Origin of the sequence: Ramlibacter agri (assembly GCF_012927085.1) — a bacterium.
GTDB lineage: Bacteria > Pseudomonadota > Gammaproteobacteria > Burkholderiales > Burkholderiaceae_C > Ramlibacter > Ramlibacter agri.
In genome coordinates this window covers 396,311-507,920 of record NZ_JABBFX010000002.1, presented here as the reverse complement: position 1 = coordinate 507,920, position 111,610 = coordinate 396,311, and the positions used below count along the sequence as shown (strand labels likewise).

General features: G+C 70.0%; 104 protein-coding genes and 1 pseudogene (2 of these 105 cut by a window edge). 53 read left to right on the top strand and 52 right to left on the bottom strand.

Features of this window, described 5'->3' with window-relative positions; all coding sequences use genetic code 11:
* The 3 genes in view from HHL11_RS20915 to HHL11_RS20905 are tightly spaced (at most 2 nt apart) and all read left to right on the top strand, a layout consistent with a single transcriptional unit that may run on beyond the window.
* Positions 1–696: the 3' portion of an efflux RND transporter periplasmic adaptor subunit gene (locus HHL11_RS20915; RefSeq protein ID WP_169420500.1), read on the top strand. 498 nt of this gene lie to the left of the window's left edge; only the last 696 of its 1,194 coding nucleotides appear in the window; the start codon falls outside the window, past its left edge; it ends in the stop codon at positions 694–696.
* A complete protein-coding gene (locus tag HHL11_RS20910) occupies positions 693–3,929 on the top strand; it encodes an efflux RND transporter permease subunit (protein WP_169420499.1) in 3,237 nt (1,078 codons plus the stop codon). Before HHL11_RS20915 ends, HHL11_RS20910 begins: the two co-directional genes overlap by 4 nt.
* Positions 3,930–3,931: 2 nt before the next feature.
* Positions 3,932–5,377: an efflux transporter outer membrane subunit gene (locus tag HHL11_RS20905; RefSeq protein WP_169420498.1), complete on the top strand. Its 1,446-nt coding sequence runs from the start codon at positions 3,932–3,934 to the stop codon at positions 5,375–5,377.
* A gap of 63 nt (positions 5,378–5,440) precedes the next feature.
* On the opposite strand, the gene HHL11_RS20900 is transcribed toward HHL11_RS20905, so the two are convergent.
* From HHL11_RS20900 to HHL11_RS20890, 3 genes are read right to left on the bottom strand one after another with little or no spacing between them, the layout of a single operon-like run.
* Positions 5,441–6,271 (bottom strand): aldolase/citrate lyase family protein, encoded by an 831-nt coding sequence (locus HHL11_RS20900; RefSeq protein ID WP_169420497.1) that lies wholly within the window; start codon positions 6,269–6,271, stop codon positions 5,441–5,443.
* Complete coding sequence (locus HHL11_RS20895; protein ID WP_169420496.1) at positions 6,268–7,455, bottom strand: CaiB/BaiF CoA transferase family protein; 1,188 nt, start codon at positions 7,453–7,455, stop codon at positions 6,268–6,270. The genes HHL11_RS20900 and HHL11_RS20895 overlap by 4 nt, the downstream gene beginning before the upstream one ends.
* Positions 7,452–8,429: a tripartite tricarboxylate transporter substrate binding protein gene (locus HHL11_RS20890; RefSeq protein WP_169420495.1), complete on the bottom strand. Its 978-nt coding sequence runs from the start codon at positions 8,427–8,429 to the stop codon at positions 7,452–7,454. The genes HHL11_RS20895 and HHL11_RS20890 overlap by 4 nt, the downstream gene beginning before the upstream one ends.
* A 46-nt stretch (positions 8,430–8,475) precedes the next feature.
* Between HHL11_RS20890 and HHL11_RS20885 the strand changes: the two genes are divergently transcribed.
* The 4 genes from HHL11_RS20885 (at position 8,476) to HHL11_RS20870 (ending at position 11,879) form a co-directional block, all read left to right on the top strand.
* A complete protein-coding gene (locus HHL11_RS20885) occupies positions 8,476–8,982 on the top strand; it encodes a MarR family winged helix-turn-helix transcriptional regulator (protein ID WP_169420494.1) in 507 nt (168 codons plus the stop codon).
* A gap of 10 nt (positions 8,983–8,992) precedes the next feature.
* Entirely contained in the window at positions 8,993–10,102 is a 1,110-nt protein-coding gene (locus tag HHL11_RS20880; RefSeq protein ID WP_169420493.1) for an AGE family epimerase/isomerase, read from the top strand.
* Positions 10,103–10,403: 301 nt separating this feature from the next.
* A complete protein-coding gene (locus HHL11_RS20875; RefSeq protein WP_169420492.1) occupies positions 10,404–10,652 on the top strand; it encodes a hypothetical protein in 249 nt (82 codons plus the stop codon).
* Positions 10,653–10,829: 177 nt separating this feature from the next.
* A complete protein-coding gene (locus HHL11_RS20870; protein WP_169420491.1) occupies positions 10,830–11,879 on the top strand; it encodes a linear amide C-N hydrolase in 1,050 nt (349 codons plus the stop codon).
* 51 nt (positions 11,880–11,930) lie between these two features.
* Here HHL11_RS20870 and HHL11_RS20865 read toward each other — a convergent pair whose 3' ends face one another.
* Together HHL11_RS20865 and HHL11_RS20860 are read right to left on the bottom strand one after the other, a co-directional pair.
* The gene (locus HHL11_RS20865) at positions 11,931–13,067 is read right to left on the bottom strand and encodes a slipin family protein (protein WP_169420490.1); all 1,137 of its coding nucleotides are present in this window, start codon (positions 13,065–13,067) and stop codon (positions 11,931–11,933) included.
* A 427-nt stretch (positions 13,068–13,494) separates the two neighbouring features.
* Entirely contained in the window at positions 13,495–14,055 is a 561-nt protein-coding gene (locus HHL11_RS20860) for an HNH endonuclease (RefSeq protein WP_169420489.1), read from the bottom strand.
* 279 nt (positions 14,056–14,334) lie between these two features.
* Between HHL11_RS20860 and HHL11_RS20855 the strand changes: the two genes are divergently transcribed.
* The gene (locus tag HHL11_RS20855) at positions 14,335–14,931 is read left to right on the top strand and encodes a chalcone isomerase family protein (protein WP_169420488.1); all 597 of its coding nucleotides are present in this window, start codon (positions 14,335–14,337) and stop codon (positions 14,929–14,931) included.
* Positions 14,932–14,940: 9 nt separating this feature from the next.
* Here HHL11_RS20855 and HHL11_RS20850 read toward each other — a convergent pair whose 3' ends face one another.
* Positions 14,941–15,096: a hypothetical protein gene (locus HHL11_RS20850; RefSeq protein ID WP_169420487.1), complete on the bottom strand. Its 156-nt coding sequence runs from the start codon at positions 15,094–15,096 to the stop codon at positions 14,941–14,943.
* A 604-nt stretch (positions 15,097–15,700) separates the two neighbouring features.
* Here HHL11_RS20850 and HHL11_RS20845 point away from each other — a divergent pair.
* A complete protein-coding gene (locus HHL11_RS20845; RefSeq protein WP_342593253.1) occupies positions 15,701–16,066 on the top strand; it encodes a hypothetical protein in 366 nt (121 codons plus the stop codon).
* A gap of 2 nt (positions 16,067–16,068) precedes the next feature.
* Here the strand turns inward: HHL11_RS20845 and HHL11_RS20840 are convergent, their stop codons facing one another.
* Positions 16,069–17,616 carry a methyl-accepting chemotaxis protein gene (locus HHL11_RS20840; RefSeq protein WP_169420486.1) on the bottom strand — a complete coding sequence of 516 codons (1,548 nt, stop codon included), beginning with the start codon at positions 17,614–17,616 and terminating at the stop codon, positions 16,069–16,071.
* A gap of 74 nt (positions 17,617–17,690) precedes the next feature.
* On the bottom strand, positions 17,691–17,948 hold the full coding sequence (locus HHL11_RS20835; protein ID WP_169420485.1) for a hypothetical protein: 258 nt from the start codon (positions 17,946–17,948) through the stop codon (positions 17,691–17,693).
* Positions 17,949–18,123: 175 nt separating this feature from the next.
* Here HHL11_RS20835 and ggt point away from each other — a divergent pair, with 175 nt between their 5' ends.
* Positions 18,124–19,860 (top strand): gamma-glutamyltransferase, encoded by a 1,737-nt coding sequence (gene ggt / locus HHL11_RS20830; RefSeq protein WP_169420484.1) that lies wholly within the window; start codon positions 18,124–18,126, stop codon positions 19,858–19,860.
* Here the strand turns inward: ggt and HHL11_RS20825 are convergent.
* The gene (locus HHL11_RS20825; protein WP_169420483.1) at positions 19,854–20,414 is read right to left on the bottom strand and encodes a DUF1439 domain-containing protein; all 561 of its coding nucleotides are present in this window, start codon (positions 20,412–20,414) and stop codon (positions 19,854–19,856) included. The genes ggt and HHL11_RS20825 overlap by 7 nt on opposite strands.
* A gap of 63 nt (positions 20,415–20,477) precedes the next feature.
* Here HHL11_RS20825 and HHL11_RS20820 point away from each other — a divergent pair, with 63 nt between their 5' ends.
* Positions 20,478–21,125 carry an RraA family protein gene (locus HHL11_RS20820; RefSeq protein ID WP_169420482.1) on the top strand — a complete coding sequence of 216 codons (648 nt, stop codon included), beginning with the start codon at positions 20,478–20,480 and terminating at the stop codon, positions 21,123–21,125.
* Between the two features lie 6 nt (positions 21,126–21,131).
* On the opposite strand, the gene HHL11_RS20815 is transcribed toward HHL11_RS20820, so the two are convergent.
* Both HHL11_RS20815 and HHL11_RS20810 read right to left on the bottom strand, forming a co-directional pair.
* Complete coding sequence (locus tag HHL11_RS20815) at positions 21,132–23,705, bottom strand: ATP-binding protein (protein WP_169420481.1); 2,574 nt, start codon at positions 23,703–23,705, stop codon at positions 21,132–21,134.
* Positions 23,692–24,081, bottom strand: coding sequence for a response regulator (locus HHL11_RS20810; RefSeq protein WP_169420480.1), 390 nt, complete (start codon positions 24,079–24,081; stop codon positions 23,692–23,694). Before HHL11_RS20810 ends, HHL11_RS20815 begins: the two co-directional genes overlap by 14 nt.
* Before the next feature lie 167 nt (positions 24,082–24,248).
* On the opposite strand from HHL11_RS20810, the gene HHL11_RS20805 reads away from it, so the two are divergent.
* On the top strand, positions 24,249–24,974 hold the full coding sequence (locus HHL11_RS20805; RefSeq protein ID WP_169420479.1) for a response regulator: 726 nt from the start codon (positions 24,249–24,251) through the stop codon (positions 24,972–24,974).
* 10 nt (positions 24,975–24,984) lie between these two features.
* On the opposite strand, the gene HHL11_RS20800 is transcribed toward HHL11_RS20805, so the two are convergent.
* Positions 24,985–25,509: a hypothetical protein gene (locus HHL11_RS20800; RefSeq protein WP_169420478.1), complete on the bottom strand. Its 525-nt coding sequence runs from the start codon at positions 25,507–25,509 to the stop codon at positions 24,985–24,987.
* A 162-nt stretch (positions 25,510–25,671) separates the two neighbouring features.
* Between HHL11_RS20800 and HHL11_RS20795 the strand changes: the two genes are divergently transcribed.
* The 4 genes from HHL11_RS20795 (at position 25,672) to HHL11_RS20780 (ending at position 27,470) form a co-directional block, all read left to right on the top strand.
* Positions 25,672–26,001, top strand: a complete 330-nt coding sequence (locus tag HHL11_RS20795; RefSeq protein WP_169420477.1) for a hypothetical protein — start codon at positions 25,672–25,674, stop codon at positions 25,999–26,001.
* Complete coding sequence (locus HHL11_RS20790) at positions 25,998–26,441, top strand: hypothetical protein (protein ID WP_169420476.1); 444 nt, start codon at positions 25,998–26,000, stop codon at positions 26,439–26,441. The genes HHL11_RS20795 and HHL11_RS20790 overlap by 4 nt, the downstream gene beginning before the upstream one ends.
* Before the next feature lie 136 nt (positions 26,442–26,577).
* Positions 26,578–27,027: a hypothetical protein gene (locus tag HHL11_RS20785; protein WP_169420475.1), complete on the top strand. Its 450-nt coding sequence runs from the start codon at positions 26,578–26,580 to the stop codon at positions 27,025–27,027.
* Positions 27,024–27,470: a hypothetical protein gene (locus HHL11_RS20780; protein ID WP_169420474.1), complete on the top strand. Its 447-nt coding sequence runs from the start codon at positions 27,024–27,026 to the stop codon at positions 27,468–27,470. Before HHL11_RS20785 ends, HHL11_RS20780 begins: the two co-directional genes overlap by 4 nt.
* Before the next feature lie 15 nt (positions 27,471–27,485).
* Here HHL11_RS20780 and HHL11_RS20775 read toward each other — a convergent pair whose 3' ends face one another.
* On the bottom strand, positions 27,486–27,839 hold the full coding sequence (locus HHL11_RS20775) for a hypothetical protein (protein ID WP_169420473.1): 354 nt from the start codon (positions 27,837–27,839) through the stop codon (positions 27,486–27,488).
* 115 nt (positions 27,840–27,954) lie between these two features.
* Between HHL11_RS20775 and HHL11_RS20770 the strand changes: the two genes are divergently transcribed.
* Complete coding sequence (locus tag HHL11_RS20770; protein WP_240980355.1) at positions 27,955–29,448, top strand: MDR family MFS transporter; 1,494 nt, start codon at positions 27,955–27,957, stop codon at positions 29,446–29,448.
* Positions 29,449–29,450: 2 nt separating this feature from the next.
* Positions 29,451–30,227, top strand: coding sequence for a GntR family transcriptional regulator (locus HHL11_RS20765; protein ID WP_169420472.1), 777 nt, complete (start codon positions 29,451–29,453; stop codon positions 30,225–30,227).
* A 6-nt stretch (positions 30,228–30,233) separates the two neighbouring features.
* Here HHL11_RS20765 and HHL11_RS20760 read toward each other — a convergent pair whose 3' ends face one another.
* Positions 30,234–30,581, bottom strand: a complete 348-nt coding sequence (locus HHL11_RS20760) for a winged helix-turn-helix domain-containing protein (protein WP_169420471.1) — start codon at positions 30,579–30,581, stop codon at positions 30,234–30,236.
* Between the two features lie 190 nt (positions 30,582–30,771).
* On the opposite strand from HHL11_RS20760, the gene HHL11_RS20755 reads away from it, so the two are divergent.
* On the top strand, positions 30,772–32,040 hold the full coding sequence (locus tag HHL11_RS20755; RefSeq protein WP_169420470.1) for a DUF2325 domain-containing protein: 1,269 nt from the start codon (positions 30,772–30,774) through the stop codon (positions 32,038–32,040).
* Between the two features lie 6 nt (positions 32,041–32,046).
* Here HHL11_RS20755 and HHL11_RS20750 read toward each other — a convergent pair whose 3' ends face one another.
* The gene (locus HHL11_RS20750) at positions 32,047–33,270 is read right to left on the bottom strand and encodes an MFS transporter (protein ID WP_240980354.1); all 1,224 of its coding nucleotides are present in this window, start codon (positions 33,268–33,270) and stop codon (positions 32,047–32,049) included.
* A 109-nt stretch (positions 33,271–33,379) separates the two neighbouring features.
* Here HHL11_RS20750 and HHL11_RS20745 point away from each other — a divergent pair, with 109 nt between their 5' ends.
* Positions 33,380–33,688, top strand: a complete 309-nt coding sequence (locus HHL11_RS20745) for a high-potential iron-sulfur protein (RefSeq protein WP_169420469.1) — start codon at positions 33,380–33,382, stop codon at positions 33,686–33,688.
* 49 nt (positions 33,689–33,737) lie between these two features.
* Positions 33,738–34,892 (top strand): PAS domain-containing sensor histidine kinase, encoded by a 1,155-nt coding sequence (locus HHL11_RS20740; protein WP_169420468.1) that lies wholly within the window; start codon positions 33,738–33,740, stop codon positions 34,890–34,892.
* Here the strand turns inward: HHL11_RS20740 and HHL11_RS20735 are convergent.
* Together HHL11_RS20735 and HHL11_RS20730 are read right to left on the bottom strand one after the other, a co-directional pair.
* A complete protein-coding gene (locus tag HHL11_RS20735; protein ID WP_169420467.1) occupies positions 34,819–36,444 on the bottom strand; it encodes a UGSC family (seleno)protein in 1,626 nt (541 codons plus the stop codon). The genes HHL11_RS20740 and HHL11_RS20735 overlap by 74 nt on opposite strands.
* Positions 36,437–37,522, bottom strand: a complete 1,086-nt coding sequence (locus HHL11_RS20730; protein ID WP_169420466.1) for a mandelate racemase/muconate lactonizing enzyme family protein — start codon at positions 37,520–37,522, stop codon at positions 36,437–36,439. The genes HHL11_RS20735 and HHL11_RS20730 overlap by 8 nt, the downstream gene beginning before the upstream one ends.
* Before the next feature lie 60 nt (positions 37,523–37,582).
* On the opposite strand from HHL11_RS20730, the gene HHL11_RS20725 reads away from it, so the two are divergent.
* From HHL11_RS20725 to HHL11_RS20615, 23 genes are all read left to right on the top strand, one after another.
* Positions 37,583–38,032 (top strand): MarR family winged helix-turn-helix transcriptional regulator, encoded by a 450-nt coding sequence (locus HHL11_RS20725; protein ID WP_169420465.1) that lies wholly within the window; start codon positions 37,583–37,585, stop codon positions 38,030–38,032.
* A 38-nt stretch (positions 38,033–38,070) separates the two neighbouring features.
* Positions 38,071–39,048, top strand: a complete 978-nt coding sequence (locus HHL11_RS20720) for a Bug family tripartite tricarboxylate transporter substrate binding protein (protein ID WP_169420464.1) — start codon at positions 38,071–38,073, stop codon at positions 39,046–39,048.
* Positions 39,049–39,056: 8 nt separating this feature from the next.
* A complete protein-coding gene (locus HHL11_RS20715) occupies positions 39,057–40,037 on the top strand; it encodes a D-2-hydroxyacid dehydrogenase (RefSeq protein WP_169420463.1) in 981 nt (326 codons plus the stop codon).
* Positions 40,034–41,212, top strand: a complete 1,179-nt coding sequence (locus tag HHL11_RS20710) for an enolase C-terminal domain-like protein (protein ID WP_169420462.1) — start codon at positions 40,034–40,036, stop codon at positions 41,210–41,212. Before HHL11_RS20715 ends, HHL11_RS20710 begins: the two co-directional genes overlap by 4 nt.
* A 3-nt stretch (positions 41,213–41,215) precedes the next feature.
* Positions 41,216–43,012: a DUF885 domain-containing protein gene (locus HHL11_RS20705; protein WP_169420461.1), complete on the top strand. Its 1,797-nt coding sequence runs from the start codon at positions 41,216–41,218 to the stop codon at positions 43,010–43,012.
* A gap of 72 nt (positions 43,013–43,084) precedes the next feature.
* Positions 43,085–44,059: a hypothetical protein gene (locus tag HHL11_RS20700; protein WP_169420460.1), complete on the top strand. Its 975-nt coding sequence runs from the start codon at positions 43,085–43,087 to the stop codon at positions 44,057–44,059.
* Positions 44,060–44,108: 49 nt separating this feature from the next.
* Positions 44,109–44,642, top strand: a complete 534-nt coding sequence (locus HHL11_RS20695; protein WP_169420459.1) for a 2'-5' RNA ligase family protein — start codon at positions 44,109–44,111, stop codon at positions 44,640–44,642.
* A 59-nt stretch (positions 44,643–44,701) separates the two neighbouring features.
* Positions 44,702–45,196, top strand: coding sequence for a VOC family protein (locus HHL11_RS20690; RefSeq protein WP_169420458.1), 495 nt, complete (start codon positions 44,702–44,704; stop codon positions 45,194–45,196).
* A 63-nt stretch (positions 45,197–45,259) separates the two neighbouring features.
* The gene (locus tag HHL11_RS20685) at positions 45,260–45,697 is read left to right on the top strand and encodes a GlcG/HbpS family heme-binding protein (RefSeq protein ID WP_169420457.1); all 438 of its coding nucleotides are present in this window, start codon (positions 45,260–45,262) and stop codon (positions 45,695–45,697) included.
* Between the two features lie 5 nt (positions 45,698–45,702).
* Positions 45,703–46,713, top strand: a complete 1,011-nt coding sequence (locus HHL11_RS20680; protein WP_169420456.1) for a Gfo/Idh/MocA family protein — start codon at positions 45,703–45,705, stop codon at positions 46,711–46,713.
* Between the two features lie 2 nt (positions 46,714–46,715).
* Positions 46,716–47,669, top strand: a complete 954-nt coding sequence (locus HHL11_RS20675) for a Bug family tripartite tricarboxylate transporter substrate binding protein (RefSeq protein WP_169420455.1) — start codon at positions 46,716–46,718, stop codon at positions 47,667–47,669.
* Positions 47,670–47,688: 19 nt separating this feature from the next.
* Positions 47,689–49,176, top strand: a complete 1,488-nt coding sequence (locus HHL11_RS20670) for a lyase family protein (protein WP_169420454.1) — start codon at positions 47,689–47,691, stop codon at positions 49,174–49,176.
* Between the two features lie 23 nt (positions 49,177–49,199).
* A complete protein-coding gene (locus HHL11_RS20665; RefSeq protein ID WP_169420453.1) occupies positions 49,200–50,246 on the top strand; it encodes a substrate-binding domain-containing protein in 1,047 nt (348 codons plus the stop codon).
* Positions 50,247–50,312: 66 nt separating this feature from the next.
* Positions 50,313–51,251: a dihydrodipicolinate synthase family protein gene (locus HHL11_RS20660; RefSeq protein ID WP_169420452.1), complete on the top strand. Its 939-nt coding sequence runs from the start codon at positions 50,313–50,315 to the stop codon at positions 51,249–51,251.
* A 28-nt stretch (positions 51,252–51,279) separates the two neighbouring features.
* Positions 51,280–52,248, top strand: a complete 969-nt coding sequence (locus HHL11_RS20655; protein ID WP_169420451.1) for a Bug family tripartite tricarboxylate transporter substrate binding protein — start codon at positions 51,280–51,282, stop codon at positions 52,246–52,248.
* A gap of 7 nt (positions 52,249–52,255) precedes the next feature.
* On the top strand, positions 52,256–53,437 hold the full coding sequence (locus HHL11_RS20650; protein WP_169420450.1) for an enolase C-terminal domain-like protein: 1,182 nt from the start codon (positions 52,256–52,258) through the stop codon (positions 53,435–53,437).
* A complete protein-coding gene (locus HHL11_RS20645) occupies positions 53,434–54,402 on the top strand; it encodes a Bug family tripartite tricarboxylate transporter substrate binding protein (protein WP_169420449.1) in 969 nt (322 codons plus the stop codon). Before HHL11_RS20650 ends, HHL11_RS20645 begins: the two co-directional genes overlap by 4 nt.
* A gap of 13 nt (positions 54,403–54,415) precedes the next feature.
* Complete coding sequence (locus tag HHL11_RS20640) at positions 54,416–55,471, top strand: Ldh family oxidoreductase (RefSeq protein WP_169420448.1); 1,056 nt, start codon at positions 54,416–54,418, stop codon at positions 55,469–55,471.
* 29 nt (positions 55,472–55,500) lie between these two features.
* Complete coding sequence (locus HHL11_RS20635) at positions 55,501–56,481, top strand: Bug family tripartite tricarboxylate transporter substrate binding protein (RefSeq protein ID WP_169420447.1); 981 nt, start codon at positions 55,501–55,503, stop codon at positions 56,479–56,481.
* Positions 56,482–56,562: 81 nt separating this feature from the next.
* Complete coding sequence (locus tag HHL11_RS20630; protein ID WP_169420446.1) at positions 56,563–57,858, top strand: hypothetical protein; 1,296 nt, start codon at positions 56,563–56,565, stop codon at positions 57,856–57,858.
* Positions 57,855–58,523 carry a DUF4194 domain-containing protein gene (locus HHL11_RS20625; protein ID WP_169420445.1) on the top strand — a complete coding sequence of 223 codons (669 nt, stop codon included), beginning with the start codon at positions 57,855–57,857 and terminating at the stop codon, positions 58,521–58,523. The genes HHL11_RS20630 and HHL11_RS20625 overlap by 4 nt, the downstream gene beginning before the upstream one ends.
* Positions 58,523–61,330: an ATP-binding protein gene (locus tag HHL11_RS20620; protein ID WP_169420444.1), complete on the top strand. Its 2,808-nt coding sequence runs from the start codon at positions 58,523–58,525 to the stop codon at positions 61,328–61,330. Before HHL11_RS20625 ends, HHL11_RS20620 begins: the two co-directional genes overlap by 1 nt.
* A gap of 4 nt (positions 61,331–61,334) precedes the next feature.
* On the top strand, positions 61,335–62,555 hold the full coding sequence (locus HHL11_RS20615; RefSeq protein WP_169420443.1) for a DUF2399 domain-containing protein: 1,221 nt from the start codon (positions 61,335–61,337) through the stop codon (positions 62,553–62,555).
* Between the two features lie 48 nt (positions 62,556–62,603).
* Here HHL11_RS20615 and HHL11_RS20610 read toward each other — a convergent pair whose 3' ends face one another.
* The 11 genes from HHL11_RS20610 to HHL11_RS20560 form a co-directional block, all read right to left on the bottom strand.
* A complete protein-coding gene (locus tag HHL11_RS20610; RefSeq protein WP_169420442.1) occupies positions 62,604–62,846 on the bottom strand; it encodes a hypothetical protein in 243 nt (80 codons plus the stop codon).
* Positions 62,847–63,102: 256 nt separating this feature from the next.
* Positions 63,103–63,321 carry a transcription antiterminator/RNA stability regulator CspE gene (cspE, locus tag HHL11_RS20605; protein ID WP_169420441.1) on the bottom strand — a complete coding sequence of 73 codons (219 nt, stop codon included), beginning with the start codon at positions 63,319–63,321 and terminating at the stop codon, positions 63,103–63,105.
* Positions 63,322–63,512: 191 nt separating this feature from the next.
* A complete protein-coding gene (locus HHL11_RS20600) occupies positions 63,513–63,752 on the bottom strand; it encodes a hypothetical protein (RefSeq protein ID WP_169420440.1) in 240 nt (79 codons plus the stop codon).
* 83 nt (positions 63,753–63,835) lie between these two features.
* Positions 63,836–65,296, bottom strand: a complete 1,461-nt coding sequence (locus HHL11_RS20595) for an N-acyl-D-amino-acid deacylase family protein (protein WP_169420439.1) — start codon at positions 65,294–65,296, stop codon at positions 63,836–63,838.
* Entirely contained in the window at positions 65,283–66,194 is a 912-nt protein-coding gene (locus tag HHL11_RS20590; protein WP_169420438.1) for a MurR/RpiR family transcriptional regulator, read from the bottom strand. Before HHL11_RS20590 ends, HHL11_RS20595 begins: the two co-directional genes overlap by 14 nt.
* A 13-nt stretch (positions 66,195–66,207) precedes the next feature.
* A complete protein-coding gene (locus tag HHL11_RS20585; RefSeq protein ID WP_169420437.1) occupies positions 66,208–67,476 on the bottom strand; it encodes an amino acid deaminase in 1,269 nt (422 codons plus the stop codon).
* Positions 67,477–67,483: 7 nt separating this feature from the next.
* The gene (locus HHL11_RS20580; protein WP_169420436.1) at positions 67,484–68,443 is read right to left on the bottom strand and encodes an ABC transporter ATP-binding protein; all 960 of its coding nucleotides are present in this window, start codon (positions 68,441–68,443) and stop codon (positions 67,484–67,486) included.
* Complete coding sequence (locus HHL11_RS20575; protein WP_169420435.1) at positions 68,440–69,459, bottom strand: ABC transporter ATP-binding protein; 1,020 nt, start codon at positions 69,457–69,459, stop codon at positions 68,440–68,442. The genes HHL11_RS20580 and HHL11_RS20575 overlap by 4 nt, the downstream gene beginning before the upstream one ends.
* On the bottom strand, positions 69,456–70,298 hold the full coding sequence (locus tag HHL11_RS20570) for an ABC transporter permease subunit (protein WP_169420434.1): 843 nt from the start codon (positions 70,296–70,298) through the stop codon (positions 69,456–69,458). Before HHL11_RS20570 ends, HHL11_RS20575 begins: the two co-directional genes overlap by 4 nt.
* Positions 70,295–71,245 (bottom strand): ABC transporter permease, encoded by a 951-nt coding sequence (locus HHL11_RS20565; protein WP_169420433.1) that lies wholly within the window; start codon positions 71,243–71,245, stop codon positions 70,295–70,297. The genes HHL11_RS20570 and HHL11_RS20565 overlap by 4 nt, the downstream gene beginning before the upstream one ends.
* 16 nt (positions 71,246–71,261) lie before the next feature.
* Positions 71,262–72,824, bottom strand: a complete 1,563-nt coding sequence (locus HHL11_RS20560; RefSeq protein ID WP_169420432.1) for an ABC transporter substrate-binding protein — start codon at positions 72,822–72,824, stop codon at positions 71,262–71,264.
* A gap of 114 nt (positions 72,825–72,938) precedes the next feature.
* On the opposite strand from HHL11_RS20560, the gene HHL11_RS20555 reads away from it, so the two are divergent.
* Positions 72,939–73,328, top strand: coding sequence for a RidA family protein (locus tag HHL11_RS20555; protein ID WP_169420431.1), 390 nt, complete (start codon positions 72,939–72,941; stop codon positions 73,326–73,328).
* Between the two features lie 7 nt (positions 73,329–73,335).
* Here the strand turns inward: HHL11_RS20555 and HHL11_RS20550 are convergent, their stop codons facing one another.
* The 12 genes from HHL11_RS20550 to HHL11_RS20495 all read right to left on the bottom strand — a co-directional run bounded on the left by HHL11_RS20550 (position 73,336) and on the right by HHL11_RS20495 (position 89,998).
* Positions 73,336–73,725, bottom strand: coding sequence for an MAPEG family protein (locus HHL11_RS20550; RefSeq protein WP_169420430.1), 390 nt, complete (start codon positions 73,723–73,725; stop codon positions 73,336–73,338).
* Entirely contained in the window at positions 73,686–77,324 is a 3,639-nt protein-coding gene (locus tag HHL11_RS20545) for an ATP-binding protein (RefSeq protein ID WP_205964501.1), read from the bottom strand. The genes HHL11_RS20550 and HHL11_RS20545 overlap by 40 nt, the downstream gene beginning before the upstream one ends.
* Before the next feature lie 135 nt (positions 77,325–77,459).
* Positions 77,460–78,899, bottom strand: coding sequence for an N-acyl-D-amino-acid deacylase family protein (locus tag HHL11_RS20540; RefSeq protein WP_169420429.1), 1,440 nt, complete (start codon positions 78,897–78,899; stop codon positions 77,460–77,462).
* Positions 78,900–78,910: 11 nt separating this feature from the next.
* A complete protein-coding gene (locus tag HHL11_RS20535) occupies positions 78,911–79,879 on the bottom strand; it encodes an ABC transporter ATP-binding protein (RefSeq protein ID WP_169420428.1) in 969 nt (322 codons plus the stop codon).
* Entirely contained in the window at positions 79,876–80,886 is a 1,011-nt protein-coding gene (locus HHL11_RS20530) for an ABC transporter ATP-binding protein (protein WP_169420427.1), read from the bottom strand. Before HHL11_RS20530 ends, HHL11_RS20535 begins: the two co-directional genes overlap by 4 nt.
* A gap of 5 nt (positions 80,887–80,891) precedes the next feature.
* On the bottom strand, positions 80,892–81,779 hold the full coding sequence (locus tag HHL11_RS20525; RefSeq protein WP_169420426.1) for an ABC transporter permease: 888 nt from the start codon (positions 81,777–81,779) through the stop codon (positions 80,892–80,894).
* A 2-nt stretch (positions 81,780–81,781) separates the two neighbouring features.
* Positions 81,782–82,717, bottom strand: a complete 936-nt coding sequence (locus tag HHL11_RS20520) for an ABC transporter permease (RefSeq protein WP_169420425.1) — start codon at positions 82,715–82,717, stop codon at positions 81,782–81,784.
* Between the two features lie 10 nt (positions 82,718–82,727).
* Positions 82,728–84,302 carry an ABC transporter substrate-binding protein gene (locus tag HHL11_RS20515; protein ID WP_169420424.1) on the bottom strand — a complete coding sequence of 525 codons (1,575 nt, stop codon included), beginning with the start codon at positions 84,300–84,302 and terminating at the stop codon, positions 82,728–82,730.
* 13 nt (positions 84,303–84,315) lie between these two features.
* Entirely contained in the window at positions 84,316–85,788 is a 1,473-nt protein-coding gene (locus HHL11_RS20510) for a M81 family metallopeptidase (RefSeq protein ID WP_169420423.1), read from the bottom strand.
* A gap of 4 nt (positions 85,789–85,792) precedes the next feature.
* Positions 85,793–87,373 carry an ABC transporter substrate-binding protein gene (locus HHL11_RS20505; protein WP_169420422.1) on the bottom strand — a complete coding sequence of 527 codons (1,581 nt, stop codon included), beginning with the start codon at positions 87,371–87,373 and terminating at the stop codon, positions 85,793–85,795.
* Positions 87,370–88,839: a M81 family metallopeptidase gene (locus HHL11_RS20500; protein ID WP_169420421.1), complete on the bottom strand. Its 1,470-nt coding sequence runs from the start codon at positions 88,837–88,839 to the stop codon at positions 87,370–87,372. The genes HHL11_RS20505 and HHL11_RS20500 overlap by 4 nt, the downstream gene beginning before the upstream one ends.
* A 13-nt stretch (positions 88,840–88,852) precedes the next feature.
* A complete protein-coding gene (locus HHL11_RS20495) occupies positions 88,853–89,998 on the bottom strand; it encodes an NAD(P)/FAD-dependent oxidoreductase (protein WP_169420420.1) in 1,146 nt (381 codons plus the stop codon).
* A 108-nt stretch (positions 89,999–90,106) separates the two neighbouring features.
* On the opposite strand from HHL11_RS20495, the gene HHL11_RS20490 reads away from it, so the two are divergent.
* Positions 90,107–90,784 carry a helix-turn-helix domain-containing protein gene (locus HHL11_RS20490; protein WP_169420419.1) on the top strand — a complete coding sequence of 226 codons (678 nt, stop codon included), beginning with the start codon at positions 90,107–90,109 and terminating at the stop codon, positions 90,782–90,784.
* Here HHL11_RS20490 and HHL11_RS20485 read toward each other — a convergent pair.
* Together HHL11_RS20485 and HHL11_RS20480 are read right to left on the bottom strand one after the other, a co-directional pair.
* Positions 90,781–91,749, bottom strand: coding sequence for a Bug family tripartite tricarboxylate transporter substrate binding protein (locus tag HHL11_RS20485; protein WP_240980353.1), 969 nt, complete (start codon positions 91,747–91,749; stop codon positions 90,781–90,783). The genes HHL11_RS20490 and HHL11_RS20485 overlap by 4 nt on opposite strands.
* Positions 91,746–92,801: a TauD/TfdA family dioxygenase gene (locus HHL11_RS20480; protein WP_169420418.1), complete on the bottom strand. Its 1,056-nt coding sequence runs from the start codon at positions 92,799–92,801 to the stop codon at positions 91,746–91,748. The genes HHL11_RS20485 and HHL11_RS20480 overlap by 4 nt, the downstream gene beginning before the upstream one ends.
* A 114-nt stretch (positions 92,802–92,915) precedes the next feature.
* On the opposite strand from HHL11_RS20480, the gene HHL11_RS20475 reads away from it, so the two are divergent.
* Positions 92,916–93,803 carry a LysR family transcriptional regulator gene (locus HHL11_RS20475; protein ID WP_169420417.1) on the top strand — a complete coding sequence of 296 codons (888 nt, stop codon included), beginning with the start codon at positions 92,916–92,918 and terminating at the stop codon, positions 93,801–93,803.
* A 5-nt stretch (positions 93,804–93,808) separates the two neighbouring features.
* Here the strand turns inward: HHL11_RS20475 and HHL11_RS20470 are convergent, their stop codons facing one another.
* Positions 93,809–95,656 (bottom strand): sensor histidine kinase, encoded by a 1,848-nt coding sequence (locus HHL11_RS20470; RefSeq protein WP_169420416.1) that lies wholly within the window; start codon positions 95,654–95,656, stop codon positions 93,809–93,811.
* On the bottom strand, positions 95,653–96,360 hold the full coding sequence (locus HHL11_RS20465; protein ID WP_169420415.1) for a response regulator: 708 nt from the start codon (positions 96,358–96,360) through the stop codon (positions 95,653–95,655). The genes HHL11_RS20470 and HHL11_RS20465 overlap by 4 nt, the downstream gene beginning before the upstream one ends.
* 150 nt (positions 96,361–96,510) lie before the next feature.
* Here HHL11_RS20465 and HHL11_RS20460 point away from each other — a divergent pair, with 150 nt between their 5' ends.
* Positions 96,511–97,458: a hypothetical protein gene (locus tag HHL11_RS20460; protein WP_169420414.1), complete on the top strand. Its 948-nt coding sequence runs from the start codon at positions 96,511–96,513 to the stop codon at positions 97,456–97,458.
* Positions 97,459–97,460: 2 nt separating this feature from the next.
* On the opposite strand, the gene HHL11_RS20455 is transcribed toward HHL11_RS20460, so the two are convergent.
* From HHL11_RS20455 to HHL11_RS20445, 4 genes and pseudogenes are all read right to left on the bottom strand, one after another.
* On the bottom strand, positions 97,461–98,732 hold the full coding sequence (locus tag HHL11_RS20455) for a TRAP transporter large permease (protein WP_281068726.1): 1,272 nt from the start codon (positions 98,730–98,732) through the stop codon (positions 97,461–97,463).
* 225 nt (positions 98,733–98,957) lie between these two features.
* Positions 98,958–99,554 (bottom strand): annotated as a pseudogene (locus HHL11_RS34475) (TRAP transporter small permease); the annotation flags it as partial.
* A complete protein-coding gene (locus HHL11_RS20450; protein WP_169420412.1) occupies positions 99,520–100,524 on the bottom strand; it encodes a DctP family TRAP transporter solute-binding subunit in 1,005 nt (334 codons plus the stop codon). The pseudogene HHL11_RS34475 and the gene HHL11_RS20450, both read right to left, overlap by 35 nt.
* A gap of 197 nt (positions 100,525–100,721) precedes the next feature.
* A complete protein-coding gene (locus HHL11_RS20445; RefSeq protein WP_169420411.1) occupies positions 100,722–101,318 on the bottom strand; it encodes a MarC family protein in 597 nt (198 codons plus the stop codon).
* 48 nt (positions 101,319–101,366) lie between these two features.
* Here HHL11_RS20445 and HHL11_RS20440 point away from each other — a divergent pair, with 48 nt between their 5' ends.
* On the top strand, positions 101,367–102,368 hold the full coding sequence (locus HHL11_RS20440) for an aldo/keto reductase (protein WP_169420410.1): 1,002 nt from the start codon (positions 101,367–101,369) through the stop codon (positions 102,366–102,368).
* A 40-nt stretch (positions 102,369–102,408) separates the two neighbouring features.
* Here the strand turns inward: HHL11_RS20440 and HHL11_RS20435 are convergent, their stop codons facing one another.
* Genes HHL11_RS20435 through HHL11_RS20420 form a run of 4 tightly spaced genes read right to left on the bottom strand, consistent with a single transcriptional unit; the run spans position 102,409 to position 108,356 of the window.
* The gene (locus HHL11_RS20435; protein WP_169420409.1) at positions 102,409–103,374 is read right to left on the bottom strand and encodes a Bug family tripartite tricarboxylate transporter substrate binding protein; all 966 of its coding nucleotides are present in this window, start codon (positions 103,372–103,374) and stop codon (positions 102,409–102,411) included.
* 25 nt (positions 103,375–103,399) lie between these two features.
* The gene (locus HHL11_RS20430) at positions 103,400–105,043 is read right to left on the bottom strand and encodes a hydantoinase B/oxoprolinase family protein (protein WP_342593252.1); all 1,644 of its coding nucleotides are present in this window, start codon (positions 105,041–105,043) and stop codon (positions 103,400–103,402) included.
* Positions 105,040–107,121: a hydantoinase/oxoprolinase family protein gene (locus tag HHL11_RS20425; protein ID WP_169420408.1), complete on the bottom strand. Its 2,082-nt coding sequence runs from the start codon at positions 107,119–107,121 to the stop codon at positions 105,040–105,042. The genes HHL11_RS20430 and HHL11_RS20425 overlap by 4 nt, the downstream gene beginning before the upstream one ends.
* Complete coding sequence (locus HHL11_RS20420; protein WP_169420407.1) at positions 107,118–108,356, bottom strand: aminotransferase class V-fold PLP-dependent enzyme; 1,239 nt, start codon at positions 108,354–108,356, stop codon at positions 107,118–107,120. Before HHL11_RS20420 ends, HHL11_RS20425 begins: the two co-directional genes overlap by 4 nt.
* Positions 108,357–108,424: 68 nt before the next feature.
* Between HHL11_RS20420 and HHL11_RS20415 the strand changes: the two genes are divergently transcribed.
* The 4 genes in view from HHL11_RS20415 to HHL11_RS20400 are tightly spaced (at most 58 nt apart) and all read left to right on the top strand, a layout consistent with a single transcriptional unit that may run on beyond the window.
* Positions 108,425–109,366 (top strand): LysR family transcriptional regulator, encoded by a 942-nt coding sequence (locus tag HHL11_RS20415; RefSeq protein WP_169420406.1) that lies wholly within the window; start codon positions 108,425–108,427, stop codon positions 109,364–109,366.
* Positions 109,367–109,424: 58 nt separating this feature from the next.
* Positions 109,425–110,360 (top strand): sulfurtransferase, encoded by a 936-nt coding sequence (locus HHL11_RS20410; protein WP_169420405.1) that lies wholly within the window; start codon positions 109,425–109,427, stop codon positions 110,358–110,360.
* Positions 110,361–110,364: 4 nt separating this feature from the next.
* Positions 110,365–111,438 carry a YeeE/YedE family protein gene (locus HHL11_RS20405; protein WP_169420404.1) on the top strand — a complete coding sequence of 358 codons (1,074 nt, stop codon included), beginning with the start codon at positions 110,365–110,367 and terminating at the stop codon, positions 111,436–111,438.
* Positions 111,439–111,446: 8 nt separating this feature from the next.
* Positions 111,447–111,610, top strand: the 5' portion of a protein-coding gene (locus tag HHL11_RS20400) for a hypothetical protein (RefSeq protein WP_169420403.1). The gene runs 10 nt beyond the window's last position; 164 of the gene's 174 nt are visible here — the first part of the coding sequence; its start codon is at positions 111,447–111,449; its stop codon lies off the right edge, out of view.

Genomic DNA, 111,610 nt, shown 5'->3' with positions numbered 1-111,610 from the left:
GCCAACCTGCGCGCCGCGCAGGCGCAACTGCAGGGCGCGCGCCTGAACCTGGGTTACACGCAGGTGCGCGCGCCGGTGTCGGGCCGCATCGGCAAGCTGGAAGTGACGCCTGGCAACCTGGTGGCCGCGGGCCCCGGCGCGCCGGTGCTCACCAACCTGGTTTCGGTGAGCCCGATCTATGCCAGCTTCGACGCCGACGAACAGGTGATCGCCCGCGCGCTGAAGGACCTGCCCGGTGGCGCCAGCGCCCGCCAGCTGATCGAACGCATCCCCGTGCAAATGGGCACCGGCACCAGCAGCGACACGCCTTATGCGGGCCACCTGCAGCTGGTCGACAACCAGGTGGACGCGAAGAGCGGAACCATCCGCCTGCGCGCCGCCTTCGACAACAAGGATGGCGCGCTCATTCCCGGCCAGTTCGCCCGCGTGCGCATGGGCCAGGCCCGCAGCACGCGCGCAGTGCTCGTCACCGAGCGCGCGGTCGGCACCGACCAGGAAAAGAAGTTCGTGCTGGTGGTGGGCGCGGACAACAAGGCGGAATACCGCGAAGTGACGCTGGGCGCCAGCAGCCACGGGCTGCGCGTGGTGCAGAGCGGCCTGAAGCCGGGCGAGCGCATCGTCGTCAACGGCCTGCAGCGGGTGCGCCCCGGCGCGGTGGTACAGCCGCAGCAAGTGACCATGGAAGCGAAGGCATGAACATCTCGCGCTTTTTCATCGACCGGCCGATCTTTGCCGGCGTGCTGTCGCTGTTGATCTTCCTTGCGGGGCTCATCGCGCTGCGCTCGCTGCCGATCTCGGAATACCCCGAGGTCGTGCCGCCCACCATCGTCGTGCGCGCCAACTACCCCGGCGCCAACCCGAAGGTGATCGCCGAGACGGTGGCCACGCCGCTGGAAGAGGCCATCAACGGCGTCGAAGGCATGCTCTACATGGGCAGCCAGGCGACCACCGACGGCCTGCTGACGCTCAGCGTGACCTTCCGCCTGGGCACCGACCCGGACAAGGCGCAGCAGCTGGTGCAGAACCGCGTGGCGCAGGCCGAGGCGCGGCTGCCTGAGGACGTGCGGCGCCTGGGGCTGTCCACGGTCAAGAGCTCGCCCGACATCACGATGGTGGTCCACCTCGTGTCGCCCAACGGCCGCTACGGCATGGACTACCTGCGCAACTACGCCGTGCTGAACGTGCGCGACCGGCTGGCGCGCATCGGCGGTGTCGGCGACGTCGGCATCTGGGGCGGTGGCGAGTACGCCATGCGCGTCTGGCTCGACCCGCAGAAGGTGGCGCAGCGCGGCCTGTCGGCCAGCGACGTCGTCAAGGCCATCCGCGAGCAGAACGTGCAGGCGGCCGCCGGCGTGGTGGGCGCCTCGCCCGGCCTGCCCGGTGTGGACATCCAGTTGTCCATCAACGCGCAGGGACGGCTGCAGAACGAGGAGGAGTTCGGCGACATCATCGTCAAGACCGGCAGCGACGGCGCCGTCACGCGGCTGCGCGACGTGGCGCGGCTGGAGCTGGGCGCGGCCGACTACTCGCTGCGCTCGCTCCTGAACAACGACTCCGCGGTGGGCATCGGCGTGTTCCAGGCGCCGGGCTCCAACGCGCTGCAGATCTCGGAGCAGGTGCGCGCGACGATGGAGGAACTGCGCAAGGGCATGCCCGAAGGCGTGGACTACCGCATCGCCTACGACCCCACCCAGTTCGTGCGCGCCTCCATCGAATCGGTGGTGCACACGCTGCTGGAAGCCATCGCGCTGGTGGTGCTGGTGGTGATCCTGTTCCTGCAGACCTGGCGGGCCTCGGTCATCCCGCTGCTGGCCGTGCCGGTGTCGGTGGTTGGCACCTTCGCGGTGCTGCACATGCTGGGTTTCTCGATCAATGCGCTGAGCCTGTTCGGGCTGGTGCTGGCCATCGGCATCGTGGTGGACGACGCCATCGTGGTGGTGGAGAACGTGGAGCGCAACATCGAGGCGGGGCTGAGTCCGCGCGAGGCCACGTACCGCGCCATGCGCGAAGTGTCCGGGCCGATCATCGCCATCGCGCTGGTGCTGGTCGCGGTGTTCGTGCCGCTGGCCTTCATCAGCGGGCTCACGGGCCAGTTCTACCGCCAGTTCGCGGTGACCATCGCGATCTCCACGGTGATCTCGGCCTTCAACTCGCTGACCCTGTCGCCGGCGCTGGCGGCGCTGCTGCTGCGCGGCCACGATGCGCCCAAGGACGCGCTGACGCGCTTCATGGACCGCGCCTTCGGCTGGCTGTTCCGCCGCTTCAACAAGGTGTTCCTGCGCGGCTCGAACGCTTACGGCGGTGGCGTGCGCACGGTGCTGGCGCACAAGGGCGCGATGATCGCCGTGTACGCGGTGCTGGCCGTGGCCACGGCCGGCCTGTTCCACGCGGTGCCCAAGGGCTTCGTGCCGGCGCAGGACAAGCAGTACCTGATCGGCTTCGCGCAGCTGCCGGACGGCGCCACGCTGGACCGCACCGACGCGGTAATCCGCAAGATGGGCGAGATCGCGCAGAAGAACCCCAACGTGGAGGGCACGCTGGCTTTCCCGGGACTCTCGATCAACGGCTTCACCAACAGCTCCAACGCGGGCATCGTGTTCGCGATGCTGAAGCCCTTCGACGAGCGCAAGGGCAAGGACCAGAGCGGCGAGGCGGTGGCCGGCCAGTTGAACCAGGCCTTCGCCGGCATCCAGGACGCCTTCATCGTCATGTTCCCGCCGCCGCCCGTGCAGGGCCTGGGCACCACCGGCGGCTTCAAGCTGCAACTGGAGGACCGCGGTTCGTTGGGCTACGAAGCGATGGACAACGCGGTGAAGGCCTTCATGGCGAAGGCCTGGCAGACGCCGGAGCTGGCGGGCATGTTTACCAGCTGGCAGGTCAACGTGCCGCAGCTCTATGCCGACATCGACCGCACCCGCGCGCGCCAGCTGGGCGTGGCCGTCACCGACGTGTTCGACACCATGTCCACCTACCTGGGCAGCGTGTACGTCAACGACTTCAACAAGTTCGGCCGCACCTACAGCGTGCGGGTGCAGGCGGACGCGGCCTACCGCGCGCGGCCGGAGGACATCGGCGCGCTGAAGGTGCGCTCTTCGTCCGGCGAGATGGTGCCGCTGTCGGCGCTGATGAACGTGCGTTCCAGCTACGGGCCGGAGCGGGCCATGCGCTACAACGGCTACCTCACAGCCGACATCAACGGCGGGCCGGCCCCGGGCTTCTCGTCCGGCCAGGCGCAGGAGGCGATCAAGCGCATCGCTGCGGAGACGCTGCCCTCGGGCATCTCCTACGAATGGACCGAGCTGACCTACCAGGAGATCCTGGCCGGCAATTCCGCGGTGGTGGTGTTCCCGCTGGCCATCCTGCTGGTGTTCCTGGTGCTGGCCGCGCAGTACGAAAGCCTGACCCTGCCGCTGGCGATCCTGCTGATCGTGCCCATGGGCGTGTTCGCGGCGCTGGCTGGCGTGTGGCTCGGTGGCGGCGAGAACAACGTGTTCACGCAGATCGGGCTGATGGTGCTGGTGGGCCTGTCGGCGAAGAACGCGATCCTGATCGTGGAGTTCGCCCGCGAGCTGGAGTTCGCGGGGAAGACCCCGGTGCAGGCGGCGATCGAGGCTGCACGCCTGCGCCTGCGGCCGATCCTGATGACCTCGCTGGCCTTCGTGATGGGCGTGGTGCCGCTGGTGCTGTCTTCCGGCGCGGGCTCCGAGATGCGGCGCGCCATGGGCGTGGCCGTGTTCAGCGGAATGATCGGCGTGACGGCCTTCGGCCTCTTCCTCACGCCCGTGTTCTACGTCGTGCTGCGGCGGCTGGCGGGCAACCGGCCGCTGCGCCAGCACGGGCAGGTGCCCCACTTCGAGGGCTTCGCCGGCGGTGGTGGCGGCGCGGTGCGCCCCGTTCCCGCGGCGCCCCTGCATTCCCTGGAGTCCTGATCATGAAGACCTTCGCGCTTCTTCCCCTCGTCGGCGCGCTGCTGCTCGCCGGTTGCGCCACCGCCTTGCCGGAGCTGCCCGCGCAGCCGGCGCCGCCCGTGCAATTCAAGGAGGCCGCACGCTGGACCACCGCGGCGCCGGCCGAAGCGCAGGACCGGGGTGAATGGTGGAAAGCCTTCGCCGACCCGCAGCTGGATGCCTTGGTGCGGCGCGCCGGCGAAGCCAACACCAGCGTCGCCGAGGCCGCCGCGCGGCTGGCACAAGCGCGTTCGTTGGTGCGCGCCGCCAATGCCGACCGCCTGCCGCAGGTCGGCTTGGGCGCTTCGGTGGACCGCGCGGCCGGCGCCAACAGCGTGGCCGGCCCCGCGCCTTTCGCGCTCTACCAGGCCGGCGTGCAGCTCGCCTACGAGCCCGACCTGTTCGGCCGCGCCACCGGCCGGCGCGACGTCGCCTCGCTGGATGCGCAGGCGCGCGAAGCGCTGCTGCAAAGCACGCGCCTGGCCGTGCAGGCCGAGACGGCGCAAACCTACCTGGTGCTGCGCGCGCTGGACGTGGAGCAGGCGCTGGTGCGCGAGACGGTGGACGCCTATGCCGGCACCTTGCGCCTGACGCAGCGCCGCTACCAGGCCGGTGACGTCGCCGAGCTCGACGTCGTCCGCGCGCAGACTGAAGTTGCCGCCACCGAGGCCGATGGCCTGGCCATCGCCCGGCAGCGCGCCACCGTCGAACATGCGCTGGCGGTGCTGGTCGGCGAACCGGCGTCGGAGTTCACGGTGCCGGTTGCAGACTGGACGACGGCCTTGCCCGTCATCCCCGCGGGCGTGCCGGCGACGGTGCTGGCGCGGCGGCCGGACGTGGCCGCGGCCCAGTCCTCGCTGCTGGCGGCGCAGGCGCGCGTCGGCGTGGCGCAGGCGGCCTGGTTCCCCAGCCTGTCGCTGACCGCGGAAGGCGGCTTCGCATCACCGGCGCTGGGCGACCTGCTGCGCTGGTCGGCCCGCGCGTGGAGCGTGGAGGCGCTGCTGTCCTTGCCGATCTTCGACGGCGGTCGCAGGCAGGCCGGTGTCGAGAGCGCGCAGGCGCAGCTCGATGCCGCGCTGGCCAGCTACCGCGGCCAGGTGCTGGTGGCTTTCCGTGAAGTGGAAGACCAGCTGTCGGCGCTGCGCCTGCTGCACGAGCAGTCGCTGGCGCAGGGCCGCGCCGTCGATGCGGCTCGTCGAGCCACCACGCTGTCGGACACGCGCTACCGCAACGGCCTGGTGAGCCAGCTGGAACTGCTGGACGCGCGCCGCAGCGAGCTGCGCAATCGCCGCGAGGCGCTACAGGTGCGGTCCGCGGAGTTCCAGGCGACGGTGGTGCTGGTGAAGGCGCTGGGTGGCAGCTGGGACGCTGCGCCGCGCCAGGGCGAGGGCAGGGCGCGCACCGAGCTGGCCGTGAAGGGACGCGGTTGAGGCATGGGCCTCAGGCGGCGAAGCGGGAGGCTGGTTCGGCGAAGGCGTCGTTGATGGCGCCCCTCACCGGCTTCCCGAGCCGGCCCAGCGGCGCGCGCGTTCGAGGATGGGCCGGTCGACCATGCGACCGCGGAACTCGAAGGCGCCTTGGCCCTGCGGGCCCGCGGCCTCGGCGGCGGCGAGCACGTCGCGCGCCCACGCCTGTTCTTCCGCCGTCGCCCCGAAGCCCGTGTTGGCCGCGGCCACCTGACGCGGATGGATGCAGACCGTGCCGGTGAAGCCGATGGCCCGTGCCTCCGCGCAAGAGGCCGCGAAGTCCTGCATGTCCTCGATCTCCGCGATGCTGTCCGCGAGCCCCCAGCAGGCGAGGCCATGGGCACGCGCCGCCAGTGTCACCTGTTGCGCCGGCATCAGCAGGGAGGCTGCCTGGGGCGTGACGCCCATTTCCGCCGCGAAATCCTCGGCGCCGAAACCCAGGGCGCACAGAGCCGGTGACGCCAGCGCGATGCGTTCCGCGCGCAGCACGCCCAGCGCGGATTCGATCAGCGCTGCGATCGGTGGCGGCGTGGCGCAGCGCGCCGCCAGGGCGGCCGCGAGCTCCTGCACCTCTTCGGCCGATTCGACCTTGGGCAACAGCACGGCCGCCAGCGCCGCCAGCGGCAACGCGGCGATGTCTTCCTGCCAGGCGCCGGCGTTCACCCGCGCGAGGACCGGCACTTCCCTGGCCAGCGCCTCGATCGCGGGCCCGGCGGCGACGCGCGCATCCGCCTTGTGGGCCGGCGGCACGCTGTCTTCCAGGTCCACGATCACGGCATCGGCGCCGCGTTGCGCGGCACCGGCCAGCATGCGCGGCGCGATGGCCGGCACGAACAGCAGCGAACGGGCAGCCTTCACGCGCACCGCACGGTTCCTCTTTCCGCCAGCGCCTGGATGTCTCCCGCCGCTACGCCCAACTCCTGCAGCACCTGCGCGGTATGTTCACCGAGCAGCGGCGCCTCGTTGCGCAGCGCGCCGGGCGTGCCGTCCAGGCGCGGCGTCACCGCGTGCATCACCATGTGCCGCGGCCCGAAGGGCACGAAGCAGCCGCGCTGCTGCACGTGCCTGTCCGCCAGCAGCGAAGCGGTGTCGTGCACCGGTCCCACCGTCACGCCGCGTTCGCGGAAGAGGGCCAGGCATTCGGCGAGGCCGAGGCCGGCGATGAAGTCCGCGATGCAGCCATCGAGCTCCGCGTCGTTGGCCAGCCGCGCCGCATTGCTGGCAAAGCGCGGGTCGGCGCAGAGCTCGGGGCGGCCGATGGCTTCCATCACGCGGCGCGCCATCGTTTCGGTCGAGCCCGAGAGCGCGACCCAGGCGCCGTCGCGGCAACGGTACACGCCGCGCGGCGACGCGACCTTGATGGTGGGATCGGGCGCGCGGCCCGTGGCCGCGAGGATGGCGGCATCGGGCCCGAGGATGGAGAGCATGGGCTCGAGCAGCGACAGGTCCACCACCTGGCCGCGGCCGCCGTTCACTTCCACTTCGCGCACGGCGGCCAGCGTCGCGAACGCGCCGGACAGGCCAGCCACCATGTCGGCCAGCGCCATGTTGGGCAGGCGCGGGGCGCCGCTCTCGGAATGCTTGTGGGCGAAGCCGCTGAAGCCTTCCACCAGGCTGCCGAAGCCGGGCAGCTCGCTGTAAGGACCGCTCTGGCCCCAGCCGGAGATGCGCACGATCACCAGCCGCGGCGCCACCGCATGCAGGTCCGCGGGGCCCAGGCCCAGCGATTCCAGCCGTCCGGGCCGGAAGCTTTCGACCAGCACGTCGGCGCCGGCCACCAGCTTCTTCAGCAGCTCGCGCGCCTGCGCGTCGCGCAGGTCCAGCGCGGCGCTGCGCTTGTTGCGGCCATAGACCTGCCACCAGGCGTCGAGGCTGCGGCCGCCGTCCAGCGGCTCCTTCCAGTGGCGCAGCGTGTCGCCGCCTTCCGGGTCTTCGATCTTCAGGACGTCGGCGCCGAAGTCGGCCAGCTGCATCGTCAGCATGTTGCCGGCGACCAGCCGCGACAGGTCGATGACGCGCACGCCGCGCAGGGGCGTGCTCATTCTGCCTTGATCCCCATCTTGCGCACCAGCGCCTGCCAGCCCGGCGCCTCGCGCCGCAGCTGCGCCACGAAAGCGTCGTTGGACACGTGCAGGATGCCGGTTTCCATCGCCGCGAACCTGGCCACGACTTCGGGCTTGCGCAGGGCGACGTCCGCCGCGTGGCCGATGCGCGCCGCGACGTCCTTGGGAATGCCCTTGGGCGCGAACAGGCCGCCGATCACGGCGACCGGGTCGCCGGGCAGGCCGGCTTCGGCCAACGTCGGCACCTCCGGCAGCGAGCCTTCGCGCTGGTCGCCGGTGACGGCCAGCGCGCGCAGCTTGCCCGAGCGCACGAAGGGCAGGGAGGCGGTCAGCGAGTCGGCGGCGAACAGCACCTGCCCGCCCATGAGGTCGGCCAGCGCCGCGCCGCTGCCCTTGTAGGGAACGTGCGTCGCCTTGACGCCGGCGCGATTGAGGAAGATTTCCGAGGCCAGGTGCGTCATGGTGCCGACGCCCGCCGAAGCGAAGGCGGCGGGCGTGGCGCGCAGGCGCTCCACCAGCTCGTTCAGCGTGCGGGGGCTGCCTGGCGTGGCGGCGACCAGGATGGCGAAGGGCGCGCGCAGCACCGGCGCCACCGGCGTGAAGTCGTCCAGCGTGTAGCGGGCAGAAGGGTTGATCTCGGGCACCACCAGCAGCTGCGCGGTGGACGTGAACAGCAACGTGTAGCCGTCCGCCGGCGCGCGCATCACGGCTTGGTGGGCGACGATGCCGCCGGCGCCGGCGCGGTTGTCCACCACGACAGGCTGGCCCAGCTCGGTGGCCATGAACTGGGCGATCAGGCGCGCGGAGATGTCGCTGCCGGAGCCGGGGCCTTGCGGCACGACCAGCGTGATGGGGCGCGCGGGCCAGGCCTCGGCGGCGCCGGCCGGCAGCGCGGCGCCGGCTGCGAGGGCCAGGGACGCGGCGAGCAGGCCGCGGCGGGTTGCACAATGCATGGGTTCGTCTCCTCGAAGGGCGGCTTCATGCTATCAGATATGTGCTATGGCAACAATTGCTAAGACAAGTAAACCGCGCAAGCGCGCCTCGCAGGCGGAGCTGGCGGGCCACCGCCCGGAGGCCCTGATCACCTTCCGCGTGCAGGTGCTCGCGCAGCTGCTGTCCAGGCTGGTGGACACTTCCGTGCGCGACGCGCTGGGCCTCACCAGCCGGCAATGGCGCGTGCTGGTGATCCTGGCGCGCATCGGGCCGTCCACCTCGGGCGAGGTGGCGCGCATGGCCCACTTCGACCACAGCCAGGTCAGCCGCGTGGCCTTCGAGCTGGCGAACCTGGGCCTGGTGGAGCAGGGCGCCGACGCGGCCGACCGCCGCAAGCAGGTGCTGTCGCTGACGGTGGCCGGCTCCGATGCCTTGCGCAACGGCCTGCCGGCGTCGCTGGACCGCGAGGACCGCCTGCGCGCAACGCTGAGCGCAGACGACTACAAGACCTTCTGTAAAGTGCTGGATGTGCTGGGCGCGGAAGCGCTGCGGATGGTGGGAGAGTCTTCCTAGGAGGCGGGTGATGAAGGCAGCGGAGGGATTCGCCAGGGATTTGCGGCAGTGGATGCACGATCCGCTGCTGCGCATGTGGTCGCAGCCAACGGCGCGCACCGCGAACGGCCTGTTCAACGAGGCGTTGGACGCGGCGTGGGCGCCGCTGGCTGGCAAGCCGCAGCGCGCGCTCGTCGCCGCGCGGCAGGCCTTCTTCTTCGCGCGCATGGCGGCGCACGGCGATGCCGGCCTATGGACCGTGGCGCGCGAACAGCTGGAGCTGCTGCAGCGCCTTTTCCACGACCCGCGCCACGGCGGCGTTTACTCGCGGCTGCCCACCGAGCGCGCGGGCGCTCCGGCCAAGGAGCTGTACACGAACGCCTTTGCAGTGCTTGCTTATGCGGAAGGCCATGCACGTTCCGGCGATACGCGCTGGCTCGATTTGGCGGACCAGGTGCTGGACGAGATCCTGCGCGGCTTCGCGCTGCCGGACGGCAACCTGGCGACGGCGACTTCGGAGGACTTCGGCGAATGCCTCGCCGGTCCCGCGCAGAACCCGCAGATGCACTTGTTCGAAGCGGTGCTGCACCTGTGGACCGTGGGGCAACGGGAGAAGCACGCGCGGATCCTGCGCGATCTGGCACTCGCCATCCACAGCCGCTTCTTCGACGCGCAGTGCGGCGCGCTGATGGAACTGCCCTTGGGCAGCGAGGGCAACTGGCAGGAGCCCGGCCACCAGTGCGAATGGTTCACCCTGGTCACGCTGGCCGGCGCGGCGATCGCCGGCACGCCGCTCGTGTCCGCGATCGAAAGCGCGTTCGCGCAGGCGTTGCAGGTTGCCGCGCGCCATGGTGGCGTGCTGCCACTGAAGCTGTCGCCGGCAGGGGAAGTGCTGGACGGCTCGCACCGCATCTGGACGCAGCTGGAACTGGTGCGCGCAATGGCCTTGCAAGAGGACATGGATGAAGTCCTCTTCGCCACGGCGGCGCAAGCGCTGCAAGCGCGCTTCCTGCACGCGAAGGGCTGGTACGAGGTGATCGCGGACGACGGCACGGTGCTGCGCACCGACATGCCGGCCAGCACGCCGTACCACCTGGTCACCTGCTTCGACGAAGTTTCGGCGCGGATGCAACAGGACTGAGCGTCCCGAATTGCAAGCGCCTGCGAATCCCACCACAATCCGCATCCTTCCTGCTTGCCGCCGCGCATTCCGCGCGGCCCCAACCGAGCCGGTGAAGCCATGACACTCTTTCTTGTCCTGACCTAAAGACCGCCCATCTGCCGCCCTGGCTGGATGTGTGCGTCACTCCAGCCGGCGCGCGGCAACGCAGCCCCGGCCCGAATGCCATTTCAGCCGGGGCTTTTGCTTGATGGAGGGCGCAGATGAGCCCGCCGGGCCGCCCCAAGGGCGAATACCGGAGCGCTCTGCGCGGAGGATCCTGATGTCCGCCAAGGTTTTGTCGCGCGGATTCGCGCAAGGGCAGGTGAAGAAGCTGCAACGCATGAAGCAGCCGATCACCCTGCAGATTCGTCTCGCTGTCGAACCCCGCAACCACGTGGCTCGCGCCGCCGCATTGCGGGCCTCGTCCAACGCGGCGGGGCGCCACGTGCGCAGCGCCGGCGCGCTTCGGCGCGCCGAGAAGGTCGCGCTGGCGCGGCTGGTTCGCACCGGCGGTCGCGAGGAGGATTGACGGGCGGCGTGTAGGGTGCACAGCTTGCTGCGCACCGCACGAGGTGTTTCACGCGGTGCGCAGCAAGGTGCGCACGCTACGAGCACGAGTAGCGATTGCCCTTTACGCGCAGCGCCACGCCGCGTTCGCCGAATCCCTGTAGATTGCACGGCAGATCGGCACTTCAAGGAGGCCCTCATGTCCAAGTGGGGAAAGGCGATCGCCGTCGCCCTCGCATGGGCGCTTGCGTCCGGCGCGGTGGACGCCTGCACGCGCATCGTCTACCTCGGCAACGACAACGACGTGATCACGGCGCGTTCGATGGACTGGAACGCCGACATCGAGACCAATCTCTGGATCTTTCCCCGGGGCATGGCGCGCAACGGCGAGGTGGGCCCGAGCTCGGTGCAGTGGACGTCCCGCTACGGCAGCGTGATCGCTTCCGGCTACGAAGTGTCGACGACGGACGGCATGAACGAGGCCGGGCTTGCGGCCAATCTTCTTTGGCTGGTGGAGTCGGAATATCCCAAGTTCGACGGTTCACAGCCCGGGCTCGCGATCTCGCTGTGGGCGCAGTACGTTCTCGACAACTTCGCCACGGTGAAGGAGGCGGTCGATGCGCTGCGCCGCGAGCCCTTCGTCCTCGTCACCGACAAGGTGCCGGGGCAGGACCGGCTGGCGACGGTGCACCTGTCCATGTCCGACGCGAGCGGCGACAGCGCGATCGTCGAATACATAGGCGGCAAGCAGGTGATCCACCACGATCGCAAGTACCAGGTGATGACCAATTCGCCGAGGTTCGACGACCAGCTCGCGCTGAATGCCTACTGGAAGGAGATCGGCGGCACGGTGATGCTCCCCGGCACCAACCGCTCGGCCGACCGCTTTGCGCGCGCTTCCTTCTACGTGAACGCCATTCCCAAGAGCGAGGACCCCGTGGTTGCGGTGGCCGGCATGTTCAGCGTGATCCGCAACGCGTCGGTGCCCTTCGGCATCACCACGCCCGGCCAGCCCAACATCTCGTCGACGCGCTGGCGCACCCTTGCCGACCACAAGCGCAAGCTCTATTTCTTCGAATCGGCGCTGACGCCCAACGTGTTCTGGGTCGACCTGAAGCAGGTGGATTTCAGCCCGGGCGCCCAGGTCAAGAAGCTGGACCTCGGGCCCGAGCAGCGCAACACTTTCGCAGGCAATGCGCTCAAGGATTTCGTGGCGTCGCCGCCCTTCAAGTTCCTCGGCTTGCCGTGAGCCAAAAAAAAGCCCCACGCCGGCCAGGCGTGGGGCTTTCAAGGGCACCGCTCAACGCAGCTTCACCAGCCCGTTGAGCACCTGGTCGAGGCCGCCGAACACCGAGATGCGGTCGATGCGTTCCGCCACGCGTTCCAGCGTTTCCAGCTCCTTCAGGCGCAGGGCGGTGGGGTTGTCCTCCATCACCTTGGCCGTGTTCAGCAGGGAACGCGTCGCCGCGGTCTCCTCGCGGCGGCGGATCACGTTGGCTTCGGCCGCCTTGCCCGCTTCGACCACCTGCGCCAGGATGGTCTTCATCTCGCCGGGCAGCACGATGTCCTTCACCCCCACGCTGTCGACTTCCACGCCGAAAGGCGAGAGCTTGGCGCGCGCGTGCGCGGACACGACGTCGTCGATGACGGTCTTGTTCTCCAGCAGCTCGTCGAGCGAGCGCGTGCCGACGGCGGCGCGCAGGCCGAACTGCAGCTCGCGGTACAGGTGGTCCGCGGGCTTGGCCAGCTGCTCGTACGCCTTCAGCGGGTCGGTGTAGCGCCAGGTGGCCGCGAGGTTCAGGCGCAGGCTCACCTTGTCGCGGGTCAGGATCTCCTGGCCCGTCACTTCCAGCGCCTGCATGCGCAGGTCCAGCACTTCGACCGCGACGTTGTGGTTGAAGCGCCAGAAGCCGTACGCGCCCGGACCGATGCGGCGGACGATCTTGCCGTCCACGTAGACGAGGCCGGCGCCGAGCTCGGGCACCTGCACCAGCAGCACGCCGGCCAGGCCGGCGACGGCACGCGGGCGCAGCTGCACCTGCAGCAGGCGCGGCAGCAGTTCGGCCGGCACCTCGGGCGCGGCGGCGATGTCGATCACTTCCACCTGCACCGTGATTAGGCCGCGCCAGTACAGCTTGCGCGAGCCGGGCGGCAGGATCTCGACCAGCACGCCGTTCTCGTGGCGCAGGCCGACCTGGTCGGGGCCGAGCTCGACGCGTTCGAATTCGCTTTCGACCACATCGGGCTCCTCGGCCAGCAGGTACTCGGTGAGCGGGTGCGCGAAGCCGGGCTCGCCCAGCGAAAAGACCTGTACCTGCAGGTCGTCGGCGAAACTCGCGAGCCGGTGCTTGCCCGGGCGCAGGACGCGCTCGAAGTCGCCGTTGCGCAGCAGCAGGCCGCGCTCGCTCTTGCGGATGGTCACACGCTTGAATTGCATCTTGTTCTCCTTGTGTGCGTGCGTTGATGAAGAGGGGGCCGGTTCAGGGGCACGGCGGGCGGGCGGTGCCTGGGCCCGGGTGCACAGTGCGCCGCCGCCCCGCGGGGCAGCTGGCTGGCCGTGTACGCGGAACCCCGCTTGCCGTCCGCGCAGGACCGTGCCGCTGGCGCGGCCGGGGTTTGCTGTCGATTTCCAATCGATGTGAGCAGGAATCGAACCTGCGACAGACGCGTTAGCAGCGCGTTGCTCTACCAGACTGAGCTATCAACAGTGGAGGGTGATCGAGTCACCCGTTCCCTCGCGTCCCTGCATGGCGGCACGTGCCGCGGCGACGGGATTCCCGGCCGCTGCACGCCGGCGGGGCTGGTGAACCCCGACCTGTGAGCGCATGCGCTTCCACGAAAGACTCGTTGCGCCCGCACTGGAATCAGTGCAGGCGCGAATGCTTCGGCAGCCTCGCGGCCAGCCATTCGTGCACGTCGGCGCGGATGCGGCGTCCTTCCAGCAGGAAGGATTCGAAGCGCGTCGGCACGTACGGCAGGTACAGCAGCGGCATGCCGGCTTCTTCCGGCGTCCGGTTCGCCTTGCGCGCGTTGCATGCCGCGCAGGCGGTGACCAGGTTCATCCAGCTGTAGGCGCCGCCGCACGAGTCCGGCACGATGTGCTCGGCCTGCAGCTCGCGCTCCGCGAACACCTCGCCGCAGTAGGCGCAGGTGTGGCGGTCGCGGCGAAGCAGCTTGGCCTTGGTCACGCCGGGCACGACGTCGAACAGGTTCAGCCTGGCGTGGCCACGGAGCGCCACGATGGGCGCGACGTCGATGCGCGACTGCCGGCCCGTGACGGCGTTCCAGCCGCCGCGCAGCGTGGCCAGCGGGCCGGCGCCGTCTTCCCACACCACCGAGCCGGCGGCGTAGTGCAGGGCGGCCTCCTCGAGGCCGATCCACGCCTGCGGGGTGCCCTGGATGTCCAGTTGCAGGACGGAATGCATGGGTTCTCCTTGCTCGGGGTGGATGAAGACGGGGCCGCGCGGGCCCCCTCCCGCATCAGCCCTTCACGCAGAGCACCTGCTTCAGCGTGTGCACGACGTCGACCAGGTCGGCATGAGTTCCATGGGACGCTCCTTGTCGTTGTTGTTCGTTGCGCAATCCCTCACGCTTTCGCGAGGGATCGGCCAATGGGCTGTGACGGCAAACCCACAGCCTGGGGTTGCGGTCCGGGCATTTCCCCTAAGCTTCAGAAGGCCTTCCACTTAAGCTTCGGAGACCTCATGCCTCGCGTTCCCCCTGTCCGCCGCGTGATTCCCTCGAGCCTGGCGGCTCTTGCGCTCGTGGCTTCGACCCTTGCCGTTGCCGCCCCCACCCAGACGAACTTCCCGTCCGAGATCCAGGTGGCAGGCACCCGGCTGCAGCTGAATGGCGCCGGCACGCGGTACAAGGCGGTCTTCAAGGTCTACGACCTCGGCCTGTACACGGCGGCGAAGGCCAGTTCGCCCGACACCCTCCTGAAGCAGGCGGGCCCGATGCGCCTGCAGTTCACGGCGCTGCGCGAACTCCCGGGTACGGACCTGGGCCTGCTGTTCATCAAGGGGCTGCAGGAGAACTCGCCGAAGGACAAGGTCCAGAAGCACGCGGTTTCCAGCAACCGCCTGATCGAGATCTTTTCGGGCAAGTCCAAGCTGGTGCCGGGCGACACCTTCGCCATGGAGTACGTCCCCGGCAAGGGCACGCAGTTCTTCATCCAGGACCAGCCGCAGGGCGCGCCGGTCGGCGACGCCGAGTTCTTCGGCATGATCCTGAAGATCTGGGTGGGCGATGCGCCGGCGGACCATCTGTTGAAGAAGGCCTTGCTGGCGCTCGACCAGTAGCAAAGGGCGTCACCACTCGCCGCTCAGGCGCACGCGCTGGGCGACGTCTTCTTCATCGAGTGGTTCGGGCGGAACCGGCTGCACACGCACACGGCGCGAATGCCTCCAGGTGGACAGCCATCGTGCGATCACAGTGGCCGCAATCTGGCAAAGCGTGAGGATCATGATGGCTCCCAGGTGAGTTGGTTGAATGGCGGTGGAAAAGCGGCTTTCCACTTCGGCTGTGTCCAGGCGCGAGCGGCCGGCATGCCGGCCCGGGGCCCTCGCTGCACATGGGGAGCGACCCCGTGCACATCCCGTCCTGCCGTTCCCGCGGCTGCGCGCGGACGGTGGTGCCTGGGCACACCCGAAGTGAAAAGGTGCGAAGCAGCGGCCGGCCAGTGCCGGCGCTGCCTCGCGGCAAGTTGTCAAGGAACACACCCGGGGTCGTCGATGCGGCACAGGGGAAAGAAAAAACAGAAAGGCCCGGATTCCTTGCGGAGTCCGGGCCTCTGGTGAAAGAGGTTGATGCGGGACGCGCCTACACGTCTCCCGCTCCCGGACTGCCGCAGCTATCCTCATGGCCGCACGCATACGGCCGCTGCCCCGCGATGCGGGTCATGGCTGCTGTGGTGGGTCGGTTCGATAGCACGATGGGTCCTTGGAAAGCTTGGTTGCATGCCTCAGGGGAGGCGAGGGACGCGACTATAAAGAGTCTTAACAAGTCGCGCAAGCGGGTGCACAATCTTTTCTTGCGCCGTTGCGCGAATTGAACACAGTGACAGAGAACGTGACCGTTACCCGGCGCCGCAACATGCAGGCGCTGTACCAAGGCTACGCGCGGCAGCAGCTCGCGCAGGGCGCCAGTGCCAAGGGCCTCGAGCAGGCCTTCGCGGCAACTCTCGAAATTTCACCGAGCACCTGGTCGCAGATCAAGTCCGCGCGCCCCATCGGCGACAAGCTGGCGCGCCAGATCGAGCAGCATGCCGGCCAGGCCGCCGGCTGGCTGGACGAAGAACGCGAGGAAGGGCCCGCGGCCGATCCGGCCGAGGACCGCTTCCTCGCGCTGGCCAGGAACGCCTGGCGTCAATCGAATGCGAAGCAGAAGCGCGAGCTCACGCGCTTGCTGAAGGCCTGGCCTTCGCCGCCACCCTAGGCTCAGGCGGCGAGCCGGAAAACCTCCACCGCCTGCACCAGACCGTCGGCCTGGCGCTGCAGCGCGCCGGCTGCCGCGGCCGCTTCTTCCACCAGCGCCGCGTTCTGTTGCGTGGCCTGGTCCATCAGCGCGATGGCCTGGTTGACCTGTGCGATGCCGGCGCTCTGCTCGAGGCTGGCCGTGGTGATGCCGGCAATGATGTCGGAGACGCGGCGCACCTCCGTCACGATCTCGCCCATGGTCTGGCCGGCCGTGTCCACCAGCTGCGTGCCGGAGGCGACGGTGCCCGCCGAGGCGGTGATCAGCGTCTTGATCTCGCGCGCGGCATCGGCGGAGCGCTGCGCGAGGCTGCGCACCTCGGACGCCACCACCGCGAAGCCGCGGCCTTGCTCGCCGGCGCGCGCCGCTTCCACGGCGGCGTTCAGCGCCAGGATGTTGGTCTGGAAGGCGATGCCGTCGATCACGCCGGTGATGTCGGCGATCTTGCGGGACGAGGCCTCGATGTTGCCCATGGTGTCCACCACTTGCGCCACCACGCTGCCGCCCTTGGTGGCCAGTTCGGCGGCCGCATTGGCCAGCGTGCTCGCGTGGCGCGCGTTCTCGGCGTTGGACTTCACGGTGGTCGTCAGCTGCTCCATCGAAGCGGCGGTCTCCTGCAGCGAGCTGGCCTGCTGCTCGGTGCGCGAGGACAGGTCCTGGTTGCCCGAGGCGATCTGCGTCGAGGCGGTGGCGATCGAGTTCGTGCCCATGCGCACTTCGCCGACGATCTTCACCAGGCTGGCTGACATCGTGTCCAGTGCCTTCAGCAGCTGGCCCGTCTCGTCGTCGCCCCTGGCGTCGATGCGCACGGCGAGGTTGCCGCCGGCAACGTCCTGGGCCACGGCCACGGCGCGTTGCAGGGGGCCCGTGATGCTGCGCACCAGCACCCAGGCCAGCAGCACGCCCAGCACCAGCGAGGCGGCGGCGCAGCCCACCAGCACCGTCACGGCCTCGCCGCGCAGCGCCTGCACGTGGACGGCGGATTCGTCCAGCTGCCTGCGCTGGATCTCGACGATCCGGCGCACGCCGGCCAGGTACTGCTTGGCGTTCGGCTCGAACTCGGCCTCGAACAGCCTGGCGGCGCCGGGCATGTCGCCGGCCTTCTTCAGCCGGTTCACCTCTTCGCGCACGGCGAGGTACTTCTTGCGCTTCACGCCCACGTCGTCGAAGGCCTGGCGCTCCTCGGGCGTGTCCATCTTCGTCTCGATGAACTTCTGCAGCTCGTTGGTTTCCTGGATGGCTGCCGCGGAGAAGGGGGCGAAGTAGGCGACCAGGCTCGCATCGCCGCTCTTGGCGATGGCGGCGGCGCGCTGCAGGCCGGACTCGGTGTTGCGCAGCCATTCGGCGCCGGCGCGCTCCACGCGGACGCTGTTGTCGCCCATGGCGTCGAGCTCGGCGCCGAGCGTGCGCAGCTTCATGGCCACGATGGCCGTGCTGGCGAGGAACAGGGTGAGGATGATGCCCAGCACCAGGGCCAGGCGCTTGCCGATGGAAAAGTTGTTCAGGGACATGGGGATTCTGGATTCCTGGCCGTGCAACGACGGCCCATGTCCTGTTTCGGCAGCGGGCGGCCGAACTTGAGCGCTCAGCGCAGCCCGAGCGGCCCGCGGTCCTTGAGGCGCCCCGACTCGAGGTCGGCGATCATCTGCAGGATGATGCGCCGGTGGTCCTCCATCGCGGCCAGCCCATCCCTCAGCGCCGCGAGCGCGCCGGCGGTCGCCTCGGAGCCCGCGTGCCCGGAGCCCTCCGTCATCTGTTCCAGCCGCGCGATGCGCCGCCGGGCCTCCAGCAGGTGGGCGTCGGCCATCGACAGGGCCTGCCGTTCACTGGCCAGGTTCGGCATGGAAGTCCGCTCCTGAGGCCGCTGGCGCATCACCGTTCATGCAGGCCCTCCGCTTGGAGTCCCGAGGCCAGAATTATCGTCCCGCTGCCGGCGCCCGGCACTGGATTTTCCACGCCGGGACCGCCCTTTGGCGAAGCCCTAGCATTGCGGCTTTGGGCCAACCTGGAAAAACACAATGCGCCTGTTCGATGGCATTCCGCCGTTCCGCAAGTTCGCGCTCGGCCTCGGCGTTGCGGTGGCCTTCACCGCGGCGCATGGCGCCTCGATGGCGCCGGTGGCGGCGCAGCATGGCATGGTCGTCACGGCCCAGCACCTGGCCAGCCAGGTCGGCGTCGATGTGCTGCGCAAGGGCGGCAACGCGGTCGATGCGGCCGTGGCAGTCGGCTACGCGCTGGCCGTGGTGTACCCGGCGGCCGGCAACCTCGGCGGTGGCGGCTTCATGACCATCCAGCTGGCCGACGGCCGCAAGACCTTCATCGACTTCCGCGAGAAGGCGCCGCTGGCGGCCAGGGCCGACATGTACCTCGACGCCGCCGGCAACGTGAGGAAGGGCGCCAGCACCTACGGCCACCTGGGCGTCGCCGTGCCCGGCTCCGTTGCCGGCATGGAATACGCGCTGGCGAAGTACGGCACCCGCAAGCGCGGCGAGCTCATCGCGCCGGCCATCGCGCTGGCGGAGCGCGGCTTCGTGCTCGACCAGGGCGACGTGGACCTGATGCGATTGGCCACCGAGGGTTTCCGCAAGGACCCGGCGACGGCCGCCATCTTCCTCGACCAGGGGCAACCCTGGCAGCCGGGCCAGCGGCTGGTGCAGAAGGACCTGGCGAAGACGCTGCGCCAGGTTGCGCGGCACGGCGCGCCAGGCTTCTATGCCGGCCCCGTGGCCGCCGCGATCGCGGCTTCCAGCCAGGCGGGCGGCGGCATCGTCACGCAGGCCGACCTGGCCCGCTACAAGGTGCGCGAACTGGCGCCGATCGAGTGCGACTACCGCGGCTACCACGTGGTTTCGGCGCCGCCGCCCAGCTCGGGTGGGGTGGTCCTCTGCGAGATCCTCAACGTGCTGGAGGGCTACCCCATGCGCGACCTGGGCTTCCGCTCGGCGCAGGCGGTGCACTACCAGATCGAGGCCATGCGCCATGCCTACATGGACCGCAACAGCTACCTGGGCGACCCCGACTTCGTGACGAACCCGGTCGGCCGCCTGCTCGATCGCAACTATGCCGCCGCCCTGCGGCAGGCGATCGATGCCAGCAAGGCCGGCGTGTCCGCGGAGATCAAGCCGGGCGTGCCGCCGCACGAGGGCACCAACACCACGCACTATTCGATCGCCGACCAGGACGGCAACGCGGTCAGCGTGACCTACACGCTCAACGACTGGTTCGGCGCGCGCGTCACCGCGGCCGGCACCGGCGTGCTGCTGAACGACGAGATGGACGACTTCACCTCGAAGCCGGGCGTGCCCAACCTGTACGGGCTGGTGCAGGGCGAGGCCAACGCCATCGCGCCCGGCAAGACGCCGCTGTCGTCGATGTCGCCCACCATCGTCAGCCGCGACGGCAAGCCGGTGATGGTGGTGGGGACGGCGGGCGGTAGCCGCATTCCCACCGCGGTGCTGCACACGATCCTGAACGTGATCGACTACGACATGGATGTCCAGGAGGCCGTCGACGCGCCGCGCTTCCACCAGCAGTGGCTGCCCCTGACGACGATCGTGGAGCGCTTCGCGCTGAGCCCCGACACGCGCGCACTGCTGGAGGCGAAGGGCCAGCAGTTCGTGTCCGGCGACGTGTCGCGGCACGTGGTGGCCATCCTCATCGGCGCACCGTCCTTGCGCGGCAAGCCGGTGGGCGCGAACCGCTTCTACGGCGCCACCGACCCGCGTCGCAACACGGGGCTCGCGCTGGGCTACTGAACGGGCTTGTTCCCCAACCAGATCACGATGCCGTCCTCGGCCACGGTGATCTGCTCGGGCTGCAGGCCCATGGTGTCGGCCAGCGCCAGGTCGCCGGGCGCGAACTGGTGCAGCACGATCTCGCCCAGCGCATTGGCCGCGGCCGCGGGCGCAAAGGCCTGGATGAAGGCCACGGTCTCCGGCGGCATGCCGGGCCAGCGCAGGTCCAGCACTTCCAGCTGGCGCGCGCGCAGCGTGCGGTCGGAGGCTTCGTAACGCAGGCGAAAGGCCACATCCATCTCGCCGGCCTGCACCTGGCGCGACTGCACGTCGGTGGCGCGCAGCTGCAGCGTGGCGCCGAGCTTCTGGCGCGCGGGCAAGAGCAGCAGGGCCGGGGCGTCCAGCCGCAGCTGCAGCAAGCCGGCGAGGTCCAGCCGCACGGGGAAGCGGGCCGACAAGGTCTTGTGCAGTTCCGCGGCCGAAATCTTCAGCCGCGGCCGCTCGGCCTGCTCCTGGGCCAGCAGGCGCGTCAAGGGCCAGCAGGCGAGGGCCGAGAACAGCAGGCGGCGTTGCATGGCCCATTGTGTCTCAAGGAAAACCACGATGGCCCGGCTTTGCACGTTCGCATACACAGGCGCATGGACCGAACGAGCGAACGGCTGGCCCAGTGCTACACCGGCGTCGTGCACGACGTCATGCGCGCGATGGGCCTGCGCGATTTCACCTTGCCGCCAGAGTTGCGGCCGCTGTTTCCGCAGCGGCGCCTCGCCGGCCCGGCCTTCACCATCGACGGCCGCGTCGACCCGCGGGCCGACGCGCACGAGACGCTGCTGGCCTGGACCGGCCTGCTGTCGAAGGCGAAGCCCGGCCACCTGTGGGTGTGCCAGCCCAATGACCGCGTGGTCGCCCACATGGGCGAGCTGTCGGCCGAGACCTTGAAGAACAAGGGCGTGCTGGGTTGCGTCGCCGACGGCTACGTGCGCGACGTCGACTTCCTCATCGAGATGGGCTTCCAGACCTGGTCGCGCGGCTTCACCCCGCGCGACATCGTCGGCTACTGGCTACCGCGGGCGATCGAGGTCGACATCCGCATCGGCGACGTCATCATCGCGCCGGGCGACTACCTGCTGGGCGACCGCGACGGCATGGTGCGCGTGCCGCAGGCGCTGGCGGCCGAGGTGCTGGAGCAGGCCGAGGCAGCGATCGCCACCGAAAACAAGGTGCGCAGCGCCATCCTGCGCGGCGTCGACCCGCAGCAGGCTTACCTGGAGTTCGGGAAGTTCTGAGGTGGCTCAGGCGCGCGGCAGGATGCGCGCCAGCGCGCGGGCAATGTCCGCCGCCACCAGCGGCTTGGCCAGCACCTCCTGCACGCCGGCCGCCTGCGCGCGGGCCGCGAGCGCAGGGCCCAGATAGCCCGTCATCAGGAGGACCGGCAGGTCCGGGCGCAAGCGGCGCGCGGCTGCTGCCAGTTCCGTCCCGGTCAGGCGCGGCATCGCCTCGTCACTGAGCAACGCGTCGAATTGAGCTGGCGCGTTCTCGAGAGCCTGCAGCGCAGCGACGCTGGAAGTGAATCCGACCGGCTCATAACCCAGCGCCGCGAGCGTCTCCTCGCCCAGCGCCACCAGCGGGGCTTCATCGTCCACCAGCAGGATGCGTTCGCCTTCGCCGCGCGGCAGCGCCGCGTCGCCGGGATCGGATTCCGTGCGCTGCGTGGTCTCGCCGGACCAGGGCAGCAGCACGGTGAAGCTGCTGCCCCGTCCGGGCTCGCTGCGCACGTCGATGGCGCCGTGCAGTTCGGCCACGATGCCATGCACCAGCGACAGCCCGAGGCCGGTTCCCACGCCTACGTCCTTGGTCGTGTAGAAGGGATCGAAGATGCGCTCCACCTCCTGTGGCGCCATGCCGGCGCCTTCGTCCGCCACCAGCAGCTCCAGGTAGCGGCCGGCCGCGAGCTCGCCGCTGGTGCACTGGCGCGGCGCCTCCAGCATCAGCGGCGCCAGCCGCACGGCCACCGTGCCGGGGGCGTGGCTGGCCTGGATGGCATTGGTGACGAGGTTCATCACGACCTGGTGCACCTGCGCCGGGTCGCCGACGATGGCAGCGTCGTCCGCGTGCAGCTCGCGCGCGAGCCGCAGGCCGGGCGGCGGCGCGCCCTCCAGCAGGTCCAGCGCCTCGGCCACCGCGGACTCCACGTGCACCGGCAGCTTGTCGCCGAGGCCGCTGCGGCTGAAGGCCAGGATGCGCTGCACCAGCGAGCGGGCGCGCAGCCCCGCGCCCATCACGCCATCCAGCTGCTGCTGCAGGGCGCTGCCCGCCTGGGCGTGGCCGCGCGCCAGTTCCGCGTAGCCCAGGATGGCGCCCAGGATGTTGTTGAAGTCGTGGGCGATGCCGCCGGCCAGCGTGCCCATGGCCTCCAGCTTCTGCGCGGTGCGCAGGCGCACCTCCAGCTGCTCGCGCTGCGCCTCGGCGCGCTTGCGCGGGGTGATGTCCTCGATGGAGCCGGCCATGCGCCTCGGCCGGCCCTGCTCGTCGCGCACCAGCAGGCCGCGCTGGCGCACCCAGTTCCAGTCCTGGGCTTCCTCCGGGCGCCCCGCGCTGCCGGCGGCGGCCACCCGCATCTCCACGTCGAACTGCGGCGCGCGGCCACGCAGGTGAGCGACCAGCGTGTCGCGCACGCGCGCGCGGTCCTGCGGGTGGTAGCGCAGGCGCTCCAGCCACGCACGCCGCGGCCGCAGCGGCTCGCTCGCGGCCAGGCCGCACACCTGCTGCGCGCGGCCGGAGAAGAACACCTCGTCGCTCGCCAGGTCCCAGTCCCACAGGCCTTCGTTGGAGCCGGCCACCGCCAGCGCATAGCGCTCCTGCGAGGCGCGCAGCGCGAGTTCCGAGCGGGCGATGGAAGCGCGGCCCGTCTCCAGTCCGCGCAGCTGGCGCAACACCACGGCCAGCAGGCCGATGGCCGCGGCGCACAACAGCAGCGTGCGGGCGATGCTGCCCACGGCCGCCTCGCGCCAGGGCGCGAAGACCTTGTCGAGGTCGCGCGTGACCACCACGTGCACCGGATAGCCCGGCACCGGCTGCAGGATGCCGAGCCGGTCCACCTGGTCGCGCAGGCCGGTGAAGCGCTGCACCCGCGGCGCCTGGCCGGGCGGCAGGGCCAGCGCCGGGTGCCAGCCATCCGGGGCCGCCTGGCCCATCGCGCTTTCGCTGGGCGGATGGCGGGCGAGCAGTGCGCCATCGCCCGCGCGCAGCGCGATGACGCTGGCGAAGCCCAGCGGCAGGTCGGCATAGAAGCGCTCGAAATAGCCCGCATCGATCAGCGCTCCAGCGCTGCCGACGAAGTGGCCGTCGCGGTCCACCACGCGGTGCAGGATGGGCAAGACCCAGCGTTGCTGGTCCGGCAGCCGGGTGATGCCGTCGAAAGCGGTCGCCGCGCCGGCCTTCAGCTGCTGGAAGGCGGGACGCCCGGCCATGCGGTCCAGTGGCGCCGGCAACGGTCCGCTGCTCGCGCGCAGGCGGCCCTCGGCATCGGTGAGGAAGACGACGGCGACGTCGCTGACTTCGTCGCGCTGCCGCTCCACGTAGGCCTGCAATTGGGCGGCGTCGAGGCCGCGCAGGTCGCCGCTGCGCTCGTCGTCGGCGATCCCGAGCAGCATCACCTCCACGGTCTGCAAAGAGCGCCGGGCCTGTTCAGCCAGCACGCGGGCCAGCACGGCCATCTCCTCGCTGGCCCGGCGCTCCATGGCGTGGCGGTCGGTCCACAGGCCGTGCGCCGTGCTCGCGAGCATGGCGGCGATGAAGAGCACGCCGGCGGCGCCCAGCCAGCGCCGCCGCAGTTCGTTCTGGCGCTCCGGGCTACGTACAGCCATCGTGCACGCCGCGCCGGCTGCTGGCGGCTTCGAGCGCCGCGTAGAGCTCGGCGCGCGGGAAGGGCTTGGCCAGTGCGGCGTCGGCGCCGAGCTGGCGGGCGAGCGCGCCGCGCCGCTCGCCGTCGACGAAGCGGGTGGAGATGGCGACCAGCAGCGCGCCGGGGTGCACGCGGGCCAGCAGGCGCAGGGTCTCGCTGCCGGTGCGCTTGGGCTCGGCCAGTTCGCAGACCACCAGCTCCACCGGGCCGCCGCCGGCGTCCACGTAAGGCAGGTCGGTGAAGACCACTTCGTAGCCGCGCTCGCCCAGCCAGGCCGCCAGCACCTGCTGGAAGGGGCCGTCGATGTCGATGGCGAGCGCGCGGTGTCCGTCGTTCATGGCGTGGTCTTCCAGGTTGGATTGGGCCGCAGGGGCCGGAGGGCCGCAAGCGCGGCTGCGGACTTGCGCATTACCGCTGTAACGCGGCGGTGGGCTGCGCATTGAAGGCCCCGGTGCGCGGTGCTATGGTGGCCCCCACGCCGCGGCCGCGCGGCGGAGAACACGCCATGCCCGCCGTCCTTCCCCACGTGCTCGCCGTCGACGACGATGCCGACCTGCGCAGCGTCATCGCGCAATACCTGAGCCAGAACGAGCTGCGTGTGACGGCGGTCGCCTCCGGCGCCGAGATGGACCGGGCGATGGAGAAGGAAGTGTTCGATTGCCTGCTGCTGGACCTGAAGCTGCCCGGCGAGGACGGCCTGGCCATCGCCCACCGGCTGCGCGGGCACAGCAGCATTCCCATCCTGATGGTCACCGGCCGCAGCGACGAGGTGGATCGCGTCATGGGCCTGGAGCTCGGCGCCGACGACTACCTGACCAAGCCTTTCTCGCTGCGTGAACTGCTGGCGCGCATCCGTGCGCTGCTGCGCCGCGTGAAGCTGCACGCGACCCTGGCCGACGAAGTGGGCAAGTTGCGCGCCTACCGCTTCGAAGGTTGGGAGCTGAACCTGCGGCTGCGCCGCCTGAAGAGCCCGGACGGCAAGGTGATGGCCTTGCCCAACGGCGAGTTCAGCCTGCTGACGGCGCTGCTGTCCTCGCCGCAGCGCGTGCTGAGCCGCGGGCAGCTGATCGAGCAGTCGCACCTGTACGACGACGAGGTCTACGACCGCTCGATCGACGTGCAGATCCTGCGGCTGCGCCGCAAGATCGAGGCCGATCCCGCGCAGCCGCGCTTCATCGTCACCGAACGCGGCACCGGCTACATGTTCGCCGTGCCGGTGCAGGTGCTCTGAGCGCATCGCTTCACCAGGCCGCGTCATGGGACGCGGCGGCATGCGCGCGGACTTCGAGCGCGCTGGTGGCGACCAGCAGGCGCCGGGCAGAGGCGGCCGCACCGGCGGCGCCATGCGCGACCAGCGCGAGGCGGCCGGCGCGGATGGCGGCGTCGTAGTGCTGCGCCACGTCCTCCGGCAGGCCGAGCGAAGCGAGCGTGCTGCCCAGCGCCGAGTCGGCCGCGCCTTCGAGCACGTCGCCCAGCGCGTGCACCAGCGGCCCGACGATCACCACCTGGCCGACGCCCGGGAAGAGAAGCAGCGCGGTGGCGCCATCGGGCCACCAGCGGCTGCGCGCCAGCAGGCCGAAGCGGCCCCAGCAGCGGGTGCCGCTGCCGCTGACCAGCAGGCCGGTGACGTCGGCTTCGCGGTGCTGGTTCTTGCCGATCACCGACAGGTTCCGGGTGTCGAAGCCGGCTTCGCGCAACACCGACAGGCCACGCTGCAGCTGCAGCATGTCGGCGAACAGGGCGACGGTGTGGCTTTCATGTTCCATGGAGGTCCTAGGGAGTGCGTCCAGCCACTGTCGGTGCTCGCCGCGAAGGGCGTGTTGCGGGCCGGGGCGCGTTCCGTTACCGATGCAATGCGAGGCGCTCCAGGCGCAACCGCCGGTTCACAGGTGCCGGCCACACTGGTGCGGACCGAAAGGAAACGAAACATGTCCAATCCCCTGGGTTCGCTGTTCGGCGCATTGATCGGCGCCACGGCCTATGTCGCCGCCGAGGTGCCGCAACTGCCGGCGAGCGTGCCCGACGAGGTGCGCGCGGAGATCCGCCATGCGCGGGTCGAGCTGTATTGCGACCACCGCGACAGCGCCATCAACGACATCCGGGCGGCCTGCACCCATCTGCGGCAGCGTCCCGGGCCCTTGTGCGGCGAGACGCTGGCCAGGCTGGAGCAGGCCAATTGGCTGGTGCGGCGACGGCAGTTCGGCCCGGCGCAGGACGCGCTGGAGCGCGCGCTGGCCAGCCTGGAGACCTTGTCGTGATCCACGCCGCCTGGCGCTTCGCGGTGGTGCTGGCGGCGGTCCCGGTCGCGGTGCCGGCCACGCTGCTGTGGGCGCACATGCACGCGCCCCCGCCGCCCGAGCGGGGCAGCGTCGACGGCTACGCGTACCAGACCGGCCGGCAGGCATCGTGGCTGGACCTCGCGCGGCACCGCGACGGCTACGACCTGCGCATCCGCTTTTCCGAGGGCTGGCGGCAGGCGCAGCTTGGCGACGTGAAGCTGGACATCTTCGATGCCTCGGGCAAGGACGTGTTCACGCTGCGGGATGCCGGCCCGAACACCGACGTGCAACTGCCGGCCGGCAGCTACCGCATCCTCGCGCAGGCGGGGCGCAACGCCATCACCGGCAGTGCGGTGCTCGCGCCGGGACGCACGGTGCGCGTCCGGATGCATTGGGCGCACGAGCCGGTGGCGGGCTGAGCGTCGCTTCGGCGCGCCGTCGTAGCGTCTTGTAACCACGCTCGTCGCCCGCGCGGGACCGCGCGGCGGGCACGGCGCTCCGTGCGCGCGACCCTGCCGGGTATAACGGACCGAAACGATGCGCGGAGGGCGCGACATGCTGCAGAGGGCATCCGTTCTGCTGGGACTGGCGATCCTGCTGTCCCTGCTGTTCCCGTTCCAGCTGGCGCTGAAGGAGGGCGGGGTCGACCCGCGCGCCTTCCCGGTGCAGGGCATCGACCTCGCCGGCATCGGCATGCTGTTCGCGGTGCTGCCTTCGACGGCGCTGTACCGGCACGGCCGCCTCGAGGAACGCGTCTCGCGCTGGACGCCATGGCTGGCGTCGCTGGCCTTGTTCACGCTGCTGTTCCTGCTGCTGCACGTGCACTGGACGCACGAACTGCTGGCGGACTGGCTGCGCGAGGCGTTCGGTTCGCAGCGCCTGACGCTGAAGGGCGCGGAGCTGGCGAGCGAGCTCGGCGTGCTGGTGTGCATGGCGGGCGTCCTCGTGAACCTGCATGCCGTGGCCGAAGCGCCCATCGCGCGGCGCCGGAGGAAGCAGCGATGAAGCGGCTGTACATCGGCCTCACGCTGCTGCTGATGGCCTTCCTGACTTCGCTGGACCAGCTGGATGCCGTGCACCGCTTCGTCGCGCGCGCCGGCGTGCAGCGCTGGATGACGGAGCTGGCGTTGTCGCTGGCGGCGGTGGCTTTCTTCGCGCGGCGCAGCAGCCTGCACCGGCGCATGCTGTTCCCGCGGCGCGGGCTGCGCCTGCTGCTGGCGGGGATCGCCGCCTACGCCCTGGGCCTGGCCGTCATCTCCGGACTGCTGGCGCGCGCCGCCGGCATGCTGCCGATCGAAGCCGAGGGCCCCTGGGCCAGCGTGCCGGGCGTGCTCGCGTTCTTGCGGCCGCTGCCGCTGTTCATCGCGGCGGAAGCGCTGCTGGTGGTCGGCGCCTTCCGGGCCCTGACGAACCTGGTACCGCCGGACGAATTCGCCGCGGACTTCTGAGCGCCGCCCGGCGCCTCAGTGGTAGTCGCGCTTGGCGTTGGCGCAGCCGGGGTCGGTCGCGACGACGTTGGACACGCCGATGTTGCCGGGCGAGCCGCCCTGGCTCACCTTCCAGCTTTCGCCGGGACGCAGCAGGCGGCTGTCGAGGGCCTCGGTCCAGGCGCACTTGGGCATGTTGCTGCGGTTGATCACGATGGTGCTCGGGGAACCGACGCCGTAGTAGTCGTATTGCATCCAGGTTTCCATGTAGACGCCGGGATGCTTGTCGAACTGGTAGGACTGCGACATCACCGGCCCGGCGGGCGGGTAGTAGCAGCCGGCGAGGGCGAGGGCGGCGAGGGCGAGCAGGAGGGCGCGGGGAACAGTCATGGCACGAACTCCTTCCGGGCGCGCTGTGCGCCTGGGCAGGATCATCCCCGGCGCTGCCCGGCGGCGCATTGGACTTTGGTCCCACCTGCCGTTGTTATCTTAGAATTATGACAACATGACAAGCAATCCCGAACCTGCGGCCGGCGAAGCCGCCTCCCGCGACATCCGCCGCGTCATCCGGGCCCTCATGCTCGTCATGGCCCTGGCCGCGCTGGACCAGAGCATCGTCGCCACCGCGCTGCCGCGCATCGTGGGCGAGCTCGGGGGCGTGCAGCACCTGTCCTGGGTCGTCACCGCCTACATCCTGGCGTCCACCGCGGTGATGCCGCTGTACGGCAAGCTGTCCGACCAGTACGGCCGCAAGCCGGTGCTTTACACGGCGATCGCGCTGTTCCTGGTCGGCTCCATGCTCTGCGCGCTGGCGCAGACGCTGCTGCAGCTGATCGTCTTCCGCGCCGTGCAGGGCCTGGGCGCGGGCGGGCTGCTGCCGCTGGCGCAGATCATCATCGGCGACCTCGTGCCGCCCGCACGGCGCGGGCGCCGGCAGGGCAACGTGGTCGCGATCTTCGCCGTCTGCAGCGTGCTGGGGCCGGTGCTGGGCGGCGTCATCACCGACCTGCTGTCGTGGCACTGGATCTTCCTGGTGAACGTGCCGGTGGGCGCTTTGTCCTTCTACGTCATCGCCCGCACGCTCCACAACACCAACACCTTGCGCGAGCGCCAGATCGACTTCGCCGGCGCGGCCCTGCTGACCGCCGCCACCATGGCCTTCCTGCTGGTTCTGACCCTGGGCGGCACCGAATGGCCCTGGTGGTCGCTGCCCACGGGCCTGGGCCTGCTGGCGGGCGGCGTGCTGACGGCGGTGCTGGTGTGGCACCTGCACCGCGCGCCGGAGCCCGTGCTGCCGCCGGCCCTGTTCGGCAACCGCGTGTTCCTGGTGGCCTGCCTGGTGCTCGCGCTGACGATCATGGGCATGCAGGGCTCGGCCCTGTTCTTCCCGCTGTTCTTCCAGACCGTGATGGGCGTGACGCCTTCGCATTCGGGCTTCCTCACGGGGCCGCTGATGATCGGCATCGTCATCGCGGCGATCGTCAACGGCCGCGTGATCCTGCCGCGCACCGGGCGCTACAAGCCGACGCAGGTGGTCGGGCTGTCCATCGCCGTCCTGGCTTTCGCTGTGCTCGCCTGGGCCGTGGCCACCTCGCGCGGCTTCGGCGTGCTGGAGCCGCCCATCTTTTTCCTGGGGCTGGGCCTGGGGCTGGTGATGCCGAACATGACCATCGCCGTGCAGAACGCGCTGCCGATGCGCCATCTGGGCGTCGGCACGGCCACGCTGGCCTTCTTCCGCTCGCTGGGCGGGCTGGTCGGCGTCGCCGGCGCCGGCGCGATCCTCAACAACCTGCTGCAGAACGCGGGACTGGCCCCGGGGCCGGCGGGCGAGGGCCTGCACGTCGCTGCGGCGTCCGCCGACCTGCTGCCTGCGTATCGCTCCGCCATCGCCGCGGTGTTCAGCACCGGCGTGGGCGTGATCGCGCTGGCGCTGGTGGCGGTGCGCTGGCTGCCGGAGAAGCCGCTGGCCGCGCATCGCGGCGCGGACGAACAGGGCTAGGCATGCGGTCGTCGATGCCGGGAGTGTCGCTGCACCGCCAGGTCTTCCTGGTGCTGCGGGACCGCATCGTCAGCGGCGCGTTGCCGGCGGCGTCGCCGCTGCCCACGGAGGGAGAGCTGTGCGAACAGTTCGGCGTCTCGCGCATCACCGTGCGCCGGGCGCTGGCCGACCTCACGGCGCAAGGCCTGGTCGAGCGCCGGCATGGCGTGGGCAGCTTCGTCCAGGCCGGTGCGCGGGTGCAGCGCGAGCAGGCCAGCCTGGACTATGTCGAAAGCCTGCGCCAGCGCGCCGCCGAAACCAAGGTGACGGTGCTGGGGCTGGAGCGGGTGGTTCCGCCTGCGGACATCGCGGCCTTCCTCGGCCTGCAGCCGGCCGACAAGGCCGTGCACGTGCGGCGCCTGCGCCGCCTCGAGGGCCAGCCGGTGATGCTGACCGAAGCCTGGGTCCCGCTGGACCTGGGGCAGCACGTCACCGCGCTGGCGCTGCGCCGCCAGGCCTTGTACGAAATCGTGCAGGCGCAGGGCGTGACCCTGGGCCGCGTGGTGCAGGAGATCACGGCGGTCGCCGCGTCCCCCGAGCAGGCGCAGCACCTGGCGACCGAGCCCGGCGCGCCGGTGCTGCAACTGGTGCGCCTGATGCACGGGCGCGATGCGCGACCGATCGAACACCTCACGGTGTGGACGAGCCCGGAGCGCAGCCGGATCGTGACCGAGCTGACCTTGACCGACGTCGATACCTTGCGGACCGGGCGGCTGGTGCACGACCGCGGTCGGCCTTAGGGAGGCTCAGGCGGCGACCAGCCGCGTCAGGGCCGCGATCTCCGCGGCGGCGGCCAGGCGCGCCGTGTTCTCGATGGCGCGGTAGCGCAAGACGATCTCCTGGCCGGTCGGCGTGAGCGAAGCGCCGCCGCCGTGCGCGCCGCCGGCCGCCGTGGCCACGGCGGGCGAAGCCAGCGACTGGTTCATCTCGTCGACCAGCACCCAGGCCCGGCGGTAGGACATCTCCAGCTGCCGCGCGGCGCCCGAGATCGAACCGGTTTCGGCGATGGCCTCCAGCAGGGCGACCTTGCCCGGGCCGATGGCGACGACGTCGTCCCGGTAGATGCGCAGGCGGAATTGGACGCGTTGGCTCATGCGCCATTGTTGCAGGCCGTGCTCCGGCGACCGCGCGACCGGCCCCTGTTCGCTTTCCGCTATTTCCAGCAGAATATAGCGATGAAGAGAAGATCGTGCTTTCGCCGATTGGCGAAGCGGGGCCCTGCTATCCCTCGCCGCCGGCAGCGCTGACCGCGTCAACGCTATGTCTAACTAGATATCACGAACGATGGAACAGCCGCCCTTTCGACCGGCCGCCTGGTCGCCGTCCGCGCAAACCTGGCAGGGCGCCGCCCCGCTGCAGGACGCGCATCCGGAACGCATGCGCCTCGGCGAGATGGACCCGCACCTGCACTGCTCGGTGATCGGCACCTGCCTGTCCGCGCCCGAGCTGCGCAAGCTGATGGCGAAGTTCATCGGCGTGGCGGGCACGAGCGACCTCGACGTGCACCACGAGGCGGTGCGGCTGGCCAGCCAGGACTCGGAAGTCGCGCGCACCTTGCACCGGGCCCTGGACCGCCGGCACGAAGGCACCGTGCAGCGCTTCACGCGCGCCCGCGACGACAGCGCCCTGGCGGCGTTGTGGGCCGATTCGCTGAAGTCGGGCGAAGTGCCCGGCGCCTATTGGGCGGTGCTCACGCATCGCCGCGCGTCCGTGGAATTGCGCCAACAGGCCTTCGGCGAGGTGCACATGCTGTCGCACCTGATGGGGGCGGCGAACCGCGCCGACATCCGCCGCCTGGTGGCGATCGAGAAGGACAACGCCGAATGGCGGGAGCGCAGCGAACGGCAGCAGCAAAGGCTGGCCGAGATCGCCGGCGAGCGCGACACGGCGCAACAGGCCTGCGACGAGCTGCGCCTGCGGGTCCAGGAGCTGGAGCGGCTGTTGGCCGCGCGGGAGGCGCCGCAGCCGGAAAGCGGCTCGGAGTCGTCCGCCGACGCGCTGGCGCGGGCCGTGGCGCTGCACACGCGGCGGCGCGAGGCGGCCGAGGCGCGGGCCCTCGCGCTGGCCGGCGAAACCACGCTGCTGCGGGAGGAAAAGGACCATGCGCGCGCGCATGGCGAGGAACTGGCGCGCGAACTGGCCGCGGCCGAGGCCGAACTGCGGCGGGTCGCCGAAGATGCGCCAGCGCCGCCGGCCGGCGCGCTTGCGGGGCGGCGGCTGCTCTATGTAGGCGGACGCCCGAGTTCCAGTGCGGCCATCCGCGGTTTTGCCGCGCGCCTGGGCGCCGAATTCCGGCACCACGACGGCGGGCTCGAGGACCGCAAGGGGCTGCTCGCTTCCGCGCTGGGCTGGGCGGAAGTCGTGGCCTTCCCCGTGGATTGCATCGACCACGATTCCGCGCTGGCGCTGAAGAAGGCCTGCCTGCAGCGCGGCAAGCGGTTCCTGCCGCTGCGCACGGCCAGCGTCGCCAGCCTGGCGGCGGCGGTCACCACGCTCGCCGCGCCGGTGAACGCTGCGCAGACGTGCGCCGGTCCGTGCCGGCGGCATGGCTGAAGGCGCCTAAGCGCCGTCCGGCACCGGCAGTTCCTTCGTCCGCGCCGCCCACACCGCCACCGCTGCCGTCAGCGCCGCGATCGCGTACGAGAACAGCGCCACCGCCTGGCTCAGCCCCAGGTGGTCGGCCAGCCAGCCCACGGCCAGGATAGGCACGATGGTGCCCAGGTAGCCGACGATCATGTACGAGGCCAGCAGCCCCGAGCGGTGGCCCGGGTGCGTCAGCTTGCCGATCACGGACATGCCGGCCACGTTGGCGAGGGCGTGGCCGAAGGACGTCACCAGCACGCTGGCCGCGAACAGCAGCGCGGTGCGGCCGAAGGTGGTCCAGGCGAGCAGCAGGTTGGCAGCGGCCAGCGCGAAGCCGCTGACCACGACGATCGTCTTCGTGCGCCACTGGCGCACCATGAACTGGAAGGCGGAGGACAGGAACAGGATGGCGGCGATGGTGCCGCCGCTGACGGCCGGCCCGTGCCAGGGCACCAGCTCGCGCATGAAGCTCGGCGCTAGCGACGCATAGAGGCTGAACATGCCGAAGGCACTGAAGGCGCCGAGGCTGGCGATCCAGAAATGGCGCCGCCCCATGCGCGGCGGCATGGCGATCGAAGGCAGCCACTGCTTGATCGCCGAGCGCCAGGAGCCACCGTGCGGCGCTTCGTGCACCGGCACCGGCACGGACAGCTGGAACAGCGCGTACACCGCCAGCAGGCCCATCAAGGCCGAAGGCACATAGGCCGTCTGCAGCGGGTGCGGCACCCACTGGGCGATCAGGCCGCCCACCAGCGGGCCCATGCCGAAGCCCAGCGTCATCGCCATCGTGGTGATGGCCGACAGCCGCCGCGGGTCGCGCCCGGTCCCGACCTGCACCATGCCGGTCGCCGCCGACGTGCTGATCATCCCGGAGGCGATGCCGATGACCAGGCGCGCGAACATGAAGGAGGGCACGCCCCCGACCACGGCGGACAGCGCCACGCCGAAGGTCATGAGCACCAGGCCGATCCGCAGGATGGCCAGGAAGCCGAAGCGCGCCGTCAGCCGGCCCATGAACAGCAGGCTGACCAGCACGCCGAACATGTAGACGACGAAGATGTGGGTGATGTCGCTCGCCCGCAGGTTCCAGGCGGACTGGTACAGGGGATAGAGCGGGCTGGCGAGGGCGGTGCCCATCACCCCCACGCACATGGCGTAGGAGATCCAGAAGAAGGGCGGCCAGGAACGGGACTTCGGCATGAAGCGCGCGATCGTACCGCCCGGCGCAAGCTCATGCAGGTGCAGGGGCACTGGCAAGCGGGCGGCCCCGCGGAGTACAGTGCAGCACCGTCCGATCCGGGAGGTTTCCATGCCAGCCAATCGCCGTGTGTTCATGCTCAGGGTCGCCGCCGCGGGTTCCGCGCTGGCCACCGTGGCGAGCCAGGCCCAGCCAGCAAAGGTCAGCGAGAAGGATCCCCAGGCCGTCGCCCTGGGCTACGTCGAAGACACCAAGCGGGCCGACAGCAAGAAATTCCCCAAGCACGCGCCCGACCAGAAGTGCGACAACTGCCAGCTCTTCCAGGGCAAGCCCTCGGACGCGAGCGGCCCCTGCGCCATCTTCGGCGGCAAGCTGGTGGCCGGCGGCGGCTGGTGCAGCGCCTGGACCAAGAAGGCCTAAATCCTTCAAATTCGTTGTCGCGCGGGCACCGGTGGGGCATATTGGCCGGATGGACCGGCCGCTGACGTCCACCGAATACCGACTGCTTGTCGAGCACTCGCCGGTGCTGCTGTGGCGCGCGGGCCTCGACGCGAAGTGCGACTACTTCAATGAGACCTGGCTCGCCTTCACCGGCCGCAGCATGGCGCAGGAGCTGGGCGACGGCTGGGCCGGGGGCGTGCACCCGGACGACCTGCAGCGCTGCGTCGCGTATTACCTCGATTATTTCCACCGGCGCCAGGCCTTCGAGATGGAATACCGGCTGCGCCGCCACGACGGCGCCTACCGGTGGATCTTCGACCGGGGCGTGCCCTTCACGGACGACAGCGGCGTGTTCGCCGGCTTCATCGGCAGCTGCATCGACGTCGACGAGCGCCGCCAGGGCGAGGACGCGCAGCAGCGGCAAGCCCGCGAACAGCTGGAGCTGGCGCGCGACTTCGAGAAGTGGATCCTGGCCATCGTCAGCCACGACATCCGCGACCCGCTGAACGCCATCGGGCTGGCCGCGCAGGTGCTGGCCCGGACCGGCGCGGCCGCGGCGCCCGGGCAGAAGCAGGCCGAGGTGATCACGCGGGCCGTGGGCCGCATCCGGCACATCGTGGGCGACCTGCTCGACCTGTCGCGCGAGCGCGAAGGCGCCGGCATCGCGGTGGACCCCCAGCCCACGGACCTGCGCGCTCTGTGCCAGCACATCATCGACGAGCTGCGGGCCTTGGCCGTCGACCGGCCGATCAGCTTCGACTGCGAGGTCGATGGGCGCGGCGCCTGGGACGAGCAGCGCATCCTGCAGGCGCTGTCCAACCTGGCCTCCAACGCCGTGCAGCACGGCACGCCCGGCTCGCCGGTGGGGCTGCGCCTGACGGGCGATGCGCAGCGCGTGGCGCTGGAGGTGCACAACGAGGGCGAGATTCCCGCCGAGGTCCTGCCGCGCATCTTCGAACCCTTCGGCTCCGGGCGCCAACACGGCGGCCGCGGCGAAGGGCTGGGGCTGGGGCTGTTCATCGCCAAGGCCATCGCCGAGGCCCACGGCGGCGGGCTGGAGGTGGATTCGCCGCCGGGGGGAACGACCTTCCGCATGGTGCTGCCGCGCGCTAGCGGGGCAGCCAGCGCTCCAGCGACACCGACACCGGGTACTGCATCTTCCAGGCCTGCATCATCGGGCTGACGTCGCCGCCGACGACGAGGCTCGTCACCTGCGCGCGCGGGTAGACCGGCACCGGCTGCTCGTCCGGCGCAGTGAGCAGCGATGCATCCCACAGCCGCCGCGCTGCGTCGCCGCGCAGGTTGGGGGCGATCAAGGTCGTCCAGTAGATGCCGCTGCGCACCTCGCGCGCCGGCAGCGCCGCGCGCTGCCAGACGAAATCTTCCACGCCGGCAGCGTCCAGGCCCTGCGCGGCCAGCAGGCGAGCGCGCTCCGGCGACAGCAGCAGGGCGAGGCCGCTGGGGTACTCCAGCGTCGTGACGTCGCGCGCCAGCCGCTCCAGGCCTTCGGCGATGTAGTTGCCCACGTGGCTCCAGCCGCCCACCATCAAGGTCAGCACGCTCTCCTGCGCGCCGAAGCCGCGCCGCTGCGCCAGGCTGGGCCAGGGCGAGGCTTCCTCGTTCTCGGCAAAGGCCAGCGTGTAGGCCGCGGGGTTGCCTTGCACCGGCAGCGCGTTGCTGCCGATGTCCAGCCCGCCCAGGTTGACCAGGGCCAACCGCAGCGCCCGGCCGATGCTGGCGTTGGCGCGGTTGCCGGGGCCCAGTGCGTTGAGGCCGGCGTTCATGCCGGCGGCGTGGCGGATCGGGCCGTTCACCACCTGCATCAGCGCGAAGGAATTGGTGGCGCGCATCGGCGTCGAATACGCGCTGGGCAGGCCGTTGGCGCCCGCGCTGAAGGCCTGCACCGCGCCCAGCACGACGGGCAGGCAGGCCGGCGTGCAGCCGGCCATCACGGCGACCGTGGCGACCTTCTCCACCGTCACGCGCCAGTTCTCCGGGCCCATGGCTTCGGTGACCACGGCCTGCGGCGAGGCGCTGGTGCCTTGCAGCATGCGCGCCACCGCGGCCGGCGTCGGCGGCGTCACGGGCAGGCCGTCGCTCCAGCGTTGCGCGTGGAAGAACTCCTGGACCGCGTCGTAGTCGCCTTCGAAGGCGATGCGTGCTTGCTGCGGCGGCGGGCGGGTGCCGCTGCGCTGCTCGTGCTCGCGCAGTGGCGTGGCCAGCTGGTCCAGCAGGCGATCGGCCAGCGCGGCGAGGACTGCGGGCGCGGCCTGCGCGAGCGGGTAGGGCGCGCCGGTCCAGCGCACTTCGCTGCCGCAGCCGTGCACGCTGTTGCGCGCGTCCTCCCGCAGCGTGTCGTACACGGCCACCGCGCCGGGGCGGCCGCGCGTTTCGAGCCGCGCCGTGTAGTGCACGGCGTAGTGCGTGGTCGACGCGGAGGGCGCTGCAGCGTAGACGAAGGCGTCGCAGCTGGCGACGATGCGGTCCCAGAAGGCCGCGTCGTCGATCGAATAGGCCGAGGGCTTGTCGAGCGCGACGATGCGGGCGCGCGGAAAGCGTTGTGCGACCCGCGCGCGAATGGCCTCGAACAGCGGCGCGAAGCCGGAGTCGGCGCCGGGCCACGAGTTCACCAGCCCGAGTTGCAGGCCGTCCAGGCTGGCGGGCCGCGGCGCGAGCGGCCTCAAGGTGACGGGATGCGGCTCGCCGCGCGGGTTGAGGACCTGGAATTCAGGCATCGCGGTATTGCTCCAGCCATGGAGGGTCGTAGCGCAGGCCCGTGCCGGCTTCCTGCGGCACTTGCAGCAGGCCATCGTGCAACACGGAACGGCGGCCGAACATCTGGTCGCCGCGCGGCATGTATTCCACCAGGCCGCCGCCGGAGCAGGCCGCGACGCTGTGCGTCGAATGCCAGGCATAGGCGTGGGGCGAGAAGCGCACGCCGGCGGCAGCGCAAGCTTGGGCGATGCGGTTCATGCCGGTGTAGCCGCCGCAGCGCTGCAGGTCCGGCATCAGCACGTCCACCGCGCCCTGCGCCAGGAAGGCCTCGAACTCCTGCGGCAGGTACAGGTTCTCGCCGGTGGCAATCGGGATGTCGATGCGGCGGCGCAGTTCGGCATGGCCGGCGACGTCGTGGAAGGGCAGCGGCTCCTCGATCCAGGCGATGTCGTAGGGGCGCAGGGCCGCGGCCAGTTGCACGGCGCGTTCGAGGTCGAGGCCCTGGTTGCAGTCGACCATCAGGCGCACGCCGGGGCCGATGGCCTCGCGCACGGCCGCCACACGTTGCACGTCGCGCTGCAGCTCCGGGCTGGCCACGCGCATCTTGATGGCGCGAAAGCCTTGTGCCACGAAGTCGCGCGCTTCGGCCACGATGGAATCGAGCGGTTGCGCCAGCCACATGCGGCCGCTGCCGTACACGTCCACTCCATCGCGTTTCCCGCCCCAAAGCCGCCACAGCGGCTGGCCGGCGGCCTGGCCCGCGATGTCCCACATGGCGACGTCCAGCGCCGAAGTAGCGAAGGCCCACAAGCCGGATTGCCCGAGCCAGAAAGCCCGCTTCCACGAGAGCTCGGCGAAGCCGGCCGTGTCGCACGGATCGCGGCCGACGACGAGGCCTGCGAAGTCGTCCACCAGCGCGCGCAGCGCCTGCACCCCGAAACGCCCCGGCACCTGGATGTGGCTGCTGCCGGCCAGGCCGCTGTCGGTGTGCAGGGTGAGCACCAGGTAGCTGACGGCATCGAAGCTGCCGATGGATGCGCTGACGGCGGTGCCGGTGGGAACGCTGAGCGTCCTTTGTTCGAGTGCGGTGATCTTCATGCTTGTCAATTGCCTGCATGTTGCAGGCATAATGCCCGGCAGTCAATCGCCAAGGCTCAAATGCCGACCCAGCAGCCCCTGGACAAGCGCATCAACTACCGCCTCAACCTCATCGCCCATGGGTGGAGCGCGGTGGTCGCCGCGAAGATGCGCGGCAAGTACCGCTTGAACGCGGCGGCGATGAAAATCCTGTCGGTCATCGCGCATTACCAGCCGATCTCGCCCAGCGAACTGGGCACGCGCACCGCCACCGACTCGCCCAAGATCGCGCGCGCCGTCGGCACGCTGGTGGATCAGGGGCTGGTGGAGCGCCTGCCCGACCCGCACGACGGCCGCCGCGCCGTGCTGAGCGTCACGCCCAAGGGCGCCAGGATCCATGCCGACATCGACGACCTGGCGAACACCATGCAGGCGAAGATCACCTCCGAACTGACGGAGGCCGAACGCAAGTCGCTCTACGCCATCCTCGACAAGCTGGAAGCGGGCGTCCACCGCCAGCTGCGCGGGTAGCGGCGGGCCAGCAAAGAATGCAACAACGGAGACATACCATGGCTACTTTCGCGCGCCGCTGCCTGCTGCTGGGCGGCCTGTCCCTTCTCACGCTGGGCGCGTCGGCGCAGGGCGCATGGCCCGAACGGCAAGTGAACTTCGTGACCTGGTCCTCGCCCGGCGGCAACATCGACGTGGCCATGCGCCTGGTGGGCGAGCGCCTGGCGCAGAAGTGGAAGCAGCCCGTGGTGGCCGAGAACCGCACCGGCGCCAGCGGCATCATCGCCACCGACTACGTGGCCAAGGCCAGGCCGGACGGCTACACGGTGCTGTTCACGACGCCGACGGCGCAGATCAACACCGCCTTCGTGCGGGCCAAGCTGCCCTTCGATGCGCGCCGCGACTTCGAGCCGGTGTCGCTGCTGCTGACGGGCCAGGTGGCGCTGGTGGCCGCGCCCAACGCGCCCTACAACAACCTTTCGGAACTGGTGGCCTATGCGAAGAAGCAGCCCAAGGGCATCAGCTTCGGCAGCTGGGGCATCGGTTCCGGCGGCCACCTGCTGGGCGAGCAGATGAAGAACCAGGCCAAGGTCACCATGGTGCACGTGCCCTACAAGGGCGGCGAGCTGGCGGAGATGGCCGACGTCATCGGCGGCTCGCTGGACACGGCCTTCATGGCCAACGGCAACGCCAAGATCCAGTCGCAGGCCGGCAAGATCAAGGTGCTGGCGATCACGGGCCAGGCGCGGCACAAGGACTTCCCCACGGTGGCGACCTTCCGCGAGCAGGGCTACAGTGGTTTCGACGCCGCGGCCTGGATCGGCGCCTACGTGCCGGCGGGCACGCCCAAGGCAGTGGTGGCCAAGCTGTCGGCGGACATGGCGGAAGTGCTGAAGCAGCCGGACATCGCCGCGCGGCTGGAAGGCCTGGGCTTCGGCGTGGAGGGCTCGACGCCGGCCGAATTCGCGAACTTCACCAACGAGCAGTACAAGCTGTGGGGCAACATGATCGAAGCCGCCGGCATCCCCAAGGAATGAAGCAAGACATGAACAAACCCTGCGTGCTGTTGTGGACGCCCTGGGCCAGCCACCAGTCGGCCGTGCATGAAGTGCTGCGCGAGCAGCCGGACTTCGAACTGGTGGCAGCCGCCAGCGAGGCCGAGGCGATCGAGGGGCTGGCGCGCGCCGATGCGATGCTGCTGGCCGGTGTCGGCAACGGCTACAGCGCCGCGCTGGCGCAAGCGGTGCACGCGGCGCCGCGCCTGCGCTGGCTGCAGCTGCTGTCCACGGGCCAGGAGGCGCTTGAGCAGCGCGGCGTGCCGCAGCAGGTCACCGTCACCGGCGTCGGCAACAGCTCCGCGGCCGTGGTGGCGGAGCATGCGATGGCCTTGCTGCTGGCGCTGGGCCGCCGCATCGGCGAAGCGGCCGTCAACGGCCAGCGCGGGCGCTGGGACCGCGCGCTCGCTGCGCGCATCACCTCGCTGGAAGGCATGACCTTGTGCCTGGCCGGCTATGGCCGCATCGGCAAGGAGATCGCCAAGCGCGCGCAGGCCTTCGGCATGCGCTGCATCGCGGTCAACCGCAGCGGCCGCAACGATGCGCCGGAGCTGGCCGACACGGTGTACCCCGTGTCGCAGTTGCGCGAGGCGCTGGCGCAGTCGGATGCCGTCGCGATTTCCTTTCCGCTGACGGACGACACGCGCAGCCTGTTCGGCGTGGGCGAGTGGGCTGCTTGCAGGAAGGGCGCGCTGGTCGTGAACGTGGGACGCGGTGCCACCGTCGACACCGATGCGCTGGTGGGCGCGCTGCACAGCGGGCACATCGCGGGCGCCGGTCTCGATGTGACCGACCCCGAGCCGCTGCCGGACGGCCATCCTTTGTGGACCGCACCGGGCGCGCTGATCACGCCGCACATCGGCGGTGGCGGCAGCACCGCCGGCCTGCAGCGCCTGGGCGCGCTGGTGCTGGACAACGTGCGCCGCTTCCGCGCCGGCGCAGAGCTGCAGCACCGGGTGGAGCTGGCGTGAAGATCGAGCGGGTCGACCTGCTGCAGGCCCATGGCGGCTGGCAGGTGCTGTCCTTCCTGAAGCTCACGGCGAGCGACGGGCAGGCCGGCTGGTCCGAGTTCTCCGAGGGTTTCACGCCGGGCCTGACGGCCGTCATCCGCGCGCAGGCGCAGGGGCTCGTCGGGCGCGACCCGCGCGAGATTCCCGCGCTGATGTACGAGCTGAACGCGCGTGCGCGTCCTTCCGCGGGCGGCGTCAACGCGCAGGCCGCGGCCGCCATCGAGAACGCCTTGCTGGACCTGAAGGCGCGCGCGCTGGGCGTCCCGGTGTACGAGCTGTTCGGCGGCGCGGTGCGCAAGCGCATCCCCGTCTATGCCTCGCATACGGGCATGTACCGCATGCGCAATCCGGACCTGTTCCGCGCCGCTGGCGCCTTCGTGCCGCGCCGCATGGAGGACATGGCGACCCTGGGCGCGGAAGTGGCCGCGCGCGGCGTGGGCGCGCTGAAGACCAACCTGCTGTCCTTCGCCGCCGACGGCACGCCGCGCGTGCACATGCCCGGCTTCGCGCGCGGCAGCGCGCCCGACCCGGCGCTCAACGCGACGCGCGCGCTGGCGGACGACGCCGCCGCGCTGGTGGAGCAGCTGCGCGCGGGCGGCGGCGCCGGCATGGGCGTGATGCTGGACCTGAACTTCAATTTCAAGCCGGAAGGCGTGCGGCGCCTGGCGGCAGCGCTGGACCCGCTGGGGCTGGAGTGGTTGGAGGTGGACGGCATCGACCCGCCCACGCTGGCGGCGCTGCGTGCCAGCATCTCCACGCCCATCGCATCGCTGGAAGCGGTGTACGGGCGCGCCGGCCTGCTGCCTTACCTTGAAGCGCGCGCCGTCGACGTCGCCATCATCGACCCGATGTGGAACGGGCTGGGCGAGTCGGTGCGCATGGCGATGCTGGCCGATGCTTTCAACGTCAACGTCGCTTCGCACCTGTTCAGCGGCGGGCTGGCGACGGCGATGGCCGCCCACTTCTGCGCCGTGGTGCCGAACCTGCGCATCATGGAAGTGGACCTGGACCGCGTGCCCTGGCACGACAGCCTGTTCCAGGGCAAGGTGGAAATCCGCGAAGGCTGCGCCGTCGTGCCGGAAGGGCCGGGCTGGGGCGTGGTGCCGGACGAGGAGGGGATGCGGCTGCATCCTTGACGCATGGCGCTGGCCGAACTCCCCCGATTGCGCCGCCGCGGCGTGCTGGGGCTCGGCCTGGCCGTCGCTTTGCGGTGCGCGGGCGCATCGGCGCAGTCTTCGGCCCACGCGCAGGCCGCGGCGCTCTTCGACGAGTACTGGGAGCGCACCGCCGTCATGTTTCCCGAGTGGGCCAGCTACCGCGGCGACCACCGCTTCGGCGACCGCCTGGACGACGGCTCGCCGGGGGCGCGCGAGCGCTGGTACGCGCTGGTGCGCGAGCTGAAGGCGCGGCTGCAGGCGCTGCCGCGGGCGCAGCTGGATGCGCAGGACCGGCTCTCGGTGGACGTGCTGACCCGCCGCCTGGACTACTCGCTGGCGATGGAGCCGCACGAGGGCTTCGCGTCGATGACGGTGAACGCTTCGCCCTGGCCCTTCCAGGCCGGCTTCCACGACCTGCTGAACGCGGTGCCCATGGCCAGCGAGCCGCAGGCGCGCCAGGTGCTGGCACGCATGGCCGCCTACCCGGGGCGCGTGGAGCAGGAGATCGCGAAGCTGCGCACTGGCATGGCCGCGGGCTGGGTGCCACCGCGGCACGCGCTGGAGATCGCGCTGCAGCAGCTGGACACGCAGCTGGCGCAGCATGGCAGTGCGAGCATCTACTTCGAACCCTTCAAGCGCCCGGGCTCGGACGTTCCCGAGGCCACGCGCGAACAGCTGCGCGCCGAGGGCGCGGCCGCGGTGGACCAGCAGGTGCTGCCGGCGCTGCAGCGCCTGCGCGACTTCGTGGCTGGCGACTACATCGCCCGCGCGCCGCGGGAGGGCGGACTGGTGCGCTATCCCGATGGCGCCGCCGTGTACGCAAAGGTGGTGCGCAGCCAGACGACGACGAACCTCACGCCAGACGAGATCCATGCCATCGGCCTGGACCAGCTGGCGCGCGCGCAGCAAGGCATGGAGGCGGTGCGGCGCGAGGTGGGCTTCGCCGGCGACATGGAGGCCTTCCGCCGCTTCCTGAACACCGACCCGCGCTTCTTCAAGCACAGCGGCGAGGAGGTGCTGGCCGGCTACCGCGACATCATCAAGCGCGTGGAGCCGGAGTTGCCGCGCCTGTTCGCGCAATTGCCGCGCGCGCCGGTGGGCGTGCGCGCGCTGCCGGCCTTCATGGGCACCGGCGCGGTCGAGTCCTATGACGGGCCTTCGCTGGACGGAGCCCGCCCGGGCTGGTTCAACGCCAATGCGGCGGCCTATGCCGTGCGCCCGACCTGGGGCATGGAGGCCATCGCGCTGCACGAGGCCGTGCCGGGCCACCACCTGCAGATTGCCCGCGCCGCCGAACTGACGGCGTTGCCCACCTTCCGCCGGGCGCAGGGCTTCACGGCCTTCGCCGAGGGCTGGGGCCTGTATGCGGAGACGCTGGGCCCCGAACTGGGGCTTTACCAGGACCCCTACAGCCGCTACGGCTTCTACGCCAACCAGGCCTGGCGCGCCGCGCGGCTGGTGGTGGACACGGGCATCCACGCCAGGGGCTGGACGCGCCAGCGGGCCCTGGAAGTGATGGCCGCCGGCACGGGCATGGAGCGCAATCGCGTCGAGTTCGAGGTGGACCGCTACATCTCGGCGCCCGGGCAGGCGTTGGCTTACATGATCGGCGAGTTGAAGTTCATCGAGCTGCGCGAGAAGGCGCGCACGGCGCTGGGCGCGCGCTTCGACATCCGGAAGTTCCACATGGCTGTCCTGGACCAGGGGCAGTTGCCGCTGGATTTGCTGGAGCGGGTGGTGGAGGAGTGGATCGCCGCACCTGTGGCGTTTACCCCATGACGCGTGATCACTGCTTTGCCAAGACGACACCCGCTCGTGTAGTCTCGCCCGAGGAGGATAGTGGGCATCGACATGAACGAGATCGCACAGCACTTCCTCGCCACCTGCGCCAAGGGCGGCGAAGTCGACGGCGGATGGTTGTTTGCCAAGGCATTGCAGCAGGCGCAGCTCGATTATTCGGACAAGAGCCTGTCGCGGCTCGAGCAGCTGCTCTCGGCCATCCGGGAGCGCGCGAAGCCGTCGCGTGAGGCGCTGCAGGAGACGCCGAAGGGCCGCAACTTCTGCTCCCTGCTGGCGTACTACCTGATCGAGGTCGTGCAACGCCGGACGGGTGCGAGCGTGGATTGGCTGGACCGGGCGGCGGCGCTGCGTGTCTTTCCCGCGGGCACCCAATTGCCGGACGCCCCCCTCACACGCCTGATCGCAAACGTGCCTGACCAGGGCGCGGCGTTCATGCCGCTGGGCTGGATCGAAGCGAGGGTGCTCGGAGAGGACCAGCAGACCCGCGTGGACGACTATGTCGCCGGCCTCGTCGCCCAGGTCGAGCGCGATGGCCCGGTCGTCTGGTGGACGGGCATGCACGCCGTGGGGCAGCTGGCTTCGTGGCAGATGATGATGGCCGCCGATGGTGGCACGGTGCAACCGGCGCGCCTGACGTCTGCCGCCCCGAAGACCTTCGAGATGCTGATGGGAGCAGACGCCAAGGAGTCGCTGCAGAGGGCCGGGCAAGCCATGGAGGACAACCGCGAAGGCGCCGCCTGGCAGGTCCTCAGCTACGACGGCATTGCCGACCTTCGAAGGGGGCGCGTCGATGCGGTGATGGTGATGCTGTACACCTACGGCGCGTCGCCGTTGCGGCTGAAGATCGCCTTTCCCTACCAGCCGACCCAAGGCAGCCGCAGGTTCGCGATTCTCGATCCCACGCTGCTCGGCGCCAACGTGGAGGACGCGAAGATCTCGATGCTGGGTGGCGCCATGGAGCGAGGCATCCAGAGCATCAAATGGGCGTTCGGGACGACGTGGAACCAGTTGCGGCAAGCCGGTTAGACCGAGTGGCTCCCGAGCATCCGGCCGGTATGGGACAGAGGAGCGCCTGATGCCTGAGAGATCGGCGCTTTACGTCCTCGCGTTTCCCACCCTGTCTCCGGACGACGCGAGTCGCATCGAGGCGCTTCGGGCCGACCATGATCCAGCCGGACATAGCCTGCTGAAGGCGCACTTCACCTTCGTGTTCGGCTGCGCCACCGTGAGTCCGGAGGCGGCGGAAGCCGCAATGCGCGCGGTTGCAGCCCAAGTGGCGACCATCGAATTCAGCCTGTCCGCCGCACGCCTGTCCGAGCACGGTGGCTTGCAGTACGTGTTCCTGTGCCCCGGCCAGGGCTGCGCGGAAATGCTGGAACTGCACCGGAGACTGGACGCAGGGTGCGAAGAGCACAGCGAGGAGTTCACGCCCCACCTCACGGTGTGCAAGACGCCGCATCGAGCGCAGGCGCACGAGGCCCTGCACCGGGCGAGTCGCATCGGTTTGCCGATGCAGGGAACCCTGCTGGCGTTGAGCCTGGGCGCGGTCCGGGATGGCAGGTTCGAAGTCCTGGCCGAAGCTCCCCTGGCGGGCCATCGCCTGGGCTGAGTCCTCTTGCGCCACCCCGCCAAGCGGGCGCACCATGCAGCCTCCGCCAAGGAGCCCCCATGGGACTGCGTTTCCTGGAACACATCCTGATCCTCACCCACGACCCGGACGCCACGCGCGACTGGTTCGTGAATTGCCTGGGGTTCAGGGCAGGGCCGCATCCGGATTTCGGCTTTCCGGTGCACTGGCTTTACATCGGCGAGCAGGACGTCATCCACATCGGCCAGGCGCGGCACTCGCAGCACCAGGACCAGTACCTGAAGGCCGCGGGCGACAAGGAAGGCGTGGACTACAGCGCCGCCGGTGCGCCCGGCTCGGGGCGCATCGACCACGTGTGCCTCAACTGCGAGGGTATGGACGAATTCATCGAACGCCTGCGCGCCAACGGCGTGGAGTTCTCCGAACGCAAGGCGCACGGCTCCAACCTGTACCAGCTGTTCATGCGCGAGCCGGTCAACGGCATCAAGATCGAGCTGAATTTCGCCTGGCAGGAGGCGGTGCGCCTGGGCCGGGTGCCGGGCTGGACCGACCAGGGAGTTGCACGGCCGGGCTGAGCGCCGCACAATGGCCGCGCGCGCCACCGCTGCCTCCCGCAGCGGCAACAAGGAGGGGCCGCCATGGACTTTGCCAGCACCCAGCGCCTGACGCTCGCCGGCGCCAGGAAGATCGTGGCCGCGGCCACGGCCCGCGCCGAGCAGGCGGGCATCACGATCTCGGTCGCCGTCGTCGATGCAGGCGGGCATCCGCTGCTGCTCGAACGCATGGACGGCGGCCGCTTCCACACCGTGCACTCCGCGACCGTCAAGGCCGTCTGCGCCGCGTCGAACCGCCGGCCTACCGGGCCCAACGGCGCGCAAGGGCAGCCTCTCGACACCGCCCACGCGATCGGGCTCGCACTGGCTGCGGGCGCCGAGCGCTGGACCGCCATGGAAGGCGGCTGCCCCATCATCGTCGGTGGCGACTGCATCGGCGGCGTCGGCGTCGCGGGCGGCAGCTTCGAACTGGACGAGCGCATCGCCCGCGAAGCGGTCGACGTCGTCGTCGCCAACCGGTAGGCGCCATGGCTTTCGAACCCCTGCGTGTCGCCTGCATCGGCATGGGCTGGTGGTCGGACGTGCTGGCCGACGCGATGCAGCGCTCGGACCAGTTGCGCATCGTCGCCTGCTATTCGCGCTCCGCCGACAAGCGTGAAGCCTTCGCGGCGAAATACGGCTGCCGCGCCGAGGCCAGCTACGAAGCGGTCCTGGAAGACGCGTCCATCGAGGCCGTCGTCAACACCACGCCGAACAACGTCCATCTGGAGACCACCCGCGCCGCTGCAGCCGCCGGCAAGCATGTCTTCCTGGACAAGCCCATCGCCAACACCATCGCCGACGCGTGTGCGATCACGCAGGCCTGCCGCGCCGCCGGCGTGGTGCTCTCCGTGGGCTACCAGCGCCGGCGCGAGAGCCACTTCCGCTGGGTCCGCCGCGAGATCGAGGCCGGCGCCTTCGGCAAGCTGGTCAACGCCGAGGCCAACATCAGCCGCGACCGCCTCGGCAAGATCGACCTGTCTTCCTGGCGCTACCAGGCCGAAGGCATGCCCGGCGGCGTGATGCTGCAGATCGGCGTGCACTATGCGGACGTTCTCACCTACCTGCTCGGGCCGGTGAAAGCCGTCAGTGGCCAGCTCGCGCAACTGGTGCTGCCCGGCGACAACCCCGACGTCGCCAGCCTGCTGCTGGAACACGAGAGCGGCGCGCTGTCCACGCTGAACGCGAGCTACGCGTCCGCGTCCGAGTACTACCTGCTCAACGTGTACGGCAAGGACGCGACGGCGTACTACGACCTGCATGGCGGCCTGCGCGTCCTGAGGCGCGGGGTGCAGGGCGTCGAGCCGGTGCCGTGCGTGAAGAACGACCCGCTGGCGGAAGAACTCGAGGAGTTCGCCGCCGCCGTGCGCGGCGAGGCCAGGCCGGAGATGGGCGGCGATGCGGCGACGGCATCGCTGGCCGTCATCCGCGCCGGCCTCCGCTCCGCGCGCGAGCGGCGCCGGGTCGAGGTCGCGGAGATCCTCACCGAGGAGGGCTGAACATGCTGACCCGCTGGATCGTCGGCGCCTGGCTCGCAGCCTGCGCGCTGGCCAGCTTTGCCCAGGAGGCGCCTTTCCCGCAGCGCGGCCCCATCGAGCTGACGGTGCTGTTCCCCGCCGGTTCGTCGGCCGACATCACTGCGCGGCTGCTCGCCGACGGCATCGCCCGCCAGCTCTCGGCCACCGTGGTCGTCGTCAACCGGCCCGGCGCCGGCGGCGCGGTGGGCTACCGCCACGTGGCCGGCCAGAAGCCGGACGGCTACACGCTGGTCTGGAATTCCAACTCGATCTCCACCACCTACCACTCGGGCCAGCTGCCCTTCGATTACCACGCCTTCGACCCGGTGGCGCGCGTGCTGGTGGAATCGCCGGTGCTGGCCGTGCGCGGCGATGCACGCTGGAAGACGCTGGCGGATTTCCTGGCGGACGCGAAGGCGCACCCGAACCAGCTGACGGTGGGCAACTCGGGGCTCGGCAGCCACACGCACATCTCCTCGGTGGCGCTGTTCAAGATGGCGGGTGTCGGCGTGGTGGACGTGCCGTATCCGGCCGCGCAGGTGATGCCCAGCCTGCTGGGTGGCCACATCGATGCCGTGATGCAACTGCCCGCTGCGCTGGCGACCCTGGTGAAGTCGGGGCAGGTGCGCGTGCTGGCGGCACTGGTGGAACGGCGCGACCCCGCGCTGCCCGATGTGCCCACCGCGCGCGAGCAGGGCGTGGACGTCGCGCTGGACGCCTGGCGCGGCATCGCCGTGCCCAGGGGCACGCCGCCGCAGGTGGTGTTCGCGCTGCAGATGGCCATCCGCAGGACCGTGGAGAGCCCGGAGTTCGCCGCGGCGTGCGAGCGCCTGGGCGTGCATCCCGCTTACCTGAGCGCCACCGAATTCGGCGAGCTGATCGCGAAAGAGGACGTGCAGCTAGCCGGCCTGATGCAGGTGATCGGCCTGAAGAAGTAAGGGGCCATACTACGGCCCCATGAATTTACGCCGTCCCCTCGCCGCCGCGGCCAGCGCCGCCGTCTTCTTCATGACCCACGCCTCCGCCGCGCCGCCGGACCAGTTCTACTGGCTCAACGAGATGAACAAGGCCTCCGCCGTCATGGTGGTGGAGCAGGGCATCGTGCCGCCGGAGCTGGGTGACCGCATCGCGCGCGCGATCTCGCAGGTCATCGCCAACGGCGACAAGCCGGGCGCCACGCGCTCGCGCGACTACCTGGTGGTGGAGAAGGACCTCATCGCCATCGGCGGGCCGGACGTCACCCGCGTGCATTCGGGCCGCAGCCGGCAGGACCTGGCCGCCACCTCGGAGCGCCTGTTCCTGCGCACCGACGTGCTCGATTTCTTCACCGCGCTGAACGCATACCGCGGCGCGTTGCTGAAGATGGCGCAGGCGAATCCCGATGCGATCATGCCGGCCTACACCTGGGGCGTGCAGGCGCAACCCATCACCTACGGCCACTACCTCGCTGCTTACGGCCAGGCGCTGTCCCGCGACGGCGAGCGCCTGCGCCAGGAGTGGGCCCGCCTGAACAAGTCGCCGCTCGGCTCCGCGGCGCTGGGCACGTCCAGTTTCCCGGTGAATCGCGCGCGGCTGGCGGCGCTGCTCGGTTTCGACGGCGTGGTGGAGAACTCGCTGGACGCGATCCAGATCGCGCCGGTGGACATGCGCATGGAGAGTGGCGCCACGGCGAGCTCGGTGGCCTTGACTGTAGGCATGATGCTGGCCGACGTCACCGCGCAGTACGGCCAGACCAAGCCCTGGTTCATCCTCACCGAAGGCGAGCAGACGGGCGTCAGCAGCATCATGCCGCAGAAGCGCAATCCGTCTTCCATCGTCTACACCCGCAGCCTGGCGAGTGAAGTGATCGGCAGTGCGCAGACCTACGCACTGCGCGCGCACAACGTGCAGGCCGGCATGACCGACTACAAGCTCACCGAGCCCGACCCCACGCTGCGGCTGGCCACGCGCGTGCTCACGCAGGCCACCGGCGTGATGGGCGCGCTGCGCTTCGACGCCGCGCGGGCGCTCGACGAGGTCAATGCGGACTACTCGACGACCACGGAGCTCGCCGACACGCTGCAGCGCGTGGCCGACGTGCCCTTTCGCGTCGGCCACCACTTCGCGTCCAACGTCGTCACCTTCGGCCGTTCGCACAATCTGCGGCCCACGCAGATCCCGTATGCGGATGCGCAGCGCATCTACGCGGAGTCGGCGCGCGAGTTCAATACCGATCCCAAACTGCCGCTGGACGAAGCCGCGTTCCGCAAGGCGCTGACCGCCGAAAACATGGTGCAAGCCAGCCAGGGCGTGGGCGGCCCGCAGCCGGCCGAAGTGGCGCGCATGCTGGCCGCGCAGAAGCAGCAGCTGGAACAGGACGTGGCCTGGGTGCTTGCCACCAAGGGCAAGCTGGCGACGGCGTCCAGCAGTCTCGACCGGGACTTCGCGAAGCTGCGGCGCCAATAGCCCTCGCGTAAGATGCGGCGGCAGTGGCCCCTGCATCCCGTCCCCTTTCCACGCGCGCGCCGGCGTCGACCAGCGTGACCCTTGCCGACGTGGCGAAGGTCGCCGGCGTCTCCAAGATCACCGCCTCGCGCGCGCTCGCGAACCCCGACATCGTCTCGGCCGAGACGCGCAAGCGGGTGCAGGACGCCGTGGTGCAGACCGGCTACGTGCCCAACATGCTGGCCGGCGCGCTGCGCTCGCAGCGCACGCGGCTCATCGCCTGCCTCGTCCCCACCATCGGTTCGGGCTCGGTGTTCATGGACGCCGTGCAGTCGCTGACCGAGGTGCTCAAGGCGGCCGGCTACCAGGTGATCCTGGGCCAGCGCGGCTACGACGTCTCGCAGGAAGAACAGCTGGTCGAAGCGCTGCTCGCCCGCCGCCCCGACGGCCTGGTGCTCATGGGCACTGTGCGCTCGGATGCGGCGCGCCGCCGCCTGCAGTCCACCGGGATTCCGCTGGTGGAGGCCTGGGACATCTCCGGCGAACCGGTGGACACGATGGTCGGCTTCTCGCACCGCAAGGTGGGTGCGGCCACGGCGCGCTACCTTCATCAGAAGGGCCGCAAGCGGCTGGGCGTCATCACCACCGGCGAGCCACGCGGCGCGCAGCGGGGGCAGGGCTTCCTGGAAACGGCGCGCCGCCTCGGCCTGGTCGACAAAGGCACGGAGCTGCCCACGTGGCGCTTCGCCGCCCCTTCGCGCATGCGGCATGGGCGCGAAGGGCTGGCGAACCTGCTGCAGCAGCAGCCCGAGCTCGATGCCGTCTATTGCTCCACCGACCTCATCGCGCTAGGCGTGCTGACCGAAGCGCGGGCGCGCGGCATCGAAGTGCCGCAGCAGCTGGCGATCGTCGGCTTCGGTGACGCGGACTTCGCCGTCGACACCGACCCGCCGCTCACCACCGTGCGCGTGGACAGCGTGGCGCTGGGCCGGCGCGCCGCCGAGATGCTGATGGCGCGCATCGAAGGCACCGCCGAGCCAGGCCAGGTCGTCGACCTCGGCTTCCAGGTCATCGAACGCGGTACCGCGTAAACCCTCATCGGATTTCTGGATTTCGCGCTTGACGCGCGGCAAATGATACCGATATCATTTGCCTCCATGACATCGATATCATCCAAGTCCGGCTACGGCGCGCTGGACGCGCTGCGCGGCCTTTGCGTCGTCGCGCAGACCCCCTTCGACGCCGAGGGCGCGGTCGACCTGAAGAGCGTCGACACGCTGGCCGAGTTCTACTTCAAGCACGGCGCCGCCGCGCTCACCGTGCTGGGCGTCGCGGGCGAAGCGCCCAAGCTCACGCAGGATGAATCGCTGGCCGTCGCCGAGCGCTACATCCGCGCGGCGCAGGGCCGCCCCATCATCGTGGGCGTCAGCAACGCCGGCGTGGCGCAACTGGCGGAGCTCACCGCGCAGGTCATGGACCGCGGCGCGGCCGGCGTGATGATCGCGCCGCCCGGCGGCCTGAAGACCGAGGAAGAACTGTTCTCGTATTTCGCCGCCGTCTTCAAGCGCATCGGCGACGTGCCGGTGGTGCTGCAGGACTTCCCCTTTTCCACGGGCACCTGGATGTCGGTAGCCAGCATGCTCACCCTGATCGAGCGGCACCCGCAGATCCGCGTGATCAAGGAGGAAGACCTCCCGAGCATCACCAAGATCACCAGGCTGCGCGCCGGCACCGGCCGCCGCGTCGGCATCCTCACCGGCAACAACGCGATGTTCCTGCCGCTGGAAATGGGCCGCGGCATCGACGGGCCGATGGCGGGCTTCTCCCACCCGGAAATGCTCTCTGGCGTGTACGAGCTGTACACCGCCGGCAGGGTGCAGGAGGCGCACGAGCTGTTCGACACCTACCTCCCGCTCCTGAGCTACGAGAACCAGAGCCAGTGGGGCGTGGCCGTGCGCAAGGAGATCCTGCGCCGCCGCGGCGCGATCAAGAGCGCCGTCATGCGCAGCCCGGGCCCGGTGCTCACGCCCACGGACCACGCGGAAATCGATTTCCTGCTGTCACGCCTCGATCGCGCGCTCGCCGCGCGGCGCTGAGCCCAACCCACCCACAAAGGAGACCCACATGCAGTTCGGCCGGTTCATCGCGGCGGCCGCCGCCAGCCTCGTGCTCGCCGCCAGCGCCTTCGCGCAGGCCTACCCGCAGCGGCCCGTGATCGTCGTCGTGCCCTTCGTGCCCGGTGGTTCCTCAGACACCACCATGCGCACGCTGTCGGCCAGGATGGGCGAGAGCCTGGGCCAGTCGGTGGTGTTGGACAACAAGCCGGGCGCCAACGGCACGCTGGGCGCCGGCCTGGTCGTGCGTGCGCAGCCCGATGGCTACACGCTGTTGATCGGCTCCGTCGGTACCTACGCCATCTCTCCGCAGCTGCTGAAGAGCGTGACCTGGGACGCGCGCAAGGACCTCGACATGCTGGCGATGCCGGTGCGCACGCCCAACGTCGTCGTGGTCGCGCCCAGCTTCCCGGCCAACACCATCGCGGAGCTGGTCGAGTACATGAAGAAGCATCCGGGGCAGGTGTCCTTCGCAAGCGCAGGCACGGGCTCCACCGACCACCTCAGCGCCTTGCTGCTGTGGCAGAAGACCGGCACGCAGGGCGTGCACGTGCCCTACAAGGGTGGCGGCGCAGCCATCACCGACGTGATGGGCAACCACTCCAACGTGCTGATCACCAACCTCGGCGTGCTCACCCCGCACATCAAGGCGGGCAAGCTGAAGGCGCTGGCCGTGACCTCTGCGAAGCGCGTGCCGGAACTGCCCGATGTGCCCACGCTGACCGAACTGGGCCTGAAGGGCCTGGAGATCTATTCCTGGCAAGGCGTCGCCGCACCCAAGGGCTTGCCGCCCGCCGTGCGCACCAGGATCGTCGCCTCCCTCAACGACGCCATGAAGGACCCGCAAGCGCGCAAGTCCCTGGAGGACGCAGGCTTCGAGATGGTGAGCATGACGCCCGCCCAGGCCGCGACCGAACTGAACGCCGAAATCAACCGCTGGAAAACCGTCATCGAAACCGCAGGCATCAAGGCCGAGTGAGACCCTTATGAGCAAGATCAACCGAGTGGAAATCATCGACTTCGAATACGAAGTCAGGAACCTGGCAGCCGCCACCGAGCACACGCACAACCACGTCGCCTACAAGAAGGGCGCGAAGATGAACATGCGCAAGTACGCCGTGGTCATCCAGGCCGACGACGGCTCGCGCGGCGAGTACGTCACCATGTGGGGCGGCACGCGCCCGGCGCTGGCGCAGTCCATCATGCTGGCGCCCAGCCTGCTGGGCCGCGACCCGGCCATGCGCGAAGACATCTACGACGACTTCAAGCGCCTGCTGCACCACTTCGACCACATGGGCTACGGCCCGGTCGACATCGCGCTGTGGGACCTGGAAGGCAAGCGCATGAACGCCTCGATCCAGCGCATGCTGGGCGGCTACCGCAAGCGCCTGAAGACCTATGCCAGCACCTTCCACGGCGACACCAACGGCGGCCTCGACAGCCCCGAGAAGTTCGGCGAGTTCGCCGTGCAATGCCGCGAGATGGGCTTCCAGGGCTACAAGATCCACGGGTGGTTCGACGGCGACAAGAAGGCCGAGGCCGCCATCATCACCGCCTGCCGCAAGGCCGTGGGCGCCGGGATGGACCTGATGTACGACGGCGGCTGCGACCTGAAGACCTTCGCCGACGCGCTGTACGTGGGCAAGGCTTGCGACGACGCCAACTTCTTCTGGTACGAGGACCCGTATCGCGACACCGGCGTCTCGTCCTTCGCGCACAAGAAGCTGCGCGAGATGATCAAGACGCCGCTGCTGATCGGCGAGCACGTGCGCGGCCTGGAGCCCAAGGCGGACTTCATCATGGCCGGCGGCACCGACTTCGTGCGTGTCGATCCCGAGTACGACATGGGCATCACCGGCGCCATCAAGACGGCGCGCATGGCCGAAGCCTTCGGCCTGGACGTCGAGATCCACGCCGTGGGCCCCGCGCACCGCCACGTGATGGGCGCCATCCGCAACTCCAACTGGTACGAGCTGGCGCTGGTGGGCCCCGACTGCCCGAACGTCGTGCCCCCGGTCTACACCTGCGGCTACTCGGACCAGATCGACTGCATCGACAAGGACGGCACCGTGGGCGTGCCCGAAGGCCCGGGCCTGGGCGTCAGCTACGACTGGGACTTCATCAACGAGCACGCCAAGGCGCGGCACGTCTTCGAGACGAAGAAATGAGCCAGGTCTCCTGCCGCATGCTGCTGGCCCTCGCGCTCGCCCTCTGCGGCGGGAGCGCCCTGGCGCAGGACTGGCCCACCAAGCCGGTGAAGCTGGTGGTCGGCTTCCCGCCGGGCGGCACGACCGACGTGCTGGCCCGCCTGGTCGCCACGCGGCTGGGCGAGAAGCTGGGCCAGCAGTTCATCGTCGACAACCGCGGCGGCGCCAGCGGGATGATCGGCACCGACGCGGTGGCGAAGGCGCCGGCCGACGGCTACACGCTGCTGTTCTCCAGCAGCACGCTGGCCACCTACCAGGCGCTGTACCCGAAGGTGCCCTTCGACGCCGCCAGGGACTTCGAGCCGGTCGCGACGGTGGCCTTCACGCCCTACGTGATGGTGGTGCACCCCTCGCTGCCGGTGCACTCGATGCAGGAGCTCGTCGCCTACGCGAAGAAGAATCCCGGCAAGGTGAACTACGCCGCGTCCTCCCCGGGCGGTGGCCAGCATCTGGCCTGGGAGATGTTCAAGCGCAGCACGCAGACCGACCTGGTCTACGTGCCGTACAAGGGCACGGGTTCGCTGATGCCGGACCTGCTGTCCGGCACCTTGCAGGCCGGCATCGACAACGTCGCCGTGCTCACGCCCTACATCAAGAGCGGCCAGCTACGCGCGTTGGCGGTGACGAGCGAGCAGCGTTCGCCGCTGCTGCCCAGCGTGCCGACCGCGATCGAATCGGGCTTCGCCGACTACAAGGTGATCGGCTGGTTCGGCGTGTTCGCGCCGGCGAAGACGCCGCCTGCGATCACGCAGAAGCTGGCGGCCGCTGTCAACGCCGTGATGAACGAGAAGCCCATGCGCGAACGCCTGGCCGAACTCGGGGCGGAGCCGCAGGTGGGCGGCCCGGAGGCGATGCGCAAGCTGCTGGCGTCGGAGACGGCGCACTGGGGCAAGCTGATCAAGGACGCCGGCATCGTGCTGCAGTGAGCAGGAAACCGACATGAAGATTGCCGTCGACGCCGCACAGACCGCGGCCACCGAGTTGCTGCAGGCCGCCGGCCTGGAAGCGGAGATGGCGCAAGCCACCGCCCGGCGCCTTGTCGAAGGCGACCTCCTGGGCCACAACAGCCATGGGCTGCGCATGCTGCCCGTCTACCTGGAGCGCCTGGGCGACGGCCGCATCGCCCGCGAAGGGCGCATCGAGGTTCTGGCCGACCACGGCGCTTCCTTCAGCTGGAGCACCAACCGGCTGCCCGGCGCCTGGGCCATGGAACGCCTGCTCGAGGAAGCGATGCAGCGCGTGAAGTCGCATCCGGTGGTGACGGCCACGCTTGCCAACTGCTCGCACGTCGGCGCGCTGCAGGCCTACCTGGAAGCGCCGGCGCGGCGCGGCCTGCTGGCGACCTTGATGGTGACCGACCCGGGCGTGGCTTCGGTCGCGCCGCCGGGCGGCATCGACCCGGTGACGACCAGCAACCCGATCGCGGCCTGCATTCCTACCGAGGGCGAGCCGCTGCTGATCGACACCAGCACTTCGCTGGTGAGCAACGGCGCGATCGCGAACCACGCAGCCGCGGGGCGCAAGCTGCCGGGGAACTGGGTGGTGGACAACCAGGGGCAGCCCAGCGACGACCCGCAGGCGCTCAGCGCCAAGCCGCCGGGCACGATCATGCCGCTGGGCGGCGAGGACTTCGGCTACAAGGGCTTCGCCTTCGGCCTGCTGGTGGAAGCCTATGCGCTGGCGCTCGCGGGCTATGGCCGCGAGCTGCCGCGGCAGCGCGGTGCGCAGGGCGTGTTCCTGCAGCTGATCGAACCCAATGCCTTCGGGCACGGCAAGCAAGCTTTTCTCGCTTCCACGAGCGCGCTGGTGGGGCAGTGTCACGCCAGCCGCCCCGCGCCGGGCGCCAGCATCCGCCTGCCCGGCGAGCGCGCGCTCGCCCGCAAGGCAAGCCAGCTGCGCGACGGGCTGGACATCGCGGACGACGTCAGGACGCAACTCGATGCCTGGGCCCAGCGCCTCGGGTGTCCCGCATTCGCCCATCGCGCGGACCACTGAAGCCCGCGCTCCTTCAATCCGGAGACATCATGGCCCCTTCCTCGATCCGCCGCGCCTTGCTGGGCGCGGCGCTGGCCTCCACGCCCCTGTTCGCCCTGGCGCAGCAGGCGGCGAACTTCCCGAACAAGGCGATCCGCATCGTCGTGGCCGCCGCGCCGGGCGGCACGTCCGACATCCTGGCGCGCTTGCTGGGGCAGAAGCTCTCGGAAAAGTGGGGCCAGCCGGTCCTGATCGACAACCGGCCGGGCGCCGACAGCAACGTCGGCGCCGACCTCGCCGCCAAGGCCGCGCCCGATGGCTACACCTTGCTGCTGCTGGACGTGAGCACGCTGACGATGGGGCCTAGCCTTTATCCCAAGCTCTCCTACAACCCGCGCACGGACTTCGCGCCGGTGACCATGGTCATCTTCTCCCCGCATGCGGTGGCCGTGCACGCGGGCCTGCCGGTGAACAACGTCAAGGAGCTGGTCGCCTGGTCCAAGGCCAACCCCGGCAAGCTCAATTTCGGTTCCTCCAGCAACGCGACGCGGCTGGCGGCCGCGCGCCTGAACCTGGCCACCGGCATGGACATGGTGATCGTGCCTTACAAGGGCGGCGCGCAGGCGATCACGGCCACATCCGGCGGCGAGTCCAACATCATGATGAGCAGCTTGCTGTCGGTGATGCCGCACCTGAAGAACGGCCGGCTGAAAGCCCTGGCCGTCGCCAGCGAGCGCCGCATGGAAGCCGAGCCCAACATCCCCACGGTGCTGGAAAGCGGCGTGAAGGACTACGTCACCGGCAGCTGGCAAGGCCTGCTGGCCCCGGCCCACACGCCGCCCGACGTGGTGAAGAAGCTGAACGCCGCCTTCGTGGAGATCCTGCGCACGCCGGAGATCCAGAAGCAGCTGGTGGCGCAGGGCGCGGAAGTGGTGGCGGACACGCCGGAGCATTTCGGCGCCTTCCTGAAGGAAGACACCGAGAAGTGGACCAAGGTGGTCAAGGACGCCAACATCAAGGTGGACCAGTGAAGCCGGCGGACGCGCGCTAAGCCTGGCATTCCGTTGCAATAGAGGGAAAGTCCGGCTCCGCGCCTCGGGCAAAATCGGGGGATGCCGGATCCCATCCCGTACGAAGAGCAGGAATCCAGCAGTTACGAGGCCTACTTCCGCGATCCCTCCATGGCCGCGGAATCCCCGCTAGCCTGGGCCCTCCACCAACGCACAGACCTGATCGACGCCGTCCGCGGCCTGCTTGGCGGGCCGCAGGCGCCTGCGCGCCTGCGCCTGTGGTGCTTCATGGAGCTGGCCAGCCAGCCGCAGGGCCGGCTGGTGCGCGACGACCTCAACCGCCTGTTCCACGTCCTCAAGCCCGAAGCGCTGGACATGGTGCTGAAGCGCCTGCGCGACCTGGCCTTGCTGGTGTGGGACGCGACTGCACAGGATTACCACCTTTCCCCGCTGGCGCAGCAGGTGCACGGCCTGCTGGCGCCGCTGACGCGCGCCAACGCCAGCGAAGACGACGACATGGCCACGCTGCTGGCGCAGGTCGCCGGCGCGCAGGCGCTGGGCCTGGCCGACGCCAGCCAGATCAAGCACCTGCACGCGCAGCTCGCGCGCCTGCACGACGACTTTGCCGAAGCCATCGCCAGCGGTTCCGAGGCGCTGCTGCGCGCTGCCCAGCCTCGCTTCGACCGCGCGCTGGCGCTGGTCGAAAAGGCGGGCGAGGCGCTGACCGCCTTGATCCGCAGCGATTTCGAAGACCCCCGGCTGGAAAAGGAAGCACGCGCGCTCGGCCAGGGCCAGGCGCGCCTGCTGTCCATGGCCAGCCAGTTCACCCGGGCGCTGCAGCAGGCCGACCGCCAGCGCGTCACCCTGGGCAGCACCGGCATCACCAGCTCCGACGTGCGCCACTGGCTGCAGCAGCACCCTGCGCTGCACGAGCTGCTGGGCGACGCGCTCGCCACCGGCGTGCGGCCGGTGTTCGTCAGCCAGCATGACCTGGTGGACGTGGCCGAAGGCGAGTTCGAGCGCGACCGGCCCGACCCGCAGCGCTCCGTGGGCCTGCCGCCGGCGGCCGAAGCCGCCGCGGGCAGCATGGAGACCCTGCGCATGCCGTTCGAACTGGACGACCTGATCACCAAGCTGGCCTCCTGGAACGAAGCCGCCGAGGAACTGCGCAAGCGCCCCGTGCGCGATGCCGTGCTGGGAGGCCGCTTCGCGCAGGCCGCCTACCGCATGCAGCTGCTGCCCCTGCTGGGCGATGCGCAGGCGCGCACGCTCAAGGGCCAGACCGGCGACCTGGCGCGCTCGCCGTGGCGAGCGGTGTTGACCCCGGGCACCGACAAGGTGGACGATGCCCACGTGGTGGCGCTGAGCGCCGGCCACCTCGAACCCGAATCCCGATGAGTACTGCTCCCGACGATGCCGCCATCCTGGCGGCCGAACTGCTTGCGCGCCGCTGGCTGCCCCGCCAGCACCCGCGCGTGAAGCGCGCCCTGATCGACGCCGACCTGTGGCAGGCGGTGCAGGAACGCCTGGGCCAGGTGGGCCTGCGCCTGGTCGACAACATCCACGCCGACCACGTCACCGTGGCGCTGCTGCGCGGCGCCGAACACGCCGTCTTCGGCGAAGCCGGCCTCAACGCCAGCAACAACATCGACCTCCCGCGCGACGCCGTGTCGCTGCTGGTGGTGCTGTGGTCGCTGATCGTGCTGCCCAAGCGCGAGCGCCAGGCCGCGCGCGCGGCCAACGCCGAAATCGATGGCCAGGACGAGATGTTCCGCACCGAGAAGCCCATGCCCAGCGCCGCGTCTGTCAGCCCCAGCGTCTCGTACAAGGCGCTGCTGGCCGACTTCGGCAACCAGCTGGGGAAGAAAGTCCGCCTGGACAACAACCTGAAGCGCCTGGAGTCGCACGGTTTCATCACGCGACGTGCCGACGACATCGGCGAAGGGCCGCTGCTGGACCTGCTGCTGGATTACGACAGCCTGGCGCCGCGCATCCTGGACGGCGCATTGGGCGATGTACTGGCGCGCACGCGCAAGGACGCCGCGCCGGAGGAGCAGGCCTGATGTTCCACCTGCAAAGCCTCGAACTGCTGCACTGGGACTACTGCCAGCGCCTGAGCCTGCCGCTGGACGGCGCCATCATCACCGTCGCCGGGCCCAACGGCTCCGGCAAGACCACGCTGCTGGATGCGATGCGCACGCTGCTGGGCCTGGAGTGCTCGGGCGGCCGCAACTACAAGACCTACGCGCGCCACGCCAACGCCGACGCGGCCTGGCTGCGCGCCACGGTGGAGAACCGGCCGCGCAACCGGCAGGCGTCGAGCCGGCCCTTCGCGCGCAACCTGCTGTACTCGGACCAGGTCACGCTGGCCTGCCGCATCGAGCGCAACGGCGGCGACTGGGTGCGCCGCTACGTGATGGTCGAAGACAACATCGCCATCGAGAAGCTGATGGAGCTGCCGGAAAAGGACTGGCTGGGCATCGAGCATTGGCGCAAGCGCCTGGAAGGCGCAGGCCTGTCGCGCGCCATCGCCCGCGTGCTGGCGCTGGAGCAGGGCCAGACCGACCGCCTGTGCGAATACTCGCCCAAGGAACTGCTGCGCCTGGTGTTCGACGTGTTCGGCGACCAGGAGGTCCTGGACCGCTACGAGGAAGCGCGCCAGCACCAGCGCCAGCTGACCGAGGAAGTGGAAGCCGCCGAGCGCGAGCTGGCGCATGGGCTGGCGCAACTTGCGCAGCTGGATGCGCGCGTCAACCTGTACCGCCAGTACCAGGCCAAGCTGCGCGAACGCGAGCAGCTGGCCACCGAGGTCATCCCGGTACTGTCCTGGGCGGAGGAGCGGCACGACGTCGCCAACCGCCTGCGCGAGCTGCACAGGCAGCGCGTGCACCACGCGGTCGAAGCGCGCCAGCGCGGCGAGTACAAGCAGCGCCTGCTGGCGCTGCTGCGCGAGCAGCAGGAAGCCACCGAGCGGGTGCGCCAGCTGGATGCCGACAAGCGCTCGGCGCAGGAAGCCCTGACGACCGCGAGTGCCGCGGAAAAGCCGGTCGAACAGCTGGTGAAGCAGGCCGACGAACTGCAGGCGCTGGCCGCCGTGGAAGGCGACGCGGCGCAGCTGGCGCAGCGCGTGTCCGAACTCGAACAGCGCAAGGCCGAACTGGCCGGGCGCTGGCAGGAGGTGAGCTCCGAGCGCAAGAAGGCGCAGGCCGCGCTGGACGCGCTGCAGGGCCAGCGCCAGGCGCCGCCGCCGCCGGAGGTGCAGCGCTTCCTGCGCGTGCTGCGCAACGAGAACATCGGGCACCACGTGCTGGCCGACGTCATCGAGATCACCGAGGAGCGCTGGCGCGCCGCCGCCGAAGGCGTGCTGCGCGGCTCGCGCTGGATCGTGGTGCTGGAGAACGCGGGTGACGAGGCGCGGGCGATGGCGCTGGCCGAGCGCGAGCGTTATCGGCACTACCTGGTCGCGGATGCTTCTGCCGCTCCTTCCAAGCCGGACCCGCAGAGCCTGCTGGCGGTGTTGCGCTTCTCGGCCAGCGCACCGGTGTGGCTGCTGAAGCAGCTTTCTCAAATCCGGCGTGTGGACAGCACCGCCGATGGCATCGCGACCGGCGGCGAATGGATCACGCCCGAAGCCTACTGGCGCGACGGCCGCGGCGGCCGCAGCGTGTGGGTGGATCCGTCGGACCACCAGTTCGGCGCGGCGGCCATTGCGTCGCGGCGCGAGTCGATCGAGAAGCGCCTGGCGCAGCTGGATGGCGAGCTGACGCAGGTGGCGCAACAGCAGTCCGAAGGGCAGCGGCAGCTGAACGCGGCGCTGGAGGCCAGCAAGGGCCATCGCGCCGCCGAAGAACTGGCGCGCCGCAGCGAGGACTTCGCGCAGGCGCGCCTGCAGCTGCCCGCCTTGAAGCAGGCGCGGGTGGAGGCGGCGCGGCGCTGGCAGCAACTGGAAGCGACGCGCGACCAGGCCGTGCGTGCGATGACCAACGCCGAAGCCGCGTACCGCGAGACGCAGAACCGGCTGTCCGACAGCGAGCGGATCGCCGAGAAGTACGAACGTGAATGGAAGGAGCGCTACGAGTCGCAACGCTCGAAGGCCGCGGAATCGCAGGCGGCGAAGCGTCGCTTCCCTTCACGCTGGATTTCGGGCGACAAGCTGTCCGAGCTGCGCCGCCACTACGTCAACGCCACGCAGGCGAAACTGCGCCACGAGGGCATAGAGCGCGACCTGTCGCAAGGCCAGTGGGAAACCGATGGCGCGGTGGAGGAGAAGGCCACGCTGATGCGCGCCACGGTGAGTGGCCAGCAAGGCGACCTGGAGCAGCGCAAGGCCAGCAACGAGGCCGCGCGCGTCGCGGTGGGCAATGCGCGCGAGCGCTACATCGACGTGCTGCGCGCCACGGTGCGCCGCTACCGCAAGAACATCGTCGAGCTGGGCCAGCTGGCCGGCGTCGAGGTTTCGGCGGACCTGCCGCACCTGGACAACGACGACATGGTGCTGCGCCAGGCGGAGCTGAAGGTCAGCTTCAACTTCGACGGCAAGGGCCAGATCGGCCTGAACGACGGCGAGGCTTCAGGTGGGCAGCAGGTGATCAAGTCGCTGATCCTGCTGGTGGGCCTGCTGAAGGACGACGAGACGGCCGGCGGCTTCGTCTTCATCGACGAACCCTTCGCGCACCTCGACGTGCGCAACATCCAGCTGGTGGGCCACTTCCTCAAGTCGACCCGCGCGCAGTACGTGCTGACGACGCCGATCACGCACAACGTGGAGGTGTTCGAGCCGGCGGACATCACGCTGGTGACTTCCAAGAAGCCGGCGGGGGCGCGCTGGGCGCCGCCGATCGGCATCCTGCAGCGCAGGGTGGAGGCCTGAGGCCGTGGCGGCCTGGCTCGACACGCCTGCCGGGCGCGCGGCTCGCCGCCGCCGGGCCAGCGTGCCGGTGCCGGAAGAACTGTCGATCGAACTGCTGCAGCACCGCGACCTGCTGGTGCGGTGGGTGCGCAAGGAGAGGCAGGAGGCCGCGCGGGCCTCGCTGCTGAAGGAGTCCGGTGACGCCGGCATCGAGCGCGCCGAAGCCGCTTGCGAACTGCTGCTGCGGGAGGGCTGGATCGAGCGGCGCGAACGGCTGGAGGGTGGCTCCTGGCAGTGGCACGGCATCGCCTGGCGCGACCTGGAAGGCCTCCAGCGCGTGCTGGGTGTCGCCGGCCGCCAGCAGCGGGATGCCGAGCGGCAGCAGGTCTTGTCGACGGCGCAGGAGTGGCTGCGCGCAAGAGCTGCCGACGACGCGGCGCTCGACCCGGACCTGCAGGACGAATTGGCGGCGGCGCTCGAGCAACTTGGGGCGGACCGGACGATGCCGCTGGACGCGCTGCGCACCCGCATGGGACTGCTGCGTGCGTTGGTCGACTGGCACGACGCCGGCAGCGAAGGCCTGCGCCGCGACTTCGCCCTGCGGGCCGGTGGCGCGACCAAGGCGATCGGCGCGGCGGACTGGCGCTGGCTGGAGGCGAGCTTCGACCTGGAGCGGCTTCGCATCGAGCAGTTCTCGCCGACGCTCTGGCTCGCGGGTGACGCCGGTCTCCAGTGGGGACCAAGGCGGCTCGATGCCGGAGCGGTCCATTGCCTGGGTGTTCCCTTGCAGGACATCCTGCGTGCCGATGCATGCACCGGATCCGTGACGCGCTACTGGCTGATCGAGAATCGTGCCAGCTTCGAGCGGCAGGCGCGGGGCCTGCCAGCGGGCGTGTTCTTGCTCTGGATGCCGGGACGCCCCTCGACCGCATGGAGGCAGGCGGTGTCGCACCTGCTGCGCCTGGCGCCGGCGCCGGGCTGGATCAGCGCGGATGTGGATCCTGCGGGGGTCGACATCGCGCGCAGCGTGGGCGCGCTCTGGGCGGAACGCGGCCTGTCATGGGAGCCCCATCGCATGGGACTGCCTGAATGGCAGTCCACCGAACAGCGCTGGCCCCTGAATGACCACGATCGCGCACTCCTGGGCCGGCTGCTGGCCGACGATGGATTGGCGTCGGCGCTGCGCTCCATCTGCGAAGCGATGCTGCGCGAAGGCCGCAAAGCCGAACAGGAAGGCTGGCTGTAGGCCAGGGTGCGAGTGGCGAAGCCCGATCCGCGGCTTCGCCCCTCGCTGTCAGACCGCCGCCACGGCGCGCGGCGCGCCGACCCACTGCAGCCCTTCGCCGCGCGCGTAGTCGGCGGCAGCCAGGGGGTCGCGGAACAACCGCGTCAGCCGCACCACGCGGTCGGTCGTGCCGCGGCCGGAGCCCGAGCGGATCGACACCGAGCAGGCGTACCAGCCGTTTTCCAGCGCCTTGATCAGCGGGGAGATGAGGTATTTGCCCACGTTCAGCGGGCGATGAATGCTTTCTTGCATGCTTGTTTTTCTAATGGTCGCGCGCTGGTGCGGGAACGGCGAAGCCGGTCTTCGACCAGGTTGAAGTGCGCGGGGAGAACAGGCGGCCTGCCCCTCGTGTGCGGGCCGCGGCGAGAGCAGGAACGGGTTCCTGCGAGAGAGGCGCGATGCGCCTCAGCCGGCCAAGGTCACGAGGGAGGCCGGCGAGGGGACGGGAAGACTGGGCTCCGGTCCCCGGGGAGAGGGGCCACCGCGGAGGGCGGCGGCCCGTTGGGGATCAGGCCAGCACGACGATGTTGGACGCTTGCGGGCCCTTGGCGCCTTGCGTCGTTTCGAACTGCACGCGGGCGTTTTCGGGCAGCGTCTTGAAGCCGTTGCCCTGGATCTCGCGGAAGTGGGCGAACAGGTCCTTGCTGCCGTCATCCGGCGCGATGAAGCCGTAGCCCTTGCTTTCGTTGAACCACTTGACGGTGCCGGTCTGGGTGGGATTGCTCATTTCGATTTCTCCAATGGAAGATTTGCCGCTCGGCATGGTAAGCCGGCGGTGCAGAACGCCAAGAGGAGCATCGGGGAATTTCGACTGCGGCAGGCCGGCCCGAAGGCAGCTGCAGGGGAGAAGAGAGGCCGGGGATGAACGTCTTTCCAACGTCTGGCCGCTCTATTCTAACCGATTTGCTGCTTTCGTGCTCAGGAGGCCGGCTTGGCGTCCATGGCCATCGCCCACGCGCCCCAGGCCTCGTCGGATTCGCGCCTGGCGTTCATCCACTCGTGGAACTCGGGGGTCTCGATGACCTTTTCGCCGCGCCCCGCGGCCTCGAACTCCGCCCGGGTGGTGCGGAAGCGTTCGTGCGCGACTTCTTCGGCAGACTGCTTCTGCTCCGCGGCGGCCTCTGCAGCGGCCACGGCCGCGGTCCATTCTTTGCTCATGTGGGCCCCCAAGGACGACAAAGCGTCATTGTGAGGCATGCGGCGGGGTCGCGCCGCCGAAGGGCTATCCGGGAAACCCGAGCTCAGGGAGTGCTGCGCGCCAGGAATTTGCCTGCCCGAGCTTCAGTAGCCCCATCCTCCGCCGTATACGCCAGCGCCCCATTCACCCACACCTTGACGATCCCTTCACTCACCTGCGCCGGCTGCTCGAAGGTGGCCGCATCGCGCACCAGCTTCGGGTCGAACAGCACGACGTCGGCTGCATGGCCGGCCGTCAGCTCGCCGCGGCCGCCCAGGCGGAAGCGGCGGGCCGACAGGCCGGTCATCTTGTGGATCGCTTCCTCCAGCTGCAGCACGCCCTTCTCGCGCCAGTAGCGCGCCAGCACGCGCGGGAACGCGCCCCACAGGCGCGGATGCGGGCGCTCGTCATGTGGCAGGCCGTCGGAGCCGATCATGGCGAGCGGATGGCGGATCACGCGTTCGACATCGTCCTCGCGCATCTGGAAGTAGCAGGCGCCTCCGGGCATCAGGCGGCGCGCGGCTTCCTGCTGCGTGACGTTCCATTCGCGCGCGATGTCGGCGATGTAGCGGCCCGCCATCTCGGGGTAGGGCTGGCTGCCCGTGACCAGCACGTCGATGATGCCGTCCACGAGATCCTCGCGCAGCACCGTGGAGCCGGCGGTGTAGGGGTAGACGTCGAGCGCCAGTTCCTGGCCGCGCGCGAGTTCGTCCACCAGCGGCAGCGTCTCGCGCGTGCGGCCCCAGTTGGCCGGGCCGGCGCACTTGTGGTGGGACAGCACCAGCGGCAGGCCGGCCTGCTTCGCCGTCTGCGCCGCTTCGTGCAGCGCGGGCAGGATGCCGGCCAGCTCGTCGCGGATGTGCGTGGCATAGACGCCGCCGTTGCGGGCGGCGACGCTCGCCACCGCGACCAGTTCCTCGGCGTCGGCCGCATAGGCCTCGCGGTAGAACACGCCGGACGACAGGCCCAAGGCGCCGGCATCCATCGCTTCCTGCATGGCCGCTGCCATGGCCGCGCGTTCCTCCGCGTTGGCCGGCCGGTCCAGGCTTTGCATGTGCCTGATCCGCAGGGCCGTGTGGCCTTGCAGGGCGGCGACGTTGACGCCGGGCCGGGCCGCGTTGACGGCCTGCGCGTAAGCGGCCATCGTCGGATAACGGAACTGCTGTGCCCCCAGCAGCGAAAGCGGTGCGATCGGCGCATCGGTCACCACCGGCGCCAGCGAGATGCCGCAGTTGCCGGCGATCACCGTGGTGACGCCCTGCGACAGCTTGGGCAGCATGTCGGCCTTGTCGATCACGGCGGCGTCGTCGTGCGTGTGCACGTCGATGAAGCCGGGCGCGGCGACGAGGCCGGCGCAGTCGAATTCCTGCAACAGGCCCTGCCGCTCCAGCAGGTGGCGCGGCACCTCAGCCACCGCCACGATGCGGCCGCCGGCCAGCAGCAGGTCGCCGGCGCGGGCCGGAGCGCCGGTGCCGTCGACGAGCGTTGCATTGCGCAGCAGGGTCACCGTCTCAGCCGTTCCCATGCGGGCCCTCCTGGATGTCGCGAGCGGCGGAATATTCGGCGCTGTCGAAGCCGTGCCGGTGCAGGAGCTGCTTGAACTGCTGCAGCCCGTGCGCCACCTGCGGGCCCAGCTTCTGGGCCAGCCGCACCATCAGGATCTCGATCACCACCAGGTGCGCCAGATAGGCCTCGGTACCCACGCGCATCACGGCGTCCTGCGGCACCGAGACGGCGATCAGGTGGTCGGCGATCTCCGCGAGCGGAGTGTCCGGCTGCGTCAGGGCAACCACCGTCGCGCCTTGCGAGCGCGCGAAGCGGGCGGCCTCCAAGGTGTAGGGCATGCGGCCCACATGCGAGATGACGAAGGCCACGCCCTGCGGGCCCAGCGTGCTGGCGGAAACCAGCTGCTGGTGGGCGTCGAAGATCGCGTTGGCGTGCCGGCCCAGGCGGAACAAGCGGCTTTGCAGCTCGCTGGCCATGAAGGTCGAGGCGGCGCCCACCGAGTAGCAGTCGATGCGGTGCGCCTGCGCCAGCTTGTCGGCGATGCGGTCGACCAGCTCGGGGTCGATGCGGCGGCCCAGTTCGGCCAGCGAAGCGACGGCGGCCTGCGTGATCTTGCTGGCCACGTCCTGCGCGCTGTCCTCGGGCAGCACGCTGCGGTGCAGGTAGGACCCGGACACCGCCAGGTCCTGCGCCAGCGCCAGCATGAATTCGCGCGCCGAGTCGTGGCCGAAGCTGCGGCAGGTGCGCACGATGGTGGGCATGGAGACGAAGGCCGCGCGCGCGAGCTGTTCCACGGTCGCGCCGACGGCGGCGCGCGGGTCGTCGAGGATCACCTGCACCACCGCGCGCTGCGCCTCGGGCAGGTCGGGCAGGCGTTCGCGCAGCTGCCGCAGCAGGCCAGGGGAAGGAGGATTCATCGTCCTGCGGTCCTCAGAAGCGCGTGTGCACCGCGCCGGTGATGGCGCCGTCGTCTTCCACCAGCGGCAGCCAGCGCCACTTGTCGAAGGTCGTGCAGGGATGCGAGATGCCCAGGCCGACGCGGTCGCCCACGCGCGGCGCGGTGCCGGCCGGGTCGAAGCGCAGGTAGGCGTGCTGGTCGTTCAGCGCGCTGACCTTCCAAGCGTCGGGTGCGGGCTGGGCCTGGCGCGCGCCGCGCGGCGCATGCGCGATGGGCACCGGCATCTCCAGGTCATAGGAGACATCGCGACGGCCGCAGGTGAGCAGGGCCAGCCCGGGCTCCGGCACCGACTGCACCATGGCCCAGACCTCCAGGGCAGGGCGCAGCGATGCGTCCAGGCCTTCGCGCTGCTCCACGTTCTTCAGGAAGCGCGCGTAGTTCAGGTGGTCGTGCGTCACGTAGCAGCCCGAGCGCAGCACGCCGCGCACGGGGCGCGACAGGCCTTGCGCGCGCAGCAGCGGCACGACCAGGTCGAACACGGCGGAGCCGCCGGCCGTGAGCAGGATCTCGCCGTCGGCGAACAACCCGCGCGTATCGCAGGCCTGCGCCGCTTCCAGCACGCGGCGCACCAGCGCCGTCACTTCGCGGGCGTCGTGCTCGCTGTCGCAGCGGGCCACGCCGCCTTCGTAGCATTCGATGCCGCCCAGCCGCGTGGCGGGCGAGCGCGCCAGCGCCTCGGCCAGCGGCAGCGCTTCTTCCAAGGTGCGGCAGCCGGTGCGCTGGCCGGGGACGCCCATTTCCAGCAGCACGTCGAAGCGGCGCGCGTTCTTGCGGCGCGCGGCCCAATCCTCGATCAATGCCAGCTGCGCGAGCGAGTCCACCAGGAACCAGAGGCGCAGGCCGTCATGGCGGCGCAGCAGCAGGTCCAGGCCATCGAGGTCGGCATCGCACACGACCTGGTTGGCGATGACGATGCGCCGCGCGCCGGCCTCGACGCCCACCGAAGCCTGGTACACGGTCGCGAAGGTCAGGCCCCAGGCACCGGCGGCCAGCTGGCGTGCGAACAGCTCCGGCGCCATCGTGGTCTTGCCGTGCGGCGCCAGGTCCACGCCCTTGCGCTGCGCGAAGTCCTGCATCCAGCGCAGGTTGTGTTCCAGCGCGGGCCGGCGCAGCACGGCCAGCGGGTAGGGCAGGTCGTCGGCCAGCAAGTGCCAGCCGCGTTGCGCGAGTTCGCCGGTGGCAACGGGGGATGCCGTCAGCGGAAAACTCTTCTGGCGGGAATCGAGGACGAAGTCGTTCATGTCGTTTTCACAGGTCGGTGCGCCAGCAGGCCGTCCAGCGGCCTTCGCCGGCGGGGCGCAGCTGCACGTCCACGCTGGCGCAGGCATCGACGGCATGCGGGCAGCGCGTGCGGAAGACGCAGCCGGACGGTGGATTGGCGGGGCTGGGCAGGTCGCCTTGCAGCAGCGGGATGGTACGGCGCTGCGCCGGGTCCGGGATGGGCGCGGCGGCCAGCAGCGCGCGGGTGTAGGGGTGCGCGGGCTGCGCGTACAGCGCTTCGGTCGGCGCGATCTCCATCACGCGGCCCAGGTACAGCACCACGACGCGGTCGCACAGGTATTCGACGACGTCGAGGTCGTGCGAGATGAACAGCAGGGTCAGCCCCAGCTGCTCCTTCAGGTCGCCCAGCAGGTTGACCACCTGCGCCTGGATGGAGACGTCCAGCGCCGACAGCGGTTCGTCGGCGACGATGAACTTCGGCTGCACCGCCAGCGCCCGCGCGATGCCGATGCGCTGGCGCTGGCCGCCGGAGAACTCATGGGGGAAACGCTCCGCGTGCTCGGGCCGCAGGCCCACCTGCTGCAGCAGCTCGTGGATGCGCGGCAGCCGCTCCGCGCCCTTGGCCAGGCCATGCGTGTCCAGCGCCTCGGCCAGCACCTGGCGGATGCGCATGCGCGGGTTGAGGCTGGCGTACGGGTCCTGGAAGATGATCTGGATGTCCGAGCGCAGTGGCCGGTACTGCGATTGCGAGAGCTGCGCCAGATCGCGCTGCCTGCCGTCCGCGTGGTACAGCATCTCGCCCGCCGTCGGGTCCACCAGGCGTGTCAGCAGCCGGCCGATCGTGCTCTTGCCCGAACCCGATTCGCCCACCAGGCCCAGCGTCTCGCCGTTGCGGATGGAGAAGCTCACGTCCTCGACGGCGCGCACGGGATGCGGGCCGCTGCCGAAGTGCTTGCGCAGGCCGCGGATTTCGATGAGGTCGTTCATGCCACGGCCTCCTCGGTCGGGACGGCGATGCAGCGGACCTTGCGTCCATCCGCGGCCCGTGCCAGCGCCGGGACCGCGGCATCGCAGGCGGCCTGGTGCTGCGGGCAGCGCGGCCCGAAGGCGCAGCCGGGCGGTGGCGCCAGCGGACTGGACACCTGGCCCGGGATCGCGACCAGGCGCTTGCGGCCCGCCGCCATGCCCTGGCGGCGCGCGACGCCGGGCAGGCAGGCGAGCAGGCCGCGCGTGTAGGGGTGCGCCGGCTGCGCGAACAGCTCGCGCACCGGCGCCGCCTCGACGATGCGGCCGGCGTACATCACGGCCACCGCATCGGCGTACTGGGCGACGACACCCAGGTTGTGCGTGACGAACAGCAGGCTCATGCCGGTTTCCTTCTGCAGCCGGCCCATCAGCGCGAGGATCTGCGCCTGGATCGTCACGTCCAGCGCGGTGGTCGGCTCGTCGGCGATCAGCAGCGTGGGCTCGCAGGCCATGGCCATCGCGATCATCACGCGCTGGCGCATGCCGCCGGAGAGCTGGTGCGGGTATTCGTGCAGCCGGCGCGCCGCGGCGGGGATCTCGACCAGCTCCAGCATCTGCAGCGCGCGGGCGAAGCCGGCGCGGCGGTCCACGCCCTTGTGCAGGCGCACGCTTTCGGCGATCTGGTCGCCGATGGTCAGCACCGGGTTCAGGCTGGTCATCGGCTCCTGGAAGATCATGGCCAGCTCGTTGCCGCGCAGCGCGCGCAGCCGCGCTTCGTCCAGCGCGAGCAGGTTGACCCGCTGGCCGTCGCGGCGGACGAACCACGCTTCGCCTTCGACCTGCGCCTGCGAAGTGCGCGCATGCAGGCCCATCAGCGACAGGCTGGTGACCGACTTGCCGGAGCCGGATTCGCCGACCAGCGCCAGGGTCTGCCCGGGCGCGATGGCGAAGGACACGTCGGCCACGCTCTGGATGCGGCCGGCATCGGTGGCGAAGGAGGTGGAGAGGCCGGTGACCTCGAGGCGCGGCGAAGTCATGAGGCCTTCTTCAGCTTGGGATCCAGCAGGTCGCGCACGCCGTCGCCCAGGGTCTGCAGCGACAAGGCCGTCAGCACGATCGCGAGGCCGGGCGTCATGATCGTCCAGAAGGCGCGGTCCGCGTATTCCAGGCTGCCCGCGATCATCGTGCCCCAGGTCGGGATCTCGGGCGGCACGCCGACGCCCAGGAAGGACAGGCCCGCCTCGGCGAGGATGGCGTAGGCGAAGATGAAGGTCACCTGCACGAGGATGGGTGAAGCCAGGTTGGGCAGGATGTGCGAAGCGAGGATGCGATGCGTGCGCACGCCCAGCGCCCGCGCCGCGTCGACGAACAGCAGTTCGCGCAGCACCAGGGTCGCCGCCCGCACGACCCGCGCCACGCGCGGCGTGTAGACGATGGCCAGGGCCAGCATCACGTTCCACAGCGAGCCGCCGAGGATGGCCACCAGCGCAATTCCCAGCAGGATGTCCGGGAAGGCCATCATCGCGTCGACCAGGCGCATCACCGGGCCATCGAGGCCGCGGAAGAAACCGGCCAGCATGCCGAGGATCGTCCCCGCCGCTACGGCGCCGGCCGCGGTGACTGCGCCGATCAACAGCGAGTAGCGCGCGCCGTGGACGATGCGCAGCATCACGTCGCGTCCCAGTTCGTCGGTGCCGGCCCAGTGTTCGGCCGAGGGCGCGTGCAGGCGTTGCGACACTGCGGTTTCGTTGGGATCGGCGCCAGAGATCAAAGGGAAGACGATGGCCGTGGCCACCACGAGCAGCAGCACCAGCGCCGCGGCAAGCACGATCTTGCGGGCGAACAGGCGCCGCAGGGTGTTGGCGAAGCGGCTCACTTGCCCTCCAGCCGGATGCGCGGATCGGCCACCGTGTACAGCAGGTCGATCAGCAGGTTGATGAGGACGTAGATGGCGGCGATCACCAGCAGCGTGCCCTGGATGACCGGGTAGTCGCGCCGCAGCACGGCGCGCACCACGAGGTTGCCCACGCCCGGCAGGTTGAACACGGTCTCGGTGACGACGGTGCCGCCGATCATCAGCGCCACGGTCAGGCCGATGACGGTGATGATGGGGACGAGCGCGTTGCGCAGCACGTGCTTCAGCATCACCGTGCGCTCGGCCAGGCCCTTGGCGCGCGCGGTGCGCACGTAGTCCTCGCCCAGGATGTCCAGCATCGCGGCGCGCGTGAAGCGGATGATCAGCGCGGAGTTGAGCAGGCCCAGCACCGCGGCCGGCAGCGCAAGGTGCACCAACCTCTGCCCGAAACCGGTGCCGGGGTCACCGTAGCCCGAGGCGGGGAACCAGCCCAGGTGCACGGCGAACACCTGGATCAGGATCAGCCCCAGCCAGAAACTCGGCACGCTGGCGCCCAGCATCGCGACGGTGCTCACGGCCTGGTCGGCCGCGCTGCCGCGCCAGATGGCGGCCGCCATGCCGGCGGGCACGCCGATCAGCGCCGCGATGGCCACCGCGAACAAGGCGAGGAACAGTGTCGGCTCCGCCCGGTCCACCAGCGCCTGCGCCACCGGCTGCTGCAGGAAGATGGACTGGCCCAGGTTGCCGTGCCCCAGCTCGCCCAGCCACAGCACGAACTGCGTCGTGAGCGGCTTGTCCAGGCCGTAGCGGATGCGCGCCTGCGCGATGTCCGCCGCGGTGGCCTGGTCGCCCAGCAGCAGCGCCACCGGGTCGCCCGAGGCGAGGCGCGTGAGCACGAACACGAGCACCGCAACGAGGGCGAGCACCACGAGGGCGCCGGCGAAGCGGCGAAGCAGCAAGCGCAGCATGAGCCGAGGCCTGTCCCTACTTCGCGAGACCCGTGTTCCAGAAGAACGGCCAGATCGCCGGCGTGTAGCCTTCCAGCTTGGCCGAGCGCGCGGACAGGCTGTTGAACTTGCCGACCTCGATGAAGGGCACTTCGTCGTAAACGACCTGCTGCACCTTGCCCCAGAGCGGCCCGCGCCTGGCGATCACGGCTTCCTGGTTGAAGGCGTCCAGCGCGCTCTTCTTGGCGGGCGTCTCCCACCAGCCCGGCGCGCCGTCGCCCAGCTGCGGCGGCGACAGCATCGGCTCGGGGAACAGGCCCGAGTGCGTGAAGTAGACGTCCCACAGCTTGGGGTCGTTGCGGCGCTGGACCAGGGTGGCCCAGTCCACCACGACCAGCTCGGTCTTGAAGCCGGCCTTCTTCAGCTGTTCGGCCATCACGAGCGCCATGTTGTAGTGGAACTCGTACTGGCGGCTGGCCATGATGCGCACCGGCTGGCCGTTGTAGCCCGCCTTGGCGGCCTGGTCCTTGGCGAGCTGCGGGTTGCGCTCGTTGTACAGCTTGTCGCCGGCGGCGGAATAGTAAGGCGTGCCCTTGGGAAAGAAGTTGGGCTCCGCGGTGAAGAAGCGGTTGTCGCCGAAGCCGGCCGCCATCAGCTCACCGGAGCCCACGGCCGTCTGCACCGCGCGGCGCAGCGGCGCCGAGGCCAGCAGGCCTTCCTTGGTGTTGAAGACGATGTAGGGGAAGCCGAAGTTCCTGGTGACGATGGGCACCACGGCCGGCTGGGCCTTCTCGACGCGCGTCATCGCTTCCACCGGCAGCAGGTCGGCGTAGTGGAACTGGCCGGAGAGCGCGCCTTCGACCCGCGTGTTGGCGTTGGGCACCGGCACGAAGCGAAGCTCGTCGAGCACCGCTTCGCGCTTGCCGGCATAGCCGCTGGCCGGCTCCTTGCGCGGGTTGTAGCCGTCGAAGCGCACCAGCACCGTGTACTGGTCGGGGCGGCGTTCCTTGAACCTGTAGGGGCCGGTGCCGGTGAAGTCCTTCAGCTGCGGCGCGATGCTTTCCCTGGCCATGATGGCGGCCATGCCGCTGGGCAGCGCCAGCTGCGCAAGCAGCGGCGCGTAGATGGCCTTCATCTTGAATTCGACCGTGTGCGGGTCCTTGGCCGTCAGCGAGGCCAGCTGCGCGCCCACCGACTTGCCGCGCGGCGACAGTTCCATCCAGCGCTGCAGCGAAGCGACCACGTCGTCGGCCGTCATCTCGCGGCCGTTGTGGAACTTGACGCCCTTGCGCAGCGGGATCGTGTAGGTGAGGCCGTCCTTGGACACCGTGGGCAGGCTTTCGGCCAGCATCGGCGCGACGTTCCAGTTGGCGTCGAAGGTGTACAGCGGCTCGTACACGTGCTGCATGATCGTGCCCACCAGGTCGGCGGTGGTGATCATCGGGTCCAGGCCTTGCGGCTCCGCGATCATCGCCAGGTTGGCCGCGCCACCGCGCGTGGGAGCGGCCTGGAGGGCGGATGCCCAGGGCAGGCTGGCGCTGGCGGCCAGCGCGGCGAGGATGGTGCGCCGGCGGGCGAATGGCGGTGTCACGGATTGCATGGCATCTCCTGAAGTAATAACATTACATGCGGCGCATCGTATTTCCCTGTGCGGACGAAGTCAAACAGGGTTTCTACGGGGCCTGATGATGTAATGACCTTACAAGGAGTCTCCATGTCGAAAGTCGAAATGCTGGGCCAGTCCCCCATTGCCTCGGACCGCCTGGCCCGCCCGCTGTCGCCCGCCACGCGTGCCGGCGATTTCGTGTTCGTCTCCGGGCAGGTGCCCACCGACGACCAGGGCCAGGTCATTGCCGGCGGCATCGAGGCGCAGACGCGCCGCGTGTTCGAGCGCCTGAGCGAAGCGCTGGCGCTGGCCGGCTGCACCTTGGCCGACGTCTGCAAGGTGAGCGTGTGGCTGGACGACGCCCGCGACTTCGGCAGCTTCAACCGCGTCTACCTGGAATGCTTCGGCGACCACCGCCCGGCGCGCTCCACCGTGGAGTCGCGGCTGATGATCGACGCGAAGGTCGAGATCGACGTGACGGCTTACAAGCCGCGCTGACGCCGCCTCAGGCCAGGAAGGACGCGTGCGCCAGGAGGCGCAGCGCTGCCGAAATGATCACCGCCAGGGTCAGCGTGACGCCGACGACGCGGAAACGATAGTTCTCGGCCACGTGGCTCACGCCCCATGCGTGGCAGAGCCGCCCGATCACCAGGGCCGCGCCGCTCCCATGGACGAAGAGCGGCCGCGCGCCGGCCGCCTCCGAGAAGTAGAGCAGCAGCAAAGCCAACGGCACGTACTCCGCGAAATTGGCGTGGACCCGCATGGCCCGCAGCAGCACTTCGTGGCCGCGGTCACCGACGGCGACACCCAGGCGCCTGCGCAGGAGCAGGGTGCGGACGCTCAGGGCGACGAAGATCAGCGCGAGCGCGCCGGCATAGGGGAAGACAATGGGCATGGCATTTCCTCCGGGCGGTCGGCCAGCACGCGTTCCAGCTCGCCGAAGTCGACGGGCTTGGTCATGTGGCCATCGAAGCCGGCCGCGAGCGAGCGCTGCCGGTCGTCCGGCTGGCCATAGCCGGTAAGGGCGTGGATCGCGATTGCGTGCCCCCAGGGCTGTTCGCGGATGAGCCGGCACAGTTCCCAGCCGCTCAAGCCAGGCATGCCGATGTCCATCAGGATCACGTCGGGACGCAGGCGCTCCGCCTTCGCCAGGGCCTGGCCCGCGTCGTTGCAGGTGTGGGCGTCGTGGCCCTGGGAGCCAAGCAGGACGGCGATGGTGTTGGCTGCGTCGACGTTGTCATCGACCACCAGGATCCTCCGCAATTTGCGTTTGCTGCGGCCGGCCGGGGCGCCGTCCGCGTTCGCCGCGCGCGCGGGGCCGGCCGCTTCCACCGGCAGCCGCACGGTGAACTCGCTGCCGCGCCCGGGCCCCTCGCTCCGCACGGCCAGCGTGCCGCCATGCAGTTCCACCAGCCGGCGCGCCAGCGTCAGGCCAATCCCGAGGCCCGAGCGCGAACGTTCCGTCGAGGGATCGACCTGCGTGAACATGTCGAAGATCGCATGGAGCTTGTGCGCGGGAATGCCGATGCCGGTGTCGCGCACCCGCACCCTGGCCTGGCCGGCGTCGACGTCGGCGGTGATGTGGATCTCGCCGCCCTCGGGCGTGAACTTCGCCGCGTTGTTCAGGAGGTTGCCCAGCACCTGGCCCAGGCGCACCGCGTCGGCATGCACGCGGATCGGCTGTTGCGGCAATTCCACCGCGAGGCGGTGCTTCTGCTGCTCCATCGCCGGGCGTGCGGAGTCCGCGGCCGCGAGCACGACCGCGCAGAGGTCCAGGCGTTCGCTGCGCAACCGCACCTTGCCCTGGTTGATGCGCGTCATGTCCAGCAGGTCGTCGACGAGGCGCACGATCTGCGAGATCTGCCGCTCCATCATCACCCGCGTGCGCTGCAGCGCCTGCGGCTCGCTGAGCATGCCGAGCAGCTGGATGCCGTTGCGCAGCGGCGCCAGCGGGTTGCGCAGCTCGTGCGAGAGCACGGCCAGGAATTCGTCCTTGCGGCGGTCGGCGTCCTTCAGCGCCTCCTCCGCCTGCCGCCGCGCGCTGACGTCGCTGGCCGCGCCGAACCATTCGGCGATTTCCCCGTCGGGGCCCAGCACCGGCACCGCGCGCGAGGCGGTCCAGCCGGTGCTGCCGTCCACGCGCAGCACCCGGTGTTCGAGCTGGAAGGGATTCTTGCGCGCAATGGCGGCGCGGACGGCCGCCAGCACCTGCGGCTGGTCCTCGGGCAGGATGTATTTCTCCAGCCAGCTGCGGTCCGCCTGCTGCGTGTCGGGAATGAATTCGCGCCCCTGCAGGTAGCGCATCTCGCTCCAGTCGGCGTTCATGCGGTACACGGCGTCGGCGGTCGCGGCGACCAGGGCGCGATAGCGCTCCTCGCTCTCGCTGAGCGTGCGGATCGCTTCGGCGCGCTCCCGCGCCATCTGCAGGTGGGTGGCCACGCGGGCCAGCAGCTCGCCCGCGGCGAAGGGCTTGACGATGTAGTCGTCGGCGCCGGCCTTCAGCGCCTCGACCCGGTAGCCGTCGCCGGCGCGGGCAGACAGCATCAGCACCGGCAGCCTGCGCGTGGCCTCGTGCCCGCGCAGGGCGGCGAGCAGGCCGTAGCCGTCCAGCCGCGGCATCATGATGTCGGTGAGCACGAGCGCCGGCGGCTCGGCCAGCGCGGCCTGCAGGGCCGCGGCGCCGTCCGGCACGGTCTGCACTGTGTAGTGCGAGGCCAGCAGGCGCTGCAGGTACTGGCGCATATCGGCGTTGTCGTCGGCGACGAGGACGCGCGGCCGCTCGCCTTCGGCGTCGTCGGGCGCTGCGTGCAGGCCCGCGGCTGGAAGCAAGGTGTCCGGCCCCGCGCCTTCGGGCAGCCAGCGCAGCGCCTCTTCCACGTAAGGATCCGCCGCGATCGACGAGCCGCTGGCCGGTTCGTCCTTGCCCAGGTGCTGCGCCGGCAGGTGGGCGTGGCCAAAGGGAAGGCGGACGAAGAAGTCGGAGCCTTCGCCGGGCACGCTGCGCGCCTGAACGCTGCCGCCATGCAGCTTCACGAGTTCGGCCACCAGCGCCAGGCCGATGCCGCTGCCTTCGCTGGAGCGGCCGCGCGCGCCCTCGACGCGGTGGAAGCGGTCGAAGACGCGCGGCAGCGCTTCCGCGGGGATGCCGGTGCCGGTGTCGCGCACGCTCAGTTCCACGGCATCGCCGGCGCGCCGCAGCACCACGTCCACTTCGCCATCCAGCGTGTACTTGAACGCGTTCGACAGCAGGTTGAGGACGATCTTCTCCCACATGGAGCGATCGACGAAGACCAGTTCGTCCAGCGGCGCGCAGTCCACCACCAGCCGCAGGCCGGCCTTCTCGAAGGCCGAGCGGAACATGCTGGCGAGGTCGATGGTGAAGGCGGCCAGGTCCGTCGGCTGGTAGGCGGCCTGGATGCGCCCGGCCTCGATGCGCGAGAAGTCCAGCAGCGTGTTGACCAGGCGCAGCAGCCGCAGCGCGTTGCGGTAGACGAGTTCCAGCGGCTCGCGCGCGCCGGCGTTTCCGCCGTCCTCGCGCCGCAGCAGGTCTTCGACCGGCCCGAGGATCAGCGTGAGCGGGGTGCGCAACTCGTGGCTGACGTTGCTGAAGAACACCGTCTTGGCGCGATCGAGTTCGGCCAGCGCCTCGGCCCGGCGGCGCTCGTCGTCATAGGCCTGCGCATTGGCGATCGCGGTCGACACCTGGCCGGCCACGAGGTCGATGAAGGCCGCGTACTGCGCGTCGTAGGGGCGCTTCGGGTTGAGCCCGAACACCAGCCGGCCCATGGGCGTGCCGTTGGCGCGCAGCAGCGGGCGCTCCTGGACTTGCACGGCTGGTGCGGCGTCCAGCTGCTGCCTCGCTTCCTTCGTGCTGCCGAGCAGCTCGTCGCCGGCGTAGACCAGCGCGAAGGGGATGTCCTGCGGCTGCTGCTCGAAGGCTTGGACCGCGCGCACGCAGGCGTGGCGCGCGGTCAGCGCGCCGGCATTGGTGGCGCCCAGCTCCTTCAGCAGCGCCAGGCGCCGCTCGCCGACCACGCGCGCCGTGGTCTCGGTGACGATGCAGTACACGCCGGCCACGCTACCGCTCTCGTCGCGTATCGGGTCGTAGGAGACGTCGAAGTAGGTCTCTTCCGGATAGCCGTTGCGCTCGATGGGAAAGAGCAGGTCGTTGGCGCCGAAGGCCTCGCCGGTGCGGATGACGCCGTCCAGCAGGCCGTGCAGCATGTCGTCCCAGATCTCGGGCCAGGCCTCGCGCCCGGGGCGGCCCAGCGGCCATGGGTGCCGCGCGCCGAAGACCGGCCGGTAAGGGGCGTTGTAGAGGACCGTGAACTCCGGCCCCCAGAACAGGATGATCTGCGCCTTCGAAGGCAGCAGCATGCCCACGGCGCTCAGCAGGCACTGGGGCCAGGTGTGCAGCGGCCCGATGGCCGTGCGGGACCAATCCAGCGCGCGCATGCGCTCGGCCATCTCGCCGCCGCCGGACAGATAGGTCAAGGCTTGAGACGGGCTCAAGGCCGGATTCCCTCTCGCGGTGTTCACAGGGGACCGAGTTTCCTGGACCGGAGTGCCGACTCTTCTAGGATAAACCCCCGGCCGCGTGTCCGTGAATGGCTGAACTAGGCCCCAGGCTCAGGCGGGCGTGCGCGACAGGACCTGCCCCTTGTGCGCGCCCGCGTGCCGGCCATCGCGCCAGGTGAGGGCGCCATTCACGATGACGGCCGCGATGCCTTCTGCCGGCAGCGTGGGGTTGGTGTAGTTCGCCGCGTCGCGCACGGTGGCGGCGTCGAACACGACGATGTCCGCGGCCTGGCCCGCCTTCAAGGTGCCGCGGTCGGCGAGGCCGAAGTTGCGCGCCGTCAGGCCCGTCATCTTCCACACCGCCGTCTCCAGCGGGAACAGGCCGACGTCGCGCGCGTAGTGGCCCAGCACGCGGGGGAAGGTGCCCCACAGGCGCGGGTGCGGCTTCTCGCCGACCGGGATGCCGTCGCTGCCCACCATGGTCTCGTCGAAGGCCAGGATGCGCTGCACGTCGTTCTCGTCCATCATGAAATAGATGGCGCTGCCGGGCGAAAGGCGGCGCGCCGCCTCGTCCTTGGCCACGCCCCAGTCGCGGGCGATGTCGTCCAGGTCGCGGCCGGCCATCTGCGGATGCGGCTCGCTCGACGCGATCAGCACGCGGCCATCCAGCATGCCGCGGTCGGTGCGGATCATCGTGCTGCCAGCGGTGTAGGGGTAGCAGTCCAGGGAGATGCACTGGTGCTTCATCGCTTCCTGGATGAAGGGCAGCGTCTCCTGCGTGCGGCCGAAGTTGCGCGCGCCCTGCAGCTTGTGGTGCGACACCACCACCGGGATGTCCAGCTCGCGGCCGATGCGGAAGGTCTCCTGCAGCGAGTCCATCACCTTGTCGGCTTCGTCGCGCATGTGCGTCACGTACAGGCCCTTGCGTGCGCTCAGCGGCCGGCCGACCTCGATGATCTCCTCGGTGGTGGCGGCGGTGGCCGGCGGGTAGAAGGTGCCGGTGGACATGCCGATGGCGCCGGCCTGCAGGGCCTCTTCCACCATCTCGCGCATCCTGGCGATCTCTTCCTGGTTCGCCGGACGGCCCAGCTCCGGCATCACCACCGCGCGCAGCGTCGAATGGCCCACCATCGCCGCCAGGTTGACGGAGGAGGGCTGGGCGCGCAGCGCGTCCATGTAGGCGCGGAAGCTGGTGAAGCGCTTGTCGGGCGCCGACTCGATCAGGCCCAGCGGCATCGGCAGGTCCATGTCGCGCCGCAGCGGCGCGGCGGAGATGCCGCAGTTGCCGGCGATGACGGTGGTCACGCCCTGCGAGACCTTGAAGTCCATGCCCGGATGCGACAGCACGGCCATGTCGTCGTGCGTGTGGGCGTCGATGAAGCCGGGCGCGACGATGCGTCCCTTGGCGTCCATGGTCTCGCGCGCCGTGTAGCCGGCCAGGTCGCCGATGGCGGCGATGCGGCCGTCCTGGACTGCCACGTCGGCGTCGAAGCGCGGGGCCTTGGTGCCGTCGATGACGGTGCCGCCGCGGATGATCAGGTCCACGTTCATGTTCTTCTCCTTTAGCGGAAGTGGCAGGCCACGAGCTGCTCGCCGTCGCCGCGCGGGCTGAGCGGCGGCTTCTCCTTGGCGCACACCGGTTGCGCCAGTGGGCAGCGCGTGTGGAAGCGGCAGCCGGTGGGCGGGTTGGCCGGGCTCGGCGGGTCGCCTTGCAGCAGGATGCGCTTGGCCGGCGTGCGCGGGTTGGGCACCGGCACGGCGGACAGCAGGATCTCGGTGTAAGGATGGCGCGGCGCGGAGAACAGCGTGTCGCGGTTGGCGACCTCCACGATGTGCCCCAGGTACATCACCGCGATGCGGTGGCTGATGTGGCGCACCACGGCCAGGTCGTGCGCGACGAACAGGTAGGCGATGCCGAACTCTTGCTGCAGGTCCATCAGCAGGTTGACCACCTGCGCCTGCACCGAGACGTCCAACGCCGACACGGGTTCGTCGCAGACGATCAGCTTGGGCTGCAGCGCGAGCGCACGGGCGATGCCCAGGCGCTGGCGCTGGCCGCCGGAGAATTCGTGCGGATACTTCTTCGCCGCTTCCGGCCGCAGGCCCACCTTGGAGAACAACCACTGCACGCGCTCGGCGCGCTCCTTGGCGTTGCCCACACCGAAATTGCGCAGCGGTTCGGCGACGATCTCGCCGGCGTTCAGGCGCGGGTTCAGCGAGGCGTAGGGATCCTGGAAGATGATCTGCATCTCCCTGCGGCGCTGGCGCAAGGGCTCGCTGCCCAGTCCGACCAGTTCCTCGCCATCCAGCTTGACGGAACCCGAAGTGGGCTCGACGAGGCGCAGCACCGACTTGGCGGTGGTCGTCTTGCCGCAACCGGATTCGCCCACCAGCGACAGTGTTTCGCCCTTCGCCACCGAGAAGGAGACGTCGTCCACGGCCTGGATCGCCGGCTTCTCCGGCTGCAGCCAGCGCTTGGGGCTGGTGTAGTGCTTCTTGAGGTTGCGGACCTCGAGCAGGGGCGTGTTCATGCGGCCACCTCCTCGCGCACGCGGTTCTCTTCGACGGCGAAACAGGCCACGACGTGGCCGGAGCCCTGGTCGACCAGGGTCGGCGTCTGCGAGCGGCAGCGTTCATTGGCATGCGGACAGCGCGCCGCGAAGGCACAGCCGCGTCCCAGTTCGTGCGGCGCCGGCACCATGCCCGGGATTTCGCTGAGACGGTGGCTGCGCGTGTTCATCGCCGGCATCGACGCCATGAGCGCCCGCGTGTAGGGGTGCAGAGGCCGGTCGAACAGGTCGACCACGTCGGCTTCCTCCACCTTGCGTCCCGCATACATCACAACTACGCGGTCGCAGCTTTCGGCGACCACGCCGAGGTCGTGCGTGATCATCACCACGCCCATGCCGAACTCCTGCTGCAGTTTCTTGAGGAGATCGATGATCTGCGCCTGGATGGTCACATCCAGCGCGGTGGTCGGTTCGTCGGCGATCAGCAGCTCGGGGTTGCAGGCCAGGGCCAGCGCGATCATGACGCGCTGGCGCATTCCGCCCGAAAGCTGGTGCGGATACTCGTGGGCGCGGCGCTCGGGCTCGGGGATCTGCACCACGCGCAGCATCTCCACCGCGCGTTCCATCGCCTGCGCCTTGCTGACCCTCTGGTGCAGGCGCACGGTCTCGGCGATCTGCCGGCCCACGGTCAGCACCGGGTTCAGCGAGGTCATCGGCTCCTGGAAGATCATCGAGATGCGGTTGCCGCGGATCGCGCGCATCTCGCCTTCAGAGAGCTTCAGCAGGTCGACGCCGCGATAGCGCACCTGGCCGCCGGCAAAGCGGCCGGGCGGGCGCGGCACCAGCCGCATGATGGACAGCGCCGTCACGCTCTTGCCGCAGCCGGATTCGCCCACCACGCCCAGGGTCTGGCCGGCGTGCACGGTGTAGCTGACGCCGTCCACCGACTTCACGGTGCCGGCGAGCGTATCGAAGTAGGTGCGCAGGCCGTCGACCTCGAGCAGCGGTGCGTTCGGGTTCGTGTTCATGGCACTCACAGCTGGCGCGCGAGCCGCGGGTCCAGCGCGTCGCGCAGCCCGTCGCCCAGCAGGTTGATGGCCAGCACCGTCAGCGCCAGGAAGACGCCGGGGTACAGGATGATGTGGAAGGCGACGGCCACGAAATTGCGGCCCTCGGCCATCATGTTGCCCCAGCTGGGCACCTGCGCCGGGATGCCGACGCCCAGGAAGGACAGCGAGGCTTCGATCAGCACGGCAGACGCGGCGACGAAGGTGGCCTGCACGATGAGCGGCGCCACCGTGTTGGGCAGCACGTGCCGCCACAGGATGGTGGGCAGGCGGGTGCCGACGGCATGCGCGGCTTCCACATAGAGTTGTTCGCGCAGGGTCAACGCCAGCGAGCGCATCAGCCGCGCCACCCGCGGGATCTCGGGGATGGTGATGGCGACGATGACGGTGGTCATGCTGGCCTTGGTCACCGCCATCAGCGCGATCGCCAGCAGGATGCCGGGGATGGCCATCAGGCCGTCCATGAAACGCATGATGGGGCCGTCGGCCCAGCGCACGAAGCCGGCCACCAGGCCGATCACCACGCCGATGACCGTGGCGAAGATGGCCACGGAGATGCCGACGATCAACGACACCCGGCCGCCCCAGACGGCGCGGCTGAAGACGTCGCGGCCCAGCGCATCGGTGCCGAAATAGTGCTCCGCCGAGGGCGGCTGCAGGCGGGCCAGCGGGTCGATGTCCTGCGGGTCGTAGTTGGCGATGTGCGGCGCGGCGATGGCGATGATCGCCACGATCACCAGCATCAGCGCGCCGGCAATCAGGGTCGGGTGCTTGCGCAGCCAGCGCCAGCGGCGCGGGCGCGGGGCTTGCGTGTCGACGCCGGTGTCGTCTTCGATGGGCAGGGCGGCGGTCATGGTCAGTACCGGATGCGCGGATCGAACAGGCGGTAGCTCAGGTCGATCAGCAGGTTGATCAGCACGTAGACGCCGGCGGACAGCAGCAGCACGCTCTGGATCACGGGATAGTCGTGGCGCTGCACGGAGTCGATGACGAGCCGGCCGACGCCGGGGATGGCGTACACGGTCTCGGTCACCACCACGCCGCCGATCAGCAGCGCGATGCCGACGCCGATGGTGGTGGCGATGGGGATGGCCGCATTGCGCAGCGCGTGGCCCAGCACCGGCAGCACGCCCAGGCCCTTGGCCCAGGCGGTGCGGATGTAGTCCTCGTGCAGCACTTCGAGCACGGTGGCGCGCGTCATGCGCGTCACCAGCGCGATGTAGACCAGTGCCAGGTTGACGCAGGGCAGCACCAGGCTTTGCAGCCACTTGCCAGGACCCTCGGCGAAGCGCACGTAGCCCTGCACCGGAAACCAGTCCAGCTTGATGGCGAAGCCGTAGATCAGCAGGTAGCCGACCAGGAACACCGGCAGCGAGAAGGCCAGCACCGCGAACAGCATGACGAAGCGGTCGATCCAGCTGCCGGCGCGGTAGGCGGCCAAGGTGCCCAGGGGCACGGCCACCAAGATCGTGATCAGCATGGTGAAGGCCGCGATCGCCAGGGTCGGCTCGATGCGCTGCGCCAGCAGCTCGGACACCGGCACCTGCGTGAAGATGGAGACACCCAGGTTGCCGGTGAGCAGGTTGCCGACCCAGATGGCGAACTGCTTCCACAGCGGCTGGTCCAGGCCCAGCGCCACATGCAGCTTGGCGATGTCGTCCGCCGTCGCCAGGTCGCCGGCGATCAGCGCCGCCGGGTCGCCGGGCGACAGGTGGATCAGCAGGAACACCAGCACGGCCACCACCGCCATCACGGGCACGGTGGCGAGCAGGCGGCGCAGGAAGTAACCCATGCCTCGTTCCTTACTTGTCCAGGACCCAGAGGTTGGGGATGCCGGACCAGAGCTTGTCGGCGCCCTTCAGCTCCTTGCGGGCCGCGGCGGCGGGCGTGTACTGGCCCAGGTTGATGTAGGGCACGGCCTCGTAGGCGCGCACCTGGAAGGCGTCCAGCAGCTGCTTGCGCCTGGCGGGCACGCCTTCGCGGATCCACGCGGTGCGCAATTCGTCCAGCTTCTCGTCGCAGGGCCAGCCGGGCAGGGTGTTGCCACAGGCCGCGCTCAGGTACGTGCTGACGATCGGGCTGTTGATGGCGAACTCGTTGGCCACCGTCACGTAGGCGCTCCAGCCGCCGGACTCGGGCACATCCTTCTTCGCGCGGCGCGCGCCGATCGAGGCCCAGTCCATGTTGACCGGTTCGACGTTGAGGCCCATGTTCTTCATGGTCTGCAGCGCCACCAGGCCCAGCGCGTTCAGGTAAGGCACGTCGCTGGGGACCAGCAAAGCCACCTTCTCGCCCTTGTAGCCGGCCGCCTTCAGCATCTCCCTGGCCTTGGCGACGTCCGGCGTGCGATAGGGCTCGGAGCCGGCGGCGGTGTCGTTGGCGCTGCCGCAGATGAAGTAGGTGGCGCAATAGCGCATGCGCATGTCCAGCGGGTAGCCCATGGCCGCATTGAAGCGCTCCTGGCTCACCGCCTTCAGCACGGCCTGCCGCACCCGGGCGTTGTTGAAGGGCGGATGCAGCTGGTTCATGATCAGCTGCGCCTGCTGCGTGCCGGCGGACAGCAGCTTGACGTTGGGGTCGCTGCGCAGCGGCGTGATGTAGTCGGCCGGCACCTGTTCGATGAAGTCGACTTCGCCCTTCTTCAGAGCGGAGACGGCGCTGTTGGAGTCGGGCAGGTACAGCCACTCGATGCGGTCGAAGTGGCTCTTCTTGCTGCCGGCCAGGCCGCTGGGGGGCTCGCTGCGGGCGGCGTAGTTCGGGTTGCGCACGAACACCGTCTTGCTGCCCGGCACCCACTCGTCACGCTTGAAGAGATAGGGACCGGAGCCCACCACTTCGGTCAGCGGCGTGGTCGTCGGCATCTTCGCCAGGCGCTCGGGCATCACCACCGGCGGGAAGCCCGAGGGCTTGGCCAGCGCGTCCAGCACCATGCCGAAGGGCTCCTTCAGCTGCAGCTTGAAGGTCTTGGCGTCGATGGTGGACCATTCGGCGCCGGCCTTCTTCAGCGCGGTGCCGAAGGAGTCGCGCACCATCCAGCGCTGCACCGAGGCCACGGCGTCGGCGGCGGTGACGTCCTTGCCGTCGGAGAATTTCTGGCCGGGCCTCAGCGTGAAGGTCCAGGTGAGGCCGTCCCTGGAGGTGGTCCACTTGTCCACCATCTGCGGCTTGGGCTGGCCGTGCTCGTCCTGCGCGAACAGGGTGTCATACACCATGTAGCCGAAGTTGCGCGAGATGTAGGCGGTGGTGAAGGTCGGGTCGAGGATCTTCAGGTCTGCGTGGGCGACGAAGCGCAGCGTCTTCGTCTGCGCATGCCCCAGCGTGGGCGCGAGGGCGGCGGCGAGCAGCGTGGCGGCCGCGGCGAGTTGCTTCAGGCGCATGGGTGGTACTTCCTCAGATTTGCATCAGCACCGGCTGGGCCACGTCGTCGAGCGGCCAGCGCGGGCGCCGGATCTTGGTATAGGGCAGGGTGGGCGTGTGCGGCGTGGCGGCGCCGGGCGCGCCCACGTAGATCACCTGGGTCGCGACCTTGGCGAAGGAGGCATGGAAATGCTGCGCCGACTTGACGACGACGATGCCCTTGGATTGCAGGTCGCAACCGAGCTGCGTGAAGACGTCGGTGTCCATGGCCTGGTTGCGCAGCGTGCACAGGACGATCTCGATGCCTTCGGCTTCCACCAGCGCGCAGTCGCCCATGGCGGTGGGCGCGCCGGCCAGGCCGGTCATGACGAGGTCGTGCTTCAACGCCTTCACGGTGCATTGCAGGTCCAGCGGCTGGCCGGACAGCGGGCCGATCTTGCCGCCGATGCGCAGCGGCAGGCGCGCGCCCTGGCCGGCGTCGAAGGCGATACGCACCGTGACCGGGTCCCACATCGGGCCGATCGCCGCGTTGCTGACGCCGCGTTCGATCATTCGCTGGAGGATGAAGGTGGAATCGCCCGGCGCGCCGCTGCCGGGGTTGTCGGCGCGATCGGCCAGCACCACCGGGCCCTTGCCGAAGGCCAGCGCCTCGTCCAGCGCGGCATCGATCTGCGGGTACTTCACCGCGAGCTGGTCGCGCATGGCGATCATTTCTTCGGCGATCTGCAGCGCCAGTTTTTGCGCCTTGGCGGGATCGCCATCGGTGTAGACGAGCACCTTGCTGCCCATCTCGGGCACGTTGCCGTGGGCGAAACCCTGGCCGACGGAGATGCTCAGCACGCCGTCCTTGCCTTCCAGGGCCATCACCTTGTCGATGAGGCCGCGGGCCGGCTGGCGCGTGGTGTGCACGGGCACCACCATCTGGCAGTCCACCAGTGCGGCGACCGGATGGATCCGGCCCAGCGCCTTGCGCTCGCACAGGTCCAGCAGCTCGCGGGCGCGCTCCATGATGTCGGTGTGCGGGTACTCCTTCATGGAGACCAGCACGTCGGCGTGCTTCACCATCGCGGGCGTCAGGTGCATGTGCGGGTCGAGCTCGGCGCCGACGACGCACTTCGTCCCGACCATCGCGCGCACGCGCTGCAGCAGGTCGCCTTCGCAATCGTCGTAGCCGTCGGCCACCATCGCGCCGTGCAGGCCCAGCAGCACCATGTCCACCGGCAGCGCTCCGCGCAGGTCGCCCAGCAGCTCGTCGCGCAGCTTCTCGTAGGCCTCGCGCGTGACGGTGCCGCTCGGCTGCGCGCCGGCCACCATGCCTTCGACCAGGGTCCAGCCCTTGGCTTCCTTCACCTCGCGCGCCGCGCACAGCGGGCCGGAGAAGAAGGTCAGTTCCAACGGGTGCTGACCGGCGGCGAAATAGCCGCGGTCGTGGAAGGACGCCAGCCCGGTGGGCATGGGCGCGAACGTGTTGGTCTCGGTCGCGAGCGACCCGCTGAAAACGCGCATCGTCTTACTTGTCCAGCATCCAGTAGGTGGGCATGCCGGCCCACATCTTGTCGACGTTCTTCAGGCTGGTGCGCGCGGCGGTGGCCGCGGAGTACTGGCCCAGGTTCACGTAGGGGAAGACTTCGTAGGCGCGCTGCTGGAACTCGGCGAGCTTTTCCTTGCGCTTGGCCGGATTGGTCTCCTTGATCCAGGCGGTGCGCAGTTCGTCCAGCTGCTTGTCGCAGGGCCAGCCGGGCAGGCTGTTGCCGCAGGCCGGGCTCAGGTAGGCGTTGGTGATCGGCGAATCGACGTCGAACTGGCCGGCCACGGTGACGTAGACGTTCCAGCCGCCCTGCTCGGGCGCTTCCCGCTTGGCGCGGCGCGCGCCGATGGAAGCCCAGTCCATGTTCTGCGCGTCGACGTTCATGCCGATGCTGCGCAGGGTCTGGATGGTCATCAACGCTTCGGCATTGAGGTAGGTGACGTCGGTGGGCACCAGCACGGTCACCTTCTCGCCCTTGTAGCCGGACTCCGCCAGCAGCTGCTTGGCCTTGGCGAGGTCGGGCTTGCGGAAGGGGTCGGCGCCGGCATCGGTTTCGTTGGGGCTGCCGCAGATGAAGAAGGTGGAGCAGTAGGTCACCCGCATGTCCAGCGGGTAGCCCATGGCGGCGGTGAAGCGCTCCTGGCTCACGGCGTGCGCCACGGCCTGGCGGGCCTTCGGATTGTTGAAGGGCGCGTGCAGCTGGTTCATCACCAGGAAGCCCTGCCAGGCGCCGGCGGCACGCACCTTGACGTTGGGGTCGGTGCGCAGCGGCGTGATGTAGTCGGCGGGCAGCTGCTCGATGAAGTCCACCTCGCCCTTCTTCAGGGCGGCGACGGCGCTGTTGGAGTCGGGCAGGTACAGCCACTCGACGCGGTCGACGGCGGGCTTCTTGCTGCCGGCCAGGCCGCTGGCCGGCTCGCTGCGCGCCACGTAGTTCGGGTTGCGCACGAACACGGCCTTGTTGCCCGGCACCCATTCGTCGCGCTTGAAGACGAAGGGGCCGGAGCCCAGCACCTCGGTCAGGGGCGACGTGGCCGGCATCCTGGCCAGGCGCTCGGGCAGCACGAAGGCGGGGAAGCCGGAGGGCTTGGCCATGCCTTCCAGCACCAGGCCGAAGGGCTCCTTCAGGGTCAGCGTGAAGTTGCGCGCGTCCACGGCCTTCCACTGCGCGCCGGCGTTGCCCATGGCGCGGCCGATGGAGTCCCGCGCGCCCCAGCGCTGCATGGAGGCCACGGCATCGGCGGCGGTGACGGCGCTGCCATCGGAGAATTTCAGGCCAGGACGCAAGGTGAAGGTCCAGTTCAGGCCGTCCTTGGAGGCCGTGTACTTCTCCACCATCTGCGGCTGCGGCTTGCCGTTGGCGTCCTGCGCGAACAGGGTGTCGTACACCATGTAGCCGAAGTTGCGCGAGATGTAGGCGGTGGTGAAGGTGGGGTCCAGGATCTTCAGGTCCGCGTGCGCCACGATGCGCAGCGTCTTGGGGGCCTGGGCCACGGCGGGCGTCGTGGCGAGCAGGACGCCCGCGGCGGCGAGCGCCAGGGCGGCGAAGGAACGTCGGATCATCGTTGGGTCTCCTTGTTGTCTTGGCGGTTCAGCGGCCAGATCGGCCGGCGCAGCTTGCGGTAGGGGAGGGTGTTGAGGTCGCTGGTCACAGAGCCGGGCGCGTCGGCATAGATCACGTGCTTCGCGACCTTCGCGTACGAGGCGTAGAAGTGCTGCGAGGACTTGACCACGACGATCTTCTTCGCCGCCAGCTCGCAGCCGGCGTTGGTGAAGAGGTCGGTGCCCATCGCCTGGTTGCGCAGGGTCACCAGCAGGATCTCGATGCCATGGGCTTCGACGAGCGCGCTGTCGCCCATGTGCACGCGGGTGTTGCCCAGGCCGGTCTGTTCGTGCTGCGGCAGCAGCGCCTTGACGGTCACTTCCAGGTCCAGCGGCTCGCCGGACAGCGGGCTGATCTTGCCGCCGATGCGCAGGTTCAGGCGCGCGCCCTGGCCGGCGTCGAAGGCCACGCGCACGGCCATCGGGTCCCACAGCGGGCCGACCGCGGCGTTGGTGATGCCGCGCTCCACCAGGCGGCGCAGGATGAAGGTGGAATCACTCGCCGCGCCGCCGCCCGGGTTGTCGGCGCCGTCGGCCAGCACCACCGGGCCGCCCTCGAATGCGAGCGCCTGGTCCAGCGCGGCGTCGATGCCGGGCGAAGGCGGCGCGAGCTTGTCACGCATGGCGATCACTTCGTCGGCCAGCTGGCGCGCCAGCTTCTGCGCCTTGGCTGCGTCGCCATCGGCGTAGACCAGCACCTTGGTGCCCATCTCCGGCACGTCGCCCCAGGGGAAGCCGTGCGTGAGCGAGACCGACAGGATGCCGTCCTTGCCTTCGAGCGCCTGCATGCGCGCGACGAAGGCCTTGGCCGGGTCGCGCGAGGTGTGGAAGAGGGCGACCATTTCGCAATCGACCACCGCGGCGACCGGCTTGATGCGCTTCTGCACCGTGGCGGCGCACAGGTCCACCAGCTCCATCGCGCGCGGCAGCACGTCGGTGTGCGGATACTCCTTGTACGAGATGATGACGTCGGCGTGCGCCACCATGTCCGGCGTCAGGTGGTTGTGCGGGTCGAGTTCCGCGCCGACCACGACGTCCGGCCCGACGACGGCGCGCACGCGCTCCAGCAGGTCGCCTTCGCAATCGTCATAGCCGTCGGCCACCATGGCGCCGTGCAGGCCCAGCACCACCATGTCGACCGGCAGGGCCATGCGCAGATCGTGCAGCAGTTCGTCGCGCAGGGTCTCGTAGGCGTGGCGCGTGGTGGTGCCGCTCGGCTGCGCGCCGGCCACCATGCCTTCGATCAAGGTCCAGCCCAGTTCCTTGCCGCGGATGCGCGCGGCCCACAGCGGGCCGGCGAAGAACTGCATCTGGTCCGGGTGCTGGCCGGCGGGGAAATAGCCGCGGTCGCGGAAGGACGCGATGCTGGTAGGCATCGGCCCGAAGGTGTTGGTCTCGGTGGCCAGGGTGCCGCTGAAGACGCGCATGCAAACTCCTTTCTCAGCCCCGCAGGCGCGCGGGCGACAGCATCTGTTCGGTGAGGCCGAAGGCGGCGATGCGCTCCGGAATCGGCAGGCCGCGGGCCAGCGCGGCGCAGGTCTCGCCCATGGCGGCGGAGGTCTGGATGCCATAGCCGCCCTGGGCCGCGACCCAGAAGAAGCCGGGCGCGAGCGGGTCGAAGCCGCCCACCAGGTCGCCGTCCGCCACGAAGGAGCGCAGGCCGGCCCAGGTGCGCGTGGGCCGGCGGATTTCCAGCGTCGTCATCTCCTGGATGCGGTGGATGGCCAGCGCGATGTCCATCTCCTCGGGCTGCACGTCGCAGGGATCGACCGGGTCGGCGTTGGCCGGCGAACCCAGCAGCATGCCGGCGTCGGGCTTGAAGTACCAGCCTTCGCTGGCGCCGATGGCCATCGGCCATTTCTCGATGTGGGCACCGGCCGGCGGTGCAAAGATGAAGGCGGCGCGGCGCTTGGGCTGCAGGCCCAGCGGCGGCAGGCCGGCCTGCTGCGCGATGACGTCGGCCCAGGCGCCGGCCGCATTGAGCACCACGGGCGCTTCATACAGCTGGCCGCCGGCCTGCACCTGCCAGAGGCCGCCTTCGCGCTGCAGCGAAGTGACCTCGGCATCGCAGACGACCTTGCCGCCGGCGCGCTTGAGCCCGCGCAGGTAGCCCTGGTGGATGGCGTGCACGTCCATGTCCGCCGCATCGGGCTCGAACACGGCGCCGGCCACGCGCTCGGGGCGCAGCACGGGGACCAACGCGCAGGCGCCCGCGGCGTCGAGCCGCTGCGCGCGCGGCGTCGTCGCGCGCAGCACGTCCCACCATTCCTCGAGGTGCGCCTCGTCGCCCGGCTCGGCGACGATCAGCGCGCCGCGCGGCGACAGCAAGGGATGTTCGCTGAAGCCTGCCGGCGGCTGGTCGAAGAAGGCGCGGCTCGCGAGCGTCAGGGCACGCACCTGCGGCGTGCCATAGCTTTCCATGAACAGCGCCGCCGAGCGGCCGGTGGAGTGGTAGCCGGGTTGCGACTCACGCTCCAGCAGGATGACCTGGCCGTGGGGCGCGAGCCAGTGGCCCACGGAAGCGGCGGCGATGCCGCCGCCGATGACGAGGAAGTCGGCCCGGTGGGCCTTCAGGGAAGACTGCATGGAGGCTGGTCGATTTCGGCGCAGTGTATGTCGGTTTTGCGCATACGCAAAAAGGGATTTCCCCTGTTCCCTGTGTACGGGCGCACCGGCCTCGTGCAGAATTTGCGCATGCGCAAGGCGACTGCAAAACCCGTACCAGCTCCCGCGGCGGCCAGTCCCACCGTGGACCGCGCCACGCTGGGGCGCCGCCTGCTGGCCGCGCGCAAGCAATTGGGCTGGACGCTGGCGGAGCTGGCGGAGCGCTCCGGCGTGTCCATCACCACCATATCGCGCGCCGAGCGCGGGCAGCTCGCGCTGGGCTATGAAAATTTCTCAGCGCTGGCGCGGGCGCTGCAGATGGACTTCGGCGCGATGTTCGCCGAAACCGGCGTGGCCCCGCGGCCCTTCGCGGGCCCGGTGCTGACGAAGGCGGGGCAGGGCGTGGTCTATCGCGGCCTCGCCTTCTCGTACGAGTTCCTCGGCACCACCGCCGTGGGCAAGCAGATGGAGCCGGTGCTGGGCACGGTGCACGCGCGCACCCTCAGCGGGCCGGAGGATTTCGCGCGGCATCCCGGCGAGGAGTTCGTCTACGTCCTCACCGGCAGCATCGACGTGCATTTCGACACCGGCGAGGTCGTGCGGCTGGAGAAGGGCGACTCGCTCTACTTCGACAGCCGCGTCGGCCACGCCTACGTCACCGTGAGCCGCCAGCTCGCCAAGGTCATCGGCGTCATCACCAGCGAGAGCAGCATGATGAAGCAGGCGCGAACGGGCGCGCCTGCGTTGGCGAAACAGCGCGGAGGCTAGTCCAGCGCGATGCCGAAACGCTGGATCACCGGCTTCCAGCGCGCGACTTCCTCGGCAATATAGACGCCGAAGGCTTTCGGCCCCTTGTCGACCACGTCGAGCCCCTGCGCGCGATAGGCGGCCGCGACTTCGGGATCCTTCAAGGCCTGGGCCACCTGCTTGTGGATGGCCTCCAGCACCTCCGGCGGCGTGCCGGCGGTGGTGGCGACGCCGAACCAGCCGACCGGCGCGAAATCGATGCCGCTTTCCTTCAGCGTCGGCACGTCGGGCAGCGCGCTGCTGCGGCGCGGGCCGATGGTGGCGATGGCCTTGATCTTGCCGGCCTTCACGAAGGGCGCCACCGCGAGCGGCGGCAGGGCGGCGAGCTGGACGTCGTTGGCGACCAGGGCGGTCACGATCTGGGGCGAGCCGGCATAGGGCACGTGCGGCACATCGGTGGCGCCTGACCGCGCCACGAGATAGGCCATGTTCAGGTGGCCGAGCGTGCCGGCGCCGGGCGAGGCATAGGCCATGCGGTTCTTCGGGTCCGCCATCGCCTTCAGCAGCGCCTGCGCGTTGTTGGCGGGGGTGGCGTTGCTGGCGACCAGGATCGTCGGCGTCTCGGCCACCAGGGCCACGGGCGCGAGATCCTTCAAGGGGTCGTAGGGCATCTTCCGGTACAGGAGGCCATTGGTGGCCAGCGGCCCCGACGGTGCGAGCACCAGCGTGTGGCCGTCCGGCGTCGCCTTGGCGGCCTGGTCGGCCCCGATCATGCCGGCGGCGCCGGGCTTGTTCTCCACGACCATGGTCTTGCCGGTGGCCTTCTGCACGCGATCGAAGATCAGGCGGGCGATGGCATCGGGGGTGGAACCGGCGGCATAGGGCACCACGATGCGCACCGTCTTGGCGGGCCACGCGGTGGCTTCCGCCTGCACTGCGGCGGGAAGGGAAAGTGCCAGCGCGATGGCGGCGAGCAGGGTTTTCAACGGATTTCTCCAGGTTCCAGTGTGTCGGTGACCGAGCGGCCCAGGTTGCCGAAGCGGGCGAAGGCCCAGCGCATGGCTTCGCTTTCCCCGCGCCAGGGCGCTTCGTCGCCGAGGTGCAGCCAGAGCCGCCACAGGAAGCGCCGGCGTGCGGGATCGGCATGGTCCTCGTACGCCGTGCGGCCGTGCAGCACGGTGAAGTTGTTCAGGAGCTGGACGTCGCCCGGCTCGAACGCCATGTGCAAAGGCATGTCCTCGCGCCGTGCGATGGCATCGAAGCAGTCCAGGGCCGCCGTTTCCGCCGCTGTGAGCGGGGCCGTCTTCTGCGCTCCGCCCAGGATGTAGGAGCGGGCGTAGCGGCTGCTGACGCGTCCGTCATGCGCAGCGAAGACGGGGATGCGTTCGGTGACCGCCGCCTCGCCGGGCCACTGCTCCGCCTTGCGGTCGTAGGGGAAGCCGCGCAGCAGCACGGGCAGGTGCTCGGGATGCTGGCGCAGCATTTCGTTGTAGATGGCCGGCGTGCTGACGATGGTGCTCTTGCCGCCGGCCAGGGCCTTGCGCACGCACAGCAGCGCCACCACGTCGGTCGGGTCGCAGTGGTAGTTGAGGTCGGCCTTGCTCTGGTAGCCGCGCACGTTCTGCTGCGCGGCGCTGCCGGAGTAGCCGAAGTCCACGCCCCTGTCGGTGACGGGGCAGAGGAAGTCGGCTTGTGCGTTCTGCGTCAGGCCCTGGCCGAACAGCAGGCCGATGGCCCAATAGGCCAGCTGGATCTGGCCGGGCGTCATGGCGTCCACCGGCACGCCCCGCAGCAGCACGAAGCCGCGCGTCGCCAGCTCGGCACGGGCCGTGTCGGCGAGGGGGACGAGCGGGGCGAGCGCCGTGCGCGCTTCCTCGCTTCCCAGCGCGCGGAAGTCGCGTCCTTCCCAGCGGCGCGCGGCATCGACCAGCGCGCCAGCCTGGGCTGCGCCGAGTTCGTGCAGCCATGAACGGTCGGCGGCGAAATCGGCGCCCTTCCATACGGAAGGCCCGCGCATCGGCCGTGCCGTGGGGCTCATCGTCTCCTGCATTGATCGTTTCCTTCGGGTTGATGGGAGCGGCGCCAGTGTCCGCGTTGCCCCGCCTGCGGAAAAGCGAAAAAATCGCGGTGGGGCTTAACCAGAAGTTGATCGATGAACCTGCGCCACCTGGAAGTGTTTCGCCACGTCATGCAGACGGGATCCGTGAAAGGCGCCGCTGCCGTGCTGCGCGTCTCCGACGCCGCGGCCAGCAAGCTGCTGTCCACCGCCGAGAGGCGCATGGGCCTGGCGCTGTTCGAGCGAGCCAAGGGACGCCTGGTGCCGACGCCGGAAGCGCGGCGGCTCTACGCGGACGTGGAGCAATTGTGGGAGCGGGTCGAGCGCATCGAAGCGCTGACGCGCTCGCTGGCGCAGCCGACCGGCGGCATCCTGAACCTCGCGATCTCGCCGAGCTTCGGCGTCACCGTGGTGCCGCAGGCCGCGACGCGCCTGCTGGCCAGCATGCCGGAACTGACCATCAACGTCGACCTGCTGATTCCGCACCTGCTGCTGCAGAACCTCGTCGATGGCATCGCGGACCTGGGCGTCTCCTTCAACCCGCAGCAGCATCCGAGCGTGGAGGTGGTCGACCGCGTGCGTTGCGGGCTGGTCTGCGTGATGCCCGCGAGCCATGTGCTCGCCGCGCGCAAGTTCATCCGCGCCGCGGATCTTCCGGGCCATCCGGTGGTCTCGTTTCCGCAGGCGCTGGACTACGGCCTGTCCGACGAGGCGCTGTTCGGCCGCTACAGCGGCAGCATCGCCCGCCGCCTCAACGTGCGCTCCGGCCAGACCGCCTGCTGGTTCAGCCTCGCGGGCGCCGGCGTGGCGATCGTCGATGCCGCCTCGGTGGCGGGCGGCGCCTTTCCCGACCTGGCGATCCGCCCCTACCGCTGCGACGCCGTCATCGAGATCCTGCTGCTGCGCCATCGCGACCGCCCGCTGTCGCGGGCGGCGTCCCGGTTCTGCGATTCGTTTCGCCGCACCTGGAAGGAGCTCTCGTAAGGCATTCAGGGCGTCGCGTCCGCCAACGGGATGCACAGGACCAGTTCGGTGCCCGCCGTCCCGCTCGCCACGCGCAGCGTGCCTTGCAGCTGCTGCGCGCGCAGCTGCATGTTGCGGATGCCGCGCTGCGCGCGTGACGCCGGTGCCGTGGCCATGCCGAGCCCGTTGTCGGCGACGCGCAGCAGCAGGTGGCCGTCCTCCCGCCGGCAGGCGACGCGCAGCTCGGTCGCACGCGCGTGCTTCAGCACGTTGGCGACCGCCTCCTGCACGATGCGCAGAACCTGCAGCACCGCGGGGCCGGCGGGCAGGGTGGCGGCGTCCTCGACGTCCCAATGCAGGGCGATGCCGGCGGTGCGCAGCCGCGGCTCCAGCCGGTAGCGCAGGTTGCCCAGCGCCGTCTGCAGCCCGGACGCGTCGGACTCCAGCGAATCGATCACCAGGCGCAGGTCGTCCATGCACTCGCGCAGCAGGCCGGCCACCTCGCCCGGCCCCGCGGCGCCGCGCTCCACGGCATCCAGCGTCGTGATCAGCTGCGAGCCGATGCCGTCGTGCATGTCGCGCATCAGGCGTTCGCGCTCCATGGTGAGAATGGCGGCGCGTTCCAGGTCGCGCACCCGCGCATGCGAGGCCTCCAGCTCCAGGGCCCGCGCCAGCACGCGCCGCTCCAGTTCGGCGTTGAGCGCGCGGGCCTCGTCGTAGGTGCGGAAGTAGCTTTCCGCCAGCGCGTAGACCAGGGCGCAGAGCAGCAGCGGCGCGCCATAGGCCATGCGCGCCGCCGGTCCGAAGGGCAGCCACTGCGCGGAAACGGCGAAGTCGGTCAGCCCCAGCAGCAGGGTGGCGACCATCGCGCCGAGGATGACCCAGGGGCCCGCTTCGCCGCGGGGCGAGCGCCGCAGGTGCCCCAGCAGCAGCGCGATGCACCAGATGCCCATGGCTGCGCAGGCCACGTACCAGGGTAGCCGCAAGGCACTGCAGGCCGCCGGCGGCAGCGCAGCGATGACCGGCAGCGAGATGGCGGCGCCCGCCAGCAGCCAGCGCTCCAGCCGCGGCCGGGCCTGGCCCGTGTAGCGCAGCATGAAGATCCATTGCAGCGTGACGTCGAGGGCCAGGCTGCCGAGGATGAAGCCCTCCCACACGTTGGAGGGCACCGGCGGCGACACGGTGTAATGAAAATTTCGCAGTGACCAGACCAGGGCCAGCGCGGCGAACACGCCGTAGATGCGCTCCTTGGGGCGGCGCAGCCACAGCAGCAGCACCAGCAGGCCGACGAACACCAGCGCCATGTTCAGCGCGCGCGGCAGCGCCACGCGCAGCAGCTGCGCGCGCGCGTGCACCGGCTCGATCGTCTCGCGCGGGCCGAGCGCGATCGGGCCGAGGCCGCCGCGCAGGTTGGGCGCCACGCGCAGGCGCAGCAGCAGCTCGTTGCGGCCGGCGTGCAGCAGGTGCGGCGGGATCGCGTTCAGCTGCGGCGTTCCGAGCTGGCGATGGAAGGACCCGGTCATGGTGCCGCCACCGACGTCGACGCCGTTGATGAACAGGCGGTGCGTGGTGGCCACCGTCGGCAGGAAGGCCGCCCATTCCTCGCTCGGCGCCTGTGGCAGCACGACCTCCGCGCGGTACCAGCCGTAGCCGGATTGGCCCGGGTTGCTGTGCGCCCAGTTGTCCGGCAGCGAACGCGGCAGCCACGGCGCGCGGGCATCCGGCGCGATGGGGTCGTCGGACTTGATGAAGCCGGCCTGCATGACCTGCAGGACGCCTTCCGGCAGCTCCTGCGACGTGAGCTGCACCAGGGCTGCGGCCGCGATCGCCCCCAGCAGCAGCGTCAGCAGCAGCAGGCGGACCAGCCGCGTCACGGCTTCAGCAGGCCGCGCTGCTGGGCCAGGTACACGGCATGCTGCCGCGAGCGGGCTTGCAGCTTGCGGTAGATGTTGCGCACGTGCGTCTTCACCGTGAGCGGCGAGATGCGCAGCTGCTCGCCGATCTCCGTCACGCTGCGCCCGCGCGAGATGGCCCCGAGGATCACGCTTTCGCGCGGGGACAGCGGCGATTCTTCGGCAGGCTCCGGGACGCTGGGCGCCACGGGTGCCATGGGCGCCGAGAGCTGCGGCCGCAGCCGCACCAGCAACAGGCGCGCGAGCGCGGGGCTGATCGGCGACCCGCCCGCCTGCAGGGCGTGGATGCTGGCGTTGAAGTCCTCGGGCAGGCTGTCCTTCAGCAGGTAGCCGGTGGCGCCGGACTCGATCGCCTCGAACAGGTTGCGTTCGCCACCGAACACCGACACCACCATGATGCAGGTCTGCGGCGAGGCGTGGCGGACCTGCCGGATCACGTCGAACCCGCTGCCATCCGGCAGGCCCAGGTCCACCAGCAGGACGTCGGGGGCGAGCGCGCCGAGCGCGGCGCAGGCTTCGGCGGCGCTGCGGAAATCACCCACCAGCACCAGGCGGTCGTCGCGTGCGAGGTTCTGGCGATAACGCTGCGCGTGCAGCGGGTTGTCTTCCACGATGGCCACGCTGATGCGCAGCCCGCGGCCCGCCGCGGTGGAAACGATGGTCATGTACTGCTCCCAACGATGGCTCGAGTGTAGCGGCAGGGCGCGGAAGGCTGAGGAATAATCCCTGCGTGGCCCACCAATTTGTAAGCGCACTGAACTCTCGTTCGTAGGAGTCCTCCTACCGGGCTCATGTCTGCAAGGAGATCAGTTCGCATGTTCAAGTCCGGTGCCGTCGCCCTCTTCGCCGCCGCAGTGCTCAGCCCCTGCCTCGCCCAGGCCGACACCTTCGAGCAGGGCATGAACACGATGTGGGAAGTGCTGTGGCACCAGAGCGGGACGGCCACGCGGCTCGTCCGCTGGGACCAGGACATCAAGGTGCGCATGTTCGGCGTCAACCTCGGCGCGCACAAGCAGCACTCCATGCAGGCGCTGCGCGACGCTGCCGCCGAGGCTGGCGTCAAGGTCATCGACGTGAGCGACCGGCCGGACGCCGCGCAGGTCGCCAACGTCAGCATCGAAGTGGTGCCGAACTCTTCGCTCAGCGAGAACCAGCCCTGCGAGACGCGGCTGAACTTCAAGAGCGAGACGACCATCGATTCGGTCACGATGCAGATGCGCGACAGCGACGCCTACCGCTGCGCCTACCACGAGTCCATGCACGTCATGGGCGTGCGCGGCCATCCGGAAGGCAGCACCGTGCTGAGCTACTTCACGAAGCACGTCGACAGCCTGGAACCGCTGGACAAGGCGATGCTGCGCGCCTGGTACTCGCCGCGCACCAAGCCCGGCATGACGCCTTTCGAAGTACTGCCGATCCTCGCGGACGAACTGGTGGGCATCTCGCCGGACAAGCAGCTGGCGAAGCTGGAGCGTGACCAGTACCTGCAGCACACCGTGGCCGACATGCAGGCTTTCGCGGACGGCCGCGGCGACGTGCCGATGATCGTCAAGGCCTGCGGCAAGGCGACGCCGGACGGCATCCGCTACGGCCGCATGGAGATGAGCTACTTCCTGGGCGTCGCTTACCAGCAGGGTTCGTCGGTGGCGAAGGATCCGGGCGCGGCCTCGATCTGGCTCGAGCGCGCGGCCAACATGGGCAGCAGCAGCGCGAAGACGCGCCTGCTCGCGGCCGGCGGCGCGCAACTGGCCGGCAATCGCTGAGGCTACATGCCCAGCAGCCGGGGCAGCACCAGCGAAATCTCCGGCACGTAGGTGACGAGCACCAGGAACACCAGCATCGTCACCAGCCACGGCCACACCGCGATGGTCAGCTCGGTGATCCCCATCCGCGCGATGCCTGAAGCCACGTAGAGGTTCAGCCCCACGGGCGGGTGGCACAGCCCCACCTCCATGTTCACGGTGATCAGGATGCCGAAGTGGATGGGGTCGATGCCCAGCTTCATGGCCACCGGGAACAGGATGGGCGCCATGATCAGGATGATCGACGACGGCTCCATCACGTTGCCGGCCGCCAGCAGGATCAGGTTCACCAGCAGCAGGAAGCCCACCGCGCCGAAGCCGCGCTCCACCATCCAGCCGGCCATGGCCTGCGGGATCTGCTCGCTGGTCATGAGGAACGAGAACAGCACTGCGTTGGTGATGATGTACAGCAGCATCGCGCTGGTGTTGGCCGAGGCCAGCAGCACCCTTGGCACTTCGCTGAGCCGCAGGTCGCGGTAGACGAACACCGCGACGATGAAGGCATACACCGCGCTGACCGCCGCCGCCTCCGTGGGCGTGAACAGGCCGGTGTAGATGCCGCCGATGACGATGACGATCAGCAGCAGCCCCCAGATGGAATCGCGGCCGGCGCGCAGCTTCCGGTTCCAGGGCTCGCGCGCCATGCGCGGATAGTCACCTCGGCGCGCGCGGTACCAGGTCATCAGCCCGAGCATCGTTGCCAGCAGCATCCCGGGAACGATCCCCGCGATGAACAGCTTGCCGACCGAGGTGTTGGTCGAAACGGCGTACAGCACCATCGCGATGGAGGGCGGGATCAGGATGCCCAGCGCGCCCGAGGTCGTTACCACGCCGGCCCCGAAGCGTCGCGGATAGCCTGCCTTCACCATCGCCGGCAGCAGCACGGACCCGATGGCAACCACGGTCGCGGGTGAAGACCCGGACACCGCGGCGAACAGCGCACACGCCACCACCGCCGACAGCCCCAGCCCGCCATGCCAGTGGCCGACCAGCGCGGTCGCGAAGCTGATCATCCGCCGCGCCACGCCGCCGTGCGTGAGGAAGTTGCCGGCCAGGATGAAGAACGGGATCGCCATGATCTCGAAGTTCTCGATGCCGGTGAACAGCTTCATCGCCACCGAGTCCAGCGGCACTTCGGTCAGCAGGAACATGAAGCTCAGCACCGTCAGGCCCAGCGCGATCGAGATCGGCATGCCGGTGAGCATCAGCGAGACCAGCAGCGCGAACACGAGCAAGGTGCGCGCGCCGCCGGGCGCCGGCACCACGCCGTGCTTGAACAGCAGGCCCAGGCCGAGCAGCGCGAAGGGCAGCAGGAGCAGGAACCAGCCGAGCACACGGCCGCGCGGCTTCGATGACGCCGCCGCGGCCTCCGTGGAGAGCGTCACCGGCGCCTCCTCCTGCTCCACGCCATCGACGTGCGCCTGGTCGTGCCGCGGCAGTTCGCCGCGGCGCCAGAAGTGCCAGGCCACCTGCAGGAAGCGGAAGCACATGAGCGCGGAGCCGAGCGGGATGGCGAGGTAGACGATCCACATCGGCGCTTCCAGGTCGTTGGAGCGGGTGCCCGAGCTCCACACGCCCTGCACGAAATGCAGGCCGAAGTTGGCGATGGTGGCGGTGAACACGGCGCCGCACAGCAGCCCGAACAGGATGACCTTGCGCGCCCGCTTCGGTTCCAGCCGCAGCACCAGCACGTCCACGCCCACGTGGATGCCGGTGCGCACGCCGTAGGCGGCGCCGAACTTGGCCATCCAGATGAACATGTAGATGCACAGCTCCTGCGCCCACGACAGGTCGCGCGCGGCGAGCCACGCGAACAGGCCGCGCAGCAACGGCGAGAAGAGCGTGATGCCGTGCGCTTCCAGCCACTTGGCGAGGTCGATGGAAGCGGAAGTGCCGTAGCGGTGCACCACCGCCACGAACACGAGGGCCGTCGCCGCCGCGATGAGGCTGGCGATCAGCACCTCCTCCAGCCGGTCGAGCAGGGCGCCGGCCAGGCGTCCCACGCGCCGGCCGGGCGCCAGCTCAGGCAGTGATACCGGCGGATCGGAGGAGATCATCCACGATCTGCTTGCTGCCGACGCGGGACTCGGCTTCCTTGTAGACGGGCTTCATGGCGTCGACCCACGCCTGCCGCTGCTGCGGCGTCAGGTAGTGCAGGGTCGCCTTGCCGTTTTCCTTGATGCGCGCCAGCGCGTCGACGTTCTCCTGCCGCGCGATGGAGTTGGTGTAGTCGGTCGCCTCGTTCATCGCCTTCGCGAGCTGGCCGCGCAGGTCCGCCGGCAGCCCGTTCCAGAACTTCGCGTTGGCGATCACCGCGTATTGCAGGTGCGCGTGGCTGGAGACGGTGATGTGCTTCTGCACCTCGTAGAACTTTTGCGTCCAGTAGTTGGACGGCGTGTTCTCGCAGCCGTCCACCACGCCGGTCTGCAGCGCCTGGTAGACCTCGGAGAAGGCCAAGATCTGCGGCAGCGCGCCGAGGCGGCGGAAGTACAGGTCGGCGATCTTCGAGCCGGAGATGCGGACCTTCAGGCCCTGGAAGTCGGCCGGCATCAGCAGCGGCCGGTTGGCCGACACCATGTGGAAGCCGTTGTCCCAGTAGGCCAGGCCGACGATGCCCTTGGGTTCCAGCATCTTCAGCAGCGAAGTGCCGATGGGGCCGGCGATGGTCTTGTTGTAGCCCTCGTCGCCGTTGAAGATGAAGGGCAGGTCCATGGCCTCGAACTCGGGCACGCCGATGGGCCGGAACTTGGCGGTGGACGGCGCGAGCAGCTGCACGGCGCCGCTGGCCAGCGCGTCCATCTCCTCCTTGTCCTTGTACAGCGTGGAGTTGGGATAGACCTCCACCTTCACCTTGCCGTTGGTGTACTTCTGCGCGAGCTCCTGGAAGCGGAGGGACCCCTTGCCCTTGGGCGTGTCGTTCGCGACGACGTGGCTGAACTTGACGATGACGGGCTGCTGGGCGAAGAGGCCGCGTGTGCCGGCGAAGGCGGCGGTGCCCACTGCAATCAGGACGGTGCGACGTTTCACGGTCTTGTCTCCTGCTGTTGCGGCCGAAGCACGGACCCGGTGCCCTGCGCCACGCGCGGCCGCGTCCGCGGGCAGGTGCCCGATTCTTGACCTTGCGGCGGCGGCGCAGGGTCGGGGTTAGTACCCGGAACTTGCTCAGCCGTTCCTGGTCCTGTCTGCCGGGCCCGCAGGCTGGGTTTCGCGCAGCGAACCCCAGCTCAGGGCGCGGCGAGATACTGCTTCATGCCTGCCAGGATCATCTCGATCGCGACGGCGGTCAGCACCAGTCCCATCAGCCGCTCGATCGCGGCGATCACCGGTTCGCCCAGCACGCGCCGCAGGCGATCGGCGGCCAGCAGCACCACCAGCGACACCAGCATCGCCAGCAGCAGCGCGGCGATCCACACCAGCGTGTGCTGCGGCTGGCGCGAGGCGAGCAGCATCACCGTCGCCATCGCCGAGGGCCCGGCCAGCAGCGGCACGGCCAGCGGCACGATCAATGGCTCGCTGCCGTCGCTGGCCACGCCCACGGCGTCGCCGTGCCCGAACACCATGCGCAGCGCGATGATCAGCAGGATCACGCCGCCGGCCACTTCCAGCGATTGCGGCGACAGGCGCATCACCTGCAGGAAGCCGCGCCCGGCCAGCAGGAAAGCCAGCAGCAGCCCGAAGGCGATGGCCGTCTCGCGCAGGGCCACCAAGCGCCGCCGCTCGGGCGCCACGCTGCGCATCACGCCGATGAACACCGGCAGGGCGCCGAAGGGGTCCAGCACCAGCAGCAGGAGGATGAAGGCGGAGAGAAAGTCGTTCTGCATGGAGGCCGGGATCGTACGGGATTGCCCGAATCGCCGGAAAATAGCCGGATGCAACAAAGAAAACTCGGCCCCTTCACCGTTTCCGCCATCGGCCTCGGCTGCATGAACCTGAGCCACGCCTATGGCGTCCCCCCGTCCGCCGAGCAGGGCGGCAAGGTGCTGCGCGCCGCGCTCGACGCCGGCGTGACGCTGTTCGACACCGCCGCGCTGTACGGCTTCGGCAAGAACGAGGAACTGGTCGGCCCGGTGCTGAAGCCACATCGGCAGGACATCACCCTGTGCAGCAAGGGCGGCATGGCCGGCGTCACCGGCGACGACGGCGTCCTGCGCCGCGTCATCGACGGCCGGCCCGAGACCGTCATCAAGAACTGCGAAGACAGCCTGCGCCGGCTGCAGACGGACGTCATCGACCTCTACTACCTGCACCGCTGGGACAAGAAGGTGCCGATCGAGGAGAGCGTCGGCGCCATGAAGCGCCTGGTGGAGCAGGGCAAGGTGCGCACCATCGGCCTGTCGGAAGTGTCGGCCACGACGATCCGCAAGGCGCATGCGGTGCACCCGATCACCGCGGTGCAGACCGAGTATTCGCTGTGGACCCGCAACCCCGAGATCGCGGTGCTGGACGCCTGCCGCGAGCTGGGCATCACTTTCGTCGCCTTCAGCCCGGTGGCGCGCGGCTACCTGTGCGATGCGGTGCACGACGTCACCAGCTTCGACGCCAAGGACATCCGCAAGGCGATGCCGCGCTTCGAGCCGGCCAACTACGCGCACAACCTGGCGCTGCTGCCGGCCTACCGCGAACTCGCGGGCGAAGCGGGCTGCACTCCGGCGCAACTGGCGCTGGCCTGGCTGCTGCACAAGGGCGAGAACATCATCCCGATCCCCGGCACGACGAGCGTCGAGCACCTGAAGGAAGACCTGGCAGCCGACGCCGTGCGGCTGACGCCGGCGTTGCTGCAGCGCGTGGAAGCGCTGATCAACGAGAAGACGGTGGCGGGGAACCGGTACACCGAGCAGGCGAACCGGGAAGTGGATACCGAAGTGTTCTAGCCGGTTGTCATTGCGGCTCAGGGCCGCAATGACAAGGTGGTCACTGCAACTCGTACCCCGACTCCTTGATCACCGCGCCCCAATGGTTGGTGGCCTTCACGACCCAGTCTTGCAACTGCGCCGGCGGGGCATAGGTGGGCACGTTGCCCAGCTTCGACAGCTTCTCCACCACCTCGGGGTCGGCCAGTGCCGCCTGCACCGCGGCGCCGAACTTCGCGACGAACTCCGGCTTCATGCCCTTGGGCCCGAAGAAGGCCAGCCAGGGGTTCTGGTCGATGCCGTTGATGCCCAGCTCCTGGAAGGTGGGCACCTCGGGCGCCGCCTTGGCGCGGGTCGTGCCCGAAACGGCCAGGATCTGCATCTTGCCCGCGCGGTGGTGCTCGATCGATTCCGTCAGCGACAGGAAGCCGGCCGGCACCTGGCCGCCCAGCAGGTCCGCCACCAGCGGCGCGCCGCCCTTGTAGGGCACGGCCACCATGTTCGTGCCCAGCGCCTTGCCCACCAGGATGCCGGCGAACTGCGGCACGCTGCCGGCGGCGGGGATGCCGTAGTTGGCCTGGCCCGGATGCGCCTTCAGCCAGCTGCCGAACTCGGGCGCGGTCTTCACGCCGATGCTGCTGGAAAGCACCATCACGTTGTAGTAGCTGGCCACGCCCGCCAGCGGCGTGAAGTCGGTCAGCGGGTTGTAGCCCGGGTTCTTGAAGGTCAGCGGGATGATGACCTGCGAGTGGTCGATGGTCAGCATCACCGTGTTGCCGTCCGGCGCCGCGGCCTTCAGCTGCTGCGTGGCGATCATGCCGCCCGCGCCCGGCTTGTTGTCCACGATGATCGGCTGCTTCAGCGTGGCCTGCATCTTCTCGGCCAGCACGCGCGCCACCACGTCGGTGGCGCCGCCCGGCGGGAAGCCCACCAGGATGCGCAGCGGTGGGTCGGCGGCCTGCGCGCTGCCGGCGAAGGCGCCCATGGCGAGCAGCAGGGCTGGGAGGAGGCGACGCGTCATCTTCATGGGAGCTCCTGGGTTCTTGGTGGTGTCACGAAAGGGAATCGGGAACGACGAGGCCGTCACGCACGTCGCGTGCCTGGCGTTGCGGGTCGCGTTGCGCGGCGGGGCCGAAGCCGCCGCCGCCGGGCAGGTCCACCCGCAGGCGGCCGCCCGCGGGCACGTGGATGGAGCCCTTGCTGGTGTAGACGCTGGCCTCGCCGTCGGCGCTGAACACCTGCACGAGGCCCGGCGTGCCGGCGTTGCCGCTGCTGCGTCCGCGCGCCGCGTTGTCGCGCCGGTCGAAGGTGGCGGCCGAACATTCGAAGGCCGCGCCGTCGCGCGCGCCGATCTCGATGCGCTGCGCCACGCCGCCGCGCCACTGGCCGGCGCCGCCGGAGCCGGGCAGGTATTCCTTGTGCCAGAACACGAGCGGCGACTGCGCCTCGGTCACTTCCACCGGGATGCCGCCCACGCCGCTGGGGAAGGCCGTCGTCGACAGGCCGTCCTTGGTGGGCCGCGCGCCGGTGCCGCCCAGGCCCACGCTCATCACGTTGAAGGGCTGGCCCTGCTGGCGGTCGCGGCTCATGGCCAGCACCCAGATGCTGCCGGCGGACTCTGCGGGCACGCGGCCTTCGAGCGCCTGCTCCAGGCAGCCGAACATCAGGTCCGGCAGCATCTGGCCGATCACGTGGCGTGCCGTCACCGGGCTGGGCCGCTGCGGGTCCACGATGCTGCCCGGCTCGGCGCGCACCTCGAAGGGCGCGAGCGATGCCGCGTTGTTCGGCACGTCCGGCGCGATCAGGCACTTGAGGCCGAACACCGAATAGGCGTCGGTATAGCACTTGGGCGAGTTGATGCCGCGCGCCGAGGCCCGCGAGGAACCGGCGTAGTCGACGACGAGGTGATCGCCTTTCTTGCGCAGCGTCGCGACCAGGTTCACCGGCTGCTCGTAGCCATCGAGCCGCATCTCGGCGCGCCACTCGCCGTCGGGCAGCCGCGCGATCGCTTCGCGTGCTGCGCGTGCCGATTGCGTGAGGATGTGTTCGGCGAGGCCCGCGATGTCCTGCAGCCCGAATTCGACCAGCATGTCCAGCAGGCGGCGCGCGCCCACCTCGTTGCTGCTCACCAGCGAGAGGATGTCGCCGCGCGCTTCCACCGGGTTGCGCGAGTTGGCCTGCACGATGGCCAGCACGTCTTCATTCAACACGCCGGCGCGCGCCAGCTTCAGGTGCGGGATGCAGACGCCTTCCTCGTACACCGACGCGGCGTCCGCCGTGAAGCCGCGGCCGCCGACGTCGATGGTGTGGCAGGTGGAGGCGAACACCGCCACCGGCTTGTTGCCACGGAACACCGGCGTCACGACGACAAAGTCGAACAGGTGGCCGGTCCCCAGCCACGGGTCGTTGGTCACCAGCACGTCGCCCGGCGACAGCTTGTCCAGCGGGTAGCGCCGGAGGAAGTGCCCGACCGCCACCGCCATGGTGTTCACGTGGCCCGGCGTGCCGGTGACGGCCTGCGCCAGCATGCGGCCCTGCGTGTCGTACACGCCGGCCGACAGGTCGCCGGCCTCGCGGGCCACCGAACCGAAAGCGGTGCGCAGCAGGGTCTGGGCCTGCTCCTCCACCACCGAAATGAGGCGGTTCCACATCACCTGGGTGCGGATCGCCTGCAGCATGTCCTTGCCAGCGTTCACGACGCCACCTCCATCCGCAAATGCCCGTGGCTGTCGACCTGCGCCTTCCAGCCGGCCGGCAGCACCACGGTCGTTTCATGTTCCACGACGAGCGCGGGCCCGTCCATCCGTGCCGTCCCCAGCACGTCGAAGCGCCAGTGCTGGCCGAAGGCCCGGCGCTCGCCGGCGGCGGGCTCCCAGGCTTCGCGCGTGTTCTCGGGCGGGCGCGTCGCTTTCACGGGCGCGAGCGAGGCGGTGGCCACCGCGGCGGCCGGTGTGGACACCGTGACCGACCAGGTGACGATCTCCACTTCGGAGCCCGGCACGCGCAGGCCGTAGACCTGTTCGTAGGCTTGCTCGAAGGCCTCGCCCAGCGCGGCCAGCGATGCGAGGGTCACCACGCCGGCCGGCAGCCGCACGCGCAGCTCGTGGCCCTGGCCGGCGTAGCGCAACTCCGCGAGGCGCGTCACTTCCACTTCGGCGTCGCCGCGCGCCGGTTCGACCACGGCCATCGCCTCGACTTCCATCGCGCAGAGCTTGTCTTCCACGCACATCGGCTCGGCGCTGCCCAGCACCATCAGCTCGCTGCGCACCACTTCGAAGGACACCGGCGCGCGCAGGAAACCGATGGCGGAGCCGACGCCCGCGCCCGAAGGCACCAGCACGCGCTTGATGCCCAGCTTCTGGGCGAGCCGGCCCGCATGCAGCGGCGCCGCGCCGCCGAAGGCGATCATCGTGAAGCCCTCCAGGTCCTGACCGCGCTCGATGGCATGCACGCGCGCGGCATTGGCCATGTTCTCTTCCACCACCTCGCTCATGCCCACGGCGGCCCAGAAGCCGTTCATCTCCAGCTTGTCGCCGATGTGGGCCTGCAGCGCGGCCTCCGCGCGGAACGGGTCCAGCGGCATGCGGCCGGCGGCGAAGCGGCTCGGGTCGATGCGGCCCAGCATCAGGTTGGCGTCGGTCACCGCGGGCTGCATGCCGCCGCGGCCGTAGCAGGCCGGCCCGGGTTCGGAGCCGCAGGAATCGGGGCCGACGGTGATGCGGCGCAGCGCGTCGACGCGCCCCAGCGAGCCGCCGCCGGCGCCGATCTCCACCAGCTCGATCACGGGGATGCGCACCGGCAGGCCGCTGCCCTTGAGGTTCTTCCAGGCGCGGCCCACCTCGAAGCGGCGCGAGCGCTCCGGCTCGCTGTCGTTGATGAGGCAGATCTTGGCCGTGGTCCCGCCCATGTCGAAGGCCAGCACCTTGTCCAGCCCGCATTCGCGCGCCAGGTGCGCGGCCAGGATGGCGCCGCCGGCCGGGCCCGATTCGACCAGGCGGATCGGGAAGCGCGCGGCCTGGTCCAGCGTGGTGAGGCCGCCGCCGGACATCATCAGCAGCAGCGGGCAGGCGAGGCCTTCTTCCTGCGCGCGCTGTTGCAAGCGCACCAGGTAGCTGCCCATGAGCGGGCGCACGTAGGCGTTGGCGACGGTGGTGGAGAAGCGCTCGTATTCGCGGATCTCGGGGCAGACCTCGCTCGAAAGGCAGATGGTGACGGCGTCGCCCAGCAGCGGCTGCAGGATCTCGCGGGCGCGCTTTTCGTGTTCGGGATGCGCCCAGGCGTGGATGAAGCCGATGGCGACGGCTTCCACGCCGGCCTCGCGCATGGCGATGCCGGCGCGGCGCACGCCTTCTTCGTCCAGCGGCAGCAGCACCGAGCCGTCGGCCGCGATGCGCTCGCGTACCGTGAAGCGCCAGGGCCGCGGCACCAGCTCGGGCGCGCCTTCGATGTCGAGGTCGTAGGCATCGAAGCGCTTCTCGTAGCCCATGGCCAGCACGTCGCGCAGGCCTTCGGTGGTGAGGAGGGCCGTGCGCGCGCCCTTGCGCTCGATCAGCGCGTTGGTGGCCAGCGTGGTGCCGTGGATGAACAGCGACACCTCGCTGGCCGCCACGCCGGATTCGGTGAGCAGCCGCGCGATGCCCTGCATCACGGCGACTTCGGGTTCGCGCGGCGTGGTCAGCACCTTGCAGCTGTGGCGGCGGCGCGGCGTTTCCAGCACCACGTCGGTGAAGGTGCCGCCGATGTCGGCCGCGAGCCGGATGGAGGGATTGCTCATACGGAAGCCTGCTGGTAGCGGGGATCGCGCCAGGCTTCGCGCTGCAGCAGGTCGCGCAGGCGGGCCACGGCGGTCCACAGTTGTTCGTGGGTGGCGGTCAGGGGATGCGGGGCGAAGCGCAGGGCCTCGGGCTTGCGCGCGGAAACCACCACGCCGTGGTGCACCAGCGCCTGCGCCAGCGGTGCGGCGTGGGCGAAGCGCAGGGCGACGTGGCCGCCGCGGCGGGCGTGCTCGCGCGGGCTGGCGAGTTCGATGCCGAAGCCGGCGCACTGTTCGTCCAGCAGCTGGATCAAGGTGTCGCCGAGCGAGCGATGCTGCGCGTCGAGGGCTTGCGGGTCCACCTCGCGCCAGACCGCCGCGGCCGCTGCGAAAGCCGCCTGGGCCAGCACCGGGGGCGTGCCGACCAGGAAGCGGTCGGGGCCGGGGGCTGGCCGGTAGTCCGGCTCGAAGGCGAAGGTGTCGGCATGGCCCATCCAGCCGCAAACCGCCGGCCAGGCGCCTTCGGCGTGGCGCGGATGGACGTAGAGGAAGGCAGGGGCGCCGGGGCCGCCGCACAGGTACTTGTAGCCGCAGCCCACGGCCAGGTCGCTGTCGGTGCCGCGCAGGGCTATCGCGACCGCGCCGGCCGAATGCGACAGGTCCCACAGGCTCAGTGCGCCGGCGGCGCGGACCTGCGCATTGGCGCTGGCCATGTCCAGCCGCGTGCTGTCGCGGTAGTCGACGTGCGAGAGGGCGACCACGGCGACGTCGCCGGGCGCGAGCGCTGCGGGCAGGGCGGCGATGTCGTCGAGGAAACGCAGTTCCGCCCCGCCTGCCTGGGCGATGCCTTCGGCGGCGTAGCGGTTGGAGGGGAACACGTCGCGCTGGACGACGATGACACGGCGCGGCGCCTGGAGCGCGAGCGCAAAGCGCAGCAGCTTGTACTGGTTGATGCTGGTGCTGTCGGCCACTCGCACGTCCTCGGCCTGCGCGCCGATGACGGGGGCGATGGCGGCGCCCAGCTTCGCGGGCTGCTCCAGCCAATCCAGTTCGTTCCAGCCACGGCGGCGCGCCTCGGCCCAGCCTTGCTGCAGCACGGCCTGCATGCGCGCGGGCGCGTCGGCGGGCATGGGCCCGATGGAGTTGGCGTCGAAGTACAGCGTGTCCGGCGCGCCGGGGGCGAAGCGCTCGCGCAGGCCGCGCAGCGAAGCGTTGCCGCCGTCGCGCGCGATGCAGTCGGCCAGGGTCAAGGGCATGGCGCGATGCTAGGGAGGGCGCGGCATTCCAACAAGACGCCTTGCGCTCATGTACATTCCATCCGGTTATGGCTACCGACGACCCCCTCCCGCCCGATCCGGCGGCCCTGGTGCTGCTGGCGGAAATCGCCGATGCCGGCAGCGTGACCGAGGCGGCGCGCCGCCTGGGCGTGTCGCAGCCGGCCGTCAGCAAGCAGCTGCGCCGGCTGGAGCAGGCGCTGGGCGTCACGCTGTTCGAGCGCGGGCTGCGCGGCATCCAGCCCACCGAGTACGGCCACGCGCTGTTGCCGCGGGCACGCGCGATCCGTACCCAGGCGCGGCAGGCGGGCGAGGAGGTGCAGCAGCGGCGCGGGCTGCGCGAAGGCAAGCTGGAAATCGCGCTGTCGCACTTCGCCACCATCGCGCTGCTGCCGCGCGTGATGCCGGCCTTTCGCGAGCGCTGGCCGGGCGTGCAGCTGTCCATCGTGCCGCCCACCTTCCAGCTCGGTGGCCTGCGCGAAGGCCGGCCCGATTTCGCCGTGATGTCGATGCCGGCGGAGCGGCTCGGCGCCGAGTATTCGGCGCGGCCGCTCTATGCGACGACGGTGGCGGTGGTGCTGCGGCCCGGCCACCCGCTGGCGGGCGCGAAGTCGCTGGCCGAACTTCGCGAGGCACAGTGGCTGCTGCCCAGCCTGGAGAGTTCGGTCACGCGCGGCCTGGTGCGGGCCTTCCGGCAGGCGCGCATCGGCACGCCGCAATGCGCGATGACCTGCCAGACCCTCACGGGCCTGGAGACGATCGCGACCCACACGGACCTGGTGGCCGCGATGCCGCTGGAAGTGCATGAGGCGCGGGCCTCGTCGACGGGGCTCAAGCGCTTGCCGCTGGCCGAGCCCATCGAGGGCCCGCGCGTGGCCATCCTGCGCTGGGCCGATGCGAAGCCGACGCCGGCTTCGGCCGACCTCGAAGAAGCTTTCGTGCAGGCCGCCCACCAGATGGCGCGGGCCGGCACGAGCCGGCGGCGCGCATGAATATATGAAAACACTGTCTTTTGTGTGTGTTCATATAGTTTGGGACAATAACGTCCGTATGAAAAAAATCCTCGCCCTTGTCGCCACCCTGGCTGCCGCCGGCGCCTCCTTTGCCGCTCAGCCCCTGGTCAATCCCGCCGAGCTGAAGGCGCAGCTGGGCAAACCCGAGGTGCGGGTGATCGACATCCGCGACACTAAGACTTTCGCCGCGCAGCACATCCCCGGCGCCGTCAATGCGCCTTATGGCAAGTGGCGCGGCCCGGCCAACAACCCTGGCGAAATGCCGGAGCTGCCGAAGCTGACGGAGCTGGTGCGCTCGCTGGGCCTCACGCCCGCGACGCATGCGGTGGTCGTCTCCAGCGGCTCCGACGCCAGCGACTTTGGCGCGGCCGCCCGCGTGTACTGGACGCTCAAGGTGCTGGGCCTGAAGGAACTGTCGCTGCTCAATGGCGGCGTGAAGGCCTGGGCCGATGCCAAGCTCCCGCAGGACAGCGCGGTGGCCACGGTCACGCCCAGCGCGTACAGCCCGCAGCTCGATACCAGCCTGATCGCCACCCGCGACGAAGTGGCGCAGGACGTCGCCAAGGGCAGCGCGGTGCTGGTGGATTCGCGCCCGAAGGCCTTCTACGAGGGCGAGACGCGCGCCCCCGCCGCCAAGATGCCCGGCACCCTGCAGGGCGCCGTGAACGTGGAATACAGCCGCTTCTTCGACGGCGAGAGCAATGGCGTGCTGAACACGCAGAAGGTGCACGGCGCCTCCAGCGTGCTGGACCCGAACAAGCCCACGGTCGCCTTCTGCAACACCGGCCACTGGGCTTCGACCGACTGGTTCGTGATGTCCGAGCTGCTGGGCCAGAAGAACGTCAAGCTCTATCCCGGCTCCATGGTCGACTGGACCCAGGACCCGCGCGGGCTGGAAGTGGCCAACGCGCCCAGCCGCGGCAAGCAGCTGATGATCGACGCCAGGATCTGGGCCGACAAGACCTTCAAGTAAGTTGATGAAGCGCCTTCCCCTGGCGGCCGCGATGGCCGCCTTTTTCATTTTCCTGGTCTGGAGCGTGTCCGTGCGCCAGGCCGCCCTGTTCGCGGTGGGCATCGGCTTCGGTGCCGCGCTCGCCGGCGCCCGCTTCGGCTTCACGACCGGCTGGCGCCAACTGGTGGAGCAGCGCGACCCGAGTGGCGTCTACGGCCAGCTGTTGCTGCTGGGGCTCGCTGCTTTGTTCGCGATGCCGCTGCTCGGTCACTTCACCGAACTGCATCCGGCGCTCGGCCCGCCCAGCGTCAGCCTGCTGGTGGGCGCCTTCGTGTTCGGCCTGACGATGCAGATCGCCGACGGCTGCGGCTCCGGCACCTTGTACAAGGCGGGCCTGGGCGTGCCGCTGAACATGGTGATCCTGCCGCTGTTCGCGCTGGGCAGCTTCTTCGGCTCGGTGCAGATGCACGACTGGCTGAAGCTCGGCGCAATGGAGCCCGTGGGCCTGGTGCAGGCCTGGGGCGTGGGCCCGGCGCTCGCCGCCACCTTGGTGGCGCTGGCCGTCATCGGCATCTTGGTGCGCCTGTGGGTCGGCCCCGGCAAGCCGCTGTTCGAGAAGCGCTGGGTCTGGGGCGCGGTGGCGCTGGCCGTGCTGGCGACCATCAACCTGGTGATCGCCGGCCAGCCCTGGGGCGTGGTGTACGGCTTCGGCCTGTGGGCTGCCAAGGGCGCGCAGGCGCTGGGCCTGTTCGATCCCGCGAACAACGCCTTCTGGAGCGACGCGGGCAACACGCAGCGCCTGGGGCAATCCGCGCTGCTGGACGTCACCTCCATCACCAACATCGGCCTGCTGGCCGGTGCGCTGTGGATCTCGACGCGCAAGCCGTCGTCGTCCAAGCCGCTGACGCCGGCGCAATGGGGCATCGGCCTGGTGGCCGGCTTCGTGATGGGCTACAGCTCGCGCCTGGCCTTCGGCTGCAACGTGGGCGCGATGTTCAGCGGCATTTCCACCGGCAGCGTGCATGGCTGGATCTGGCTGCCAATGGCCTTCCTGGGCACGCTCATCGGTGTGCGGGTGCGCCGCCGCTTCGCCTTCTGAGGACCGCCATGACCGACAACAACACACGCGTGCTGCGCTGGTCCTTCTGGATCGTGCTGGTGGGCTTCCTGGCCTGGGACTTCGCCCGCTCGCCGGCCATCGACCTGCGGCAGGAGCCGCCTCTCATCGCGGCCGGGTCGGGGCAGGTGGTCGACGGCGGCCACTGCTCCTC

Excerpts from the sequence above, each read along its gene's own strand:
- HHL11_RS20875 (WP_169420492.1), top strand. The coding sequence starts at position 10,404 with ATGTCCGCCAAGGTTTTGTCGCGCGGATTCGCGCAAGGGCAGGTGAAG.
- HHL11_RS20415 (WP_169420406.1), top strand. The coding sequence starts at position 108,425 with ATGGCTACCGACGACCCCCTCCCGCCCGATCCGGCGGCCCTGGTGCTG.
- HHL11_RS20530 (WP_169420427.1), bottom strand. The coding sequence starts at position 80,886 with ATGAACACGAACCCGAACGCACCGCTGCTCGAGGTCGACGGCCTGCGC.
- HHL11_RS20705 (WP_169420461.1), top strand. The coding sequence starts at position 41,216 with ATGGCGCTGGCCGAACTCCCCCGATTGCGCCGCCGCGGCGTGCTGGGG.
- HHL11_RS20795 (WP_169420477.1), top strand. The coding sequence starts at position 25,672 with ATGTCCAATCCCCTGGGTTCGCTGTTCGGCGCATTGATCGGCGCCACG.
- HHL11_RS20440 (WP_169420410.1), top strand. The coding sequence starts at position 101,367 with ATGCAACAAAGAAAACTCGGCCCCTTCACCGTTTCCGCCATCGGCCTC.
- HHL11_RS20600 (WP_169420440.1), bottom strand. The coding sequence starts at position 63,752 with ATGAGCAAAGAATGGACCGCGGCCGTGGCCGCTGCAGAGGCCGCCGCG.
- HHL11_RS20425 (WP_169420408.1), bottom strand. The coding sequence starts at position 107,121 with ATGAGCAATCCCTCCATCCGGCTCGCGGCCGACATCGGCGGCACCTTC.
- HHL11_RS20860 (WP_169420489.1), bottom strand. The coding sequence starts at position 14,055 with ATGCATTCCGTCCTGCAACTGGACATCCAGGGCACCCCGCAGGCGTGG.
- HHL11_RS20405 (WP_169420404.1), top strand. The coding sequence starts at position 110,365 with ATGAAGCGCCTTCCCCTGGCGGCCGCGATGGCCGCCTTTTTCATTTTC.
- HHL11_RS20465 (WP_169420415.1), bottom strand. The coding sequence starts at position 96,360 with ATGACCATCGTTTCCACCGCGGCGGGCCGCGGGCTGCGCATCAGCGTG.
- HHL11_RS20445 (WP_169420411.1), bottom strand. The coding sequence starts at position 101,318 with ATGCAGAACGACTTTCTCTCCGCCTTCATCCTCCTGCTGCTGGTGCTG.
- HHL11_RS20525 (WP_169420426.1), bottom strand. The coding sequence starts at position 81,779 with ATGACCGCCGCCCTGCCCATCGAAGACGACACCGGCGTCGACACGCAA.
- HHL11_RS20685 (WP_169420457.1), top strand. The coding sequence starts at position 45,260 with ATGGACTTTGCCAGCACCCAGCGCCTGACGCTCGCCGGCGCCAGGAAG.
- HHL11_RS20510 (WP_169420423.1), bottom strand. The coding sequence starts at position 85,788 with ATGCGCGTTTTCAGCGGGTCGCTCGCGACCGAGACCAACACGTTCGCG.
- HHL11_RS20625 (WP_169420445.1), top strand. The coding sequence starts at position 57,855 with ATGAGTACTGCTCCCGACGATGCCGCCATCCTGGCGGCCGAACTGCTT.
- HHL11_RS20850 (WP_169420487.1), bottom strand. The coding sequence starts at position 15,096 with ATGATCCTCACGCTTTGCCAGATTGCGGCCACTGTGATCGCACGATGG.
- HHL11_RS20655 (WP_169420451.1), top strand. The coding sequence starts at position 51,280 with ATGCAGTTCGGCCGGTTCATCGCGGCGGCCGCCGCCAGCCTCGTGCTC.
- HHL11_RS20640 (WP_169420448.1), top strand. The coding sequence starts at position 54,416 with ATGAAGATTGCCGTCGACGCCGCACAGACCGCGGCCACCGAGTTGCTG.
- HHL11_RS20810 (WP_169420480.1), bottom strand. The coding sequence starts at position 24,081 with ATGAACGACGGACACCGCGCGCTCGCCATCGACATCGACGGCCCCTTC.
- HHL11_RS20675 (WP_169420455.1), top strand. The coding sequence starts at position 46,716 with ATGCTGACCCGCTGGATCGTCGGCGCCTGGCTCGCAGCCTGCGCGCTG.
- HHL11_RS20420 (WP_169420407.1), bottom strand. The coding sequence starts at position 108,356 with ATGCCCTTGACCCTGGCCGACTGCATCGCGCGCGACGGCGGCAACGCT.
- HHL11_RS20690 (WP_169420458.1), top strand. The coding sequence starts at position 44,702 with ATGGGACTGCGTTTCCTGGAACACATCCTGATCCTCACCCACGACCCG.
- HHL11_RS20680 (WP_169420456.1), top strand. The coding sequence starts at position 45,703 with ATGGCTTTCGAACCCCTGCGTGTCGCCTGCATCGGCATGGGCTGGTGG.
- HHL11_RS20805 (WP_169420479.1), top strand. The coding sequence starts at position 24,249 with ATGCCCGCCGTCCTTCCCCACGTGCTCGCCGTCGACGACGATGCCGAC.
- HHL11_RS20410 (WP_169420405.1), top strand. The coding sequence starts at position 109,425 with ATGAAAAAAATCCTCGCCCTTGTCGCCACCCTGGCTGCCGCCGGCGCC.
- ggt (WP_169420484.1), top strand. The coding sequence starts at position 18,124 with ATGCGCCTGTTCGATGGCATTCCGCCGTTCCGCAAGTTCGCGCTCGGC.
- HHL11_RS20630 (WP_169420446.1), top strand. The coding sequence starts at position 56,563 with ATGCCGGATCCCATCCCGTACGAAGAGCAGGAATCCAGCAGTTACGAG.
- HHL11_RS20700 (WP_169420460.1), top strand. The coding sequence starts at position 43,085 with ATGAACGAGATCGCACAGCACTTCCTCGCCACCTGCGCCAAGGGCGGC.
- HHL11_RS20865 (WP_169420490.1), bottom strand. The coding sequence starts at position 13,067 with ATGCAATTCAAGCGTGTGACCATCCGCAAGAGCGAGCGCGGCCTGCTG.
- HHL11_RS20815 (WP_169420481.1), bottom strand. The coding sequence starts at position 23,705 with ATGGCTGTACGTAGCCCGGAGCGCCAGAACGAACTGCGGCGGCGCTGG.
- HHL11_RS20720 (WP_169420464.1), top strand. The coding sequence starts at position 38,071 with ATGGCTACTTTCGCGCGCCGCTGCCTGCTGCTGGGCGGCCTGTCCCTT.
- HHL11_RS20885 (WP_169420494.1), top strand. The coding sequence starts at position 8,476 with ATGGCAACAATTGCTAAGACAAGTAAACCGCGCAAGCGCGCCTCGCAG.
- HHL11_RS20735 (WP_169420467.1), bottom strand. The coding sequence starts at position 36,444 with ATGCCTGAATTCCAGGTCCTCAACCCGCGCGGCGAGCCGCATCCCGTC.
- HHL11_RS20785 (WP_169420475.1), top strand. The coding sequence starts at position 26,578 with ATGCTGCAGAGGGCATCCGTTCTGCTGGGACTGGCGATCCTGCTGTCC.
- HHL11_RS20565 (WP_169420433.1), bottom strand. The coding sequence starts at position 71,245 with ATGCTGCGCTTGCTGCTTCGCCGCTTCGCCGGCGCCCTCGTGGTGCTC.
- HHL11_RS20540 (WP_169420429.1), bottom strand. The coding sequence starts at position 78,899 with ATGAACGTGGACCTGATCATCCGCGGCGGCACCGTCATCGACGGCACC.
- HHL11_RS20580 (WP_169420436.1), bottom strand. The coding sequence starts at position 68,443 with ATGAACGACCTCATCGAAATCCGCGGCCTGCGCAAGCACTTCGGCAGC.
- HHL11_RS20780 (WP_169420474.1), top strand. The coding sequence starts at position 27,024 with ATGAAGCGGCTGTACATCGGCCTCACGCTGCTGCTGATGGCCTTCCTG.
- HHL11_RS20610 (WP_169420442.1), bottom strand. The coding sequence starts at position 62,846 with ATGCAAGAAAGCATTCATCGCCCGCTGAACGTGGGCAAATACCTCATC.
- HHL11_RS20800 (WP_169420478.1), bottom strand. The coding sequence starts at position 25,509 with ATGGAACATGAAAGCCACACCGTCGCCCTGTTCGCCGACATGCTGCAG.
- HHL11_RS20755 (WP_169420470.1), top strand. The coding sequence starts at position 30,772 with ATGGAACAGCCGCCCTTTCGACCGGCCGCCTGGTCGCCGTCCGCGCAA.
- HHL11_RS20550 (WP_169420430.1), bottom strand. The coding sequence starts at position 73,725 with ATGCCCATTGTCTTCCCCTATGCCGGCGCGCTCGCGCTGATCTTCGTC.
- HHL11_RS20855 (WP_169420488.1), top strand. The coding sequence starts at position 14,335 with ATGCCTCGCGTTCCCCCTGTCCGCCGCGTGATTCCCTCGAGCCTGGCG.
- HHL11_RS20750 (WP_240980354.1), bottom strand. The coding sequence starts at position 33,270 with ATGCCGAAGTCCCGTTCCTGGCCGCCCTTCTTCTGGATCTCCTACGCC.
- HHL11_RS20650 (WP_169420450.1), top strand. The coding sequence starts at position 52,256 with ATGAGCAAGATCAACCGAGTGGAAATCATCGACTTCGAATACGAAGTC.
- HHL11_RS20840 (WP_169420486.1), bottom strand. The coding sequence starts at position 17,616 with ATGTCCCTGAACAACTTTTCCATCGGCAAGCGCCTGGCCCTGGTGCTG.
- HHL11_RS20765 (WP_169420472.1), top strand. The coding sequence starts at position 29,451 with ATGCGGTCGTCGATGCCGGGAGTGTCGCTGCACCGCCAGGTCTTCCTG.
- HHL11_RS20760 (WP_169420471.1), bottom strand. The coding sequence starts at position 30,581 with ATGAGCCAACGCGTCCAATTCCGCCTGCGCATCTACCGGGACGACGTC.
- HHL11_RS20595 (WP_169420439.1), bottom strand. The coding sequence starts at position 65,296 with ATGGGAACGGCTGAGACGGTGACCCTGCTGCGCAATGCAACGCTCGTC.
- HHL11_RS20660 (WP_169420452.1), top strand. The coding sequence starts at position 50,313 with ATGACATCGATATCATCCAAGTCCGGCTACGGCGCGCTGGACGCGCTG.
- HHL11_RS20460 (WP_169420414.1), top strand. The coding sequence starts at position 96,511 with ATGTTCAAGTCCGGTGCCGTCGCCCTCTTCGCCGCCGCAGTGCTCAGC.
- HHL11_RS20895 (WP_169420496.1), bottom strand. The coding sequence starts at position 7,455 with ATGAGCACGCCCCTGCGCGGCGTGCGCGTCATCGACCTGTCGCGGCTG.
- HHL11_RS20695 (WP_169420459.1), top strand. The coding sequence starts at position 44,109 with ATGCCTGAGAGATCGGCGCTTTACGTCCTCGCGTTTCCCACCCTGTCT.
- HHL11_RS20635 (WP_169420447.1), top strand. The coding sequence starts at position 55,501 with ATGGCCCCTTCCTCGATCCGCCGCGCCTTGCTGGGCGCGGCGCTGGCC.
- HHL11_RS20490 (WP_169420419.1), top strand. The coding sequence starts at position 90,107 with ATGCGCAAGGCGACTGCAAAACCCGTACCAGCTCCCGCGGCGGCCAGT.
- HHL11_RS20905 (WP_169420498.1), top strand. The coding sequence starts at position 3,932 with ATGAAGACCTTCGCGCTTCTTCCCCTCGTCGGCGCGCTGCTGCTCGCC.
- HHL11_RS20835 (WP_169420485.1), bottom strand. The coding sequence starts at position 17,948 with ATGCCGAACCTGGCCAGTGAACGGCAGGCCCTGTCGATGGCCGACGCC.
- HHL11_RS20825 (WP_169420483.1), bottom strand. The coding sequence starts at position 20,414 with ATGCAACGCCGCCTGCTGTTCTCGGCCCTCGCCTGCTGGCCCTTGACG.
- HHL11_RS20435 (WP_169420409.1), bottom strand. The coding sequence starts at position 103,374 with ATGAAGATGACGCGTCGCCTCCTCCCAGCCCTGCTGCTCGCCATGGGC.
- HHL11_RS20770 (WP_240980355.1), top strand. The coding sequence starts at position 27,955 with ATGACAAGCAATCCCGAACCTGCGGCCGGCGAAGCCGCCTCCCGCGAC.
- HHL11_RS20535 (WP_169420428.1), bottom strand. The coding sequence starts at position 79,879 with ATGAACACGCCCCTGCTCGAGGTCCGCAACCTCAAGAAGCACTACACC.
- HHL11_RS20560 (WP_169420432.1), bottom strand. The coding sequence starts at position 72,824 with ATGCAATCCGTGACACCGCCATTCGCCCGCCGGCGCACCATCCTCGCC.
- HHL11_RS20515 (WP_169420424.1), bottom strand. The coding sequence starts at position 84,302 with ATGCGCCTGAAGCAACTCGCCGCGGCCGCCACGCTGCTCGCCGCCGCC.
- HHL11_RS20880 (WP_169420493.1), top strand. The coding sequence starts at position 8,993 with ATGAAGGCAGCGGAGGGATTCGCCAGGGATTTGCGGCAGTGGATGCAC.
- HHL11_RS20500 (WP_169420421.1), bottom strand. The coding sequence starts at position 88,839 with ATGCGCGTCTTCAGCGGCACCCTGGCCACCGAGACCAACACCTTCGGG.
- HHL11_RS20520 (WP_169420425.1), bottom strand. The coding sequence starts at position 82,717 with ATGGGTTACTTCCTGCGCCGCCTGCTCGCCACCGTGCCCGTGATGGCG.
- HHL11_RS20725 (WP_169420465.1), top strand. The coding sequence starts at position 37,583 with ATGCCGACCCAGCAGCCCCTGGACAAGCGCATCAACTACCGCCTCAAC.
- HHL11_RS20670 (WP_169420454.1), top strand. The coding sequence starts at position 47,689 with ATGAATTTACGCCGTCCCCTCGCCGCCGCGGCCAGCGCCGCCGTCTTC.
- HHL11_RS20775 (WP_169420473.1), bottom strand. The coding sequence starts at position 27,839 with ATGACTGTTCCCCGCGCCCTCCTGCTCGCCCTCGCCGCCCTCGCCCTC.
- HHL11_RS20910 (WP_169420499.1), top strand. The coding sequence starts at position 693 with ATGAACATCTCGCGCTTTTTCATCGACCGGCCGATCTTTGCCGGCGTG.
- HHL11_RS20715 (WP_169420463.1), top strand. The coding sequence starts at position 39,057 with ATGAACAAACCCTGCGTGCTGTTGTGGACGCCCTGGGCCAGCCACCAG.
- HHL11_RS20575 (WP_169420435.1), bottom strand. The coding sequence starts at position 69,459 with ATGACTTCGCCGCGCCTCGAGGTCACCGGCCTCTCCACCTCCTTCGCC.
- HHL11_RS20555 (WP_169420431.1), top strand. The coding sequence starts at position 72,939 with ATGTCGAAAGTCGAAATGCTGGGCCAGTCCCCCATTGCCTCGGACCGC.
- HHL11_RS20730 (WP_169420466.1), bottom strand. The coding sequence starts at position 37,522 with ATGAAGATCACCGCACTCGAACAAAGGACGCTCAGCGTTCCCACCGGC.
- HHL11_RS20585 (WP_169420437.1), bottom strand. The coding sequence starts at position 67,476 with ATGAACGACTTCGTCCTCGATTCCCGCCAGAAGAGTTTTCCGCTGACG.
- HHL11_RS20740 (WP_169420468.1), top strand. The coding sequence starts at position 33,738 with ATGGACCGGCCGCTGACGTCCACCGAATACCGACTGCTTGTCGAGCAC.
- HHL11_RS20820 (WP_169420482.1), top strand. The coding sequence starts at position 20,478 with ATGGACCGAACGAGCGAACGGCTGGCCCAGTGCTACACCGGCGTCGTG.
- HHL11_RS20590 (WP_169420438.1), bottom strand. The coding sequence starts at position 66,194 with ATGAATCCTCCTTCCCCTGGCCTGCTGCGGCAGCTGCGCGAACGCCTG.
- HHL11_RS20480 (WP_169420418.1), bottom strand. The coding sequence starts at position 92,801 with ATGAGCCCCACGGCACGGCCGATGCGCGGGCCTTCCGTATGGAAGGGC.
- HHL11_RS20890 (WP_169420495.1), bottom strand. The coding sequence starts at position 8,429 with ATGCATTGTGCAACCCGCCGCGGCCTGCTCGCCGCGTCCCTGGCCCTC.
- HHL11_RS20870 (WP_169420491.1), top strand. The coding sequence starts at position 10,830 with ATGTCCAAGTGGGGAAAGGCGATCGCCGTCGCCCTCGCATGGGCGCTT.
- HHL11_RS20495 (WP_169420420.1), bottom strand. The coding sequence starts at position 89,998 with ATGCAGTCTTCCCTGAAGGCCCACCGGGCCGACTTCCTCGTCATCGGC.
- HHL11_RS20645 (WP_169420449.1), top strand. The coding sequence starts at position 53,434 with ATGAGCCAGGTCTCCTGCCGCATGCTGCTGGCCCTCGCGCTCGCCCTC.
- cspE (WP_169420441.1), bottom strand. The coding sequence starts at position 63,321 with ATGAGCAATCCCACCCAGACCGGCACCGTCAAGTGGTTCAACGAAAGC.
- HHL11_RS20620 (WP_169420444.1), top strand. The coding sequence starts at position 58,523 with ATGTTCCACCTGCAAAGCCTCGAACTGCTGCACTGGGACTACTGCCAG.
- HHL11_RS20475 (WP_169420417.1), top strand. The coding sequence starts at position 92,916 with ATGAACCTGCGCCACCTGGAAGTGTTTCGCCACGTCATGCAGACGGGA.
- HHL11_RS20505 (WP_169420422.1), bottom strand. The coding sequence starts at position 87,373 with ATGATCCGACGTTCCTTCGCCGCCCTGGCGCTCGCCGCCGCGGGCGTC.
- HHL11_RS20745 (WP_169420469.1), top strand. The coding sequence starts at position 33,380 with ATGCCAGCCAATCGCCGTGTGTTCATGCTCAGGGTCGCCGCCGCGGGT.